The organism is Buttiauxella sp. JUb87 (genome assembly GCF_004361975.1).
Lineage (GTDB): Bacteria > Pseudomonadota > Gammaproteobacteria > Enterobacterales > Enterobacteriaceae > Buttiauxella > Buttiauxella ferragutiae.
This window is the reverse complement of record NZ_SNVY01000010.1, coordinates 1-115,343: the sequence shown is the minus strand read 5'-3', so window position 1 is coordinate 115,343 and position 115,343 is coordinate 1. Positions and strand designations below refer to the sequence as shown.

General features: G+C 52.7%; 92 protein-coding genes, 1 pseudogene and 1 riboswitch (1 of these 94 running past the window's edge). Of the genes and pseudogenes, 44 read left to right on the top strand and 49 right to left on the bottom strand.

Going from position 1 to position 115,343, the window contains the following annotated elements; all coding sequences use genetic code 11:
• From metH to rluF, 4 genes are all read left to right on the top strand, one after another.
• Positions 1-24, top strand: the end of a protein-coding gene (metH, locus tag EC843_RS21750) for a methionine synthase (protein WP_064541318.1). 3,660 nt of this gene lie to the left of the window's left edge; 24 of the gene's 3,684 nt are visible here — the last part of the coding sequence; the start codon falls outside the window, past its left edge; it ends in the stop codon at positions 22-24.
• A 242-nt stretch (positions 25-266) separates the two neighbouring features.
• Positions 267-1,895: a Na/Pi cotransporter family protein gene (locus EC843_RS21745; RefSeq protein WP_064541300.1), complete on the top strand. Its 1,629-nt coding sequence runs from the start codon at positions 267-269 to the stop codon at positions 1,893-1,895.
• A 64-nt stretch (positions 1,896-1,959) separates the two neighbouring features.
• Positions 1,960-2,370: a hypothetical protein gene (locus tag EC843_RS21740; RefSeq protein WP_064541297.1), complete on the top strand. Its 411-nt coding sequence runs from the start codon at positions 1,960-1,962 to the stop codon at positions 2,368-2,370.
• 95 nt (positions 2,371-2,465) lie between these two features.
• Entirely contained in the window at positions 2,466-3,338 is an 873-nt protein-coding gene (rluF, locus tag EC843_RS21735) for a 23S rRNA pseudouridine(2604) synthase RluF (RefSeq protein WP_064541294.1), read from the top strand.
• Here rluF and EC843_RS21730 read toward each other — a convergent pair whose 3' ends face one another.
• From EC843_RS21730 to EC843_RS21715, 4 genes and pseudogenes are all read right to left on the bottom strand, one after another.
• Positions 3,339-3,611 carry a DUF3811 domain-containing protein gene (locus EC843_RS21730; RefSeq protein ID WP_064541291.1) on the bottom strand — a complete coding sequence of 91 codons (273 nt, stop codon included), beginning with the start codon at positions 3,609-3,611 and terminating at the stop codon, positions 3,339-3,341. It abuts the gene before it with no gap.
• 196 nt (positions 3,612-3,807) lie between these two features.
• Positions 3,808-4,755: a ketopantoate/pantoate/pantothenate transporter PanS gene (gene panS, locus EC843_RS21725; protein WP_064541288.1), complete on the bottom strand. Its 948-nt coding sequence runs from the start codon at positions 4,753-4,755 to the stop codon at positions 3,808-3,810.
• Positions 4,756-4,847: 92 nt separating this feature from the next.
• Positions 4,848-6,203 carry a lysine-sensitive aspartokinase 3 gene (gene lysC, locus EC843_RS21720; RefSeq protein WP_064541285.1) on the bottom strand — a complete coding sequence of 452 codons (1,356 nt, stop codon included), beginning with the start codon at positions 6,201-6,203 and terminating at the stop codon, positions 4,848-4,850.
• 157 nt (positions 6,204-6,360) lie between these two features.
• A riboswitch (Lysine riboswitch) is annotated at positions 6,361-6,594 on the bottom strand.
• A gap of 51 nt (positions 6,595-6,645) precedes the next feature.
• Positions 6,646-7,110, bottom strand: a pseudogene (locus EC843_RS21715) (sodium:proton antiporter); the annotation flags it as partial.
• Between the two features lie 340 nt (positions 7,111-7,450).
• Between EC843_RS21715 and pgi the strand changes: the two are divergent.
• The 6 genes from pgi to psiE all read left to right on the top strand — a co-directional run bounded on the left by pgi (position 7,451) and on the right by psiE (position 13,913).
• On the top strand, positions 7,451-9,097 hold the full coding sequence (pgi, locus tag EC843_RS21710) for a glucose-6-phosphate isomerase (protein WP_133523049.1): 1,647 nt from the start codon (positions 7,451-7,453) through the stop codon (positions 9,095-9,097).
• A 379-nt stretch (positions 9,098-9,476) separates the two neighbouring features.
• The gene (gene yjbE / locus EC843_RS21705) at positions 9,477-9,722 is read left to right on the top strand and encodes an exopolysaccharide production protein YjbE (protein WP_064541276.1); all 246 of its coding nucleotides are present in this window, start codon (positions 9,477-9,479) and stop codon (positions 9,720-9,722) included.
• Between the two features lie 63 nt (positions 9,723-9,785).
• Entirely contained in the window at positions 9,786-10,424 is a 639-nt protein-coding gene (locus tag EC843_RS21700) for a YjbF family lipoprotein (RefSeq protein ID WP_064541274.1), read from the top strand.
• Between the two features lie 38 nt (positions 10,425-10,462).
• On the top strand, positions 10,463-11,239 hold the full coding sequence (locus EC843_RS21695; protein WP_133523054.1) for a capsule biosynthesis GfcC D2 domain-containing protein: 777 nt from the start codon (positions 10,463-10,465) through the stop codon (positions 11,237-11,239).
• Complete coding sequence (locus EC843_RS21690; protein ID WP_121814539.1) at positions 11,239-13,335, top strand: YjbH domain-containing protein; 2,097 nt, start codon at positions 11,239-11,241, stop codon at positions 13,333-13,335. The genes EC843_RS21695 and EC843_RS21690 overlap by 1 nt, the downstream gene beginning before the upstream one ends.
• A gap of 170 nt (positions 13,336-13,505) precedes the next feature.
• Positions 13,506-13,913: a phosphate-starvation-inducible protein PsiE gene (gene psiE, locus EC843_RS21685; protein ID WP_064541267.1), complete on the top strand. Its 408-nt coding sequence runs from the start codon at positions 13,506-13,508 to the stop codon at positions 13,911-13,913.
• 96 nt (positions 13,914-14,009) lie between these two features.
• On the opposite strand, the gene malG is transcribed toward psiE, so the two are convergent.
• From malG to malE, 3 genes are all read right to left on the bottom strand, one after another.
• The gene (gene malG, locus EC843_RS21680) at positions 14,010-14,900 is read right to left on the bottom strand and encodes a maltose ABC transporter permease MalG (protein ID WP_034492378.1); all 891 of its coding nucleotides are present in this window, start codon (positions 14,898-14,900) and stop codon (positions 14,010-14,012) included.
• Between the two features lie 12 nt (positions 14,901-14,912).
• Positions 14,913-16,457 carry a maltose ABC transporter permease MalF gene (gene malF / locus EC843_RS21675; protein WP_064541264.1) on the bottom strand — a complete coding sequence of 515 codons (1,545 nt, stop codon included), beginning with the start codon at positions 16,455-16,457 and terminating at the stop codon, positions 14,913-14,915.
• A 168-nt stretch (positions 16,458-16,625) separates the two neighbouring features.
• A complete protein-coding gene (gene malE / locus EC843_RS21670) occupies positions 16,626-17,816 on the bottom strand; it encodes a maltose/maltodextrin ABC transporter substrate-binding protein MalE (protein ID WP_064541261.1) in 1,191 nt (396 codons plus the stop codon).
• 389 nt (positions 17,817-18,205) lie between these two features.
• Between malE and malK the strand changes: the two genes are divergently transcribed.
• The 5 genes from malK (at position 18,206) to ubiA (ending at position 23,437) form a co-directional block, all read left to right on the top strand.
• Positions 18,206-19,315 carry a maltose/maltodextrin ABC transporter ATP-binding protein MalK gene (malK, locus tag EC843_RS21665; protein WP_064541259.1) on the top strand — a complete coding sequence of 370 codons (1,110 nt, stop codon included), beginning with the start codon at positions 18,206-18,208 and terminating at the stop codon, positions 19,313-19,315.
• 44 nt (positions 19,316-19,359) lie between these two features.
• The gene (locus tag EC843_RS21660) at positions 19,360-20,676 is read left to right on the top strand and encodes a maltoporin (RefSeq protein ID WP_064541256.1); all 1,317 of its coding nucleotides are present in this window, start codon (positions 19,360-19,362) and stop codon (positions 20,674-20,676) included.
• Positions 20,677-20,820: 144 nt separating this feature from the next.
• A complete protein-coding gene (malM, locus tag EC843_RS21655) occupies positions 20,821-21,795 on the top strand; it encodes a maltose operon protein MalM (protein WP_064541254.1) in 975 nt (324 codons plus the stop codon).
• Positions 21,796-22,055: 260 nt separating this feature from the next.
• Positions 22,056-22,565 (top strand): chorismate lyase, encoded by a 510-nt coding sequence (ubiC, locus tag EC843_RS21650; RefSeq protein ID WP_064541251.1) that lies wholly within the window; start codon positions 22,056-22,058, stop codon positions 22,563-22,565.
• Positions 22,565-23,437 carry a 4-hydroxybenzoate octaprenyltransferase gene (ubiA, locus tag EC843_RS21645; RefSeq protein ID WP_133523048.1) on the top strand — a complete coding sequence of 291 codons (873 nt, stop codon included), beginning with the start codon at positions 22,565-22,567 and terminating at the stop codon, positions 23,435-23,437. The genes ubiC and ubiA overlap by 1 nt, the downstream gene beginning before the upstream one ends.
• A gap of 93 nt (positions 23,438-23,530) precedes the next feature.
• Here the strand turns inward: ubiA and plsB are convergent, their stop codons facing one another.
• Positions 23,531-25,960 carry a glycerol-3-phosphate 1-O-acyltransferase PlsB gene (gene plsB, locus EC843_RS21640; RefSeq protein WP_064541244.1) on the bottom strand — a complete coding sequence of 810 codons (2,430 nt, stop codon included), beginning with the start codon at positions 25,958-25,960 and terminating at the stop codon, positions 23,531-23,533.
• Between the two features lie 126 nt (positions 25,961-26,086).
• Between plsB and EC843_RS21635 the strand changes: the two genes are divergently transcribed.
• The 4 genes from EC843_RS21635 (at position 26,087) to EC843_RS21620 (ending at position 29,075) form a co-directional block, all read left to right on the top strand.
• The gene (locus tag EC843_RS21635) at positions 26,087-26,455 is read left to right on the top strand and encodes a diacylglycerol kinase (RefSeq protein WP_133523047.1); all 369 of its coding nucleotides are present in this window, start codon (positions 26,087-26,089) and stop codon (positions 26,453-26,455) included.
• Positions 26,456-26,563: 108 nt separating this feature from the next.
• A complete protein-coding gene (gene lexA, locus EC843_RS21630) occupies positions 26,564-27,172 on the top strand; it encodes a transcriptional repressor LexA (protein WP_064541238.1) in 609 nt (202 codons plus the stop codon).
• 68 nt (positions 27,173-27,240) lie between these two features.
• A complete protein-coding gene (gene dinF, locus EC843_RS21625) occupies positions 27,241-28,575 on the top strand; it encodes an MATE family efflux transporter DinF (RefSeq protein ID WP_133523046.1) in 1,335 nt (444 codons plus the stop codon).
• 290 nt (positions 28,576-28,865) lie between these two features.
• Entirely contained in the window at positions 28,866-29,075 is a 210-nt protein-coding gene (locus tag EC843_RS21620; protein ID WP_064541231.1) for a CsbD family protein, read from the top strand.
• 142 nt (positions 29,076-29,217) lie between these two features.
• Here EC843_RS21620 and zur read toward each other — a convergent pair whose 3' ends face one another.
• A complete protein-coding gene (gene zur / locus EC843_RS21615) occupies positions 29,218-29,733 on the bottom strand; it encodes a zinc uptake transcriptional repressor Zur (RefSeq protein WP_064541227.1) in 516 nt (171 codons plus the stop codon).
• 109 nt (positions 29,734-29,842) lie between these two features.
• Here zur and EC843_RS21610 point away from each other — a divergent pair, with 109 nt between their 5' ends.
• From EC843_RS21610 to dusA, 3 genes are all read left to right on the top strand, one after another.
• Positions 29,843-30,346: a cupin domain-containing protein gene (locus EC843_RS21610; RefSeq protein ID WP_064541224.1), complete on the top strand. Its 504-nt coding sequence runs from the start codon at positions 29,843-29,845 to the stop codon at positions 30,344-30,346.
• Positions 30,347-30,518: 172 nt separating this feature from the next.
• Complete coding sequence (locus EC843_RS21605) at positions 30,519-31,826, top strand: conjugal transfer protein TraF (RefSeq protein ID WP_133523045.1); 1,308 nt, start codon at positions 30,519-30,521, stop codon at positions 31,824-31,826.
• A 95-nt stretch (positions 31,827-31,921) separates the two neighbouring features.
• A complete protein-coding gene (gene dusA / locus EC843_RS21600; protein ID WP_064541312.1) occupies positions 31,922-32,920 on the top strand; it encodes a tRNA dihydrouridine(20/20a) synthase DusA in 999 nt (332 codons plus the stop codon).
• Between the two features lie 213 nt (positions 32,921-33,133).
• Here the strand turns inward: dusA and EC843_RS21595 are convergent, their stop codons facing one another.
• Positions 33,134-34,117, bottom strand: coding sequence for a quinone oxidoreductase (locus tag EC843_RS21595; protein ID WP_064541218.1), 984 nt, complete (start codon positions 34,115-34,117; stop codon positions 33,134-33,136).
• A 78-nt stretch (positions 34,118-34,195) separates the two neighbouring features.
• Between EC843_RS21595 and dnaB the strand changes: the two genes are divergently transcribed.
• The 5 genes from dnaB (at position 34,196) to EC843_RS21570 (ending at position 39,677) form a co-directional block, all read left to right on the top strand.
• A complete protein-coding gene (dnaB, locus tag EC843_RS21590) occupies positions 34,196-35,602 on the top strand; it encodes a replicative DNA helicase (protein WP_064541215.1) in 1,407 nt (468 codons plus the stop codon).
• A gap of 163 nt (positions 35,603-35,765) precedes the next feature.
• Complete coding sequence (gene alr, locus EC843_RS21585) at positions 35,766-36,845, top strand: alanine racemase (RefSeq protein WP_133523044.1); 1,080 nt, start codon at positions 35,766-35,768, stop codon at positions 36,843-36,845.
• Between the two features lie 178 nt (positions 36,846-37,023).
• The gene (tyrB, locus tag EC843_RS21580; RefSeq protein WP_133523043.1) at positions 37,024-38,217 is read left to right on the top strand and encodes an aromatic amino acid transaminase; all 1,194 of its coding nucleotides are present in this window, start codon (positions 37,024-37,026) and stop codon (positions 38,215-38,217) included.
• A 221-nt stretch (positions 38,218-38,438) separates the two neighbouring features.
• Positions 38,439-39,152 carry an acid phosphatase AphA gene (gene aphA / locus EC843_RS21575; RefSeq protein ID WP_064541206.1) on the top strand — a complete coding sequence of 238 codons (714 nt, stop codon included), beginning with the start codon at positions 38,439-38,441 and terminating at the stop codon, positions 39,150-39,152.
• 171 nt (positions 39,153-39,323) lie between these two features.
• Positions 39,324-39,677: an MmcQ/YjbR family DNA-binding protein gene (locus EC843_RS21570; protein WP_064541203.1), complete on the top strand. Its 354-nt coding sequence runs from the start codon at positions 39,324-39,326 to the stop codon at positions 39,675-39,677.
• Here the strand turns inward: EC843_RS21570 and uvrA are convergent, their stop codons facing one another.
• Positions 39,678-42,503: an excinuclease ABC subunit UvrA gene (gene uvrA / locus EC843_RS21565; RefSeq protein WP_064541200.1), complete on the bottom strand. Its 2,826-nt coding sequence runs from the start codon at positions 42,501-42,503 to the stop codon at positions 39,678-39,680.
• 228 nt (positions 42,504-42,731) lie between these two features.
• Between uvrA and ssb1 the strand changes: the two genes are divergently transcribed.
• Entirely contained in the window at positions 42,732-43,268 is a 537-nt protein-coding gene (gene ssb1, locus EC843_RS21560; protein WP_064541197.1) for a single-stranded DNA-binding protein SSB1, read from the top strand.
• Between the two features lie 334 nt (positions 43,269-43,602).
• The gene (locus EC843_RS21555; protein WP_237930330.1) at positions 43,603-44,850 is read left to right on the top strand and encodes a prolyl oligopeptidase family serine peptidase; all 1,248 of its coding nucleotides are present in this window, start codon (positions 43,603-43,605) and stop codon (positions 44,848-44,850) included.
• Between the two features lie 59 nt (positions 44,851-44,909).
• Here the strand turns inward: EC843_RS21555 and EC843_RS21550 are convergent, their stop codons facing one another.
• Together EC843_RS21550 and soxS are read right to left on the bottom strand one after the other, a co-directional pair.
• On the bottom strand, positions 44,910-45,191 hold the full coding sequence (locus EC843_RS21550) for a YjcB family protein (protein WP_064541194.1): 282 nt from the start codon (positions 45,189-45,191) through the stop codon (positions 44,910-44,912).
• 152 nt (positions 45,192-45,343) lie between these two features.
• On the bottom strand, positions 45,344-45,667 hold the full coding sequence (soxS, locus tag EC843_RS21545) for a superoxide response transcriptional regulator SoxS (protein WP_064541192.1): 324 nt from the start codon (positions 45,665-45,667) through the stop codon (positions 45,344-45,346).
• A 71-nt stretch (positions 45,668-45,738) separates the two neighbouring features.
• Between soxS and soxR the strand changes: the two genes are divergently transcribed.
• From soxR to EC843_RS21525, 4 genes are all read left to right on the top strand, one after another.
• Positions 45,739-46,194 carry a redox-sensitive transcriptional activator SoxR gene (soxR, locus tag EC843_RS21540; RefSeq protein ID WP_064541190.1) on the top strand — a complete coding sequence of 152 codons (456 nt, stop codon included), beginning with the start codon at positions 45,739-45,741 and terminating at the stop codon, positions 46,192-46,194.
• Between the two features lie 297 nt (positions 46,195-46,491).
• Entirely contained in the window at positions 46,492-47,154 is a 663-nt protein-coding gene (locus EC843_RS21535) for a glutathione S-transferase (protein WP_064541188.1), read from the top strand.
• A gap of 379 nt (positions 47,155-47,533) precedes the next feature.
• Positions 47,534-48,883: an NCS2 family permease gene (locus tag EC843_RS21530; RefSeq protein ID WP_064541185.1), complete on the top strand. Its 1,350-nt coding sequence runs from the start codon at positions 47,534-47,536 to the stop codon at positions 48,881-48,883.
• Between the two features lie 259 nt (positions 48,884-49,142).
• Positions 49,143-50,789 carry a Na+/H+ antiporter gene (locus EC843_RS21525; protein WP_064541181.1) on the top strand — a complete coding sequence of 549 codons (1,647 nt, stop codon included), beginning with the start codon at positions 49,143-49,145 and terminating at the stop codon, positions 50,787-50,789.
• A gap of 45 nt (positions 50,790-50,834) precedes the next feature.
• Here EC843_RS21525 and EC843_RS21520 read toward each other — a convergent pair whose 3' ends face one another.
• Positions 50,835-51,515 carry a YopT-type cysteine protease domain-containing protein gene (locus EC843_RS21520; RefSeq protein WP_064541178.1) on the bottom strand — a complete coding sequence of 227 codons (681 nt, stop codon included), beginning with the start codon at positions 51,513-51,515 and terminating at the stop codon, positions 50,835-50,837.
• A 190-nt stretch (positions 51,516-51,705) separates the two neighbouring features.
• The gene (locus EC843_RS21515; protein ID WP_064541175.1) at positions 51,706-52,587 is read right to left on the bottom strand and encodes a LysR family transcriptional regulator; all 882 of its coding nucleotides are present in this window, start codon (positions 52,585-52,587) and stop codon (positions 51,706-51,708) included.
• A 103-nt stretch (positions 52,588-52,690) separates the two neighbouring features.
• On the opposite strand from EC843_RS21515, the gene EC843_RS21510 reads away from it, so the two are divergent.
• The 5 genes from EC843_RS21510 (at position 52,691) to EC843_RS21490 (ending at position 57,960) form a co-directional block, all read left to right on the top strand.
• Positions 52,691-53,116, top strand: coding sequence for a CidA/LrgA family protein (locus EC843_RS21510; RefSeq protein WP_064541309.1), 426 nt, complete (start codon positions 52,691-52,693; stop codon positions 53,114-53,116).
• Positions 53,109-53,798 (top strand): LrgB family protein, encoded by a 690-nt coding sequence (locus EC843_RS21505; RefSeq protein WP_064541172.1) that lies wholly within the window; start codon positions 53,109-53,111, stop codon positions 53,796-53,798. The genes EC843_RS21510 and EC843_RS21505 overlap by 8 nt, the downstream gene beginning before the upstream one ends.
• A 426-nt stretch (positions 53,799-54,224) precedes the next feature.
• Positions 54,225-55,367: a polysaccharide export protein gene (locus tag EC843_RS21500; RefSeq protein WP_064541169.1), complete on the top strand. Its 1,143-nt coding sequence runs from the start codon at positions 54,225-54,227 to the stop codon at positions 55,365-55,367.
• On the top strand, positions 55,368-55,802 hold the full coding sequence (locus tag EC843_RS21495; RefSeq protein ID WP_064541166.1) for a low molecular weight protein-tyrosine-phosphatase: 435 nt from the start codon (positions 55,368-55,370) through the stop codon (positions 55,800-55,802).
• 19 nt (positions 55,803-55,821) lie between these two features.
• Positions 55,822-57,960, top strand: a complete 2,139-nt coding sequence (locus tag EC843_RS21490) for a polysaccharide biosynthesis tyrosine autokinase (RefSeq protein ID WP_133523042.1) — start codon at positions 55,822-55,824, stop codon at positions 57,958-57,960.
• A 106-nt stretch (positions 57,961-58,066) separates the two neighbouring features.
• Here EC843_RS21490 and EC843_RS21485 read toward each other — a convergent pair whose 3' ends face one another.
• Positions 58,067-59,359: a Gfo/Idh/MocA family oxidoreductase gene (locus EC843_RS21485; RefSeq protein WP_064541160.1), complete on the bottom strand. Its 1,293-nt coding sequence runs from the start codon at positions 59,357-59,359 to the stop codon at positions 58,067-58,069.
• An 86-nt stretch (positions 59,360-59,445) separates the two neighbouring features.
• On the opposite strand from EC843_RS21485, the gene EC843_RS21480 reads away from it, so the two are divergent.
• The gene (locus EC843_RS21480; RefSeq protein WP_133523041.1) at positions 59,446-61,002 is read left to right on the top strand and encodes a hypothetical protein; all 1,557 of its coding nucleotides are present in this window, start codon (positions 59,446-59,448) and stop codon (positions 61,000-61,002) included.
• 240 nt (positions 61,003-61,242) lie between these two features.
• Here the strand turns inward: EC843_RS21480 and EC843_RS21475 are convergent, their stop codons facing one another.
• From EC843_RS21475 to fdhF, 5 genes are all read right to left on the bottom strand, one after another.
• A complete protein-coding gene (locus tag EC843_RS21475; RefSeq protein WP_064541155.1) occupies positions 61,243-62,319 on the bottom strand; it encodes a Fic family protein in 1,077 nt (358 codons plus the stop codon).
• 166 nt (positions 62,320-62,485) lie between these two features.
• Positions 62,486-64,144: a cation/acetate symporter ActP gene (gene actP / locus EC843_RS21470; RefSeq protein WP_064541152.1), complete on the bottom strand. Its 1,659-nt coding sequence runs from the start codon at positions 64,142-64,144 to the stop codon at positions 62,486-62,488.
• Complete coding sequence (locus EC843_RS21465) at positions 64,141-64,455, bottom strand: DUF485 domain-containing protein (protein WP_064515424.1); 315 nt, start codon at positions 64,453-64,455, stop codon at positions 64,141-64,143. Before EC843_RS21465 ends, actP begins: the two co-directional genes overlap by 4 nt.
• 143 nt (positions 64,456-64,598) lie before the next feature.
• Entirely contained in the window at positions 64,599-66,554 is a 1,956-nt protein-coding gene (gene acs, locus EC843_RS21460) for an acetate--CoA ligase (protein WP_064541149.1), read from the bottom strand.
• A gap of 278 nt (positions 66,555-66,832) precedes the next feature.
• Positions 66,833-68,980: a formate dehydrogenase subunit alpha gene (gene fdhF, locus EC843_RS21455; RefSeq protein WP_133523040.1), complete on the bottom strand. Its 2,148-nt coding sequence runs from the start codon at positions 68,978-68,980 to the stop codon at positions 66,833-66,835.
• 271 nt (positions 68,981-69,251) lie between these two features.
• Here fdhF and EC843_RS21450 point away from each other — a divergent pair, with 271 nt between their 5' ends.
• Positions 69,252-69,986 carry a response regulator transcription factor gene (locus EC843_RS21450; RefSeq protein ID WP_121814518.1) on the top strand — a complete coding sequence of 245 codons (735 nt, stop codon included), beginning with the start codon at positions 69,252-69,254 and terminating at the stop codon, positions 69,984-69,986.
• A gap of 85 nt (positions 69,987-70,071) precedes the next feature.
• On the opposite strand, the gene EC843_RS21445 is transcribed toward EC843_RS21450, so the two are convergent.
• The 7 genes from EC843_RS21445 to EC843_RS21415 all read right to left on the bottom strand — a co-directional run bounded on the left by EC843_RS21445 (position 70,072) and on the right by EC843_RS21415 (position 76,841).
• Positions 70,072-70,221: a Hok/Gef family protein gene (locus EC843_RS21445; RefSeq protein ID WP_074388493.1), complete on the bottom strand. Its 150-nt coding sequence runs from the start codon at positions 70,219-70,221 to the stop codon at positions 70,072-70,074.
• 308 nt (positions 70,222-70,529) lie between these two features.
• Complete coding sequence (locus tag EC843_RS21440; RefSeq protein ID WP_121814515.1) at positions 70,530-71,537, bottom strand: carbohydrate kinase family protein; 1,008 nt, start codon at positions 71,535-71,537, stop codon at positions 70,530-70,532.
• 9 nt (positions 71,538-71,546) lie between these two features.
• Complete coding sequence (locus EC843_RS21435; protein ID WP_064541136.1) at positions 71,547-72,407, bottom strand: ketose 1,6-bisphosphate aldolase; 861 nt, start codon at positions 72,405-72,407, stop codon at positions 71,547-71,549.
• Positions 72,408-72,445: 38 nt separating this feature from the next.
• A complete protein-coding gene (locus EC843_RS21430) occupies positions 72,446-73,129 on the bottom strand; it encodes a D-lyxose/D-mannose family sugar isomerase (protein ID WP_133523039.1) in 684 nt (227 codons plus the stop codon).
• 153 nt (positions 73,130-73,282) lie between these two features.
• Entirely contained in the window at positions 73,283-74,215 is a 933-nt protein-coding gene (locus tag EC843_RS21425; protein WP_064541130.1) for an ABC transporter substrate-binding protein, read from the bottom strand.
• 114 nt (positions 74,216-74,329) lie between these two features.
• The gene (locus EC843_RS21420) at positions 74,330-75,325 is read right to left on the bottom strand and encodes a COG4158 family protein (RefSeq protein WP_064541127.1); all 996 of its coding nucleotides are present in this window, start codon (positions 75,323-75,325) and stop codon (positions 74,330-74,332) included.
• On the bottom strand, positions 75,318-76,841 hold the full coding sequence (locus EC843_RS21415; RefSeq protein ID WP_121814514.1) for a sugar ABC transporter ATP-binding protein: 1,524 nt from the start codon (positions 76,839-76,841) through the stop codon (positions 75,318-75,320). Before EC843_RS21415 ends, EC843_RS21420 begins: the two co-directional genes overlap by 8 nt.
• A gap of 213 nt (positions 76,842-77,054) precedes the next feature.
• On the opposite strand from EC843_RS21415, the gene EC843_RS21410 reads away from it, so the two are divergent.
• Entirely contained in the window at positions 77,055-79,625 is a 2,571-nt protein-coding gene (locus EC843_RS21410; protein ID WP_064541112.1) for an ATP-binding protein, read from the top strand.
• Positions 79,626-79,975: 350 nt separating this feature from the next.
• On the opposite strand, the gene EC843_RS21405 is transcribed toward EC843_RS21410, so the two are convergent.
• From EC843_RS21405 to EC843_RS21380, 6 genes are all read right to left on the bottom strand, one after another.
• Complete coding sequence (locus tag EC843_RS21405; protein WP_243739177.1) at positions 79,976-82,081, bottom strand: HlyD family efflux transporter periplasmic adaptor subunit; 2,106 nt, start codon at positions 82,079-82,081, stop codon at positions 79,976-79,978.
• The gene (locus tag EC843_RS21400; RefSeq protein ID WP_121814509.1) at positions 82,078-83,430 is read right to left on the bottom strand and encodes an HlyD family efflux transporter periplasmic adaptor subunit; all 1,353 of its coding nucleotides are present in this window, start codon (positions 83,428-83,430) and stop codon (positions 82,078-82,080) included. The genes EC843_RS21405 and EC843_RS21400 overlap by 4 nt, the downstream gene beginning before the upstream one ends.
• Positions 83,427-84,266 carry an efflux RND transporter periplasmic adaptor subunit gene (locus tag EC843_RS21395; RefSeq protein WP_083963222.1) on the bottom strand — a complete coding sequence of 280 codons (840 nt, stop codon included), beginning with the start codon at positions 84,264-84,266 and terminating at the stop codon, positions 83,427-83,429. The genes EC843_RS21400 and EC843_RS21395 overlap by 4 nt, the downstream gene beginning before the upstream one ends.
• Positions 84,267-84,273: 7 nt before the next feature.
• Positions 84,274-86,181 (bottom strand): TolC family protein, encoded by a 1,908-nt coding sequence (locus tag EC843_RS21390; protein ID WP_133523037.1) that lies wholly within the window; start codon positions 86,179-86,181, stop codon positions 84,274-84,276.
• Between the two features lie 38 nt (positions 86,182-86,219).
• Positions 86,220-98,384, bottom strand: coding sequence for an Ig-like domain-containing protein (locus EC843_RS21385; protein WP_133523036.1), 12,165 nt, complete (start codon positions 98,382-98,384; stop codon positions 86,220-86,222).
• Positions 98,385-98,843: 459 nt separating this feature from the next.
• Entirely contained in the window at positions 98,844-100,622 is a 1,779-nt protein-coding gene (locus tag EC843_RS21380; RefSeq protein ID WP_133523035.1) for a transporter, read from the bottom strand.
• Between the two features lie 334 nt (positions 100,623-100,956).
• Here EC843_RS21380 and yjdP point away from each other — a divergent pair, with 334 nt between their 5' ends.
• Entirely contained in the window at positions 100,957-101,292 is a 336-nt protein-coding gene (gene yjdP / locus EC843_RS21375; RefSeq protein WP_133523034.1) for a DDRRRQL repeat protein YjdP, read from the top strand.
• A 178-nt stretch (positions 101,293-101,470) separates the two neighbouring features.
• Complete coding sequence (locus EC843_RS21370) at positions 101,471-101,974, top strand: transposase (RefSeq protein WP_121814504.1); 504 nt, start codon at positions 101,471-101,473, stop codon at positions 101,972-101,974.
• Between the two features lie 143 nt (positions 101,975-102,117).
• On the opposite strand, the gene phnP is transcribed toward EC843_RS21370, so the two are convergent.
• From phnP to phnC, 14 genes are all read right to left on the bottom strand, one after another.
• Positions 102,118-102,876 (bottom strand): phosphonate metabolism protein PhnP, encoded by a 759-nt coding sequence (gene phnP, locus EC843_RS21360; RefSeq protein ID WP_133523033.1) that lies wholly within the window; start codon positions 102,874-102,876, stop codon positions 102,118-102,120.
• Complete coding sequence (gene phnO, locus EC843_RS21355) at positions 102,854-103,339, bottom strand: aminoalkylphosphonate N-acetyltransferase (RefSeq protein ID WP_121814502.1); 486 nt, start codon at positions 103,337-103,339, stop codon at positions 102,854-102,856. Before phnO ends, phnP begins: the two co-directional genes overlap by 23 nt.
• Positions 103,332-103,922 (bottom strand): ribose 1,5-bisphosphokinase, encoded by a 591-nt coding sequence (gene phnN, locus EC843_RS21350; RefSeq protein WP_232887098.1) that lies wholly within the window; start codon positions 103,920-103,922, stop codon positions 103,332-103,334. Before phnN ends, phnO begins: the two co-directional genes overlap by 8 nt.
• Entirely contained in the window at positions 103,919-105,055 is a 1,137-nt protein-coding gene (phnM, locus tag EC843_RS21345; protein ID WP_064541082.1) for an alpha-D-ribose 1-methylphosphonate 5-triphosphate diphosphatase, read from the bottom strand. The genes phnN and phnM overlap by 4 nt, the downstream gene beginning before the upstream one ends.
• A complete protein-coding gene (gene phnL / locus EC843_RS21340) occupies positions 105,045-105,746 on the bottom strand; it encodes a phosphonate C-P lyase system protein PhnL (RefSeq protein WP_064541079.1) in 702 nt (233 codons plus the stop codon). The genes phnM and phnL overlap by 11 nt, the downstream gene beginning before the upstream one ends.
• A 133-nt stretch (positions 105,747-105,879) precedes the next feature.
• Positions 105,880-106,638 carry a phosphonate C-P lyase system protein PhnK gene (gene phnK, locus EC843_RS21335; protein ID WP_064541076.1) on the bottom strand — a complete coding sequence of 253 codons (759 nt, stop codon included), beginning with the start codon at positions 106,636-106,638 and terminating at the stop codon, positions 105,880-105,882.
• Entirely contained in the window at positions 106,635-107,483 is an 849-nt protein-coding gene (gene phnJ, locus EC843_RS21330; RefSeq protein ID WP_064541073.1) for an alpha-D-ribose 1-methylphosphonate 5-phosphate C-P-lyase PhnJ, read from the bottom strand. Before phnJ ends, phnK begins: the two co-directional genes overlap by 4 nt.
• Complete coding sequence (locus EC843_RS21325) at positions 107,476-108,540, bottom strand: carbon-phosphorus lyase complex subunit PhnI (protein WP_133523031.1); 1,065 nt, start codon at positions 108,538-108,540, stop codon at positions 107,476-107,478. Before EC843_RS21325 ends, phnJ begins: the two co-directional genes overlap by 8 nt.
• Positions 108,540-109,124, bottom strand: coding sequence for a phosphonate C-P lyase system protein PhnH (phnH, locus tag EC843_RS21320; protein WP_064541067.1), 585 nt, complete (start codon positions 109,122-109,124; stop codon positions 108,540-108,542). The genes EC843_RS21325 and phnH overlap by 1 nt, the downstream gene beginning before the upstream one ends.
• Positions 109,121-109,582 carry a phosphonate C-P lyase system protein PhnG gene (phnG, locus tag EC843_RS21315; protein WP_064541064.1) on the bottom strand — a complete coding sequence of 154 codons (462 nt, stop codon included), beginning with the start codon at positions 109,580-109,582 and terminating at the stop codon, positions 109,121-109,123. Before phnG ends, phnH begins: the two co-directional genes overlap by 4 nt.
• A complete protein-coding gene (gene phnF, locus EC843_RS21310) occupies positions 109,583-110,308 on the bottom strand; it encodes a phosphonate metabolism transcriptional regulator PhnF (protein WP_064541062.1) in 726 nt (241 codons plus the stop codon).
• A gap of 84 nt (positions 110,309-110,392) precedes the next feature.
• Positions 110,393-111,175, bottom strand: coding sequence for a phosphonate ABC transporter, permease protein PhnE (gene phnE, locus EC843_RS21305; RefSeq protein WP_064541059.1), 783 nt, complete (start codon positions 111,173-111,175; stop codon positions 110,393-110,395).
• A gap of 113 nt (positions 111,176-111,288) precedes the next feature.
• The gene (gene phnD, locus EC843_RS21300) at positions 111,289-112,305 is read right to left on the bottom strand and encodes a phosphonate ABC transporter substrate-binding protein (protein ID WP_064541056.1); all 1,017 of its coding nucleotides are present in this window, start codon (positions 112,303-112,305) and stop codon (positions 111,289-111,291) included.
• A gap of 30 nt (positions 112,306-112,335) precedes the next feature.
• Complete coding sequence (phnC, locus tag EC843_RS21295) at positions 112,336-113,118, bottom strand: phosphonate ABC transporter ATP-binding protein (protein WP_064541053.1); 783 nt, start codon at positions 113,116-113,118, stop codon at positions 112,336-112,338.
• Between the two features lie 191 nt (positions 113,119-113,309).
• Here phnC and EC843_RS21290 point away from each other — a divergent pair, with 191 nt between their 5' ends.
• A complete protein-coding gene (locus tag EC843_RS21290; protein WP_121814497.1) occupies positions 113,310-114,524 on the top strand; it encodes a DUF2235 domain-containing protein in 1,215 nt (404 codons plus the stop codon).
• 49 nt (positions 114,525-114,573) lie between these two features.
• Here the strand turns inward: EC843_RS21290 and yjdN are convergent, their stop codons facing one another.
• Complete coding sequence (gene yjdN / locus EC843_RS21285; protein WP_064541045.1) at positions 114,574-115,014, bottom strand: VOC family metalloprotein YjdN; 441 nt, start codon at positions 115,012-115,014, stop codon at positions 114,574-114,576.
• Between the last annotated feature and the right edge of the window lie 329 nt (positions 115,015-115,343).

The window sequence follows — 115,343 nt, the reverse complement described above, 5'->3', positions numbered from 1 at the left end:
AACCTGGGCTACGACGCGGACTAACATTCGCACGCCTTCATCCCAACCTTCTCTCCCAGGAGAAGGAGCACACCGTTTATGCCCTCTCCCTCGTGGAGAGGAGCTTACCACCTTATTCCCTCTCCCTCGTGGAGAGGCGCTTCCCGCCTTATTCCCTCTCCCTCAGGGAGAGGGTCAGGGTGAGGGTGGTTTACATCTCGAATCGTTTAATTGTCGCCAGGCGTTATATACTGGAATTTATTAAGTAAAAACCTCCAGGAGAACGCGTGCTTACTTTACTGCATCTGCTTTCTGCGGTGGCGCTACTGGTCTGGGGCACACACATTGTGCGTACCGGCATCATGCGAGTGTATGGGGCCAATCTCCGTAGCGTGCTTAGCCGCAGTGTTGAAAAAAAACCGTTCGCCTTCTGCGCGGGTATTGGTGTCACCGCGCTGGTGCAAAGCAGCAACGCCACCACCATGTTGGTGACATCGTTTGTTGCCCAGGATTTGGTGGCTCTCACACCGGCGCTGGTCATCGTGCTGGGCGCGGATGTAGGGACGGCGCTGATGGCGCGAATCCTGACTTTCGATCTTTCCTGGCTGTCGCCGCTACTCATCTTCCTTGGCGTGATTTTCTTCCTCAGCCGTAAACAGACGCGGGCGGGCCAACTCGGGCGCGTCGGTATCGGCCTTGGGTTGATTTTATTGGCGCTGGAATTGATTGTTGCCGCCGTCACGCCGATAACCCAGGCTTCCGGTGTACAGGTGATTTTCGCCTCGTTGACGGGCGACATCATGCTCGATGCACTGATTGGCGCGATGTTTGCGATTATCAGTTATTCCAGCCTCGCTGCCGTGTTGCTGACCGCCACGCTGACCTCTGCCGGTATCATCTCGTTTGACGTCGCGCTGTGTCTGGTGATTGGTGCTAACCTCGGTTCTGGTCTGTTGGCGATGATCAACAACAGCACCGCGAATGCAGCGGCGCGCCGAGTCGCGTTAGGGAGCCTGCTGTTCAAGCTGGTGGGCGGTATCATCGTGCTGCCGTTCGTGCATATTCTGGCGGATGCGATGCAGAAACTGTCGCAGCCGGAATCTGAACTGGTTATCTATTTCCACGTCTTCTACAACCTGATTCGCTGCCTGGCGATGGTGCCGTTTGCCGGGGCGATGGCGCGTTTTTGCCGTAGGGTGATTAGCGAAGTCCCTGAAGTCGATGCGCGTATGAAGCCGAAACATCTGGATGTCACCGCGCTGGATACTCCGGCGCTTGGGCTATCGAACGCTGCACGTGAAACCTTACGTATGGGGGATGTGCTTGAGCAAATGCTGGATACCTGGAGCAAGGTGATGCACGGCGAACCGCGCCAGGAAAAAGAGCTGCGCAAACTCGCAGACGATGTCGATGTGCTGTATACCGCGATTAAACTGTATATGGCGCAGATGCAGAAAGAAGAGCTGGCGGAAGTCGAATCGCGCCGTTGGGCGGAAATTATCGAGATGTCGCTAAACCTCGAACAGGCGGCGGATATTCTCGAACGTATGGGTAGTGAAGTCGCCGATAAATCGTTAGCTGCGCGCCGGGCATTTTCCCCGGATGGCCTGAAAGAACTGGATATTCTGCTTCAGCAACTCACCAGCAACCTGAAACTCAGTCTGTCGGTATTCTTCTCCGCGGATGTGAACAGCGCGCGCCGTTTGCGCCGTAATAAACATCGCTTCCGCATTCTGAACCGCCGCTTCTCGCATGCCCACGTTGATCGTCTGCATCAGCAAAACGTGCAGAGTATCGAAACCAGCTCACTTCATCTGGGCTTGCTCGGCGATATGAAGCGCCTGAACTCGTTATTCTGCGCCGTGGCCTACAGCGTTCTGGAACAACCCGACGATGATGATCGTGATGAATACTAATTTTCCTGCATGAATCATCAGCTTATAATCCGTTCTGTTGATGGATTAAAAATGGAATTTAATGATGAAGCTAAAACTAAAACAGATGTTGGCAGGTGTAGTGTGTATTGCAGCATTGGCAGGATGTTCGGCGTTAGACAGGACTGAACCGGTTCGCACGCCACGGACGATAATCACCTCTCATGTCACGACTGAGCAGGTTAAGGAGGCGATTATCACCGCCGGACAAGGGCGCGACTGGATTATGTCGGTAGCGGGGCCTGGCGTCATTAATGCGACACAAAACATTCGCAAGCACAGCGTCACTGTGCGTATTAACTACAGCGAGAAAGATTACTCAATTAACTATGTAAACAGCGTGAATTTACTGGCCTCTGGTGGCGAAATTCACCGCTCGTATAATCATTGGGTCAATAACCTCGATAAAGATATTCAGAAACGGTTAGCCATTGTTGCGGCGACACCTGCAAAATAAACACCCCTCTACGGGCAATGAACTTCGCGTTTGTTGCCCGAGTCTGTTCGCATCGCCCCTCAGGTAAGGTATATTCCAGGTTTTACGGAGGAACCATGCTGACCAACTCATCTATACGTCTGAACAAATACATTAGCGAGAGCGGTATCTGCTCCCGTCGTGATGCCGATCGTTACATCGAACAGGGAAATGTTTTCATCAACGGCAAACGCGCCGCGATTGGCGACCAGGTATTTGCCGGAGATGTGGTGAAGGTCAACGGTCAGTTAATTGAACCCCGTGATGAAGACGACCTGGTGCTTATCGCGCTGAACAAGCCTGTGGGTATCGTGAGTACCACCGAAGATGGCGAAAAAGACAACATTGTCGATTTTGTTAACCACAGTAAACGCGTGTTCCCGATTGGCCGTTTAGATAAAGACTCCCAGGGGTTGATTTTCCTCACCAATCACGGCGATTTGGTGAATAAAATCCTGCGTGCCGGGAATGACCATGAAAAAGAGTACGTCGTCACGGTCAATAAACCAGTCACCGACGAGTTCATTCGTGGCATGGGCGCAGGTGTGCCTATGCTGGGAACGGTCACCAAGAAATGCAAAGTGAAGAAAGAAGCGCCGTTTGTGTTTCGCATCACTTTGGTACAAGGGCTTAACCGTCAGATTCGCCGTATGTGCGAACATTTTGGTTATGAAGTGACGAAGCTTGAGCGGACTCGCATTATGAACGTCAGCATGAAAGGGGTACCGCTGGGTGAATGGCGTGATTTAACCGATGATGAATTGGTTGAGCTGTTTAAATTGATTGAGAACTCTTCTTCCGAGGCGAAGCCTGCGAAAAAGCCAAAATCCAAACCTACCGTTGCCAAAAAACCGGTAAGTGCAGGGCCAAAGAGCAGCGCGAAAACCCCGGCAGAGCTTGCTTCGCGCAAACGCTTTGCCCAGCCAGGGCGCAAAAAGAAAGGGCGCTAGTTAGCGCTTTCCGCGTGAATGGCTGTTGGCAGACCAGGAATAGGTTGCAGAAGTATCTGGTTTTGCTGCTTTTTGCTTTTTGATTTGGCGAACTTTTTTAGCTGCTTGTTCACGCGCTTCCATTAGTTGGTCGATATAAGTTTTTTTAACGTGGTTGATTTCTGAGTTTGTCAGGGGACGACCATGGGCGATGCGTGCGCGGTCTAGCCGCGTTTTCAATTCGCGCTGCTCGGCTTCGGTCATATCTTGTTGTGTCAGTCTTGATGTGGACATTGTTGCGGCCTCTTAAGAAGTGGCCTCCAGTGTAAAGCAAAGTGCCCGCTAGCTCAGTAAAAATCAGCGTCTGGTCGCAAAGTTACCCTAAAATGTTGGTAAATATGCTCAGTTGCAATGGCAAGATTGTCATCGTTTCGCTGAGTTAAAAGCAAAAAGCCCGGTTTCCCGGGCAGTTTGCTCAATCAGAGTTGAATCAGGCGCGGCGTTTTTTCAAATGCTTACCGTTGTTTTCATCAATCGGTTTGCCAGACCAGTAACCCGCCAGAATCGAGCCAGACAGATTGTGCCACACCGAGAACAGTGCGCCAGGTAGTGCAGCTAATGGCGAGAAGTAGATCTTACCGAGAGTCGCCGCAAGGCCTGAGTTCTGCATACCCACTTCAATTGCCAGTGTGCGGCACGTGGATTCATCAAATCCAAACAGCTTCCCGCCCCAATATCCGCTCAGTAACCCAATACCGTTATGCAAAATCACAGCGATGATAACCATCAGGCCAACAGACGCGATATGCGAAGCCGAACCCGCCACTACGGCACTGATAATCGCCAGAATACAGAGCATCGAAAACGCCGGTAAATAGGGCTCTACACGCTTTACAAGGCGCGGGAAAAGATGATGCACAATCAATCCAAGGCCAATCGGAATGACCACGATTTGCAGGATGCTCAGCAACATACCCACTATATCCACTTTGATATCCGCATCGACATACAAACGCGTCAGCAAAGGTGTCGCAAAAACCCCGACCAGTGTGGAAACCGAGGAAATGGTTACTGAGAGCGCCACATCGCCTTTTGCCAGATAAATCATCACGTTTGAGGCTGTGCCACTTGCCACACTTCCTACCAGAACCATGCCTGCGGAAAGGTCAGGTGGCATATGGAACAGCTTTGCCAGAACCCATGCTGCCAGCGGCATGATCAAATAGTGCAGAAAAGTCCCTGCCGCAACAGGAGCTGGGCGTGAAAGCACCCGTTTAAAATCATCTATGCGCAGATGCACACCCATACCAAACATAATCAGCATCAACAGCGTGCTGACCCACGGGCCGATGGGAGTGAACGTTGCGGGAGTGTAATAGGCGAGTACAGACAGCAGAACCGCCCAGAGCGGAAACAGCCGGGTGAATACAGCGAGCATATTGAGATCCTTGCAAGTGTTGTGTTGTTTTATGGTTATAAAAATGCCGGGATCGAGCCCGGCACTTGGTATTCATGGCATGAGATTAAAATTTATTCAAACAGATTGTGATGAAGTTTTTGCACCACTTGTTCAACATCGTCTCCCGGCACCAGGAAGCACAGGTTATAGCTGGATGCGCCGTAGCAAATCATGCGGATATTGAACGGCTCGAGTACGCCGAAGACCTCTTTACCCACGCCACAAGCTTTGGACAGGTTGTTACCGATGATAGCGACCAACGCGAGGTTTTCTTCCACTTCCACACGGCATAACGAAGAAAGTTCGGTCAGCAATGCAGTGGTCAGCAGGCTTTCATCGGTAGACGTTGAGCCGGTGGTATCCAGCGTCAGTGCGATGCTCACTTCGGAAGTGGTAATCAAATCTACGGAAATATTGTGGTGTGCCAGAATATTGAACACTTCTGCGAGGAAGCCGTGAGCATGCAGCATACTCAGGCTGTTTAGTGTCACCAGGGTTTGCTTGCGACGGACCGCCAGCGCACGGAACAACGGCGGATTATCGGTTTGGTTGCACACCAGGGTGCCACCCGCTTTGGGATCTTTGCTGGAGCCAACAAACACCGGAATATCGCAACGCACAGCAGGCAATAATGTTGCAGGATGCAGGACTTTTGCACCGAATGTCGCCATTTCAGCGGCTTCTTCGAAGGCGATTTTATCGATGCGTTTTGCCGCTGGCACCATGCGTGGATCGGTGGTGTAAATGCCCGGAACGTCAGTCCAGATATCTACACGGGTTGCTTTCAACGCTTCACCCAACAGTGCCGCAGTATAGTCGCTGCCGCCACGGCCAAGCGTAGTGGTGCGGCCTTTGGCTTCGCTACCGATAAAGCCTTGAGTAATCACCAGAGATTGTACCAGACGCGGTTGAAGCTGCTGGGTCGCCAGTTCTGCTAAGGTTGCCACATCCGGTTCAGCACGGCCAAAACGGTCGTTGGTACGCATGATTTTACGAATATCAAACCATTGCGCATCCACTTTGCGTTCACGCAGGATCTCGACAAACAGCAGCGTAGACATTAATTCACCGTGGCTGACCAGTTCGTCAGTTAACGCGGTGGATGTCGCCAGTGATGCGGCTTCGGCAAGCGTGGTGATGTTTTCCAGCAGGCGTTCAATCTCTTCGCGAATAATCTGCGGATTAGCCAAACGCTCGACGATGTCATATTGAATTTTGCGAATAGCATCGAGCTTAACGAAACGCTCGGTCGCTTCCAGGCCTTGCGCCAGGGCAACCAGTAAATTGGTGATACCCGCAGAAGCGGAAAGCACCACTACGCGAACGTTTTCATCAGCAAGCACAACATCGGCGCTGCGGTTCATTGCGTCGTAATCGGCTACGCTTGTGCCGCCAAATTTGGCAATAACGGTTTGTGGGTAAGACATTACAACCTCGTGTCAGGGACCAATCCGTCATTCTTCAGCCTGCATCTTTGTTGGATACACTCGAATCATTACGGGGTAATGGCATTAAATTTTCAGCCTTGGCACAAGGGGGGAGCGGGAAAGGGGCAGACGTAGAAAAGAAGACTGAACTACGGATACACCCAGAAGCGCCCCACCTTGTCTACCCAGAGTCTGTACATCACAGCGCAATATTCCGGGTATAAGCATCCAACTGCCGAATGCTTCAGGTGACAACCCAAGGGATTCAGCCCTTGTAGTCGATAATATCCGCTGCCATACGCACATTACCTCGGCGTCGCTCCCCCTCCTGTGTCGTCTTCGGATTGGCTCCTCAAACACGATACCTGGGCGACGCACCTCTTCTGGCTTACTCACAAGTGAGCAAGTAGCCGTATACAAATAAAATGGAACGCGACAGAAGTCAACGCCTGGAAGTTGAGGAGTTTTCATTCTGCACCAGTGCAATCAGGGTGCAGGGTAAGGTCGGAGCAGTGGGGCCATTTATAGCAGTAGTTTTTCCTTCTTCCAGACGGGAAAATAATGGCACTACACCGCGATTTTTCTCCAAATAATCCAGCCAGCCAAAATTTTCATTTAGTCGCGTCGCTTTGATGGTTGCACCTTTGGCCAACTGACTGCTTAACCTGCTCCAGGTGACATCTTCAGGAAAAAATTTCTCGTGACGACGAAAACGAGCACTTTCGTTGCTGGTTCGACCTTTTAATGCGGAACCGGAGCGGATGGAAAAAACATTTTCACTGCCGAAAATATGGCTGAAATGATAAACCGCCAGTGCGTTTTGATGCCGATTGGGCGAAAGTGCCAGCACTTGCGCAATATTGCTTAAATCGAAGTGGTTTTCCGCATGCTCAGACCACGCGTTCCCGAGCAACCATCCAAACAGCCCGCCGCAGGCTAAACCGAACACCACAGTTTGCGCCGCCCACGCCAGCCATCGTGCCGCCAGTGAGCTGATGGTGATAATCACCAATAGAAGAGGTACGGACAGTTCCGTAAATTTTTTACCTTACCTAGATTACGAAGCCATACTGTTTTTCTCAGTGTAGACGCGCTCTGCGTGGGCGGAACCAGGCGCGACGACTTTTTAGCTGGCACATAATCTGAAACGGTATTCCCGATACAAGGGTAGAAAAATCATCACAAATCCCGTTTTGTGGATATACAATTGACCGCAGTCACAGTTCTCAAATCAAAAGGGTATCGCTATGAAAAATATCAACCCAACGCAGACCGCTGCATGGCAGGCTTTGCAGGCGCATTTTGACGAAATGAAAGACGTCACCATCGCTGAGCTTTTCGCGCAGGATGCCGACCGTTTTGCTAAGTTCTCCGCTACTTTCGACGATTCAATGCTGGTGGATTACTCCAAAAACCGCATCACCGAAGAAACCCTGTCGAAGCTGCAGGCTTTGGCGAAAGAGACTGATTTGCAGGGCGCAATTAAGTCCATGTTCTCTGGTGAGAAGATTAACCGTACTGAAGACCGTGCTGTGCTGCACGTAGCGCTGCGTAACCGTAGCAACACGCCAATCGTCGTTGATGGCAAAGATGTGATGCCAGAAGTGAACGCAGTGCTTGAGAAGATGAAAACCTTCTCCGAAAGCATTATTAGCGGCAACTGGAAAGGCTACACCGGTAAAGCGATTACTGATGTGGTTAACATCGGTATCGGCGGTTCTGATCTTGGCCCATTCATGGTGACCGAAGCGCTGCGTCCGTACAAAAACCACCTCAACATGCACTTTGTGTCTAACGTTGATGGCACGCATATCGCTGAAGTGCTGAAGAACGTTGACCCGGAAACCACGCTGTTCCTGGTTGCCTCTAAAACCTTCACCACTCAAGAAACCATGACCAACGCCCACAGCGCGCGCGACTGGTTCCTGGCAACTGCTGGCGATAACAAACACGTTGCGAAACACTTTGCTGCGCTGTCGACCAACGCGAAAGCTGTCGGTGAGTTTGGTATTGATACTGCCAATATGTTTGAGTTCTGGGACTGGGTCGGTGGCCGTTACTCCCTGTGGTCGGCGATCGGTCTGTCGATCATTCTGTCTGTCGGCTATGAAAACTTTGTTGAACTGTTGTCCGGCGCGCATGCCATGGATAAACACTTCGCCAATACGCCAGCAGAACAAAACCTGCCAGTGCTGTTAGCGCTGATCGGCATCTGGTACAACAACTTCTTTGGTGCTGAAACCGAAGCGATTCTGCCATACGACCAGTACATGCACCGTTTTGCGGCTTACTTCCAGCAAGGCAACATGGAATCCAACGGTAAATACGTTGACCGTAACGGCAACGCTGTTGATTACCAGACTGGCCCAATCATCTGGGGCGAGCCGGGCACTAACGGCCAGCACGCGTTCTACCAGCTGATTCACCAGGGCACCAAAATGGTTCCTTGTGATTTCATCGCACCAGCAACCAGCCATAACCCGCTTTCCGACCACCATCCAAAACTGCTGTCTAACTTCTTCGCGCAGACTGAAGCGCTGGCGTTTGGCAAAGCTCGCGATGTGGTTGAGCAAGAATATGCCGACCAGGGTAAAGACCCGAAAACACTGGAACACGTTGTACCGTTCAAAGTCTTCGAAGGTAACCGCCCAACTAACTCCATCCTGCTACGTGAAATCACACCGTTCAGCCTCGGTGCACTGATTGCGCTGTATGAGCACAAGATCTTCACTCAGGGTGCCATTCTGAACATCTTCACGTTTGATCAGTGGGGCGTGGAATTAGGTAAGCAACTGGCTAACCGTATTCTGCCTGAGCTGGGTGATGCGGCAGAAATCAGCAGCCACGACTCTTCAACGAATGGTCTGATTAACCGTTACAAGTCCTGGCGCTAATACCCGTCATACTTCAAATATAAGCCGGCGTTATGCCGGCTTATTTATTTAAAGGGGAATATAAGATAATTCCCCTTGCCGCATAATATCTGTTTATTTCTCCTCTGAGGTTAATCCTAAAATTCACTATATCCTGATAATTCAGGAGGTTTACTTTCGGATTAATTAGATTGATATGTTTTTTATAAATATTTTAACTTGTTGTTTTATATGCATATGAATAAAAATTAATATCTGGTTGTTGTTATATTTCCATTTATCTTAAAGCACTGCTGATATTCCCCTCTGCGGCCTAACACTATTACTAGTTGTGTATACTCGAAACCGCCTGAAATTCCTTTTGGGCAAATCTCCATTCATTCAATGAAGGGAAATAGTTATGAAGAAAGTTCTTTATGGCGCTTTAGCCATATTCACGCTGGCAACTGCTGGCGCGGCGAGTGCTGACCCGGTAGCGGTGGGTGAAGCAGCCGGCGCACAAGCAACTTCTGTGTCCGCAGGTAGTTCTACTGCGACCAGCGCCAGCACTGTCGGGTCGGCAGTGGGTGTAGCACTTGCGGCAACCGGTGGCGGCGATGGCTCCAATACCGGAACCACCACTACCACCACGACCAGCACCCGTTAATTTCACGGGTGATTTAACCCTAACCACACTTCGGTGTGGTTATTTCGAATCCGGGAAAACCTCGTGCAGCGACTCGCAACTTTTCTTGTCTGCCTGTTACTTCAGGCCTGCTCCGACACCACTCAAGGTCTTGGTACCTCGCTTTGGCACAGCATTGTGGGTGAGGATGGCGTGCAGCTAACCCATGACGAAATCCAGAATATGCGCTACGCCAGCCAGTACATGCGCCTCAATAACGGCCCGCAAATATTCGTCGTGCTGGCGTATGACGAAAATGGCCAGCAAAAGTGGGTCACGCAAGACCGGGCGATGGTCGTCACTGAAAATGGCCGCATCGTAAAAACCACCGGTCTTGGTGACAACCTCCAGCAAGTGACCAATATGGCGAGCGACCCGCTGGCAAAAGCGAATCAAATTGTCGATGGCATAAGCTGGACGCGGCAAATGGCCTGGACCGAACACCAGCAAGTACGCATGGCTTCGGCGCGTTCAACGTTTACCTGGGACGGTACCGACACGCTGAACGTGGCTGAAAGCACCACGCCGGTGCGCATTCTTGATGAAGAAATCACCGCGCTGGATAAAACCTGGCATAACCGCTTCTGGATAGACAGCGCAGGCCAGGTACGCCAGTCAAAACAATATCTTGGCCCTGATTATTGGCCTGTCACCACGATTCTGTTGAAGGCGGCGAAAGAATGAAAATAAAAGCTATGACGCGTTCTTCAACCACATGGTGGATGACACTACGTTTATCCACCCTACGGTTTTGTAGGTCGGATAAGCGCAGCGTCATCCGACGGGTTTTAGCGGCATTTTGCTTATCCACCCTTCAATTTAGCGCTTACGCCGCTGGAATCGTGACGATTTATCCACAAAATCAAACCATTAAAAACGTAGAACGGCTGGCCGACTTGGTGACTCAACCTTCATTGGCGAACGCCTGGTGGCCCGGTGCGGTGATAAGCGAAAAGCAGGCAACGGCGGTGGCTGAACAACAACACCAGAAATTACTGGCTTCGTTGAGCGCATTAGCCGCCGGGGAAGACGGTGATGATGCGGCGGCAATTAACGGTGTGCGCCAGCAAATGCAGGCCGTTCACGTTACCGGACGCCAGTTTGTTGATCTCGACCCCGACTGGGTACGCGTGCATCCGCGCGCCAATGTCCCGCTGCAAGGCGATTACAGCCTGTGGGTGGGAGGGCAGCCGGCCACCATCACGCTGGTGGGGTTGGTGAGTTCACCAGGGGCGAAGCCTTTTGTGGCAGGGCGCAGCGCGGATGAATATCTCGATGGCATCGACAAACTCAGTGGTGCCGATCGCAGTTTTGCATGGGTTATCTATCCAGATGGCAAAACGCAAAAAGCACCAGTCGCCTACTGGAATAACCGCCACGTCGAACTCACGCCGGGAAGCATCCTGTTTGTCGGCTTTAAAGAGCGCCTGCTTAATTCTGATTTTGAACAAATGAATCAGCAAATCCTTCACTCTCTGACGCATCGGAGACCGGATTGATGAAGAAGAAAACGCTCTACAGTTTGCTGGCGCTGGCAGTTTCATCGGCTTGCCAGGCTGAAACTTTCCCGGCTCCTGTTGGCCCATCGCAATCGGATTTCGGCGGCGTCGGTTTGCTGCAAACTCCCACGGCCCGCATGGCGCGCGAAGGGGAATTTAGCCTCAACTATCGCGATAACGATCAGTACCGCTTTTACTCGGCTTCAGTGCAATTGTTCCCATGGCTGGAAACGACGCTGCGCTACACCGATGTGCGCACCAAACAGTACAGTAGTGTCGACGCTTTCTCGGGCGACCAGACCTACAAAGATAAAGCCTTCGACATGAAAGTCCGTCTTTGGGAGGAAGGGTATTACTTGCCGCAAGTGGCGGTAGGGTTCCGTGACTTAGGCGGTACCGGGCTGTTTGACAGCGAATATATCGTGGCGAGCAAAGCCTGGGGGCCGTTCGATTTTACCCTCGGAATGGGCTGGGGTTACATGGGCACCAGCGGTAACGTGAAAAATCCATTCTGCGAAGTGAGCAATGGTTTTTGCTATCGCGATAACAGCTACAACCAGGCCGGTTCGTTCAACTTTAGCGGCATGTTCCATGGCCCTGCGTCCTTGTTTGGCGGCATCGAATACCAGACTCCGTGGCAACCGCTGCGCCTGAAACTGGAATACGAAGGTAATAATTACACGCAAGATTTTGCCGGGAAACTCGAACAGCGTAGCAACTTTAACGTCGGTGCTATCTACCGCGTCGCCGATTGGGCCGACGTTAACGTCAGCTATGAGCGTGGCAATACCCTGATGTTTGGCGTCACGTTACGTACTAACTTCAACGATTTGCGCCCAGGTTATAACGATAATCGCCGCCCGCAATATCAGCCGCAGCCGCAAGATGAAATTTTGCAACCGACGGTGGTGGCGAATCAGCTCACGCAGCTCAAATACAACGCCGGTCTGGCGAACCCGAATATTCAGGTAAAAGGCGATACCTTGTATGTGACTGGCGAGCAGGTGAAATACCGCGACTCCCACGAAGGGATTGAGCGTGCCAACCGTATCATCATGAACGACCTGCCGGAGAATATCCGCACGGTTCGCATTACCGAAACGCGTCTGAATCTGCCGCAGGTAACGACTGAAACAGACGTTGCGAGTCTGCGTCATCACCTTGAAGGTGAGCCGCTGGGGCATGAAACGCAACTGGTACAAAAGCGCGTTGAGCCGATCATTCCTGAGAAAACCGAGCAGGGTTATTTCATCGATAAATCGAAGCTGAATTTCGCGATTAACCCGGTGCTCAACCAGTCTGTCGGCGGGCCAGAAAGCTTCTATATGTATCAGGTTGGCGTGATGGGCACTGCCGACTGGTGGGTGACGGATCACTTGCTGACCACCGGCAGTCTGTTTGCCAACATCGCCAATAACTACGACAAATTTAACTACACCAATCCTCCGAATGATTCGACGTTGCCGCGTGTACGTACTCACGTCCGTGATTACGTCGAGAACGATATTTACGTCAACAACCTGCAAGCCAACTACTTCCAGTATTTGGGCAACAGCTGGTATGGACAGGTGTACGGCGGTTATCTCGAAACCATGTATGGCGGGGTTGGGGCAGAAGTGTTGTATCGTCCGGTCGACAGTAACTGGGCAATTGGTGCCAATGCCAACTACGTCAAACAGCGTGACTGGACCAGCTCGCTGGACATGATGAAGTTCACCGACTACAGCGCGCCAACTGGCCATATCACCGGTTACTGGACACCACCGTTTGCCGAAGATGTGCTGGTTAAACTCAGCATTGGCCAATATCTGGCAAAAGATAAAGGCGGCACGCTGGAGATCTCGAAACGCTTCGACAGCGGCGTGGTGGTGGGGACGTACGCGACCATTACTAATGTGTCGAAAGAAGAGTACGGGGAAGGGGATTTCACCAAAGGTTTCTACGTCAATGTGCCGTTGGATCTTTTCTCATCATCACCAACCCGCAGCCGCGCGCAAGTGAGCTGGACACCGCTGACGCGTGACGGTGGGCAGATGCTGGGTCGTAAGTTTGAGTTGTATGGGATGACGAGCGATCGGGATATTAATTTCAGGTGATCATGCCCTCACCCTAACCCTCTCCCCCAGGAGAGGGGGGTTCTTCTTCTTTTCTCCCTCGCCCACAGGGAGAGGGCCGGGGTGAGGGGGCAACATAAGCAGAAAAATTAGATTCAGATCACAGTTTTAACGTATAACAACACCTCAATACCCAAACATGAGGCGTTCTTATGACAACCACCCCCCGCGTTGAACTCATCGCTAAAGTTATGCAAACGGTCCTCAATCTGGCGTTGCTTGCGCTCGGCGTAATCCTCATCATCTTCCTGGGTAAAGAAACGCTGCACTTAGCCACCTCGCTGTTTGCGCCCAGCGATCAAGCCAGCAAGTATCAGCTGATTGAAGGGCTGGTGGTTTACTTTCTTTACTTCGAATTTATCGCGTTGATCGTGAAGTACTTTCAATCCGGTTATCACTTCCCACTGCGTTACTTTATCTATATCGGCATCACCGCCATTGTGCGGCTTATCATCATCGACCATAAAGATCCGCGCGATGTATTGATCTACTCGGGGGCGATTTTGTTACTGGTGATCACGCTGTGGTTGTGTAATAGCAGTCGCTTAAAACGAGAATAAAAAAAGGCGGCCCGAAGGCCGCCAGAAATGAGACTAAGTCAAATTGAGGGTTTGCAGTGGCATGACATAAGATGAAGCAATAACTGACAGGAAATCTTATCCTTTCACCCCTCCAGCCGTCAGGCCGCTCACTAGCCAGCGTTGCGCCAGTAAGAACACGACGGTAATCGGGATGGCAGAGAGCACAGCGGCAGCAGCAAAGTCGCCCCACAAATAGTTTTGTGGGTTGAGATATTGCTGCATACCTACCGCCAGGGTGTAGCTGTTGACGTCACGCAGTAACAATGACGCGACTGGCACTTCGGTAATCGCGGCGATAAACGACAGAATAAATACCACTGCCAGAATTGGCACAGACAGCGGCAGCAACACCAGGCGGAAGGCTTGCCATGGAGTTGCACCATCCAGCGCTGCCGCTTCTTCCAGCGAGTTATCGATAGTTTCGAAGTAGCCCTTAATCGTCCACACATGCAGCGCAATACCGCCAAGATAGGCGAAGATCACCCCACCGTGCGTATTCAAACCAATAAACGGAATGTACTGGCCGAGGCGGTCAAACAAGGCATACAACGCCACCAGTGACAATACCGCCGGGAACATCTGGAAAATCAGCATCCCTTTGAGCAACGTGGCTTTGCCAGGGAAACGCATACGGGCAAACGCATAAGCACAAGTGGTTGAAAGCGTGACAATCCCCAGCGCGGTAATCGCCGCAATCTTGATGGAGTTCCACAGCCACAACAGCACCGGGAACGGCGGTGGCGTGACGCTGCCATCGGCATGTTGCACGCTAAAGCCCAGTGCTAATTTCCAGTGCTCCCAGGAGATTTGATCCGGGATCAGGCTGCCAGTGGCGAAGTTACCCGGGCGCAGTGAAATCGCAATCACCATCAGCAGCGGGAACATAATTGCCGCGATAAATATCAGTAGTAGCAGATGCGTGGTAAACAGACGCAGCTTTTGAGATTTGGGTTGAACCATTGCCATGTGAATCGCTCCTTAATCAAACTTCATGCGGGTGGCTTTCAGGTTAACAATCGCTAATGCCCCAACCAGCAGGAAGATAAGCGTTGCGATAGCCGCCGCTAAACCAAAGTCCTGACCGCCGCCGCCTTCAAAGGCAATGCGGTAGGTGTAGCTCACCAGCAAGTCCGTGTAGCCCGCAGGCGTTGTGGTGCCGAGCCTGTCTGGCCCGCCATTGGTTAACAGCTGAATCAGCACGAAGTTGTTAAAGTTAAAGGCAAAGCTGGCAATCATCAGTGGTGTCAGCGGCTTAATCAGCAGCGGCAGCGTGATTTTAAAGAAATTCTGGAATGGGCCTGCACCATCCATTGCCGAAGCTTCGTATAAGTCGTCCGGAATCGCTTTCAACAAGCCCATGCACAAAATCATCATGTATGGATAACCGAGCCAGGTATTGACGATAATTATCATGGAACGTGCGGTGGTTGGGTCGCTAAACCAGGCGGGTTTGATACCAAACAGTGAGCTCAACATCATGTTGATTTCACCGAAACTTTGGTTGAACAACCCTTTGAAAATCAAAATAGAAATAAACGACGGTACCGCGTATGGCAGGATCAACATCACGCGATAAATCGCTTTGCCTTTCAGGGATTCCCACTGCACAACACACGCCAGAATCATGCCGACAGCCACGGTGAGAATCACCGTCAGGATTGAGAAGATCACCGTCCAGACGAAAATCGCCATAAATGGTTTTTGGATGCCTTCATCGTGGAACACACGTAAGAAGTTTTTCCAGCCGATGGTGACGGTGTAGCCCGGGCTTAATTGCTCGTTGCCCCAGTTGCCTTCGGCGTTAACAGACTGATAGAAACCAATATCGTTATTCGGGCGGTATTTAACGCCGCTTTGGTTGTTGGTCAGCTCACCGTTATCCGCCGCCGTATACAGTGGACGGGTGCCGGAAAACTGGCGCAGGGAACTCATGGTCAGCGTGCTTTCATCTGGCATTTGCGCGGTGATTTGCGTCAATGCCGCGCGGTTTTGCGTGATCACGCGCAGATTGGCTTTTTCGCCCGTTGGCAGCGCATCCGCTTCTTTCAATTTCAGGTGCTGCTCGCCGCCAAATTTAAAGGCGTCGGAGAGGTAATTTTTGCCAGTTTCTCCGTCGGTGAGGGCCAGTTGCCACTCATCGCCCGCCGGATAAAGGCCGAAGTTAAAGGTTTTGCCCGCCTGATATTGGCGGTCCATCAGCACTTCCTGTGCCCGTTCCTGGGTCAACTGGTTGGTGCTGCTGTAGTTGGTGAAGGCGATGGCGATGGTACAAACCAATGGGAACAGGACAAACAGCCCCATACCAGCCATTCCAGGGTAAACATAACGCCAGGCATAAGCCTTACGGTTGGCAAAAATATAGAGGCCAGCTGAGCTTAAAATCAGCGTCATGATGGCAAACAGGTACTCCCCCTGGGCGTACATTATGACAATAAGATAACCAACCAGCAGTCCCATCAGGCCGATGACTGACCACTTCAGTACATCGCTTTGCCACCAGTGGCTCTTTTTAACAACATCCATGGGGTCTTCCTCTACCTCTACAACTTATCATCTGAAACCACCCTCACCCTAACCCTCTCCCTTAGGGAGAGGGGATTGCGCGGTTCTCACCGTCCCCTGAGCTGGAGGGGATTGCTCGGTTATCTCCCTCGCCCCAACGGGGAGAGGGCCGGGGTGAGGGGGAATGACTTACTTAGTAATACGTCCCTGAGCATCTTTCAGCGCTTCATCAACAGTCTGACGACCGCTAACTGCGTTGATGACGGCGGTGCGTGTGGCATACCAGAAGGCGGCCATTTGCGGGATGTTAGGCATGATTTCGCCTTTTTGGGCGTTATCCATGGTGGCAGCGATACGTGGATCTTTCGCCAGTTGATCCTGGTAAGATTTCAGAGCAACTGCGCCCAATGGCTTGTCTTTGTTGACTTCAGCCAGGCCCTGGTCGGTCATCAGGTAGTTTTCCAGGAACTCTTTCGCCAGTTCTTTGTTCGGGCTAGCCGCATTGATACCGGCACTCAGCACACCAACGAACGGTTTAGATGCTTTGCCTTTGAAGGTTGGCAGCAGCGCTACGCCGTAATTGATTTTGCTCTTATCGATGTTGGACCATGCCCACGGGCCGTTAATCGTCATCGCGGTTTCGCCTTTGTTAAAGGCCGCTTCTGCGATGGAGTAATCGGTATCCGCATTCATTTGTTTGTTTTTAATCATGTCGACCAGGAAGGTCAGGCCCGCTTTCGCGCCTGGGCTGTCCACGCCGACATCTTTCACGTCATATTTGCCGTTTTCGAGTTTGAACGCGTAACCACCGTCAGCAGCAATCAGTGGCCAGGTGAAGTACGGTTCTTGCAGGTTGAACATCAACGCGCTCTTACCTTTGGCTTTCAGCTGCTTATCCAGAGCCGGGATTTCTTCCCAGGTTTTTGGCGGGTTAGGGACTAAGTCTTTGTTATAAATCAGAGATAGTGCTTCAACCGCGACTGGGTAAGCAATAATTTTGCCGTTGTAACGAACTGCGTCCCAGGTAAACGGATACAGTTTGTCCTGGAAAGCTTTGTCTGGAGTGATTTCGGCCAGCAGGCCAGATTGTGCGTAACCACCGAAACGGTCGTGCGCCCAGAAGATAATGTCAGGGCCATCGCCGGTCGCCGCGACTTGTGGGAATTTCTCTTCCAGTTTGTCCGGGTGCTCGATGGTCACTTTAATGCCCGTGTCTTTCTCAAACTTTTTACCCACTTCGGCCAGGCCGTTATAGCCTTTGTCACCGTTAATCCAGATGACCAGTTTGCCTTCTTCTATTTTTGCCAGTGCAGAGGCGGAAAACATCATCGTTGTCAGGGCAGACAGAGCGAGGATGCGGGCGCCAGTTTTAATTTTCATATGTTCCCATCCTTTGAATGGTGGTTTGCGCGTGGATACATCAGGTCAAGCTAGTGGCGTTACGGTTGCCAGTTTGCGCAGATGGCAAGTGCTTCTCATCCTCCTTAGCCCTACGCCCCACCCCGATTATCTGTGATCCCCATTACATAACTGGCAGTTATGTGTCCTGGAGCACACAAAACCACCCGGTTTTTTGAAACCACGATCACGAAAATCTCTTGTGCCGACTGTAACCGGTTGCAGAAACTCACTTCTCATCCTCCCGCCTCCTCCCCCATAAAAAACATCAGGGTGGAGGAGTTACCAAATGTATAGATCCGTCATAGTCCGACACATCTTGAATCACCTGCCCATTAGCATCGTGACGGAATGAATGAAGGGAGAAGTACATGGCAAGCGTACAGCTACGGAACGTAACAAAAGCCTGGGGGGATGTGGTGGTATCGAAAGATATCAATCTGGACATCCAGGAAGGTGAGTTTGTAGTTTTTGTTGGTCCGTCAGGCTGCGGTAAATCCACACTGTTGCGCATGATCGCTGGGCTGGAAACCATCACCAGTGGTGATTTGTTCATTGGTGAAACTCGCATGAACGACATTCCTCCCGCAGAGCGCGGTGTTGGCATGGTGTTCCAGTCTTATGCCCTGTATCCCCATCTTTCTGTTGCAGAAAACATGTCCTTTGGGCTGAAGTTGGCCGGTGCCAAGAAAAGCGAAATTAATCAGCGAGTCACACAAGTTTCAGAAACGTTGCAGCTGGCCCATTTATTAGATCGCCGCCCAAAAGCACTGTCTGGCGGACAACGTCAGCGTGTTGCCATTGGCCGTACGCTGGTGGCAGAACCGCGTGTCTTCCTGCTCGATGAACCACTTTCTAACCTTGATGCGGCACTGCGTGTGCAGATGCGTATTGAGATCTCCCGACTGCACAAACGTCTTGGACGCACCATGGTTTATGTCACCCACGATCAGGTCGAAGCGATGACGCTGGCCGACAAAATTGTGGTACTGGACGCAGGCCGCGTGGCGCAAGTCGGTAAACCGCTCGAGCTGTATCACTACCCGGCGGACCGTTTTGTTGCGGGCTTTATTGGCTCGCCAAAAATGAACTTCCTGCCAGTGAAAGTGACCGCCACTGCGATTGATCAGGTACAGGTTGAATTACCAAACCGTCAGCAAGTTTGGCTGCCGGTAGAGAGCAAAGAAGTCCAGGTCGGCGCCAATATGTCTCTGGGCATTCGCCCGGAACATCTGCTGCCAAGCGATATCGCTGACGTCACGCTTGAAGGCGAAGTTCAGGTGGTTGAGCAACTCGGTCATGAAACTCAGATTCACATCCAAATCCCCGCCATCCGTCAGAACCTGGTGTACCGCCAGAATGACGTGGTGTTGGTAAAAGAGGGTGCCACATTCGCTATTGGCTTGCCGCCAGAGCGTTGCCATCTGTTCCGTGAGGATGGCACTGCATGTCGTCGGCTGCATCAAGAGCCAGGTGTTTAAGCATTCCCATAAAAAAGAAAAGCAATGATTCAGGAGATAGAACGATGATTACTCTGCGCAAACTCCCACTGGCAGTTGCCGTAGCAGCAGGCGTTATGTCTGTTCAGGCTCTGGCTGTGGACTTCCACGGTTACGCCCGTTCTGGTATCGGCTGGACCGGTAGCGGCGGACCACAAGAATGCTTCCAGGCAACTGGTGCTCAATCTAAATATCGTCTGGGTAACGAATGTGATACTTACGCAGAAATTAAATTAGGCCAGGAAGTGTGGAAAGAAGGCGATAAGAGCTTCTACTTCGACTCCAACATTGCCTACAACTCATCACAGTTGAACGACTGGGAAAACGATAACACTCCAGCCATCCGTGAATTCAACGTGCAGGGTAAAAACCTTATCGATTCTCTGCCAGGCGCAAACATGTGGGCAGGTAAGCGTTTCTACCAACGTCATGACGTTCACATGATTGACTTCTACTACTGGGATATTTCTGGTCCTGGTGCGGGTCTGGAAAACATTGACGTCGGCGCAGGTAAACTTTCCTTCGCGGCCACTCGTTCTACAGAGTCTGGCGGTTCTTCTGCGAATGCGGAATTCGACCCGGCTACTGGCGAGCGTACATATAACAATAAAGTACCAAACGACGTGTTTGACGTGCGTTGGGCTGGTTTAGAAATTAACGACGGCGGCACACTGGAGCTGGGCGTTGATTACGGTCACACCAACATTCCTGACGATTACTACCTGGAACCAGGTGCGTCGAAAGATGGTTGGATGCTGACTGCAGAACATACGCAAAGTATGTTGAAAGGCTTTAACAAATTCGTTGTGCAGTATGCAACTGACTCTATGACTTCGCAGGGCAAAGGCCAGGCGCAGGGCGGTAGCGTTAACAACGACGGCAGCATGATCCGTGTCCTCGACCACGGCGCAATCACGCTGGCAGACAAATGGGACCTGATGTACGTCGGTATGTACCAGAACCTGGATATGGATGATAACCAGGGGACTGAATGGTACACCATCGGTATTCGTCCAATGTACAAATGGACGCCAATCATGAGTACCTTGCTGGAACTTGGCTACGACAACGTGAAATCCCAGGAAACTGGCGATCGCAACGGTCAGTACAAAATTACCCTGGCACAACAATGGCAAGCAGGTGACAGCATCTGGTCACGTCCGGCACTGCGTCTGTTTGCAACTTATGCCCGTTGGGATGAGCAGTGGGGTTACGCGAAAGACGCTAACGGCGACGCCACTCGCTTTGCCATCGCAGACAACACTGGTAACGGTAACTTCTCTACCAGCCGCGGCGATAACGACGAGTTCTCCTTCGGTGCCCAGATGGAAATCTGGTGGTAATACGGCTTTAACCTAATGTTATGAAACGATGAGGGGTTCGCCACTGAACCCCTCGTTATTACCCTTGTATGCCAATGCCTGTTTCGATGGAAAGCGCTATTGCCTGGCTAACTTTCCACCGATTTCCCATTGAGGTTGATAACAATGAAAATGAAAAAAAGTCTCCTGGCACTCTGCTTATCCGCAGGGTTGTTCGCAAGCATGCCTGGCTTAAGCCTGGCCAATGTTAATATCGTGCCGCAGGATCTTTCTGCTGCACCTGCTATCCCGTCTTCCGCATTGCAACAGCTGCAATGGATCCCGGTTGATCAAACCCAAACCCAAAAGACTAATCTCGCAACCACCGGCCAGAGCTTGAATGCCGGTGATATCACCGGGCCAGTTGCGGCCTACAGCGTACCGGCAAGTATCGGGGAGCTGACGATTACGCTCTCAAGTATCGTGAATAAAGATACGGTATTTGCACCAAACGTGTTGGTATTTGACCAAAACATGACGCCTGCTGCTTATTTCCCATCGGCTTTCTTTGCCTATCAGGAACCGGGAGTGTTGTCTTTAAATCGCCTGGAAGGCGTCATGAAATTAACCCCAGCACTGGGGCAACAAAAACTTTATTTGTTGGTGTTCACCACCAATAAAGACCTGCAACAAACCACCACGATGGTTGACCCTGCAAAAGCCTATGCCAGGGGCAACGGTAATGCGGTACCAGATATTCCTGATCCGATTGCACGCCATGGTACTGAAGGTGAAATTTCACTTAAGGTCAAAACTTCTTCAAGTTCCAGTATTTTAGTTGGGCCGCTGTTTGGTTCATCAGGCCCAGGCCCGGTAACGGTCGGTAATACCGCCGCACCAGCCACCACTTACACTGCACCTGCGGCAGTGGCAACAACCGCCGTAGTGGCTCCAGCTCCGGCACCTGCGCCAGTAGTGGCTCCAGCTGCGAAAAAAGAGCCCGTGCTGAGTGATACGGAAACCTATTTCAACCAGGCAATCAAACAAGCAGTAGCCGCAGGTGATGTTGATAAAGCCCTGAAACTACTGGATGAAGCTGAACGCCTGGGCTCGACTACTGCCCGTAAAACTTTTATCAGCAGTGTAAAAGGCAAGGGGTAAGCGTTTCCCCGCAGTGCTGATGTTTGAGGTTTGGTGCGCTCACTGAGCGCACCTTTTTTTGCCCGTCATATTTCGAGCTGCCTCGGCGTTGGCTGCTCTCACTCACCCTAATCACTTACTCTAGTAAGCTCATAGGGATTCGTTCGTTTGCCGCCTTGATTCAACTCGAATGATTTAGAAGGTTTCTGAACTGTTAAATCATCCCCGCTATACCCATTCTGCGTTACAATGACTGCCGGTTTTGTTTCGGAGAAATTCACATGTCTGACGCGCTTTCGCCACTGCGCGCCTTACGTTTTGAGGCTACGATTCCAGAGGAGCTGAGCGCATCGCTTCTTGACTGGTTGTTGCTTGAAGACTCAATGACTAAACGCTTTGAACAGTATTGTTCGCGAGTCACTGTTCGTATTGTGCGTGAAGGTTTTTTCGATTCACCTGTCGATTTTCCGGAAGCTGATATGATGCCTGAAGCCAAACGCTACTGGCTGCGTGAAGTTGTGCTCTGCGGTGACGATGAACCCTGGTTGCTGGGGCGCACCGTTGTACCAGAATCCACTCTTGAAGGGCCGGAGCTGGCTTTGCAACAGCTCGGCACCACGCCACTCGGGCGTTATCTATTTAGTGCATCATCCCTGACACGGGATTTTATTGAGATTGGTCGTAGTGCGGAGCTGTGGGGGCGTCGTTCCCGTCTGAGATTAGCCGGAAAGCCATTGGTGCTGACCGAACTATTCCTTCCCGCTTCGCCGTTGTATGCAGAGGAAAAATAATGGAGTGGAGTCTTAAACAGGGCAAATGGCAGGCCTGGCAACGCCTGATGAGGCTGGATAAGCCGATTGGCTCGCTTTTACTGTTATGGCCCACTTTATGGGCGTTATGGCTCGCGACACCGGGTGTCCCACCACTGACCATTTTATGTGTGTTTATCGCCGGAGTCTGGATGATGCGCGCCGCGGGTTGTGTGGTAAACGACTACGCCGATCGCAAGTTTGATGGCCACGTAAAACGCACCGCCCACCGTCCGCTACCGAGCGGAGCAGTCAGCGAAAAAGAAGCGCGTATCCTGTTTGTGGTACTGGTGTTGCTGTCGTTTTTACTGGTGCTGACGCTTAACACGATGACAATTTTATTGTCGGTGGCGGGGTTAGCATTAGCCTGGGTTTATCCCTTTATGAAACGTTACACCCATTTGCCACAAGTGGTGTTGGGTGCGGCGTTCGGTTGGTCCATCCCGATGGCATTTGCTGCGGTTAGCGAATCTGTACCGCTAAGTTGTTGGCTGATGTTTTTGACCAATATTTGCTGGGCGGTCGCTTACGACACGCAATATGCGATGGTTGATCGCGATGATGACCTGAAAATTGGCATCAAATCCACGGCGATACTGTTCGGGCGCTATGACAATGTGATTATCGGGATTTTGCAGATTGCGGTGATGGTTTTGCTGGCGGTGATTGGCTGGTTAAACGGATTAGGCGGGGCATTCTACTGGTCTATTGCGCTGGCGGGGGCACTGTTTATCCATCAGCAGCGTTTGACGGCGAATCGCGCTCGCGATGCTTGTTTCCGCGCATTCCTGAATAATAACTACGTTGGCCTGGTGTTGTTTATTGGCCTGGTGTTGAGTTACGTGCACTTCTAATATCAGAAATTAAATGGCGGATGACACTTCGTTTATCCGCCCTACAAGTCGAACCGTAGGGCGGATAAGCAATCGCGTCATCCGCCAGATTTTTTACTCAGTCGCAGCCTGCGACGTCGCACTTTCAATCGTCAAACGCACATCCGGCATGATCAGTTCTGCCAACATCTGGTAGACCTTCATGGTTTCAGTAGGCTCTGCATCCCCGGTATCGCTGATATAGCCTTCATCACGCAAGGTTAAAACCAGCGAGGTGAAGACGGCTTTATCAAAGAACTCCGGTGCATTAATGCCATGCAAAACAGACAAACGCTGGGCAACGGTGCGGCTTTCACGCTCCAGTGTCCCACGGTTAATCGACGGATTTGCGCTCAGCAACCAGAAGGTAATCGCATAACGCTGTAGCGTTTCGCGAACACCTGCTGCCAGCAGCTGCATGGTGCGTGAACGAGCAGGATTAATCTGCACTTCATCGCCTGCCAGTGTCACCAGTTCCTGACGAACCAGTTCATTGAGCATGATGTCAATTTCACCAGCAAGTTCGGTCGTGCTCCAGCGCAAGAACAGTTCAGCCTTCAGCATCGGGTAAAGCAGCTCGACCTGACGCAGCAGTTCGTTACGGTCAATACGGCGATGTTGAGTAATAATTGCCGCCAGCAGAGAAGGCAACACCAGCATATGCAGGATGTTGTTACGGTAATAAGTCATCAGAACCGCCTGCTCGCGCGGCAGAATGATGATGTCACCGATGGTGTCTTTCTCAACTTCAAACTTGTTCATCTGCAATGCGTGTTCAATCAGCGCTTCTGCTGGCTGGTCTGGTGCGGTCGCGTCCGGTGAATAAGGCACATTACGCAACAGGCTCAGGTAGCAGTTGAGCTGCTCGGTCAGTTGCTCACGGGTAAGTGAACGCTGACGCGAGGCCAACAGCGCGGTACAGCACAGGTTCATGGCATTTGCCGCACCGGCATTGTTAATACGCACCATCAGTTCAGCGGCAATTTCATTGACCGTTGGCGTCAACCATGCCGGGCGGATGGCCTCAATCGGGTCGATTGAATCGCGCCACTCTGGAACACGCTGGTTCAGGAACGTCATCAGCGGCATCGGTTCGCCAAAGTTAACATAGCCCTGGCCGAGGTTACGCAGCTTACTCAGCCCGCGCACCATCTGCATGAAACTCTCTTTCTCTTTGGTCGCGCCACGCAGCTCTTTCGCGTAAGTCCCCACTTCCATTACATGCTCATAACCAATGTAAATTGGCACCAGGGTAATAGGGCGAGTACCGCCGCGCAGCATGGCCTGGATGGTCATCGACAGCGTGCCGGTTTTCGGGTCGAGCAAACGCCCGGTACGAGAACGGCCACCTTCCACAAAGTATTCAACGGAATAGCCACGGCTAAACAGCTCGCCCAGATATTCACGGAACACGGTGGAGTAGAGTTTGCTGCCTTTAAAGGTACGGCGGATAAAGAACGCACCGAGGCGGCGGAAAATCGGGCCGGCTGGCCAGAAATTCAGGTTGATACCCGCTGCGATGTGCGGAGGAACCAGCCCCTGGTGATAAAGCACGTAGGACAACAGCATGTAGTCCATGTGGCTGCGATGGCAGGGCACATAGACAATCTCGTGGCCGTCATGAGCCAGTTGGCGCACGCGTTCAGCGTTATGAACGTTGATGCCCTGGTACAAACGGTTCCACGTCAGACCTAACACGCGGTCAGTCAAACGCACGGCTTCATACGAGAAGTTAGCGGCAATCTCTTCCATCAAAGCAACAGCATTCTGCTGGGCTTTTTCATGGGAGATTTTCTTGCTGCGCGCTTCATCTTCTACTGCACGAGCGATAGCTTTTGAGGCCAGTAGCTTATTGAACAGATCCTGGCGTACCGGCAGACGCGGGCCGACAGTCGCTAAACGCTGGCGAGCAAAGTGCATACGCGCTACGCGAGCCAGTTTTTGGGCGATTTTTTTGTCTGTACCGTGGTCGGTTGCCATCTGGCGCAGCGAAACCGGAGCGGAGAAACGCACAAAGCTGTCGCGCCCAAGCCAGGAAACAGCGAAAAATTTCTGGACGCCGTTCAGCATCTTTAATGGCGGATTCACTTCGCCTTTTTCGCGCCCAGGGGAGCGGCCAAACATCACCGATACTGGCACCATCTGCACATCCAGATTTGGATTGCTGCGGTGTAAGTCGAGGTAATCGTGGAACAGTTTGATCGACTCTTCTTTTGGCGTGTAATAAGTGAAAACACGCGGGCCGCCATGGATAAAGACATAGCGCGGCAATACCGCACCGTCGATTTCTAACGGCTCGAGAGGGTCGGGCAAGTTATGCGCGAGACATTGTGCGCGCAGCGTTAATAAGTCCGCCTTGGAGTTATACGGCAGGACATACATAATCGGGCGTGTGGGATCTAAGCCCAGTTCGGCTTGTGGATCTGCCGGAATGGACTTGCTCTTTACCAGAACGCCTAATGGTAAATTAAGTAATTTGTAGTAGATTCTTGGCCAGCCTGACATAAACGATGTAAAGCCTCAGGTTAATGATGCAAATTCGCCGCAAGAATATCAGAATCTGGCTCAGATTTCTGTGGCGTTGCAATATAGATAAGCATTGACCCAAATAATTTGAAAAGGTTTCCCAAAATGGCGAGCAGTACCACTGGACTTACCCGTATCATCAAAGCCGCAGGCTACTCATGGAAAGGGCTCAAAGCAGCCTGGATTAACGAAGCGGCTTTCCGCCAGGAAGGGGTTAGCGCGCTCATCGCCATCGCCATCGCCTGCTGGTTAGATGTTGACCCTATCACCCGTATTTTACTGATTGGTTCTGTTGTGCTGGTCATGATTGTCGAAATTCTCAATAGCGCTATCGAGGCGCTTGTTGACCGTGTTGGTACCGATTACCACGAGCTTTCAGGACGGGCCAAGGACATGGGGTCTGCTGCCGTATTAATCGCCATTATCCTCGCAGTTATTACCTGGGTCACACTGCTTTGGCCGCATTTGCGATGATCTTTCCAGAATAGTTAAGTCCCTGGTTTTTTGCTCAATTTGTGGTTCCAAAATCGCCTTTGACTGTATATACTCACAGCATAACTGTATAAACACCCAGGGGGCGGAATGAAAGCGTTAACTACCAGGCAGCAAGAGGTGTTTGATCTTATTCGGGATCATATCAGCCAGACCGGCATGCCACCGACTCGTGCCGAGATTGCTCAACGTCTGGGGTTCCGTTCTCCGAACGCCGCTGAAGAGCACCTGAAAGCACTTGCCCGTAAAGGCGTCATTGAGATTATCTCTGGTGCGTCGCGCGGTATCCGCTTGCTGGTGGAAGAAGTTACCGGTATTCCGCTGGTTGGGCGTGTTGCTGCGGGGGAACCACTCCTTGCACAACAGCACATCGAAGGCCATTACCAGGTTGACCCATCACTGTTTAAACCAAATGCCGATTTCCTGTTGCGCGTTAGCGGGATGTCTATGAAAGACATCGGTATTATGGACGGCGACCTGCTTGCAGTTCATAAAACTCAGGATGTGCGTAACGGCCAGGTTGTGGTGGCGCGTATTGACGACGAAGTGACTGTTAAGCGCTTAAAGCAGCAGGGTAATACCGTTCATCTTCTGCCTGAAAATAGCGAATTTGAACCTATTGTGGTTGACCTGCGCGAACATAACTTCTCTATTGAAGGGTTGGCGGTTGGGGTAATTCGCAACGGCGACTGGCTGTAAACTTCTCCAGATGATGCGCTTTAATGCGCATCATCGTCTTAATTCTCTTATCTCTTCCTGGATTGGCCATGCGATTTTTCTCGACGGCTGACAGAGCTCTCTGGCGCCTCGCCTTACCCATGATTTTTTCCAACATCACCGTGCCTTTACTGGGCCTTGTTGATACCGCGGTAATTGGTCATTTGGATAGCCCTGTTTATCTTGGCGGTGTCGCTATTGGTGCGACGGCAACCAGCTTCTTATTTATGCTGTTGCTGTTTTTGCGCATGAGCACCACCGGTTTAACTGCCCAGGCATTTGGTGCCAATAATCCCTCTGCTTTAGCGCGTGCACTGGTTCAGCCCTTGCTATTGGCGTTAGGAGCAGGGGTGGCGATCGTCTTACTGCGTGAACCGCTGATATCCCTGGCCTTGCATATCGTCGGCGGCAATGAAGATGTTTTGTTGCAGGCCCGGCGATTCCTTGAAATACGTTGGCTTAGTGCGCCAGCCTCGCTTGCCAACCTGGTCTTGTTGGGCTGGTTGTTAGGCGTTCAGTATGCGCGTGCGCCAGTTATCTTGCTGGTTGTCGGAAACGTACTGAATATCGTGCTGGATGTGTGGCTGGTTATGGGGCTACACATGGATGTTCAGGGCGCGGCACTCGCCACCGTCACCGCAGAATATGCGACGTTTATCATTGGTTTGCTGATGGTGAAAAAGGTCATGGGTTTGCGCGGAATCAGCTTTGAGATGCTCAAAGAGTCCTGGCGCGGGAATGTGCGGCGTCTGCTGGCACTCAATCGCGACATCATGCTGCGCTCGCTGTTGCTACAGGTCTGTTTCGCCTCAGTCACTATCTTTGGTGCGCGGTTAGGTAGCGAAATCGTCGCGGTTAACGCCGTGTTGATGACGCTATTAACCTTCACCGCCTATGCGCTCGATGGGTTCGCCTATGCCGTTGAAGCCCATTCCGGGCAGGCGTTTGGCGCTAAAAACCGTGGTCAATTGCTCGAAGTATGGGGCGCTGCATGTCGCCAGGCGGGCTTAGTCGCTCTTATGTTCGCCGCTGTGTATGCGCTGTTTGGTGAGCACATTGTTTCGCTTCTTACCTCTATCCCGGAATTGCAGCTACAGGCAGACCGCTACTTGCACTGGCAGATTGTTTTGCCCGTTGTTGGTGTCTGGTGTTATTTGCTGGACGGCATGTTTATTGGCGCAACGCGAGGTACGGAAATGCGCAACAGCATGGCGGTTGCGGCATTGGGATTTGGGCTGACGTTGCTCACCGTGCCTTATCTGGGAAATCATGGTCTGTGGTTATCCGTGGCTGTGTTCCTGGCTTTGCGCGGACTGTCTTTGGGATGGATTTGGCGTCGCCATTGGCGGGATAACAGCTGGTTTCCGGCTGGAACTCCTGATTAGTTACAGCTCATAGTTAGTTACAACTCATAGTTAGTTACAACTCATAGTTAGTTACAACTTCTGACGCGCTTTTAATCGCACTCCAGTATGCTGATTTGCCACCTGATTTTGGGGCAAGTCAGCATCATTTCTGTTACTTCTGTGGTTCAATGTTCTTAGTTTTCCCCTCACTGCCATATCCTTGACTACAATTATTTCCACGTCCAGCAGATAGTGAGTGTCAGCCAAACGGCAGCACCTGGGCGTTGTTAACTATTAGCAGTTCTTAACCGAACGATGAGGATATTATTATGAATAAAGACGAAATCGGCGGTAACTGGAAACAGTTCAAAGGCACAGTAAAAGAGAAATGGGGCAAACTGACAGACGATGACATGACCGTCATCGAAGGGAAACGCGATCAGCTTGTCGGTAAAATTCAGGAACGCTATGGATATGCGAAAGATCAGGCAGAGAACGAAGTCGTTGATTGGGAAAAACGTAACGATTACCGCTGGTAATCTCATCCCTCAGATGTGTTAACTCTCATAGGCTAACCTGCCCTGGTACATGGATGTACCGATCCCCTCCATACTTCAAGCTACATCTTTTGGCTGCATTCACTTACCGCTTCAATGCAACTCGAATTATTTCGGGTTCAGGCTAGCGTGACTTCTTCTTACTCTGAATGGTGTGGTCATGCCCGCATTCTTCCGGGTGGCTACAGGCTTCAACTTCCGCACACGCGCTGCATAAACCATGCGCCTCAATGACATTGTGGTGTAGAGCAAATCCTGACTGGGCAGCCAGTTGATTCATAATATCTTCCACACCTTCCGCGCTATGCTCCTTCACCGCGCCACACCTGTCGCAAATCAACATCGCTGATGAGTGAGTCGGCTGATCAATCAGATGGCACAAAACATAGCTGTTGGTTGACTCGACGCGATGGACAAAGCCTTGTTCGAGAAGAAAATCGAGCGCACGATACACCGTCGGGGGTTTAGCTTGCGGTTCACTGGCGCGAAGTAAATCCAGCAAATCATAAGCGCTGATTGCACCCGCTTGCTGCGTCAATAAACGCAACACTTCCAGGCGTTGTGGTGTCAGGCGCACATTACGCTGTTCGCATAGTTTTTCAGCCTGCGCTAACACGTTTTGTGAAGTCGTGATGTCCATCAGCATTCCCCTGTAGATTAGCCCTACACTCTATCACAACGCGCAATAAACGCCGAGTGGTGCGCCATGCTGGCCACAGCCTTTTGAGATGACTATCCCGGAGTTTGCTATGAATAAACCTGATTGCATTCGTCACTGGAAAGAACTGGAAGGTGAAGATGACTCAACTTATCCAGACAGTACTGAATTGTTTTCCATTGGCGCGCCATTGGCTCGCAAACTTGGGCTAACACGCCTGGGGATTCACCACGAGCGCCTGCTCCCTGGCCGCCGGACGTCCTATCCGCATGCGGAAAGTAGCGAGGAAGAGTTTGCTTATGTTCTGGAAGGGCATCCACAGGTGTGGATTAACGGCCACCTTTACTCACTTGAACCGGGTGATAGTGTTGGTTTCCCGGCCGGGACGGGCGTCTGCCATACCTTCATCAACAACACCGAGCATGAAGTCCGGTTGCTGATTGTGGGTGAGGCCAACAAAGCCGAAAACCGAATTTATTACCCGCTAAACGCGAGCTATGCCGCACAACGCCAGGATCGCTGGATTGACCACCCGCCGCAGTTTTTTGGCCCACATGACGGCCATCCTTCACGAAAACCGAACGGTAAACTATAAATAAGTTTACAGGGAATTTTTGAACTCATAATCCTGATGGAGAGAAACGGGATTTCGATGGGATAAACATCCCCCTTTTTAGCTTTTTATTCACAGCAATAGTCCGCCTCTGTTCAGTCATAACTGGCAGGGGCAAGTTATGAAATCTGATTAACAGACGGGCGAGCGGTGAATGAAAAAAATTAAAACTCTGGTGGCGTTCAGCGCTGCCTCTTTATTTGTGGCAAATCAAGCCAGTGCGGCAGGTACCTGGTCAGAAGCTCGTAGTGATGCAATGGGGGGGACGGGCGTTGCTTCAGCGAGTTATGGAAGTGGAGTGCTAACAAACCCTGCGCTGCTGGCAAAGGCAAAACAGGACGACTCAGTGACAGTTATTTTGCCCTCCGTGAGCGGGCAAATGACAGATAAAGATAACCTGCAGGATCAGATTGATGGCATTAGCGATACGGTCGATCAATACCAGAACGTTATCGACGATCTTACCCTGCAGGATATCCTTTTAAACCCAAATGGTTCACTTGGTCAGCTTCAGGGCGCTGCGGGGAGCTTGGCTGGCGAACTGGAAGATCTGCGAGGTCAAACAGCAAACGCGAAAGCCGGGGCGAGTATCGCAGTCAGTATTCCAAATGATGTGCTGTCGATGGCATTTGTCGCAAAAGCCTATGCGCGAGCACATGTGAGTTCCTCTATTGATCAACAAGATATTGATTATCTGCACAGCATCGCGAATTCCAGGGTTGTTGCCGGGGGAGTCGCACTAGATGCTGCCGTTAATGGCTCTGATGTTATCACCAGCAATCTCAACTCCACTGCATCTGGGCGCGGCGCAATTGTCTCCGACTATGGTGTGGCGCTGGCGAAACAGTTTGATCTAAACGGCGTGCCTGTCTCTGTTGGCATCACGCCGAAACTGCAAAAAACCTGGCTGTACAACTACACCACATCAATCTATTCCTACGACAGCAGCGACTGGAAAAATAGCCGCTATCGTAACGACGACACTGGCTTTAACGTTGATGCGGGTGTGGCAGCTGATTTTGGCGAAAACTGGACTGTCGGTCTGAGCGGCCAGAACCTGATTTCACATGACATTGATACCAAAGATATCCTGATCACAAATGGCAGGACGGGCGAAACCGTCAACTATAAAGACACTTATCAGATTCGCCCGTTAGTGACGGCGGGCTTAGCCTGGCATAACGATTTCATCACCCTTAGCGCCGACGGCGATCTCACCGAAACAAAAGGTTTCAAAAGCGAAGACGATTCACAGTACGTTGGCGTGGGCGCTGAAGTTACGCCGCTGCCGTGGCTTGCGGTGCGCGCCGGTTACCGGGCTGACGTCAAATCAAACGATAGCAACGTCTTTACCGGTGGGGTTGGCTTTGCGCCATTTAATCGCGTTCACATCGATTTAATGGGGCTGTACGGCGAAGACGAAACCTGGGGGGCAGGGGCACAGCTTAGCATGACCTTCTGATGAAAATAGCCGTCGGGACGAGCGAGTGTCCCGGCGCTGCTTTATGCTATAGTGGCGACCCTTTTTTAACCGTAGCCCGTAAACGCCCAGTGCCTATGTCCTCACAAACAAACCAGACCCTCTTCCAGCCACATCGTTTCTCTATTGCGCCGATGCTTGACTGGACTGACCGCCACTGCCGCTATTTTTTGCGTCAGCTTTCAAGCCAGACACTGCTGTACACCGAAATGGTGACCACCGGTGCGATCATTCATGGCAAAGGGGACTATCTGGCGTACAGCGAAGACGAGCATCCTATCGCGTTGCAGTTGGGGGGTAGCGATCCGGCGGCTTTAGCGCAATGCGCGAAACTGGCTGAAGAACGTGGCTACGACGAAATTAACCTCAACGTAGGTTGCCCATCTGACCGTGTACAAAATGGCATGTTTGGCGCGTGTCTGATGGCTGATGCCCAGCGGGTTGCCGATTGCATCAAAGCGATGCGCGACGTGGTTTCTATTCCCGTCACCGTCAAAACGCGTATTGGCATTGATGACCAGGACAGCTACGAATTCCTGTGTGATTTCATCGGTACAGTCGCCGGGAAGGGCGAATGTGAGATGTTCATTATCCATGCCCGTAAAGCGTGGCTTTCGGGCCTAAGCCCGAAAGAAAACCGTGAAATTCCGCCGCTGGATTACCCGCGCGTGTATCAACTCAAGCGTGATTTCCCACACCTGACGATGGCCATCAACGGCGGTATCAAAACGCTGGAAGAGGCAAAAGCCCATCTGGAACATATGGATGGCGTGATGGTCGGGCGCGAAGCCTATCAGAACCCAGGCCTGCTGACCGCGGTTGACCGTGAAATTTTTGGTATTGATGCGCCGGAAGTCGACACCGTTGCTGCGGTTCGTGCCATGTATCCGTACATAGAGCGTGAACTGGCAAACGGCACTTATCTTGGCCATGTCACCCGCCACATGCTGGGCTTATTCCAGGGGATTCCGGGTGCACGCCAGTGGCGTCGTTATCTGAGTGAAAACGCCCACAAAGCCGGTGCCGGGATTGATGTCGTGGAACATGCGTTGTCATTGGTTGCGGACAAGCGCTAACTTTTGTCGGTAATAACCCGGCTAGTTGCTCAGGTATTGCGGAGTTGATCACAACCTCGCATCTTTCTGGCTAAGTTTGCAGGCTGTGGCGTATCAATTATTTACCAAATCTGACAATATTACTGGGTCACGAAAAACGAATTCATCGCGCTGTACCCTACATACCGTGCGAACAAAAAAAGAATGGGCTTCCCTCGGGAGGCCCAAATTCTTTTATGGAATCAGCAGGCTAGAACCTTGCGTGCTACGGCTCTCCAGCGTTTTATGTGCCAAAGCGGCATCGCTTAAGGCGAATTTCTGGTTTTCAGCCACATCGACTTTTATCACGCCGCTGGCAATCAATGAGAACAGCTCATTGCAAGCTTCTTCCAGCTCTTCACGCGTGGTCACGTAACCATTCAGTGACGGGCGAGTAACATACAGCGAGCCTTTCTGGTTAAGAATCCCCAGATTCACCCCTGTAACCGGGCCAGATGAATTACCAAAACTCACCATCAATCCCTGGCGCTGTAAGCAATCCAGCGATGCCTCCCAGGTATCTTTCCCCACCGAATCATAAACTACCGCGACTTTCTTGCCGCCTGTCATCTCTTTTACGCGTTCGACAAGATTCTCTTCGCGATAGTTAATGGTTTGCCAGGCACCGGCGTTTTTGGCGCTTTCTGCTTTTTGCGCCGAACCCACCGTACCAATCAGTTTGGCACCCAGCGCTTTGGCCCATTGGCAGGCGATAAGACCCACACCACCGGCGGCGGCATGGAACAGGAAAACTTCGTTGGCTTTAATATCGTAGGTTTTACGCAACAGATAATAGACAGTTAGCCCTTTGAGGAATGACGCGGCGGCTTGTTCGAAAGAGATGGCATCGGGCAGTTTTGCGGCTTTATCCGCTGGCACGTTATGCACGCTGCTGTAGGCACCAAGCCCGGATTGCGCATAGACAACTCGATCACCGACTTTAAGATGCGTGACCGCACTGCCAACTTTACTGACGACACCTGCAGCTTCAGTACCGAGGCCACTTGGCAGCATCGGTGGCGGGTATAAACCACTGCGAATATAGGTATCAATGTAGTTGATACCAATCGCTTTGTTCTCAACTTGTACTTCGTTTTCTGCTGGGGCGTTTGGGGTGAATTCAACAACTTTTAAGACTTCAGGGCCGCCATGTTGACTAAATTCAATGCGCGTTGCCATGAGAACTCCTTCTGTTTCCTCGGAGGGAGATAGAGTAAACTCTCGTTCCTCTTATCTGATTTTGGTAACTCCCTCACTATGGCAGGAAATAAACCCTTCAACAAACCGAAAGAACCCCGCGATCGTCAGATGGAAGGGCTGAAAATGCCGCCACATTCTCTGGAAGCGGAGCAATCGGTGTTGGGCGGTTTAATGCTGGACAACGAACGCTGGGATAACGTTTCCGAGCGCGTCGTGGCTAACGATTTTTTCAGCCGTCCACACCGCATGATCTTCACCGAAATGCAGCGTTTGCTCGAAATGAGCAAGCCCATCGACCTGATCACGCTTTCTGAGTCTCTGGAATTACAGGGCAACCTCGAAAGCGTTGGTGGTTTCGCCTATCTGGCCGAATTATCTAAAAATACGCCAAGTGCTGCGAACATCAGTGCTTATGCCGACATTGTGCGTGAACGCGCCGTTGTTCGTGAAATGATTGCCGTGGCGAATGAAATCGCCGATGCCGGTTATGACCCGCAAGGGCGTACCAGCGAAGATTTACTCGATCTGGCCGAGTCACGCGTGTTCCAGATTGCTGAGAGCCGCGCGAATAAAGACGAAGGCCCAAAAAGCATCGACCAAATCCTCGAAGCGACCGTTTCGCGTATCGAAACGCTCTTCCAGACCCCACACGATGGTGTGACGGGCGTGGATACTGGCTACCATGATCTGAACAAAAAAACGGCCGGTCTACAGCGTTCCGACCTCATTATTGTGGCGGCGCGTCCATCGATGGGTAAAACCACGTTTGCGATGAACCTGTGTGAAAACGCCGCGATGTTGCAGGAAAAACCGGTGCTGATTTTCAGCCTCGAGATGCCAGGCGAGCAGATCATGATGCGTATGCTGGCGTCGCTGTCACGCGTCGACCAAACCAAAATCCGTACCGGCCAGTTGGATGATGAAGACTGGGCGCGTATTTCGAGCACCATGGGCATCTTGCTTGAAAAACGCAATATGTACATTGATGACTCATCCGGCCTGACGCCAACGGAAGTGCGATCACGTGCGCGCCGTATCTACCGCGAACATGGCGGCCTGAGCCTGATCATGATCGACTACCTGCAATTGATGCGCGTGCCGTCGCTTTCCGACAACCGTACTCTGGAAATCGCTGAGATTTCACGCTCGCTAAAGGCGCTGGCAAAAGAGCTACAGGTGCCGGTCGTCGCGCTCTCGCAGCTTAACCGCTCCCTGGAACAACGTGCCGATAAACGCCCGGTCAACTCCGACTTACGTGAATCCGGCTCCATCGAGCAGGATGCCGACTTAATCATGTTCATCTACCGTGACGAAGTTTATAACGATAACAGTGACGAGAAAGGCATCGCGCAAATCATCCTCGGTAAACAGCGTAACGGCCCAATCGGCACCGTGCGCCTGACGTTCAACGGGCAGTTCTCACGCTTTGATAACTACGCTGGCCCGCAATACGACGAAGACTAAATCCTCGTCATCCTTCGTGCCACAACTGCGTTGGCTGCGCTCACTCGCCCGAATCACTTACTTGCGTAAGCTCGTCGGGACGAGTTCTCTTGCCGCCTTGTTGTGACGCGAATGATTTTGAGGATTTGCGTAATCAAATATTAAATTTTAGCAAGGAACGAACATGCAAGCGGCAACCGTAAAAATTAACCGCCGCGCTCTGCGACACAACCTGCAACGCCTGCGCGAACTGGCTCCTGCCAGCCGTATGGTGGCGGTGGTGAAAGCAAACGCATACGGGCATGGTCTGCTGGAGACTGCCCAAACCCTGGCTGATGCCGACGCCTTTGGTGTCGCCCGCCTTGAAGAAGGTGTTCGGTTGCGTGCAGGGGGAATTACTCAGCCCATCCTGCTGCTCGAAGGTTTCTTCAATGCAAGCGACCTGCCGACAATTGCCGAGCAGAATTTCCAGACCGCGGTTCACTGCATTGAACAGCTTGAAGCGCTGGAGCAGGCCGAGTTAAGCCAGCCGATTACCGTGTGGATGAAGCTGGACACCGGCATGCACCGTTTGGGCATCTTGCCTGAAGAAGCCGAAGCGTTTTATCAGCGTCTTTCACGTTGTAAAAACGTCAGCCAGCCGGTGAATATCGTCAGCCATTTTGCCCGCGCTGATGAACCGGAATCCGACGCCACACCGCGCCAGCTCGATATCTTCAATTCGTTTACCGCAGGCAAACCAGGGCAGCGTTCTATTAGCGCGTCTGGTGGTATTTTGCTGTGGCCGGACTCGCATATGGATTGGGTTCGCCCAGGTATCATTCTTTATGGTGTTTCACCTCTTGAGCAAAAACCGTGGGGCGTCGATTTTGGCTTCCAGCCGGTGATGTCACTGACTTCCAGCCTGATTGCCGTGCGTCAACATAAAGCCGGTGAAGCGGTGGGTTACGGCGGTACCTGGATTGCTGAGCGCGATACACGTCTGGGTGTGGTGGCGATGGGTTATGGCGACGGTTACCCGCGCGCGGCACCATCTGGTACACCTGTGCTGGTGAATGGCCGGGAAGTGCCGATTGTCGGGCGTGTCGCCATGGACATGATTTGTGTCGACCTCGGCCCACAATCAGAAGACAAAGTGGGCGATAGCGTGGTGATGTGGGGTGACAATTTGCCGGTTGAGCGCATCGCTGAAATCACAAAAGTGAGTGCTTACGAACTTATCACGCGCCTGACTTCAAGGGTTGCGATGGAATACCTGGATTAATTTCCCCTTTATTTTTACTTTTGTAGGTCGGATAAGCGTTAGCGTCATCCGACGCAATCTGGTGGATGACGCTAACGCTTATCCACCCTACAAATTCCCGCGATAAACCTCTCGATCTCGCCCCAGCTTCCGGTTTACAGTGGTTGTCCGCAACACTGTAAACCAGGAGAACCTCACCGTGTTTCAAAAAGTTGACGCCTATGCTGGCGACCCAATCCTTTCCTTAATGGAACGTTTCAAAGTTGACTCGCGTAGTGACAAGGTAAACCTCAGCATTGGCCTCTATTACAACGAAGATGGGGTCATCCCGCAGTTGCAGGCTGTTGAAGAAGCTGAAGAACGCCTGAATTCTCAACCACATGACGCATCTCTTTACCTGCCGATGGAAGGCCTGAGCAGCTATCGCAGCGCGATTGCACCGCTGCTGTTTGGCGCAAACCATCCTGCGCTGCTTGAAGAACGTATCGCGACCATTCAAACCGTTGGCGGTTCTGGTGCGTTAAAAGTGGGTGCGGACTTCCTGAAAACCTATTTTCCGGATTCACAGGTATGGGTCAGCGATCCGACCTGGGAAAACCACATCGCAATCTTTGGTGGTGCGGGTTTTAAGGTGAATACCTACCCGTGGTTTGATAGCGAAACCAATGGTGTGCGCTTCGAAGCGTTGCTGGAAACCCTGAACACGCTGCCTGCGCAAAGTATCGTGTTGCTCCATCCGTGCTGCCATAACCCGACAGGTTCTGACCTGACGGATGCGCAGTGGGATGCGGTGGTTGAAATCCTCAAAGCGCGTAACTTAATTCCGTTCCTCGACATTGCCTATCAGGGTTTTGGCGCGGGTATGGAAGAGGATGCATACGCGATTCGCGCAGTTGCCAGCGCTGACCTGCCAGCTTTAATCAGCAACTCATTTTCCAAGATTTTCTCAATGTATGGCGAACGCGTGGGCGGGTTATCGGTCGTCTGTGACGATGCCGAAACAGCAGGCCGTGTATTGGGCCAACTAAAAGCTACCGTGCGCCGTAACTATTCCAGCCCGCCAAACTTCGGTGCGCAGGTTATCGCTGCGGTTCTGAACGACGAACAGCTGAAAACCAACTGGCTGGCAGAAGTCGAAACGATGCGTCGCCGTATTCTCGATATGCGCCAGGCACTGGTTTCAGTACTGCGGGCTGAAATGCCGGAACGTAACTTCGACTACCTGCTGCAACAACGTGGGATGTTCAGTTATACCGGCCTGAGTGCGGAGCAAGTCGATCGTCTGCGTGATGAGTTTGGTGTCTATCTGATTGCCAGCGGACGCATGTGTGTCGCGGGGCTAAACAGCAATAACGTACAGCGCGTGGCGCAGGCGTTTGCCGCTGTAATGTGAGTACTTACTCACATTAATTCTGGTTTACTCCTTCGCCCTCAGGGCGAAGGCTGGGATGAGGTGATTCTTCACAAATTCAATTCTGTGATCATCACCTTTTTCTATGACAAATCCTGATAAATTCCTTTTACTATCAGCCTCTCGCGAGTATGGTCGGGTAGGTTTTTGACCAGTTGTTCCACTTTCTAACGATAAAAACTGATGAAAATAAAGGGAAAATGATGCGTAAAATTACCCTGGCATTAAGTGCCGCGTGTTTGTTATTAGGATTGAACCAGTCTGCCGTTGCTAAGGAATCTGCACCCGCTCCTCTGAATCCTGGCGTCACCGTTGCGCAGTTAGCACAGCAAGTCCCCATTCACTGGGTTTCTGTCGCTCAAATTGAAAATAGCCTGATGGGGCGTGCGCCGATGGCGGTGGGTTTCGATATTGACGACACGGTGCTGTTCTCAAGCCCAGGTTTTTACCGTGGGCAAAAAGAATTCTCACCGGGCAAACAGGATTACCTGAAAAACCCATCTTTCTGGGAAAAAATGAACAACGGCTGGGATGACTTCAGCATGCCGAAAGAAGTCGCGAAAAGTCTTATCGCCATGCACCTCAAACGAGGTGACAGCATCTATTTTGTGACTGGCCGCAGCCAAACTAAAACCGAAACCGTAACTCAGACACTGCAAAAAGACTTCTTAATCCCGGAAGCCAATGTAAACCCAGTTATTTTTGCCGGTGACCAACCTGGACAAAATACCAAAACCCAATGGCTGAAAGATAAGAAAATCAAAGTGTTCTACGGCGATTCTGACGGTGATATTACCGCCGCTCAAGATGTAGGTGCCCGTGGCATCCGTTTATTACGCGCTTCGAATTCCAGCTACCAACCGCTGCCAAAAGCCGGGGCTTTTGGCGAGGAAGTGATTGTTAACTCTGAATATTGATCATATTGACTGATATTAGACGGCGATGCGCGCAAGCAAGTCGCCGTTTTTTTCATCAAAAATCCCCTGTCGGGTTTTACCTTTTGGTGAGTTGCTCGCACACTTAGAGGTGCCAGTTTCATAAACTGGGCGCGACATTGAATCCACTGGAGCAGGTAAAAGGGGAAAAAAATGACCAATTCGGAGCTATTGCAGTACTGCATGAACAAACCCGGAGCGGAACAAACTGTTCATAGCGACTGGAAGGCCACACAAATCAAAGTAGCGGATGTGATGTATGCCATGGTGCATGACATCGAAGCACGCCCGGCTGTTTCGTTAAAAGCCAGTCCGGGGCTGACTGATTTACTGCGTGAGAGCCACAAAGACGTGTTCCCCAGTGCGCATTTGAACAAAGCACACTGGAGCACGTTATATCTGGATGGGTCGCTGCCCGACTCGCAAATTTATTATCTGGTGGATGCCTCTTACCAGCAGGCATTATCGCTGCTGCCACAGGAAACCAGGCAGCAGCTCTCTGACTGACTACTTCAGCAAAGGTTTGAGGAAACGAGCGGTATGTGAAGCTTCGCATTCCGCGACGGTTTCTGGCGTACCGGAAACCAGAATCTCTCCGCCGCCGCTACCGCCTTCTGGGCCAAGGTCGACAATCCAGTCTGCCGTTTTAATCACGTCCAGGTTATGTTCGATAACCACAATGGTGTTGCCCTGATCGCGCAACTGATGCAGAACTTCCAACAACTGCTGGATATCGGCAAAATGCAGGCCAGTGGTTGGCTCATCAAGGATATACAACGTCTGGCCAGTGCCACGCTTAGAAAGCTCACGCGCCAGTTTCACACGCTGTGCTTCACCGCCTGACAACGTCGTTGCTGACTGCCCAAGCCGAATGTAAGACAAGCCTACGTCGATGAGCGTTTGCAGCTTACGCGCCAGCGCCGGTACGGCATCAAAGAATTCACGAGCATCTTCAATGGTCATATCCAGCACTTCGTGGATGCTTTTGCCTTTGTACTTAACTTCCAGCGTTTCGCGGTTATAGCGCTTCCCTTTGCACTGGTCGCATGGCACGTAAATATCCGGCAAGAAGTGCATCTCGACTTTGATCACGCCATCGCCCTGGCACGCTTCGCAGCGCCCGCCACGCACGTTAAAGCTAAAACGCCCTGGCGTATAACCTCGCGCACGGGATTCCGGCACGCCCGCAAACAGCTCGCGCACTGGTGTAAACACGCCGGTATAAGTCGCCGGGTTTGAACGTGGTGTACGGCCAATCGGGCTTTGGTCGATATCAATAACTTTGTCGAAATGCTCCAGACCATGAACTTCGCGGTACGGCGCAGGTTCTGCAAGCGTTGCACCGTTCAATTGGGTTTGAGCAATCGGGAAAAGCGTATCGTTAATCAGCGTCGATTTACCGGAACCTGAAACCCCGGTCACGCAGGTAAACAAGCCGACGGGCAGCGTCAACGTCACATCTTTCAGGTTGTTGCCCTTCGCACCAACCAGCTTCAACACCTTCTCTGGGTCAGCGGGAACGCGGTGTTTCGGCAGCGCAATTTCACGCTTACCGCTGAGGAACTGCCCGGTCAGAGATTCCGGCGCATCGATAATATCCTGCATGGTGCCTTCGGCAACGACATGGCCGCCGTGAACACCCGCACCCGGGCCGATATCGATAATATGGTCTGCGGCACGAATCGCATCTTCGTCGTGCTCGACGACAATCACGGTATTACCGAGATCGCGCAGGTGAATCAGCGTTTCCAGTAAACGTTCGTTATCGCGCTGATGCAGGCCGATTGACGGCTCATCGAGCACGTACATCACGCCCACAAGACCCGCGCCAATCTGGCTTGCCAGACGAATACGCTGCGCTTCACCGCCCGAAAGTGTCTCTGCGGAACGGGAAAGTGACAGATAATTCAGGCCGACATTCACCAGGAATTTCAGGCGATCGCCAATCTCTTTCAAGATTTTTTCAGCGATTTGCGCACGTTGCCCACTGAGCTTCATGTTGTGGAAGAACTCCATCGCATGACCAATGCTCATATCAGAGATAGTTGGCAGCGGCGTGTTTTCAACAAACACATGGCGTGCTTCACGGCGCAGACGCGTACCTTCACAGCTTGCGCATGAACGGTTGCTGATAAATTTCGCCAGTTCTTCACGCACCGCGGAAGATTCGGTTTCTTTATAGCGACGTTCCATATTATGCAGCACGCCTTCAAACGGATGGCGGCGCACCGAGGTATCACCACGGTCGTTTATATATTTGAATTCAATGCTCTCTTTGCCGGAGCCATTGAGCACCACGTTTTTCACGCTGGCGCTCAGTTCGTTCCATGGCGTTTCGACATCAAACTTATAATGCTCTGCCAGTGAACGCATCATGGTGAAGTAATAGAAGTTACGGCGATCCCAGCCGCGAATTGCACCGCCAGCCAGCGAAAGTTCACCGTTTTGCACCACGCGTTCCGGGTCGAAATACTGCTGTACGCCAAGCCCGTCACAGGTTGGGCAGGCACCGGCCGGATTGTTGAACGAGAACAGACGTGGTTCCAGCTCGCGCATGCTGTAGCCGCAAATCGGGCAGGCAAAGTTGGCAGAGAACAGCAACTCTTCGGCTTTTTCATCGTCCATATCGGCGACAACCGCAGACCCACCGGACAAATCCAGCGCAGTCTCAAACGACTCAGCCAGGCGCTGTGCTAAATCCTCACGCACCTTGAAACGGTCAACCACCACTTCAATGGTATGTTTTTTCTGTAATTCCAGCTTTGGCGGATCGGAGAGATCACACACTTCGCCGTCGATCCTCGCGCGGATATAACCCTGGCTTGCCAGGTTTTCCAGCGTCTTGGTGTGCTCGCCTTTTCTGTCTTTAATAATCGGCGCAAGCAACATCAGGCGCTTACCTTCCGGCTGCGCTAAAACGTTATCGACCATCTGGCTGACCGTTTGTGCTGCCAGCGTGACATTGTGGTCTGGGCAACGCGGTTCACCGACACGCGCATACAACAGGCGCAAGTAGTCATGAATTTCAGTGATGGTGCCGACGGTTGAACGCGGGTTGTGCGAAGTGGATTTCTGCTCGATAGAAATCGCCGGCGACAAACCTTCAATGTGGTCGACATCCGGCTTTTCCATCAATGACAGGAACTGACGCGCATAGGCGGAAAGGGACTCAACGTAACGACGCTGCCCCTCGGCGTATAAGGTGTCGAAAGCCAGTGAGGATTTGCCAGAACCCGAAAGCCCAGTCACAACAATCAGCTTGTCGCGTGGAATAACGAGGTTAATATTTTTGAGATTGTGGGTGCGGGCGCCCCGAACTTCGATCTTATCCATTCACCTTTCCCGGTTTAAACGCTTTTTGCCAGGCCGCACTGGAGGCCGCCGACGATCACAAACGGCTAATTATGACACAATAAAACCTGAATGAATATCCAGTGTTTTAATGCAACAATGTATACCCCGAAGACATTCTGGAATGCATCCCGCAGCTATAAAGATTAGGGGTGGCGTGGTAGAATCGAGGGTTTACACTACTTATTAAACGTTTCAGGAGACACGACCATGGCCAGCAGAGGCGTAAACAAGGTGATTCTCGTCGGGAATCTGGGTCAAGACCCGGAAGTACGCTACATGCCAAATGGTGGCGCAGTTGCCAACATTACTCTGGCCACGTCAGAGTCCTGGCGCGATAAGCAAACCGGCGAAACCAAAGAAAAGACTGAATGGCACCGCGTAGTGCTGTTTGGCAAACTGGCAGAAGTCGCGGGTGAATACCTGCGTAAAGGCTCCCAGGTTTATATCGAAGGTGCATTGCAGACGCGTAAATGGACTGACCAGGCAGGCGTTGAAAAATACACCACCGAAATCGTGGTTAACGTTGGCGGCACCATGCAAATGCTGGGTGGCCGTGCAGCAGGCGGTGCTCCAGCAGGTGGCGGTAACCCAGGTCAGCAGCAAGGTGGTTGGGGTCAGCCTCAGCAACCGCAGCAGGGTGGCAACCAGTTCAGCGGCGGCGCGCAATCTCGTCCGCAGCAGAGCGCACCAGCACCATCTAACAATGAACCACCAATGGACTTCGACGACGACATTCCTTTCTAAAATTAATTTTAGAAATCATCGTTAAGAAACCTGTTATCAAACCCCGATCTTTTCGGGGTTTTTTTATTTATAGATGAATACGTTATCAACAGTTATTAGATTTAATAACTTCAAAAACCCATTAATACATTTCTAATGATGTCAGATAAATCCTAATACCTGGATTCCCGTCACTCAGACGAAGCGGCAAAAAGAGTAAAATCTGCGCACCGATTTTCGCCTGTACGAATACCCAAAAGCCTGGGCAGCAAACCAAATCAATAATTCGGTAAACCCTCCCGTGATGACAACTATTCACGCGGGCCGCTTAATTTAAACAGGGAAATAATCCGTTATGTCTCGACCCGTCCGCATGCCAGTTGTTGTTTCCTGGCTGTTCGCCAGTATTGTTACGCTATTACTGACCGCGTGTGGTGGAAGTGAAACTCCATCAAAAACCACTGCTCAGACTTCACCGCCAGCGGTACAAACAAAAATCGAATTTCTGGAACGCTGGGATGTCGATCGTTTGAATCGTATCCTGAAAACCGATACGCCTCAGCAGTTCGGTGTTCATACCATCTACACACCGGCACGCAATGCCGTCAATCTGTACCGAGTCACTTACGCTTCAGTGATTCCCAACATGGGAAATAAACCAACCGTAGCATCAGGTTTGCTGGCGATACCGGATAACGCGGCAACAACACATACATTACCGATGGTTTCCTACCAGCACGGCACGGTCTACGGGCGTCAACAAGTGCCATCATTCCCTGACCAATCCCCGGAAACTCAGCTAATGATTGCTCAGTTCGCAGGCCAGGGTTATGTGTTGATTGGTGCGGATTACTTTGGGCTTGGCACGTCGACAGAGCCTGAAGGGTACATGGTGAAAGCCAGCCATCAGCAGGCGACTTATGACATGCTAATGGCCAGCCGGAACGTACTGAAGCAGAAGAATATTTCGACCAATAAACTCTTTCTTGCAGGCTGGTCGCAAGGCGGCTTTGTTTCGATGTCATTGCTGCAAAAACTTGATGTTATGGGTGTGAAGGTCGATGCCACTGCGACAGCTAGCGCGCCGCTGGATTTATATGCGCTGGTGAGTGGTGCACTCTACACACCGCAAGCGCATCCTGCGGTCTGGCTGAATAGCATTTTCATCCTTGCCGCCTTCTCCTTCGAAAACTATTACGATTCGCCTGACTTAGCGCGATCCGTGATTGCCGATAAGTACTATACGATGTCAAAAGCAGCTTACGACCGCACGCCGTACACCGGTGCGATCCCGACGGATCTGCATATCCTGCTTCGCCCTGAAATGTACGATCCTCAGGCTTTAAAAGCGTCAGCTTTCGGGAAATTGCTCAGTCAGACCGAAGCCTACAAATGGGATTACCGTTCTGCGGTGCGCAATTATTATGGCGACGCGGATGAAGCCGTTCCGGTAGACGATGCGCGTATGGCAATGACTTATGCAGTGCAGAAGGGTGACTCGATGGTGAAGGCCATTTCCACTGGGGAAACCGATCATCGTGGTACGTTTGCGACAGCGGTGCCGGAATGGAAAAGCTGGTTTGATGGGTTGTCGAAGCAGTAAAACAGTTTGATTGCAGTGGTCAATATGAACTTGAGGGGGCTTTTGCCCCCTCAATTTGATCAGGTCATCACCATCGGCCATTCAGGTGGGGTGTGGCTTGAGATCTCAATCATAATGTCTTTAAACGATTCCCAGATAACCGGGAAGTCGGCCAATGTCAGGCCCAATAAACCGGTCGCAAACCACAATGAAGCCGCGATGCCCAGGCCACTGCTGATCGCGGCTAAAAACGCGTAATCAGATTTGCGAAATTGAATATTCAACGTGCTGGCTAAAAACATCAAAACCGCACTGACTAAAGGCCAGCGCATTAGCAAAACGCTGGTTGTGATTGCCGCCATGAATCTGTGCCTCGGAACGAAAATGTAAGAGAATTCCTGTTTCACAGGATTTGTGAACTATATCACAATCGTTCTTTTAATAGCCACTTGCGCAGCACATTTTCTGTTCCGTTTTTTCGATGAACTCAGGTACAAATATTTAGCTGACAGCGTCAGGCGTGATGGCGATAGTCGGTTGGTGTGCGGTCAAACTCACGGCGGAAAACGCGTGAAAAAGTCTGCTGAGACACGTAACCGTAATCCATCGCGATATCGAAAATCGGGCGCTGAGTGTTGCGTAACTCTTTCGCCGCCATCAGTAGTCGGCGCTGACGAATGTATTCACCCAACGTCTGGCGTTTCACGGTACGGAACATCCTTTGTAGATACCATTTTGAATAACCAGATTTTTTTGCCACAGCGTCAATGCTCAGCGGCTGATCAATGTGATCGTCAATCCATTCAGTCAATGTTTGAATAATATCCTGGTGTGCCATAAACCATCCCCATAGCCGGATTTGTTGGCAGCGAGTATAATTCCTCAAGTTAACTTGAGGTAAAGAGCAAAATGGAAAAGAAATCACCGCGCTTTAAATCATTACTGAGTCCGGGAGAAGTGGCGAAGCGTAGCGGCGTCGCCGTGTCTGCGTTGCACTTCTATGAGAGCAAAGGGTTAATCAAAAGCGTACGAAATAGCGGCAACCAACGGCGCTACACGCGTGATGTGCTGCGAAACGTGGCGATTATTAAGATTGCCCAGCGCATAGGTATTCCACTGGCGACGATTGGTGAAGAATTTGGTGTGCTGCCTGATGGGCATAAAATTAATAAAAACGACTGGAAAAAGATGTCGTCACAATGGCGTGAAGAGCTGGAGCGGCGCATTCATACATTAACCGCATTGCGGGATGAACTGGATGGCTGCATCGGTTGCGGCTGTTTATCGGGTGCCGATTGTCCATTGCGCAATCCTGGCGATAAACTCGGTGAGCAGGGGACGGGCGCGCGTCTTCTTGAGGATTAACACTGGCGTGAAGCGATGGAATGGCAGGCAAAACTAAAGCGCCCAACTTCGGCGCTTTAGTTTGTTCCCGGTCTTTGTCTTTCGATCTATCCCGCTTTTCGCAAGGAGGGTTTCCCCCGACATCAGCGTCCCTCAATCACACATTCTCAGGAGGTTCCGGATTGCGCTGACAACTTAATTGTAGATCCCTTCGGCCAGGTTTCAAGGTGATTTGCATCTTTTTTGTACAGTTCTAATACTTCACTTTTTGCTCATTTACCTATAGTTAACTCATCTTGTTAAACAGAAGGTTGACTCATGCTTATCGTCCATCACCTCAATAACTCCCGCTCGCAGCGTATTTTATGGATGCTTGAAGAACTGCAAGTGCCGTACCAGATTGTTCGCTATCAGCGCGAACCGACCATGCTGGCACCTGAGTCATTAAAATCTGTGCACCCGTTAGGGAAGTCGCCAGTGGTGGAAGATAACGGCAATATTCTCGCCGAGTCAGGGGCAATCATTGAATATCTGCAAGAAACCTACGATTTAGAAAGCCGCTTCAAACCGATTTCCAGCCAGGAAAAACTGCGTTATCGCTTTTGGCTGCATTACGCCGAAGGATCGTTAATGCCATTGCTAATGATGAAACTGGTTTTCGGCAGCCTGGGAAAAGAGCCTGTTCCGTGGTTACTGCGTCCGGTTGGTAATCTACTGGGGCAAGGTGTGCAAAAGGCCTATCTGAATAAACAGATTATGACCCATGCGCGTTATCTCGAAGATTCGCTACAAAAAAATCCGTGGTTTGCAGGCCAGGCGTTTAGTGCGGCAGATATACAGATGAGTTTCCCGGTTATCGCGTTGCTCTCTCGCGGCGGCATCAACGATTTACCGAATCTCCAGAATTGGCACAGTAAAGTGCAAATGCGCCCTGCCTGGCAGAGAGCAATTCAGCAAGGTGGGCCGTTCGAAATCCCTTAATTCCTTCTATCGAAAAATCCTATGAGTCAGGAAAATATATAACCAGTATCTTGCATCATTGTTGCTAAATTGCGCATTGACGATAACGTTTGCGCATGAGGTGGCGATAATTTCGCCTGCTAACGCTTTTTTCCGCAAAAAGCGGCAAAGTTCGGTTGAAAATCCATGTAAGAAGGCCGGATAATCGTTTGCCTTAATTTTGACGCTCAGTTTGTATGCGCGGAGTTAAACGTTTGCTTTTTTTGTGACGCCCCTTTTTTGTCGCAAACGCAGCACAGGGATCAATTCGTATTCTTTAAGAATTTGAACGTTTAATTGGCAGCGGTCTGCCAACCACGCATACCAACGTAATCATAAAAATCTCAGGGGATTTTTCACTATGTCTAATCATTCTCCGCGTGCAACCGGCGGTCTCGATGCCTGGTTCAAAATATCTGCACGTGGCAGTACCGTTCGTCAGGAAGTGGTGGCGGGTTTAACCACTTTCCTCGCGATGGTGTACTCCGTGATCGTCGTGCCGGGCATGCTCGGTAAAGCAGGTTTCCCTCCTGCGGCGGTCTTTGTGGCAACTTGCCTGGTCGCCGGTGTTGGCTCTTTGGTGATGGGCCTGTGGGCAAACCTGCCGCTGGCCATTGGTTGCGCTATTTCACTGACTGCCTTTACCGCATTTAGCCTGGTATTAGGTCAACACATCAGTGTGCCTGTTGCTCTGGGTGCCGTTTTCCTGATGGGTGTGCTGTTCACCATCATCTCTGCAACCGGCATTCGTAGCTGGATTTTGCGTAACTTACCGATGGGTGTTGCGCATGGCACGGGTATTGGTATCGGCTTGTTCCTGCTGCTGATTGCAGCAAACGGAGTCGGCCTGGTTATCAAAAACCCGCTGGATGGCTTGCCCGTTGCACTGGGCCATTTCGCCAGCTTCCCGGTCATCATGTCTTTGATTGGCCTGGCGGTCATCATCGGTCTGGAAAAGCTGAAAGTCCCTGGCGGCATTCTGCTGACCATCATCGGTATTTCTATTTTTGGCCTGATTTTCGATCCAACCGTGCATTTCTCTGGCATCTTCGCGATGCCATCGCTGAAAGATGAAGCGGGCAATTCACTGATTGGTAGCCTGGATATTATGGGCGCGCTGAATCCAGTGGTGTTACCGAGCGTTCTGGCGTTGGTGATGACGGCGGTATTCGATGCAACCGGCACCATCCGTGCTGTCGCGGGCCAGGCAAATCTGCTGGATAAAGACGGTCAAATCATTGATGGCGGTAAAGCACTGACTACCGACTCCCTGAGCTCCGTGTTCTCAGGCCTGGTGGGTGCAGCGCCAGCGGCCGTTTACATCGAGTCTGCGGCAGGTACTGCGGCGGGCGGTAAAACCGGTCTGACAGCCATCACCGTCGGCGTGCTGTTCCTGCTGATTCTGTTCCTTTCTCCGCTCTCTTATCTGGTTCCTGCTTACGCCACCGCTCCGGCGCTGATGTATGTGGGTCTGCTGATGCTGAGCAACGTGGCAAAAATCGACTTCGCTGATTTCGTTGATGCCATGGCTGGCCTGATCACTGCGGTATTCATCGTGCTGACCTGTAACATCGTTACCGGCATCATGATTGGCTTTGCATCGCTGGTCATTGGCCGCGTTGTTTCTGGTGAATGGCGCAAGCTGAACATCGGTACCGTGGCTATCGCAATCGCCTTAGTCGCATTCTATGCCGGCGGTTGGGCAATTTAATTTTACTCGTCATACTTCAAGCTGCAGGGTTGTTGGCTGCACTCGCGAACCCCAGTCACTTACTTTAGTAAGCTCCTGGGGATTCGCTCTCTTGCCGCCTATCTGCAACTCGAATTATTTAGAGCAAAAACTCTGAATACTCCTGCCAAAACCAATCAAATCTTTTCCTGTTTCCTTCCTGTGTAAAAAGTTGTTTTACTATTGGGTATAACAACATCCTGCAAAAAGGGTTTTACAAAACACTGCGACTAAGGAAAGCATGGAAATCTTCTTTACTATTCTCATCATGACCCTTGTGGTTTCGCTCTCTGGTGTGGCTACACGTATGCTGCCGTTCCAGATCCCGCTTCCGTTAATGCAAATTGCGATAGGTGCCGTGCTTGCCTGGCCTCACTTCGGTTTGCATGTTGATTTCAATCCGGAACTCTTTCTGGTGCTGTTTATTCCGCCATTGCTGTTTGCCGATGGCTGGAAAACACCGACCAACGAATTTCTTCGTCACGGGAGGGAAATCATTGGCCTGGCGCTGGTTCTGGTGCTGGTCACTGTGGTCGGCATTGGCTTCCTGATTTACTACCTGGTGCCAGGCATTCCGCTACTTCCGGCATTTGCTCTGGCGGCGGTGCTTTCACCGACCGATGCCGTGGCGCTTTCCGGTATCGTCGGAGAAGGGCGCATTCCTAAGAAAATTATGGGGATATTGCAGGGCGAAGCGCTGATGAACGACGCATCCGGCCTGGTATCGTTAAAAATGGCCGTCGCGGTGGCGGTTGGGTCGATGGTCTTTAGCGTCGGCGGAGCGACCTTCGAGTTCTTCAAAGTGGCGATTGGCGGCCTGCTGGCGGGGATTGCCGTCAGTTGGCTGTACGGAAAATCACTGCGCCTGATGAGCCGCTGGAGCGGTGACGAACCCGCCACGCAAATCCTGCTGCTGTTACTGCTGCCGTTTGCTTCTTACCTGATTGCTGAACACATTGGCGTTTCCGGCATCCTGGCCGCCGTGGCCGCCGGTATGACGATCACCCGTTCTGGTGTGTTGCGCAGTGCTCCACTGGCGATGCGCCTGCGTGCCAATAGCGTCTGGGCGATGCTCGAGTTTGTGTTCAACGGCATGGTGTTCTTGCTGCTGGGCCTGCAATTACCAGACATCATGAAAACGTCGATTGCTGCCGCAAACGCCGATCCGAACGTCGAATTGTGGATGCTATTTGTTGACATCGGGCTTATCTATTTTGCCCTCATCGGCTTACGTTTCTTGTGGCTGTGGACCATGAAACGCCTCAGCTTGCGCTTTATGAAAAAACGCCCGCTGGAGTTCGGTTCCTTTTCCACGCGCGAGCTGTGTATTGCTTCGTTCGCCGGTGTACGCGGGGCAATTACGCTTGCTGGTGTGCTTTCCATCCCGCTGTTACTCGGTAATGGCACGCCATTCCCGGCACGTTATGAGCTTATTTTCTTGTCGGCTGGGGTGATTTTATTCTCGCTGTTAGTCGGGGTGATCATGCTGCCGATTCTGCTGCGCAATGTCGAAGTCCCTGACAAATCGATGGCGCGCCAGGAAGAGCGTATTGCCCGTGCCGCCACGGCTGAAGTGGCGATCACCGCCATTGAGAAAATGGAAGAACGCCTGCAATCTGACGTCAACGAGAACATTGACGATCAGCTGCTCAAAGAGGTGAGCTCACGCGTGATAGGGAACTTGCGCCGCCGTGCTGATGGGCGAAATGATATGGAAAGTAGCGAGCTTGAAGAGAACCTTGAGCGCCGCTTCCGTCTGGCCGCGTTACGTTCCGAACGCGCCGAGCTTTATCATTTACGCGCGACGCAGAAAATCAGCAACGACACTTTGATGAAGCTGCTACACGATCTTGATTTGCTCGAAGCGCTATTGGTCGAGCAGCAATAATTTTCCCGGTTCCTCTCCCTCAGCAGGGGGAGAGGATGAAGAGCGTTAATTTAAGGCATAGCGCTCAATCGAGATAAGAAAGTACTTATTATAATATTGAGAAAAGAGATGCGTCAGAAATGTAGCCATTCCCTCACAACGCCCTTGTTCATAAGGGTAAGTTACCTCTCCATAATTAGGGTCAAACAATTTTATTTTGCCCTGTTCCTGGCGTATTGCTAATGAGTGTCCACCCCCGGCTCTTTTAATAGACAAATGATAACCAAACCCTTGCTCTATATTATTTAATATTCCAGTGCTGATTTCTTCAGCAGTATTTGTTGGGGAGACTCTATTCTCATTAATATAATTCACATTATTATTCTTGAGAATAGTATGAAGTACCGTTTTCATCGCCGCCATGTTGCCAATTTTGCTTAATTGCTCCTGGTAATTCACGATGCCACGGACTAAGCCTTTCCCCCTTTCGCCTGCGATATACGGCTTGAATGTCTCCCAGTTTTTACCCGCCATCAGGTATGTTCCCGCCAGTCCCAGACAAACTCCGCCTTCTACACCATATTCAGTCACGTAGCCTTTACTGTCATGATTATTGCCAATCCATGCTCCCTGTCTTTTAGAGGGGTCCGCATGTCCCCATTTATTTTTCACGATATAATCATTTTGACTATAGTGGTTATACTTTCCACCAGTCCGGGAGATCAGTTGTATGGAAGCACTTCTCATGTTAATTCCTTTTATACGATGAATTGTAGTCATTCAGTGTTTTGGCCGATGTTACGTAATTGAAATATCGATTTCTTAAGGTGGATCAATAAAATCTCTATATCAGAGCTTTCTTGTAACAATATAACTACGGATATATAATCCACATTGGATTTTATGTCCGTAAATAATTGATGCTATTTACTCTGTTCTAAACCGGCCAAAACTCCTTACAACACGCAATCCACGCCTGCGCACTTTGCGAAATATAAACCCCTTCACGCCAAATCATCGCCAGTTGCCACGTCAAATCGCTGTTTAACGGCAGCCACATCAAGGTGTTTTTATCCAGCTTCTGGCAAATCGTTTCTGGCAAAATCGCAATCCCAACACCCGCTTGTACCATCGCGGCAAGGAAATCCCATTGCCCGCTACGCACCGCGATACGCGGCGTAAATCCATGCTCCTGAAACAGCTGAATGAGCTGGCGGCTCAGGGCGAAATCTTCGTTGTAGATAAGCAGCGGATGCGCGGCAAGTTCAATAGGGTCGATGCTGGTGCGCGTCGTCCACGGGCCAGATCGTGGCACCAGAACGCACAGCGGATTCTGGATCAACGGCAGCGTGGAAAAGGTATGTTCGTCATCAACGGGTAGCGCGGTCATGGCTAAATCCAGCTCGCCATTAAGCACCGCCTGTTGCACCGTCAAACCCCCGAATTCGGAAATCTTCAGCTCGACGCCAGGGTAGCGCTGGCGGTACAGGCTAATTGGCCCTGCCATCAACATGCCGACCATCGGGGGAATACCAAGGCGCAGTACACCTTTATTGAGATGATTAATATCACCCAGTTCGGCTTCCAGCTGGCGAAACTCCGCCAAAATTGCCAAGCCGTGCTGATAAACCACCTCACCGGTGTCGGTGAGTAACAGCTTGCGGCCATCGCGAATCAGCAGCGTGCAGCCCAGTTCATCTTCGAGATTGCGCAGCATTTTACTGATGGTCGGCTGAGTGACGAACATCTTCTGGGCAGCGCGGGTAAAACTTTGCTGGCGAACCACCTCAACAAAATAACGCAGTGTCCTGATGTCCATAACTATTCCCGTTGACTATACCTCTGATGATTTTAATTCATTTCTTTCAATGGAGTTGGCTAACTATAATCGCCACCTGATCTTTTTTTGGAGTGTGGCTCTCATGGCCGTGGCGTTACGTGAATTTACGCCAGTTTTTTTTCGCCGTATTCAGGTGCCAGTACAAGTGGCGCTATACGCGGGATTGTTTATTTTTGCCCAACAGTTGGTGGAATGGTGGCATTTGCCGCTGCCTGCGAACCTGGTAGGAATGCTGTTACTGCTGGCATTAATAGTTTTCCGCGTGGTGCCCCTGAAATGGGTACGGGCAGGTTCTCGCTGGTTGCTGGCCGAAATGTTGTTGTTCTTCGTCCCCGCCGTGGTCGCGGTGGTGAATTACGCCGAACTACTAATGGTCGACGGCTGGCGCATTTTCCTGGTGATTGCTATCAGCACCACGCTGGTACTCGGTACTACCGCGCTGGTGGTGGATAAAGTCTATCGTTTTGAACTGGCGCGAGAAGCCCGCAGGCAGGCACGCGGTGAATAATTTCCAGCTAAGCATGCTGTGTCTGGTTATCACGCTCGGGCTCTATTTTGCGAATAAAAAACTCTATCGCCGTTTCCGAAAGTTGCCATTAATGCCGCTGGTATTAACGCCATTACTGCTGGTGGCGATGCTCATTTTTGGCCACATCTCCTATCAAAATTACATGGGTGAAGCGCACTGGCTATTGTGGCTACTTGGCCCGGCGACCATCGCTTTTGCGGTGCCGGTTTATGACAATCTCAGGGTGATTAAACGCCACTGGATGTCACTCACAGCCGGCGTTATCACCGCAACGGTGGTGGCTGTCACTAGTTCAGTCTGGCTGGCACGCTTATTTACCCTTTCCGACGAAATTCAGCGCAGCCTGGCTGTGCGCTCGATTACCACGCCTTTTGCATTAGCCGCTGCCAAACCGCTTGGCGGGCAACCAGAACTGGTGGCGTTATTTGTGGTGGTGACAGGCGTATTTGGTATGGCTGTGGGAGACGTGTTGTTTTTGCGCCTTGCTATTCGTGAAGGAATGGCAAAGGGTGCTGGTTTTGGTGCAGCGTCACATGGCGCAGGTACCGCTCGCTCCTACGAATTGGGTCCGCAGGAAGGCGTGGTAGCAAGCCTGGTGATGATGTTTTCTGGCGTAGTGATGGTGTTGATCGCACCTTTGGTCGGTTGGCTGATGTTTTAAACACTTTCCCCACTTTGCTTGAGGGAGAGGGCATTACCTCTTTCCTCCCTCTCCCTCAGGGAGAGGGTCGGGGTGAGGGCGGTATGAACGTTATCCCCATCAGTTCTTTCTCAATCTAATGCAATATCATGTTGCTTATCGTTATTTTATTTGGCTATTAACTCAGCAAAGATAATTCTCTTGTTTATTTTTTTTCTGACGCGTAGGGAATAATTTCTTCTGCAGAAGTATTAATCGGGCACTACTGTCACGGGTTATTAATAAAGTTTAATATATCATTAATAAATGGCATGTTGACAGTGCAGGTCTTAATGTTTATTCATGAGTGTGCGGACTGAATATTTTTATGGCATCTAAGGTAATTAGATGTCATTTAAGTTTTGTCGTTTAGTTAGTCATATGCCTATTCCCTTTGTTGTGGATATAATGAAAAAAATAATATTAATTAAACCAGTGATTTTTTCACTGCTTTCCCTCATGAGTGGCTGCACGATAATTCCTGGCACTCATCTGGATGTTTCCAGTAAAAACATGGTTAAAGAGCACGGCACTGCGGTAGATATCAACTCATTGGTGAATATTTACCCGATATCGCCAAAGCTTACCTCTTCGCTGCTGACGCCAAAAATCACTGCCCAGGCCAACCCCGAACTTGAGAAGCTCATTCAGCAATACCATTACCGGATTGGTGTGGGCGATATACTGATGGTGACAGTCTGGGATCATCCGGAATTAACGACCCCTGCCGGGCAATATCGTAGCGCCAGTGACACAGGGAACTGGGTACAAGCTAATGGGACGATTTTTTATCCCTATGCGGGGAAAATTCATGTCGATGGAAAAACATTAGAAGATGTGCGTCAAACGTTAACGGAAAAACTCGCACCGTGGATTGAATCCCCGCAGGTTGATGTTAGCGTCGCCAATTTTCGATCTCAAAAAGCCTATATTACCGGTGAAGTCACAAATTCCGGGCAACAAGCGATTACCAATGTTCCTCTGACAATTATCGATGCACTCAATAACGCCGGTGGGTTAACCGAGTTTGCTGACTGGAATCACGCGGTATTAAGCCGGGCAGGTCAAAAAGAAATGATCTCTCTAAAAGCATTGTTGAAATCAGGAGACCTGACGCAAAACAGGTTATTACTCGCCGGAGATATTCTTTATGTCCCACGCAATGACGAGCTGAAAGTTTTTGTGATGGGTGAAGTCAATAAACAAACCATGCTTAAAATGGACAGTAGCGGCATGACGCTGACAGAAGCGCTGGGACGAGCAGAAGGCATTAATCAAATGACTTCAGATGCGACAGGTATTTTCGTCATTCGCGCCCAAAGCAATAATCAATCTGACCATAAAATTGCCAATATTTACCAACTGGATGCCTCCGATGCCAGCGCTCTTGTGATGGGTACCAGCTTTCAGTTAGAACCCTACGACATTGTTTATGTCACTAGCGCACCCATTGCACGTTGGAATCGCGTCATTAGTCAGTTAATCCCAACCATTAGTGGAGTCAAAGAAATTACTGAGTCTGCTAACTTTATTCATAATTGGGGTAAATAAATGATTACCTCCATCCTGGTCATTTGTACGGGAAATCTTTGCCGTTCACCGGTTGCTGAACGGCTATTGGCTCAATTACTTCCGCGCATTACTGTCCATTCGGCGGGGTTAAATGCCAGTAAAGGAATGCTGGCAGATAGCGTAATGATAGAGCTTGCGGAAGAAAAAGGTATTGTTCTTACTGACCATCGTTCGAAGAGATTCACTCCTGAAAAAGGTCTTGAGTATGATCTCATTTTGGTGATGGAAACGAAGCAAGCGGAAGTTATTAATCACCAATACCCACAACTCAGTGGTAAATGCCATCTATTAACTCACTGGAATGGAAGAGCTGATATTCCTGACCCTTACAGGAAAAGTCATGAACTCTATCGAATGACTTTTCAGAGGATGATGGATGCGACAACAGCATGGAAAAAAGCATTACTATTTTAAAATGGACTGAATAATAACTATGAAAATGAATAAAGAACATTCTTCTGATAGAGATAATGTGGATGAAATTGATCTCATTCAGATTGTACTAATGCTTTTCTCTCATAAGTATAAAATAATTATTACTACGGTGCTTTTTGCTGTGCTGACTTTTTTATATACGGCGACGAAACAGCCAACCTATATTGCCAGTGTATTAATTCAATTAGATAAAAACCCTAACAATAACCTTATCAGTAAATTGATGAGCCCACTGGGCAATGACGAACCTTCTTCGGCAACAGAAATGGGTATCCTCAAATCCCGACGGGTTCTCAGTATGACAATTGAGGAAATGGGTTTACAGCTTGTCGTTCGCGAGAAACGTCTCCCTTATATTGGCGATTTCCTGGCTGCATTTTCCAGTAAAAAACCTCCCACCATTATTGTCCCAACGTTCAGCGTCCCGCCGGAAAGTGAAGATATGGATTGGGAGCTGACAGTGCTTTCCCCCGACAGCTACCAGCTTAATCTGGGAGAGAACGGTATTTTTTTAGGAAAGGTTAATCAAACCCTAAATCAAAGTGGTTTTATCATTAATGTGGCAAACATCACTGCGCCAGCAGGAACTAAATTTACTCTCACCATCTACTCAAAATTTACGGTGATACAGGATTTACTCAAACGCCTGACAGCTGAAGAATTGAATAAAACGAGCGGGCTGATCCATGTCTCACTTACTGGAGACAATAAACAAAAGATTACGCAAATCCTCAACAATATCAGCCTGAATTTCCGAGAAGACAATATGACGCAACGGGCTGAGGAGGCATCCAAAAGCCTTGATTTCGTGAACAAATTACTCCCCGTCGCACAGGAAAGTCTTAACCGGGCTGACAAGCAACTCAATGTTTTTAAGCAAGAAAATGGATCTATTGATCTCCCTCTGGAAGCGAAAGCGGTTCTGGAATCATCGGTTACCATTCAATCACAGCAAAATGAATTACAACTGGCGAAGGCTGAGCTTTCGAAACTGTACACCAAAAGCCACCCAATTTATCGTGCCTTGCTGGAAAAGGAAGCGCTGATTAATGAAGAGAAAGTCGCCCTCTCTCAGGCAATTTCGACAATGCCAAAAAAACAGCAGGAAATATTGAGCATTAAGCGTGATGTAGAAGCCGGGCAGGAAATTTATATGCAGTTGCTGGCAAAGCAGCATGAGTTCGGCATTGCAAAAGCCAGTACTGTTGCGAACATCAGGATAGTTGATGAAGCTATTAGCGACCCGAAGCCGGTCGGCAAATTAAAAGGAGTGAGTGCGGTATTAGGCGCTTTTCTCGGGTTCATTTTTTCCAGCGGATATTGCTTAATTGCATCCCTATTCCGCCGTCTTCTGGAAGACACTCAATCTATTGAAAATTATGGCGTGGAGGTTCTGGCCTCAGTTCCGTGGAGTAAACGGCCACAAAGCCAAACCTTCCGAAAATTTAAAACCAAACCTATACGCAAAGATTTTTGGCTGGCCCGGGAACATCCTGATGACCTGGCTATTGAGGCAATGCGCAGTTTGCGAACGGCTATTTTTATCGCACTTAAACAGGCTGATAAAAATAGCTTCCTGATTTCTGGTGCGACACCGGGTGCTGGAAAAACATTTATATGCGGTAACCTGGCCGCTGTAATGGCGGATACCGGGAAACGCATTTTACTCATTGATGCTGATATGCGGCTTGGCTATCTGCATGAAATGCTTGGACTTAAAGAACAATATGGTCTGAGCGAGATTTTACAGAATAACATTGAGTTTAAAGATGCGGTCCAGCCTTCGACTCAATCAGGCCTCGATTTTATCTCCCGTGGAGCGGGAGCGGTGTTGTCCTCCGAGCTTTTAATGCACGATAACTTTGCGCAGTTAATGCAATGGGCGCAGCGTGAATATGACTACGTGATCGTCGATACACCGCCGATATTGTCCATCACTGATGCGGCTATAGCGGCTCAACATATTGGCCTGTCACTGCTTGTTCTGCGCTATAAAATTAACACTGTGAAAGAGTTGGTTACGGCAATAAACCGCTTTAAAAAATGTCATGTTGAACTGGATTACGTGGTGTTTAACGGAGTGCAAAAAGGGGCCATTTCGACATACGAATATCCATACTATTCCCAAAGTGTTTAGCGGGCGAAGAAGATAGCGTGGCGACCCCTCCCCCTCAGGGAGAGGGCTGGGGTGAGGGGTGTTTCAATCTGATACATCGCCCTCATCCCCGCAGAAAAGTTAAAAACTAGCGTTTCAACCGTGAAACCAACTCAAACTCTTTAAACGCCACTGGTCGTTGCTGCTGCATCGAAATATTCCCGGCAATCCCGGTCAAAATCGACATCGCTCCGTCATGGTGATCGGCGGCGCGTTGCAGTGGATCATGGCCCGGCTCGCCAAACAAATCCGCCAGCATCGCATTATCGCCACCGCCGTGGCCACCCGCACCAACAGTGAAATCGGCTTTATAAGGTGCGGCAAACATCGGGAACACGGTGATATCACAGCTTTCCAGGCTGCCTTCATTTTCACGCTCGCCACCGGCGTTGACGTAAGACATCTCAACCAGTTTCATTTCCAGCCGCCCACGGCTGCCGTTGAACACCACATTCAACCCTTCCCACGGCAAATACGCATTCAGCGAATAAGTCATCTGCACCTGGTTTTGGTATTTCACCATCACTGACAGCGTATCTTCGATGTTAATACCCTCGCTGAATACGCTCTGATCGCGGAAGTAGTTATCTTCGTGCTCCGCATCCAGATACAGCGCTTTGAGCTGCGCATTTTCTTCCATGTGCAGTGCAAACGGGTCATCTTTCGCGGCAGCAAAACCATTTGCGCGTGGATAAAACTGCGAAACACCACGCTTTTCGGCATTCTCTTTGCCATAAAAACGCAAACCGCCTTCCGCATACACCCGTTCCGGATAACTGCCCAGCCAGAAGTTCATCAGGTCAAAGTGATGGGTCGATTTATGCACCAGCAGGCCGCCGCTGTTACGTTTTTCACGGTGCCAGCGACGGAAGTAATCTGCGCCATGCTCCGTGTTGAGCAACCATTCGAAATGTACTGAAAACACCTCGCCAATGGTTTCTTCCATCAGTAACTCACGGATTTTGCTGTGGTGCGGCGCATAACGATAATTGAAAGCGACGCGCACTTCGCGGCCGGTTTGCTCAATAGCATCCAGAATACGCAGGGCACGCTGTTCATCAATGGTCATCGGTTTTTCGGTAATCACATCACAACCGGCGTGCAGCGCGCGCACGATGTAATCATCATGCGTACGGTCCATGGTGGTGACAATGACGATATCCGGGCGTGTCTCGCGGATCATGGTTTCGAAATCTGCGGCTTTCCAGGTTGACGCGGGTGCCGCACCGGTGTTGGTCAGAAGCTTATTAGCGTAATTCATACGCGTCTGATTGGTATCGCAAAATGCCACCAGTTGCGCATTGTCTTTCCATTTACCGCCGATCGCTTCGATATACAACCCGGCGCGACCGCCCGTTCCTACCAACGCATATTTTTTCATAATGTCCTCAATTTAAATAAGTGGTAGATGACGCTCTCGCTTATCCACCCTACAATTCCTGCCTGGTTTTATTTCCGGTAATGCTTATGAAACTGGTTCCGCATCAATTAATGGAGTTAAACAGCCCGTTTATTTGGCACTGGCCGTGGTTGGTTTCCTGTGTCAACGCCGCCAAAGTTCATGGTTTTACCGGCATTATTCTTCATCAGCAGGAGCTGCTTTCGCTGCTGGCGACACCGTCACCCCTCAGTCACCGCTTCGACGTTGAAAATCTGATTCATCAGCAAAATAACGCCCTGCAATATTTAAAAAAGGTCAGTGCTTATTTGCAGGAATTTAATCTCAGCTTCTGGCTGCAAGGCGAAGCCGCGCCGACCGATGACATCATCAGACGTAAATTCCCGGAGTTTGCATTTGATGAGCGCAGCACGCCCGATTTCTGGCAACAGTTTTATTCGTCGAGCCTGACCCGCTTATTGCCGTTATTACCGCATCTCAGCGGCGTGATATTAAGCCTGACCACCCCACAATTTCAGACCGACGGCTGGCAACAAAGCCTGCATCACGTCTGGAGTCTGTTACGCGCTCAGGGCAAAAAGCTCATCCTGCGCGATTTCATTGATACCAGTTGGCCACGCCAGCAACTTTCCCGCGTGTTATCTGGCCTGCCGGATGATGTTCGCGCCTCGATTAAAGCCACGGAACTGGATTACCATCCAGGTTTTGCTAACCATCCGAATATTGTTGCGCTCAGCGGGCGTAAAAAATGGATCGAATACGATCTCTGGGGCATTGGCTACGGCTGGACTGTTCTGCCGTGTTATCTGGCCGATGAAATCCAGGGACGCCTGAGCTGGGCGACCAGCCTCGCCGACCACAATATCGAAACCATTACCGCGCGCGTTTCATGGCAGTGGCTGTCTGACGGACTGACGATGGATTCCGCCAATGGCATCAATCTTTTCGGCCTGAGTGCCGCGAATAACACCGCACCTTCTTCGGTTATCGACAGCTGGATTGAGCATCAAAAACTCGCTTTCCGCAGCAAGCGTGATCGCCAGCGTTTCAGCGATTTGTACACCTCAAGCTACGACTGGCTATGCAAAACGCCGAATCTGCTTGGGCGGCGTATGCACTACCAAAGCCAAATCCCGGAAAGTTATGCTCAGGCGCAACAACTGCTGCATACCGATGTTCGCAGCGCCAACTGGGCGCAGGCGTTTCAGCCACTTTTCCCGACCGATGACCCGGCGCTCGGTGCTGAACAGCGCCAGTTGATTGAACTGGAAAAACAGAGCGCCCAGTTCCTTGCAAGCTCCGCCGTACAGCAACTGCGTGAACTGCGCATCACCTGCCACAACGACACGCTGGAGCGCCTCGATGCCGCCTGGCTCAACGCCGATATGTACGGCCAACTCTTTTCGCATGTCGCCTTCGCGGTCAGCGATATGCAAATCAGTGAGCATTATGGCGGCAGTGCTCTGGTGGCGAAAACCGCCGCTCAGCATCGCGAAACGTTACTGCGTTTTGCCGATACGCTTGAACTCTGGGCGGATTCGCCGCCCTCAGGCAGCCCGCACTATGTTTCATTACTGCTCAATGCCGAACGGTTACGCGGATTCGCTGTGAGCTTGTTGGGATAATCATAAGTAGGCGGGGAAGGGTTGTCGTGCGGGAACCTATGGACAAAACGCAGTGTCAGCCAGCAATGGCAAAACTCGCGATCTGTCTCGCAAAATCGAGAAATTCTCTGTGACACATATCACGTATAGGCGGCGGGAAACTGTGAGCAATGCTGTATTGAGCGGGGGGAAATGCGAAGTCGATCGGCAAGAGATTATTTACATGGGGAAGTATTCTTAATTCCCCGATATCGAGCAGACTCAATCATTCAGTTCTCGCAACAAACGTGTATTCAAATACAACCGCTCGCGCCCTGCCGTGACTTCTTCCAGTACGCCAATATCTACTAGTTGTTTGAGATAGACAGATGCCGTTTGGCGCTTTGCTATTCCGCCATCGACCAGGTTTTCAATTCGGCAGTACGGTTGTGCAAATAACACTTGTACCAGTTCCCATGAATAGATTTTTGGAAGTTTTTCGCGAATCCAGGCTGTTGTTGTTTCGATTAGCTCTCGAACGACGGCAATTTTCTTTGTCGTCCAGTTAGCGGTGTTTTCGACTGCCTCCAAAATAAAGAGAATCCATGGCTCCCAATTCCCCTCAGCAGTTACGTTACGCAGCAAGGAGTAATAATCGTTACGTCGCTCAAGAATGAAACGAGAAAGGTAGAGAATGGGCAATGATAATAAACCGCTCTGGATTAAATACAGGATATTCACTATGCGGCTTGTACGCCCGTTTCCGTCCGGGAATGGGTGAATGCATTCAAACTGGTAATGCAAAATAGCCATTTTAACCAGTGGGTCTAGCTCATCCTGCGCGTGAATGAAGTTTTCCCAGTTGCTCAGCAGATCGCGTATTGCAGCCTCGCCTTCTGGTGGGGTATAGACAATATTCATATGCTGGTCACGCAGCACAGTGCCAGGCGTTTTGCGTATATCGGTATCAATCGCTCGTAACGTCGTACAAATTTCTACTGCTGTATTGGCACATAGCGGATGGGTTATCAGGTGGTTAACGCCTTCATAAAGCGCAGTGCGGTAGCGCAACGCTTCTTTGGTCGCCGGGTCGGCGTGTTCAGCGCGGTTAACAAACTGGAAAAGTTGATCGCTGGTCGTCACGATGTTTTCAATGCGCGAGGAGTCTTTTGCTTCCAGCATAGGTAGCAGGTTGATCAGCAATCCTTGATCAGGAAGTAATTCTCCAGCGGTTTTCAGTTCAGCTAGTGCTGCCCTGGCATTGATGCAGGCCTTAAGCACATTCCGAGTTTCGATATTTTCAATATCTGGTGGCAAGAGAGGAAGTTGATTGTAAGGCTTATCCGCTGTCCAATTCATATGTTTAAAAAATCCTATTTTATCGACATGTCACGGCGATATGTCGATACGATAAACATATCACGGCAATATGTTTAAAAAATATGATTTCATCGACATATTCCGAAAGTGTGTCGATGCCATAAACATAGCCCGGCTCAAACGAGCCGGGAAAGGATAATGCTAATTAGTGCGCACGGCCTTGTTCAATACCAATCCCGGTCTGGGAACGGATGAACTGAGCACGGAATTTCTCACGTTCGAGATTGCCTTCCGGGCTGTTATCAGTGGCTGAGAACACCCAGATACCCACAAACGCCACCAGAATCGAGAACAGTGCCGGGTATTCGTACGGGAAGATGGCCGTTGCGTGACCCAAAACCTGCACCCAAACGGTTGGGCCGAGGATCATCAACAGCACCGCCGTAATCAGGCCGAGCCAGCCGCCAATCATCGCGCCACGCGTGGTCAGTTTTGACCAGTACATCGACAGCAGAATAATGGGGAAGTTACAGCTCGCGGCAATCGAGAATGCAAGTCCGACCATGAAGGCGATGTTTTGTTTCTCGAACAAAATCCCCAACAAGATTGCCACCACGCCCAACACCAGAACGGTGATTTTCGACACTCTCAGCTCATCACGTTCAGACGCACCTTTACGGAATACGTTAGCGTAAAGGTCATGCGAAACCGCAGACGCGCCTGCCAGCGTTAAACCTGCTACCACTGCAAGAATGGTGGCGAAGGCAACCGCCGAGATAAAGCCTAAGAACAAGCTGCCACCGACGGCGTTAGCCAGGTGAACCGCAGCCATGTTGTTACCACCAATCAATGCGCCAGCCGCATCTTTAAAGGCAGGGTTTGCCCCCACCAACATGATGGCGCCAAAGCCGATGATAAAGGTCAGGATGTAGAAATAACCCATAAAGCCGGTGGCAAACAGCACGCTTTTACGCGCTTCGCGGGCATCACTCACGGTGAAGAAACGCATCAAAATGTGTGGCAAACCGGCGGTACCAAACATTAAACCTAATCCCAGCGACAGCGCTGATATTGGGTCTTTCACCAGCCCACCAGGACTCATAATCGCCACACCTTTCGGGTGCACGGCAATGGCTTCGGCAAACAGATTGTTGAAGCTGAAGCCCACGTGTTTCATCACCATAAAGGCCATGAAACTTGCGCCGAACAGCAACAACACCGCTTTGATGATTTGCACCCAGGTGGTTGCCAGCATGCCGCCGAACAACACGTACATCACCATCAACACGCCAACCAGCACCACCGCAACATGGTAGTTCAGGCCAAACAGCAACTGGATAAGTTTACCCGCGCCGACCATTTGGGCAATCAGGTATAACGCGACGACCACCAGAGAACCGCAGGCCGACAGAATACGGATTGGCCCCTGCTTCAGGCGATAGGAAGCCACGTCAGCAAAGGTATATTTACCGAGGTTACGCAGGCGTTCTGCAATCAGGAACAGGATAATTGGCCAGCCGACCAAAAAGCCCAGGGAGTAAATCAGGCCGTCGTAGCCGGAGGTAAATACTAGCGCCGAAATACCGAGGAACGAAGCGGCAGACATATAGTCACCCGCAATCGCCAGGCCATTCTGGAAGCCCGTAATATTGCCGCCCGCCGTGTAATAATCGCTACGCGTGCGGGTGCGTTTTGACGCCCAATAAGTAATACCCAACGTAAAGGCGACGAAAATCACGAACATGATAATTGCCTGCCAGTTGGTAGGCTGGCGTTGCACAGCCCCCGTAATAGCATCAGCGGCAAACGCAGAGGCTGGCAGGCTTAACAGCGGTGCGGCAGCAAGGCCGAGAAGACGTTTCATGATACCTTCACCTCGCGCAGCACAGCGTTATTCAGACGGTCAAATTCACCGTTCGCCCGCCAGACATAAACGCCCGTGAGGAAGAATGAAATCAGAATCACGCCAACCCCAATCGGAATGCCGCGGGTGACGGTGGTGCCTGCGTGCAAAGGTGTGCCCAGCCAGCCAGGCGCGAAGGCAATGAGCAGGATAAAGCTGATATAAATCACCAGCATGATGATGGACAAAATGGTGGCAAACCGTTGCCGTTTAGCGACTAACTCCCTGAAATGCGCACTGTCTTCTATCCGTTGATAAAGTTGATCACTCATCACAGATCTCTCCAGAGTAGGGGTTGGGTTTTTTATTGTTTTGTTTTGGCTCCTTCTCCTGGGGGAGAAGGTTGGGATGAGGGCATTTCACCATGGAAACTCCCTCACCCCGGCCCTCTCCAAAAAGGAGAGGGGAAGAGCAGTTAAGGCATGGTAATAGCTTGTTTTTCTTCCAGTAACTTCTCAACAACGCCCGGATCGGCAAGCGTTGAAGTATCACCAAAGTTGCTGGTATCGCCGGCGGCGATTTTGCGCAAAATACGACGCATAATCTTGCCAGAGCGGGTTTTCGGTAGTGAATCTGTCCAGTGCAAAATATCCGGTGTGGCAAGTGGGCCAATCTCTTTACGCACCCAGTTTCGCACTTCGGTATACAACTCAGGCGTTGGCTCTTCGCCGTGATTTAGCGTCACATAGGCATAAATCGCCTGGCCTTTAATACTATGTGGAATGCCGACGACTGCCGCTTCGGCCACTTTTGGATGCGACACCAGCGCGGACTCGATTTCTGCGGTACCCAGACGGTGACCGGAAACGTTGAGCACATCGTCCACACGTCCGGTTATCCAGTAGTAACCGTCTTCGTCGCGACGTGCACCGTCACCGCTGAAATACATGTTTTTGAAGGTCGAGAAATAGGTCTGCTCGAAACGTTCGTGGTCGCCAAACAGCGTGCGCGCCTGGCCTGGCCATGAATCGGTGATCACCAGGTTACCTTCGGTTGCACCTTGTTGCGGGTTGCCTTCATTATCTACCAGCGCCGGTTGCACGCCAAAGAATGGACGAGTCGCGGAACCGGCTTTCAGCTCGGTGGCACCAGGCAGTGGCGTAATCATGAAACCGCCGGTTTCGGTCTGCCACCAGGTGTCGACTACCGGGCATTTCTCGTTACCAATTTTCTTCCAGTACCATTCCCACGCTTCCGGGTTGATAGGCTCGCCCACGGAACCCAAAATGCGCAGCGACGAACGATCGGTATTTTCAATCGCTTTGTCACCTTCGGCCATTAAGGCGCGAATCGCAGTTGGCGCGGTATAAAGAATATTCACTTTATGCTTATCAACGACTTGCGCCATGCGGTTTGGTGCAGGCCAGTTTGGCACGCCTTCAAACATCAGCGTGATCGCACCACATGCCAGTGGGCCGTACAGCAAATAACTGTGGCCGGTGACCCAACCCACGTCGGCGGTACACCAGTAAACGTCGCCCTGATGGTAATCAAAGACATATTTAAAGGTGGTTGCGGCATAAACCAGGTAACCGCCGGTGGTGTGCAGCACGCCTTTTGGCTTGCCTGTTGAACCGGAGGTGTAAAGGATAAACAGCGGATCTTCGGCGTTCACTTCGACGGGCTGGTGGTGAGTGCTGGCTTTCTCAACCAATTCGCTCCACCACAAGTCGCGGCCTTCTTTCCACTCAATATTCCCGCCAGTACGTTTAAGCACAATCACGTGTTCAATAGTTTTAACGCCAGGGTTTTTCAGCGCTTCATCAACGTTTTTCTTCAGGGGAATCGAGCGTCCTGCACGAACGCCTTCGTCGGCGGTGATCACCAGCTTAGAGCTGGAATCGATAATGCGCCCGGCGACCGCTTCTGGTGAGAAGCCACCAAAAATCACCGAATGTACCGCGCCAATACGCGCGCAAGCCAGCATAGCAACGGCGGCTTCCGGCACCATCGGCATATAAATCGCCACCACATCGCCTTTCTTGATGCCGAGTTCTACCAGGGTATTGGCAAAACGGCACACTTCACGATGCAGTTCACGATAGGTAATAGTTTTGCTCTGGGTTGCGTCGTCGCCTTCCCAGATGATCGCGGTCTGATCGCCGCGATCTTTAAGATGACGATCCAGGCAGTTGGCGGCCAGATTCAGCGTGCCGTCTTCATACCATTTGATTGACACGTTTCCAGGTGCGAAAGAGGTGTTTTTCACCTTTTTATAAGGTTTGATCCAATCAAGGATCTTCCCTTGCTCGCCCCAAAAAGCGTCGGGGTCATGCACCGAGTGTTGGTACATGGATTGGTACTGCTCCGGTGTTATCAGGCAATTGTCCGCGATATTGGCGGGAATGGCGTGTTTATGTATTTGGCTCATGGCTTTTTTTCTCCTTGTAGGATGTTAATAATATGTCAAGCAAACGTTAATTGTAGGGGCTTGGGGAGCTTTGTTTACTATTTGGGCGACAGATCACGCATTAATTAAATTGTTGAAAATCTAATCAATACGTCCCGCACAGAGAGGGGGAAAAAGGCAAAAAAAAAGCTGCCGAATGGGCAGCTTTAGCGTGTTTTGTAGGGCGGTTAAGCGCAGCGTCAACCGCCACAACTTGCGAAAATGGTGGATGACGCCTGCGGCTTATCCACCCTACATTTTTAACCCGCCGCGCTTTCGCGCAAACTGGCTTTTAGCTTGTTGTACTCGTCAATCACATACTGTTCAGCAGCTTTCTGATCGGCAATCGGCTCGACGCGCACAGCACAGTACTTGTACTCCGGCGTTTTAGTAATCGGGCTGAGGTTTTCAGTCACCAGCTCGTTACAGGCACCAATCCACCACTGATACGTCATATAAACGGCACCTTTATTAGGGCGTTCGCTTACATTCGCACGGGTGATGACGCGACCTTTGCGAGAATTAACCCAAATCAGCGCTTCATCTTCAATACCTAAACGAGCGGCATCGTCGATGTGGATTTGCGCATAACCTGGTTCATCCGCCAGGGCTGCCAGGGCTGCACAGTTACCGGTCATTGAACGGCAAGAGTAGTGGCCCACTTCACGCACCGTGGAAAGTACCATCGGGTACTCTTCGGTGACTTTGTCGATTGGCGGTGCCCAGTCGCAAGTGAAGAACTCGCCCAGACCGTTTTCGCGGTCAAACTTACCGTCGTACAGGAACGAGGTTCCCTGGTCGCTTTCAGCTACATCGCGGCAAGGCCACTGGATATAACCCAGTTCACCCATTTTCTCGTAAGTGGCACCGTAGAAATCCGGGCACAGACCACGCAACTCATCCCAAATTTCCTGGGTGTTGTTGTAGTGCATCGGATAGCCCATACGGGTGGCAATTTCACTGATAATCTGCCAGTCCGTTTTCAGGTCCCACTTCGGTTCTACCGCTTTAAAGAAGCGCTGGAAACCACGGTCAGCGGCGGTATAAACGCCTTCATGTTCGCCCCACGAAGTGGACGGCAAAATCACATCGGCGGCAGCCGCGGTTTTGGTCATGAAGATGTCTTGTACAATGACCAGTTCCATATCGGCAAACGCCTGGCGAACTGCCGAAAGCTCGGCATCCGTTTGCAGCGGATCTTCGCCCATAATGTAAGCGGCACGCACTTCGCCATGTGCCACACGGTGAGGTATCTCGCTGATGCGATAGCCCGTGTGAGCCGGTAGCGACGGCACGCCCCACGCTTTGGCAAACTTCTCGCGGCTGACTTCGTCTTTCACGTACTGGTAGCCAGGATAGGTATCCGGCAGTGCGCCCATATCGCAAGCACCCTGAACGTTGTTCTGGCCGCGAACCGGGTTAACGCCAACATTCGCTTTACCCAGGTTACCGGTCATCAGCGCAAGGCTGGTCAGCGAGCGCACAGTTTCCACGCCCTGATAGAACTGGGTGACACCCATGCCCCACAGAATGGTGGCCGTTTTTGCGTTCGCATACATACGCGCTGCGCCGCGAATTTCCGCCGCGGTCACGCCGGTAATTTCTTCAACGGACTCAGGCGTGTAGCCCGCAACAATTTTGCGATACTCGTCGAAACCTTCAGTACGCGAAGCCACGAAGGACTGGTCATACAGATTTTCTTCGATAATCACATGCCCGATTGCGTTAAGCAGGGCGATGTTAGAACCATTTTTTAACTGCAAATGCATGTCAGCGATGCGCGCGGTTTCAATTTTACGCGGATCGACCACAATGATTTGCGCCCCTTTTTGCTTCGCGCGGATGACACGGTTAGCAACGATAGGGTGTGAATCTGCCGGGTTATACCCGAACACAAACACTAAATCGGTATCCTCAATCTCGACGATTGAGTTGCTCATAGCGCCGTTACCGACCGATTGGTGCAGACCTGCAACCGATGGGCCGTGTCAGACGCGTGCGCAGCAGTCAACGTTATTGGTACCAATAACGGCGCGCGCAAACTTTTGCATAACATAGTTGGTTTCGTTGCCAGTACCACGAGAAGAACCGGTGGTCATGATGGCATCGGAGCCGTGTTTCGCTTTGATTTCACTCAGACGAGTACTGACGTAGTTCAGTGCTTCATCCCAGGAAACGTTTTCGAGTTTGCCACCCTTCTGGCGACGAATCATTGGTGATTTGAGGCGCGGAGTGAGGATTTTAGTATCGTTAATAAAATCCCAGCCGTAGTAACCCTTCAGGCAAAGATCGCCCTGGTTGGTTTTACCTTGAGCTGCTTCCGCCTTGACGACTTTGCCGTTATCGACCACGAGATTGATTTTGCAACCCGAGGCACAATAGGGGCAAACCGTGACGACTTTTTTCATCAGTGTTGCTCCAGTCAATATTGCTTACCTTGCAACTTTCTATGCATTATCTATGCCACATAGAAAGAGTGGGAATTACAGGCATCTTACGGTGATAAAAGCAGCAAAACCCTGACGAAAAACAGGACATCGTCAAAAGTGACGTGTCGAGCGGAACACGGTTTGTGACACCGGTTGAAAATTCAACATGGGTATTTATCTTTTGTGCGGCACTCCTTCCACAATCACCCACACTTACCCCATGTCTCTTTTCATCCTCCGGAGTTCAATAATGAAGCCTGCCATTTTGCTGGTGGATGACGATTTGGCGATCTGCGAGGTGCTGCGCGATGTGCTCAATGAGCACGTGTTTGAGGTGAGGGTTTGCCACTCCGGGAATGACGCGCAGACTGCGATTGCTCAGCACCCAGAAATCGCCCTGGTGCTGCTGGATATGATCCTGCCGGATATTAACGGGTTACTGGTGCTGCAACATATTCAGCGTCAGCGTCCTGATTTACCGGTAGTAATGCTAACTGGCCTTGGCAGCGAATCCGATGTAGTCGTGGGGCTGGAGATGGGCGCCGATGACTACATCGCCAAACCGTTCAACCCGCGCGTGGTGGTGGCGCGTGTTAAAGCGGTGCTACGGCGTTCTGGCGCACTGGCGGTGGAAACGACGACGACAAAAAGCAGCGGCCTGCATTTCAACGGTTGGCGGCTGGACACCGAACGTTGTCAGTTATTGAATGCTGCCCATGAACAAGTCGACCTCACCCAGGGCGAATACGGCTTACTGTTGGCATTAATGCAAAATTCTCGCAAAGTATTATCGCGTGAACGACTGCTGGAGTTGACCCACAGCGAAAGCCTTGAAGTCTTCGACAGAACGATTGATGTGCTGATTATGCGCCTGCGGCGAAAAATAGAATTAAACCCGCATCAGCCCGCTTTAATCCGCACCATTCGCGGTATTGGCTATGTATTTTCCGCTGATGTTATTCAGGCGGAGAATAATGCGGCTTGAATTATAAATAATAAATGGGTGCTTAAGACTTTTCCCTTAATTCCTTCACAAGTTGGGCGGGGCGAACCCCGCCCGGATAGCTTTACTATTCGGAGCAGGCCAGCCTGGCCGCTACCTCCTGTTTATCATTCCTTATTTTCACTTCGCATAAATTACGGCGTGTTAATAAGGTAATTGCTATTAATGTTAAGCAAACAATTAATAAACATATGACAACAGTCTTTGTAGGCTTCATGCCTTTTTACTCCTTGCCTTGCGGCGAGTAAGAGGCTAACCTCAACTTGTTGGGAGTTGAGGATCAGCCTCGGGTTAACGTTAAAGTTGCCCGGGGCTTTCTTATTCTTAAAGTTTAAGAATATCCCTCACTTATGCTCAGGACAGAAAGCCCTAAGCACCCGCCGCATAGTTTATTGAGTTTTTATTTATTAGATATTAAATTGCTAATGTAATTCATTTATCATGATTACATTGTTCTGGAATATCCCTCGTAAATAATCTTAATCATATTGATGTCGTGATTATTAGTTGAAGGCGTAATAAATATCAACTCCGCTCGCTTATAAAACTCTGCAATTCCGTTAATGTTTTTGCGCCATCGATCGCATTTGCACATAACAAATTCGCGCGAGCGCAGGCGTGAGCTAATTTCAGGCTATCGACCAGCGGCCATTTTTCATGGCAGCCATATAATATTCCGGCGCAAAAAGCGTCACCCGCACCAACGCTGCCGACAATTTCCTCTTGAGCCAACATAAACGACGGCACCCATGTGCCTTCGCCTCCACGTTCTATGCCCCATGCACCTTCCGGGCAATGAATCACTACTCTTTGCTTCACACCCGATTCCAGCAGCAACGTTGCCGCTTGCGCAATATTTTCGACATGCGGTGCACCGTTAGCATGGCGGATGTCCAGCCCGCTAAACTCACCGGCTTCCAGTTCATTAATCACCAGGTAATCCAGCCAGCGCAGGGCAGGGAGCACCATCGGGCGGTAACGCGGGTCGCCCTGACGCGAGACTAAATCCAGCGAGGTTTCATAGCCTTGCAGGGACATCATGGCCAACAATCGGGCGCTGCGTGTGCCGTATTCCGCATCTTCCATATCAAGACTATCAAGCAGCAACAAATAGCCGAGGTGGAAGATTTTGAAGGATGTTTCAAGGCGGTCAAAGGCGGGTAAATCAAGCAAACGATTAGCGCCAGGCGAGTGGAAAAACGTGCGTTGCCCGCTCGGGTCGGTCATTACTTGCGACATCGACGTTGGCGCGAAAGTAGTGCGGTGCACATGCTGGCGATTGACATGATACTGATCCAACATGGCCATAATATAGTCGCCGTCATGATCGTCACCGACCAATCCCACAGCTTGCAGCGGTAGCCCGACATGCATTTTTGCCAGTGTCAGCAATACATTTAACGGCGCGCCGCCAGTTGAGCGTTCACTGTGAACGATTTCTGCCAGCCACCCGCGCTGCGGCCATTGCACAATTTGATGCACATGGTCGACCAACATATTTCCGGCGGCAATAATCCCGCTGCGCTCTGTCATAACCTCTCCTTACGCCTTTCCTGAACTGCCAAAAATCTGCATTTGTTGCGCGACGACATCGGTAATCGCCTCTTCAATACCCAGCAATAACTCGGCGAACTCGTCATAAATGGCGTGACGTTGATTCATGCGTTGCTCGATGGCACCGAGGGCCGCTTGCGACATGCCGGTATAGAAATTTATCTTGTGAATACCAAGGGTTATCGCTTTGCGAAAATCCTCATCGCTGATGCCTGAACCGCCATGTAATACCAGCGGCAGGCCGGTTTGTTGGCGAATCGCCGCCAGACGGTCGAAATCGAGTTTTGGCTCGCCTTTATACTTGCCGTGGGCGTTGCCAATGGCGACCGCCAGCGTGTCGATACCCGTTCTGTCGACAAAATCACGCGCCACTGCCGGGTCGGTAAATTTGTTGCTGTCGGCCTCGCCATACAGCGCACCGCCTTCGTCACCGCCCACTGCTCCCAGTTCGGCTTCGACCGAGACCCCCACCGCGTGGCACATTTTCACCACTTCTCTGGTCTGGCGGACGTTCTCTTCATATTCAAGTGTAGAACCATCGAACATCACTGAGCTAAAACCGAGGCGTAAAGCGCGCACTACCGCTTCAAAATGCAGGCCATGGTCGAGATTGAGCACCAGCGGAATATCGTGGCGAGCTGCTTCGAATTTGACGGCTTCGACCAGTGATTCCAGCGACACATACTTAAAATGCACTTCGGCAATGTTGATGATAAACGGCGAGTTTTCTTGTTTTGCAGCGGCAAAAAGGGCGCGCAGAAAATGGCTGTCCAGAACGTTAAAAGCGCCGAGTGCATAGCCGTTTGCGCGGGCATGAGCCAGGCCATCTGCGAGCGATATCAAAGCCATAATAGTTTCCCCTGGTGTTGGGACAAAATGGTTGAAAATTAAAGGTATTGGCGATATTCATTGCACAGCAATTGCTGGATTGGCGCGTCTTCAATGATGGAATTAAAGCGCTCAAGCGGTTTGAGAAAACGGTTGTCGCGGTCGTCATCATTGACCATCGACACTTCGCCAACCAGCACGTCGCCGTAACCCGCCTCTCCCCAGAAACTGTGGTAAATGCCGGGCACCAGGCAAATGCTCTCACCGGGTGACAGGCGCAACTGGCTGCCTGCGGCGTGAGTCTGGCGACAGCCATCGATAACCACAGTGACATCGCTGTCTTCGGTCTGCTCGAACTGATCGGAATTCCACAGTTCGACAATCAAATTACCGCCGCCGCGATTGATAATGTCCTCGCGTTTGCGCCAGTGAAAATGCATCGGCGTGAGTTGCCCTTCGCGCACATGGATGATTTTTTCGGCGTAGCATTTGGCATAGGGTGCGCCATCGGGTGAGCCGTTACGCAGGGTGAAAAGCGTCAGCCCCTGAGCCAAAAAATCGCTGCCGCCAAAAGCGGTCACGTCCCATCCCAGTTTGAGATTGAACACCTCTTGCCAGATTTGTTTATCCGTCTGCTGCCATTTAGCCAGGTTATACGAGGCGAACGGCGGCAAATGAACATCGTGCTGCATAAAGAAATGGCGTGTTTGCGCGAGGATCTGGTTTATTTCGGAGCGTTTCATTTTGTCTCCTTTCAACAACCCTCACCCTGGCCCTCTCCCTGAGGGAGAGGGAACAGGTCGGTTTTCCCCCTCTCCTTTGGGAGAGGGTTGGGGAGAGGGAACAGGTCGGTTTTCCCCCTCTCCTTTGGGAGAGGGTTGGGGTGAGGGGAAAAGTTATTTCACCGTCCAACCCTTATACGTCCCGATATTATTTTTATCGATCATGGTTACTGGAATCAGCACCGGCTCTTTCGGCGCAGGCTTGCCTTGCAGAATGTCGTAACCAATCTCAACCGCTTTGGCAGCCATCACTTGCGGGTCTTGCGCAGGTGTGGCGACAAACAGCGTATTTCCGCCGCGTTTCAGGGCTTCTTCCGCATCCGGGCTGCCATCCACACCAACGATGAAGAACTCGTTACGTTGGGCTTGTTTCGCTGCCAGATCGGCACCGATCGCTGTCGGATCGTTGATCGCAAACACGCCGTCGATCTTCGGATTTGCCGCCAGCAAAGAAGTCATCACTTCAAGTCCACCTTCGCGGCTGCCTTTGGCGTTCTGATTAGAAGAAAGGATCTTGATATCAGGATGCTTTTTAAACTCGGTTTCGCAGCCTTCTACACGGTTCTGCACGGCGGAAACCGGCGGCCCGTTGATGATCACCACGTTGCCTTTGTTTTTCAGGCGATCCGCAATGTACTTACAGGCGATTTCACCCGCCTGAGTGTTGTTCGAGGTGATCGTCGCATCCGCCCCTTCCGCTGCCACGTCCACCGCAACCACCACGATCCCCGCGTCTTTCGCACGTTTCACCGCCGGGCCGATCCCTTTGGAATCCGCCGCGTTCAAAATGATCATGTCGACTTTGGCGGCGATAAAATTATCAATTTGAGAAACCTGTTGGCCGAGATCGTAACCGCTGGAAACCAGCGTCACTTTCACGTTATCTCCCGCAAGCTTACGGGCTTCCAGTTCGGCACCTTTGGTTATCTGCACGAAGAACGGGTTGGCGAGGTCACCCACCGTCACCCCGATGGATTTCAGCTCTTTTGCCTGAACAAACGGTACGGCGGCAATCATGAGTGCTGCAGCTAGTATCTTCAAACGCATGGTGAATCTCCTGTCTGGTTTTGTCGGATGACGCTCACGCTTATCCGACCTACGAAAGAGCATGGTTATCGGTTTGGTAGGGTGGATAAGCGATAGCGTCATCCACCGTTTACGTTATGCACTTTGATGGTGGCGGGTACGGTATTTGTCGATCAGCACCGCAATGATGATCACCGCACCCTTGATCACCAGTTGCCAGAAATACGAGACGCCCATTAGCGTCATACCATTGTTGAGCGTGGCAATAATCAGCGCGCCGACCAGCGTGCCGGTAATGGTGCCAATCCCGCCGACGAAGCTAGTGCCGCCGAGGATCACCGCAGCGATAGCATCCAGCTCATAACCGGTGCCAAGATTGCCGTTGGCGCTATACAACCGCGAGGCGCTCATCACCCCGCCCAGCCCGGAAAGCAGCCCGCTCATGCCATACACGAACAGCAACACCATCCAGACTTTAATGCCCGTCAGACGGGCGGCCTGCATGTTGCCGCCGACCGCGTAAATATGAACGCCGAGCGTGGTGCGCCGCAGAATGAACCAACAGACGACAATCACCGCCAGCGCAATCACCACCAGCCACGGAATCGGCCCGAGATACGCATTGCCAATCCATTCAAAATTGATATTCGAGTTAATCACCGTGGTGCCGTCAGCCAGCAAATAGGCCGCACCGCGTAATGCCGTATAGGTGCCGAGGGTGACAATAAACGGCGGTAATCCAGCCCAGGCCACCAGCATGCCGTTAAACAACCCAAGCCCGGTGCCCATCATCAGCGCGGCAGGAATCGACAGTGATTCCCAACCCGGCATGAGTGAAACCACCATCGCCGTCACCGCCGTGGTACCCAAAATAGAGCCAACGGAAAGGTCGATACCACCGGTCAAAATAATGAACGTCATCCCCGCCGCGAGAACGATATTGATCGACGACTGGCGGGCGATATTCAGCAGGTTAGATTCGGTAAAAAAGTTGGGCGTGATAAACCCAAAAATGGCGACGATCAGGATCAATATTGGCAAAATGCCGACGGTTTGCATCAAGTCGCCGAACAGCGCTTTTTTCAGCGAGGCAGATTTGGCGACTTGTTGTGGTGTGGTTGGGCTAGCCATGGTGAATCCCCTTTTTATGGGCATCTTCAACGCCCGTTGCCAGCGTCATAATATTCTCTTGAGTGATCTCGGCGGGGTGCAATTCGCCCGCGATACTGCCTTCGCGCATCACATAAACCCGGTCACTCATGCCGACGATTTCCGGCAACTCACTGGAGATCATCAGGATCGCCACGCCTTGTTTCGCCATCTGGCTCATGATCCGGTAGATCTCGCTTTTCGCCCCGACATCCACGCCGCGCGTCGGTTCATCGAGGATCAAAATACGCGGGCCGATCGCCACCCAGCGCGAGATCAGCAGTTTTTGCTGATTACCGCCGGATAACCCGCCAGCCCGCACTTGCGCGTGCGGCACTCGGATATTCAGCAGGCTGATAGCATCGTCAGAAATGGTCTGGGCTTTTTTGCGATCCAGCCAGCCGTAGTGTGCGTCGCGTTCCAGCGTCGCCATGGTGATGTTGTCTTGTGCGGCGAGTTCGAGGAACAAACCCTGCTCTTTGCGGTTCTCGGTCAGGAAACCGATCCCGTAGTGAATAGCTTCACGCGGTGAATGAATCTTCACCGGCTTGCCATCAATTTCGATGTTGCCGCCGGTCGATTTACGCACGCCAAAAATCAGCTGTGCCAGCTCGGAACGTCCGGCACCCACCAGCCCCGCCAGCCCGACGATTTCACCGGATTTCACTTGCAGACTGACCGGCTGCACTTTTGCGCCATCCGTCAGGTGGTGAACGTTCAGGCGCACATTCCCCTGCGGAATATCGCGTTCTTTATTGAACAGATCGCTTAGCGGGCGGCCGACCATCATGCGCACCAGTTCGTTAGCGTTGAGGTTTTCACGCGTCAGACTGCCGACGTATTGCCCGTCGCGCAGCACGCTGACGCGGTCAGACAGCTCGTACACTTCCGCCATGCGGTGGCTGATATAGATAATCGCCATCCCTTCATCGCGCAGCCGCATAATCAGCTCGAACAGGCGGTGCGTTTCACGGGACGACAGTGCGGCGGTGGGTTCATCCATCACTAAAATGCGGCTGTTACGGTGCAGTGCGCGGGCGATTTCCACCTGCTGCTGCTCGGCAATTGTCAGGCGCGAGACTAAATCGCTGGCCTTAAATTGTGCGCCGAGGCGGTCGATAACCGTCTGCGCCTGCATCAGCATCTCTTTACGCTTCACTAAACCGGCGCGTGAAAGCTCGCTGCCGAGGAAAATATTTTCTGCCACGGTGAGGTTAGGGGCGAGCTGCATTTCCTGGTAAATCAGCGTGATGCCGGCGTTTAACGCATCTTTTGGCCCCTTGATGCTGTACGGTTCGCCGTTAATTAAAATCTCGCCGCTGGTGGCGGTATACGCCCCGGCAAGGATTTTCATCAGCGTGCTTTTACCCGCGCCGTTTTCCCCCATTAAGGCGTGTATTTCGCCGGGGAACACCGTTAAATCGACCCCTTTCAACGCAAAAAATTTGCCGAATGACTTGGCGATATTGCGCATCTCCAGAATGGGAACGTGACTCATGTCGCAGCTCCTGCAGGTAAGGTTTCGATTGCTGCCAGTTGAACACGTCTAAGTAAATGCAAAATGTCAGAAGTCGTTCATATTTGTCATATATCCACCCTCACCCCAGCCCTCTCCCTGAGGGAGAGGGGGCCAATCGGTTTTCTCCCTCTCCTGGGGGAGAGGGTTGGGGTGAGGGCAAACCACACTGAAAATCATCACCGGAGCCAAACCATGCCTGCACCCCGCACACCGTTCCTCACCAGCGCTCGCGGACGCTTGCTGTCCTTTAACTTGCTGGTGGTGGCGGTGACCTTAATGGTGTGTGGCGTGGCAATTCTCGGCTTTAATCATGCCAGCCGTTTGCAGGAACAAGTGCAGGGGCAAACGCTCAGCGACATGTCCGGCAGCATGGAGTTGGCGCGGGATACCGCGAATGTGGCGACGGCGGCGGTGCGCCTCACGCAAGTGGTTGGTGCGCTGGAATATCAGAGCGAAGCGCAGCGTTTACAGCAAACCCAGCAGGCGTTGCAAAACTCGCTCAATCACCTGGCGAACGCGCCGCTCGCCAGCCATGAACCGCAGCTGGTCAAGCGCATCACCGAGCGCAGTAACGAACTGGAAAGCAGTGTTACGCGCATGCTGGAACTGGGGCATCGTCGCCATCTGGAACGTAACGCGCTGCTCAGTGCGCTGTATCAAAACCAAAGTTATCTGCATCATATTCAGGACATCAATGCCCGTGACGGACGGACGACGCCCGAAGCGCGGCTGTTAACGGAAATGGACCGCCTGATTCTGATTGCCATCCAAACCCCTTCGCCGAAAGCCACCGTGGTGCAACTCACCGAAGTCATGGCGCAGCTTCCGGCGCATGATGATTCACCGCTAGTCGATGAGATATTGCAGGAGTTCACCGCACATTTGCAGCAATTACTGCCACTTTCTCAGGCGCTGGATAACAGCGATTTGGGCATCTCGTGGTTTATGTATCACATCAAAGCGCTGGTGGCGTTTTTGAATGATGACATCAACCAGTACGTGCAAAAAGTGGCACAGGAGTCGCTCAACCGCAGCGAACAGAGCCATCAAGAGCTGCAATCGATGATTGCTTTTATTGGCCTGTTTGCCTTGCTGGCGCTGGTGATTACCGGCTTTGCGGGCTGGTATATCTATCGCAATCTTGGCTCGAACCTGACGGCAATTTCCCACGCCATGACACGGCTGGCGCGGGGGGAGCGCGATGTCAGCGTGCCTGCGTTGCAGCGCCGTGATGAACTGGGCGAGCTGGCGCGTGCCTTTAACGTGTTTGCGCGCAATACCGCCTCGCTGGAACACACCTCGAAATTACTGAAAGAAAAAAGCACTCAACTGGAAACCACTTTCCATGCCATGCGCGATGGTTTTGCGTTGTTCGATAACGACGGCATTTTGGTGGTGTGGAACCCGCAGTATCCGTTGCTGCTGGGGCTGGCAGCGGAACGTTTGCAGCGTGGGCAGCATTACATGAATCTGTTAAAACAGGTGTCGCCGCTCCAGGAACATATCCTTGAAAACCTCTCACGCCCGTTACCCAAACCACAAGAACTACGGCTTGCCGATAATCGCACTATCGAGCTGCGTTTTAGCCCGGTGCCGGGGCGCGGCATGGTGAACGTGGTGCTGGAGCGCACCGAGCGTAAAGCACTGGAAGAAGCACTGGTTCACAGCCAAAAAATGAAAGCAGTGGGGCAACTCACCGGCGGCCTGGCGCATGATTTCAATAATTTGCTGGCGGTGATTATCGGTAGTCTTGAGCTGACATCGGTGGATTCGTCAGATGCCACGCGCATTCAGCGTGCCTTAAAAGCCGCCGAACGCGGCGCGCAACTCACTCAGCGTCTGCTGGCCTTTTCGCGCAAACAATCGCTGCATCCTCATGCGGTGGCGATGAAAAACCTGCTGGAAAACCTCGACCCGCTGATTCGCCATTCACTTCCTGCGACGTTGACGCTGGAAATTGAAGCGCAGCATCCGGCGTGGCCGGCGTGGATCGATGTGAATCAACTTGAGAATGCGATTATCAATTTGGTAATGAATGCGCGTGATGCGATGGAAGGGCAAAGCGGCACGATTAAAATCCGCACCTGGAACCAACGAGTGGTGCGATCTGGCGGTGGCAAACAAGATATGGTGGCGCTGGAAGTGACCGACCGTGGGCATGGCATGTCGGCGGAAGTCAAAGCGCAAGCTTTTGAACCCTTCTTCACCACCAAACAGACTGGCAGCGGCAGTGGGCTGGGGTTGTCGATGGTGTATGGTTTTGTGCGCCAGTCCGGTGGGCGAGTGCAAATTGAAAGTGCGCCGGGACAGGGAACGTTAGTGCGCTTGCAACTGCCGCGTGCATCTGCGCAGGCCGTCAGTGAAACGGTGCCGCTAATGCTTGTGGAAAATCCGCTTCAGGACCAACTGGTGTTAGTGCTGGAAGATGAACACGATGTGCGCCAGACGCTGTGTGAGCAACTGCATCAACTGGGTTATTTGACACTGGAAACCAGCGACAGCCAGCAGGCGCTACAGTTTCTCAAAGAGGTGCCGGATATTCAGATTCTCATCAGCGATTTGATGTTACCGGGGCCGATGAACGGAGCTGATGTGGTGCAGCATGCGCGCGAGCATTATCCACATCTGACTTGCCTGTTGATCAGCGGGCAGGACCTGCGGCGTAGCGGGCAACAATTACCGCCGGTCGAGCTTTTGCGTAAGCCGTTTAATCAGCAAAAACTGGCAAAAGTATTACGACGTGTTACTCAACTTGAAGTATGACGGGTGAATTGCAAATCAATGAAAAGGTCAGTTCCAAACAATTGACTCTGAGTCCAGAAGCGGACATTAATAGAACGACCCCTTCCAGTATCCCAGGAGGAAGGGGTGGGTTTTGGAATGTAACTTAGCCGCCTCATTAAATGATATGCACCTCATTGAGCATCCTGTAGCAAGGACTAAGCCCCTCTGCAAAGAGGGGCTGACTTTGGTCGCTGTTTGGTGGATGACGCCTGCGGCTTATCCCCCCTACAAAACCCCCAAATTTTAATGCGCGTTGTTTGAAACCATTTGTTTTCGTAGGTCGGATAAGCGCAGCGTCATCCGACATTCATGCCAGGACGCTGCTGAAATTACCCCTCTTTGCCCATTCCCGTTTGCTGAATCAACATCAATGACACACTATTAAACCAACGATGCGCAAGACTCTGGCGCGAGCTTGCCACTGAAATATCCGCAAGATTTTCCCGGTTCAACACTGCCGCTTTACCATCACCTTCAATCGATACGCGATACCAAACCCCTTGTGGGCGCAAATCTTTGGCCTGCGCCGTCGGGTTTAATGCCACCGGCCCGCCATGCTCTTTCGCTAAAAGCAACGAAGGCAGGCGCATCACCACATTATGGTCGATGGACACCACGCGCCCGATAAGCGGTTGCCACTCGCCAGGTTGATAAATCCTGGCTGTTGCACCTACCCGTAAACGCGCCAGATCCTCTTCCCCGACCAGCGCTTTCACCCGCCAGCGATCGGCATTCACCAGCGTGGCGATATGCGTGGATGCTGAGATCCAGCTTCCAGGCTGCAAAGAAAGATCGCGATCTTCAATGCGCCCATTCGAAGCGGCAACTAACCGCAGGCGCAGCAATTCGCTATTCCCCGCGCTTTGTTGCAGTGAATACTGGCGTGCCATTTGATCCGCCAGCACCTGTTTGGCGGGGCCGTCTTTCTCCAGCCCTAACGCACCACGGGCGCTGTATTCCCAGGCGCGGCGCATTTCTTCGGCCTTACGTTGCGAGGTTTCTGGCAACGGCGCAATCAGCTCAAACAGCGGTTGCCCAGCTTTTACTTGCTGGCCGTCGGTGACAAAAACTTTCTCAAGGCGTGCGCTGTAGGGCGTGTAAATCGGTTGCACAAAACCGGCTTCCACTACACCTGGCAGGCTCACTTTATTTGACCACGGCACAAAAATAACCAGCAGCGCGGCAATAGCAATCAGCAGCAACCTGCGGCGATAAAACGGCTGGCTTTCCTCGCGCCTGGCCCAACAGTGTTTGATCTCTTTGATCATCGGTTGCACCACAAAAGTGACAATTTCTACCAAAAATAAAATCACGCCCAGCGCTTTAAAAAAGGCGTGATACACCACCACCGCAATGCCGATAAACAGCAGCAGGCGGTAAATCCAGGTGGCAAAAGCGAACAGCGTCAGAAAGCGCGCAAAGGCCGGCGTGACGTTATCGGGTGCGGGATCGTTAATGCCAAACAGGTGCCAGCGCATCGCTCGTTTTGCCCAGTTTCCGGCGCGTTCGTGCAGGCCGGGGAAATCGAGCATATCGCTGAGAATGTAGTAGCCGTCAAAGCGCATAAACGGGCTGGCGTTGACCACCACGGTCATCACCCAGGCGGTGGTCGCCAGGAAAAACAGCGCGTTTTTGATGCTGCCTTCCGGTGCGAATGACCACAGCAGCGTCGCCCATGCCGCCAGCACCAGCTCGGAGACAATCCCGGCGGCGGCGATTTTTAGCCGATCGCGCGAACGAAACAGCTTCCAGCTTTCGCCGGTGTCGGTGTAGGCCATCGGCAGCATCACCAGCAACGCAACACCCATATGCCCAACCCGCACACCGTGGCGCGTGGCGGTTAACGCGTGCCCCATTTCATGCCAGCATTTGGAAAACACCAGCGCGATAGCAAAGGCCGCCGCACCTTGCCAGCTCACCGAATTATGCAGCGTGGCAACCACGGTATCCCACTGGCGCGCCGCCAGCACAATGCCGGTCATCGCCACTAACAGCGTCAGCCACAAGAAAGTTTTGCTGAACAACGGCTGCAACCACGGCAGCGCTTTACGCAGGGCTTTTTCAGGGTGAATCAACGGAATACGAATAAACAAATAACTGTGCAACAGCCATTTCCACACCGATGACGCCGGGCGATAACGCGCGGTGCGCAGCAATTGTTGCTGCTGCAAAAACAGCACAAACGCTTTGACGTCCTCTTCATCCACATTCAGCGTGGTGTGTTGATTAATCGCCTGCGCGATCTTTGCGGTATCAGCCAGTTGCCAGCGTTTGAGAATTTCGATTTCCAGCCAGCCGAGGCGGAAAAACAGGTTGCGCACCGGATCGGCCAAATGCCAGGCCGGCGAACCATCGCGGTTGCTGCCTGCGCTATTGAGGCGCAGTTCATCACGCAGCGCAGGCCACGGCGGCGCTGTGGCGGCACCGCTTATCACCAGCCGCTCCCGGCACGCAAGGTGGCGATAGGGCGGCGCAGCAACAGGTAACCGAGCATTGCCCAGTCACCGGTCACTCGCGCGGTTCCTTGTAAGCCAATACGCGCCACTTCTGGTTTACCTTCAAGCGTGCCGCGCAGCAAATAACTGGCCACGCCGTTGGGCGCTTCAACGGTTTGATAGCCTGCGTAATCCAGTTTCGCGCTAAAAGAATCGAGCGGGGCGACTTTCAAAAATACCGTCATCGGTGCGCCGCGATTCAGGTTGGTGGATTCGCTGACCGGTGCCCAGGCGCGCACGCCGAGGCTATTGGGGTCAGCCAGCAGGCCAATACGCTCACCCGTTTGCACCGGGCGGCCAGCCCAGTCGTCCGGGTCGGAATAGACGAAAACGCCGTTGCCTGGGGCGCGAATCGTGAGTTTATCGATGTCACGGACTATCGACTCCACTTCCACTTTTTTCTCGCGCCATTTACCTTCGGCCATCGCCAGTTCTGACTTGGCCTGTTGATCTTCAATCGCTTGCTGAGAAGCCTGATGCAGCGTGGTTTCAGCGGTTTCCAGCTCCGCCTGTGCCACCGCCAGCCGGTTATGCAGCGTGGTGTCGTCAAGAGTCGCCAGCACCTGGTCTTTCACTACATCGCTGTTTGGCAACACCACCATGCGCTTAATCACCCCGGAATCGGGCGCGGCAATCACTTCACTTTGCAGCGAGATAATTTCCGCTGGCACCAGCGTGTATTCGCGCACCGGAATACACAGCACCAGCAGCACTGCCAGCAGGATATAAGCGAGGCGGCGTCCGGTGTTGCGCTGCCAGAATTGCTTAAAGCGCGACGGGCGCGCGGTTAACGCCCACCAGGCGTAACCGTACAAACCGCTCAGTTGCAGCAGGGTAAATTCTGGCGATGCTGGAGCCAGCGAGGTTGGCCACGGTTCGTCGCGCCCTAAAAACCACAACGCGTGTATTTCGCCGTCGGCACCGGTGAGCGGCAGTACCCAAACCTGTGGCGGCAACCACTCGTTCCACAGCTTAGCCAGCGTTTCGCTTAATTGTGCGGGTGCCAGCGCCAGCACACGGGCTTCCGGCGGTAAGGCTCGGCAATGTGGCGCAATTTCCTGCGCCACATCCGCCAGCCATAAGGCATACGGCGTGTTGTTGTCGGTATCGCTCAGCCCTGAATGGGCCACCAGTTTGGCGCGGTTATTGGGTGCAAGCGACAGCAGTGCGGCCTGGCGGTAATCCACCAGTTGGCGCGTTTCATTACAGATAGCAAACCCGAGTTCAGCGGCATTGCTGATGGTTTCGACTCGGGCGGCCAGTTGGTAAAAAGCTACACTGCTGGTCACGAATTGGCAGTCCCGCTTTTCAGGCAACGGTTTTCATCCGGCGGGCAAACCGCTACCGCTTGTCCGCTCATGCCGGGTAATACGTCGTCGGTTTTGTCCGGGAAGCGGGTTTCGATTTCGATGGTCTGGCTAACGGCATCCACTTTGCCGCTAATGTGCGTCACCGTGAGCGGATATTGTTTGCCGGTTTCACCGACCGAGGCATTCAGCTGCGAGCCGATTTTTAGCCACGGCACCCAGCTTGACGGCACGTTTAACCGTGCGCGCAAAGTCCCGCTGCCGACCAGATCAATCACTGGCGCACCCGCACCAATCCCCTGGCCTTCTTTGACATAGATTTTAGCGACGCGCCCATTGAATGGAGCCACGAAGCGGCACTGCGCCAGTTGGGCGTCAAATATCCCCATCTGGCCTTTGGTGCGGTTCACTTCGGAAGCGGCTAAGCCCACTTCCAGTGCCGCAGCCGATTGTAACCCTTGCAGTTTGGCTTTGGCTTCATAGCGCAGTTGGGCGGCGTGAAACTCCGCTTCAGCGGCATTTTTGCGGGCTACCAGGTCGCTACAATCCATGTTCGCCAGCAGTTTGCCTTGCGTGACGGTATCGCCCAACTGGACGTTAATTTTCGCCATCCGCCCAGGAACCACGCTGGAAAGCGGGCTTTCACGATTGGCGAGTACCAGGAAGCGCACCGCAGCGGAGCCATCCGCGGCAAACGCGGGCGCGGATAAGCAGGAAAGTGCGCAGATCAACCCGACCATCCATTTTTGTCGGATGACGCTGTTGTTTTTGTAGGGTGGATAAGCGTTAGCGTCATCCACCATTATTTTTGTCTTCATAAATACCTCATGGCGTCGCGGTCAACACGGGGGTCGCCCCGGCAATTCGTTGTAAATCGCTGGTAATCGATAACGTTGCCGCTTCGGCCAGGGCGCTGATAGAACGCGTGCTGGCTTCGTTTGGCAGATAGCTCACGTACTGACGCGCCAGCACTTCGGCACCGGTGGCATCTTTGACACGCATCGTCCATACGCCTTTGCGCGTGCCATTGTTGGTGCCGCCGCTAAAGCTCATTTGCAAATGGATACTGCTCGGAGACGGTTCCAGCGACAGGTGGTTCGCTTCAATTACCCGCCCGACGGATTGCTCGATGCTGCCACGCGAAACGCCTGCTGGCAGGCGTGTGACCTGAATCGACACCGGGTGTTTTTCAACAGCAATACCAGCGGCATGGGCAAACACCGCACTTTCTTGCTGGCGCAAACTGGTCTGAATTTGTCGCGATAAGCTGGCAACGTCGGTTTTTGTCACCTGATCTGGCAGCAAATCAATACCTACTGAGTTCAGCACTCGGCCATAAGCGGCCTGCGCTTCGGCATACGATGACGCTTCCTGGAAGCGGGAAACGATGGAACGCGCCTGGGTTCTTAATGTTTCCAAATCACTGGTCAGCGAGTTGTCCGATCCGGCGCGGGAAATACTCGCCAGGCGCTGGTCAACTTGCGCCGATTGCTCGGCAATCTGGAAGTCATAGGAGGCGAGTTTGTAGCGTTCGGTGGCGACACGCACCTGTGTGAGCACCGCCATGCTCAGCGCCATGCGGCGGGCATCATCGGTTTGCGCGCGCGCGTCGTTGGCGGTGCTAATCGACGGAATGCTCAACAGTTTGAACAGGTTCATCGAAACCCCCACGCCACTCTCAATCCAGTTACTGTTGTAGAGATAGTCGTTGGAGTCGTAATTAATTCCGGCGAACAGGTTCAGGTTCGGGAATAACGAGGCAATTTGCCGCTTGGTTTCGTAGCTGTCGATGCGTGTTTTGTAATCTTCTTCACGCAATTCAGGTCGGCGTTCCAGCGCCATTTGCTCGAGCTTATCGATGTTAGTCGGTGCCGGAGCCAGCGGCGTTGGGGTGTCTTGCAACACCAGCGGCGTGCCTGGCGGCAGGTTGATCAGCGCCGTCAGCTCGCTTTTCGCCAGCTCCATTTGCTGGCGTTTCTGGTTGAGCAACGTCATGCCATCCAGCAGGGCGCGTTGGTACTCCAGCCCTTCAACCGGTGGCAAAATCCCCGCCTGTTCGGCTTCGCGGGTTTTATCCAGCGCCTGGGCAATTTGCTCGGCCAGCGGTTGGGTTTCATCCAGCAAACGCTGCGCGCCCAGCGCTCGCCAGTAGGCATCACGCACTTCCTGGACGATGTTTTGCAGCACTTTGCGGCGGCGTTCTTCGGCGATGTTCACTTCATCCGCCTGCTGTTTAGCGCGGAAGTAGCTCATCCCGAAGTCGAGCACATCCCACGAAAAAGTCGCGCTGGCAAGGTAATGTGAGCGCTCTTCCGAGGTGGAAGGACGCAGGCTGATCACGCCATCGTCAATGCCGACACTGGTGCCGCCCGAATCGTTATCACGCCAGCGATAACCGGCATCCGTCATCAGTTTTGGCAGCATGTCTTGTTGCGAGACATCCAGCAGGCTGCGTGACAGCGCGGTTTCCATCATTTTCAGGCGGTAATCGAGGTTATATTTTAACGCTCGCGCCATCGCGTCGGATAACGTCAGTGGGCCATGCAGGGCTTCCTGCCCGCGGTACATTTCCGCCCGGTCGCGATTCACGCGTGCGGTGATTTCATCCTGAGTCATCGGCTCCGGTTTCACCGTGCCACAGCCTGCCAAAACCAGCACCGCAATCAAACCGGCCACGGGTTTGATTAACGGTACGCCACGTTTTTTATATTGCGCCACCACGTATGCGTTCATCGTTGTTTTTTCCATCTTAAACAATTGCTCTCAGCCAGTTACCGGCGAGTGATTGTCGGGACTGTAATGTGCTTCCCGGACGCCAAAGTTTTTCTTTCAAGGGCTGCGAGCTGTGCCGATAAAGGCTGTGCTCCCAGGGTGATAACCGAAGGTTGTTCACCTGCTGATCGTTCCAGAGCGGGTCTTTCTTGTGCCATGGCGATGGGTGGGGTTGCGCTTCGTTCACTGTCTTGCCCGATGCCAAACGGGCCAAGCGAATTCCCCAGTGAGTTTTGCCCCAGCCCGTTGCTTGCTAAACCAGGCAAGTCCCGTTGTTCACGGCTGTCGTTGTACCAGCGCGAGAACAGCACGGCCTGCTGCATCACTGGCGAACTGGCTTGTTCGATGCCGTAACCGATCGCGGCAAACTGGCTGTTGAGGCGAGTTTGCAGACCAGTAGCATCACTTTGTAAGTCATACACTAATGGCAGAATAAACAGCCCTGGCTGGTAGCTTTGGCGGTAAGGGGTCAGCAACTCGTCGTCGTCACGGCCAAAGATTTGCTCGCCATCACGGTCGTTGTTGTCATTGGGCATCGCGGTGACGCCATAAATGCGGATCGTCAGGCGTGCTTCGCTGGTGTCGCCATCGCTGTCGGTGATGGTGTAGACAAACACTTCGCTCAGAGTGGCGTTGGCATCCAGTGCTGCCACACGTGGATCGGCACTGTTGACCTGATAGCGCCAGTTGCCCTGGCTATCTAAAAACAGCGTGCCGTACTGGCCGCTGCTGGTGCCGCCAATCGTCCCGGCCGCGCCAGTATTTTCTGACATCACACCCGTGACGGGGCCGTTGTCTGCGGCCCGGTCAGCACCGATGCGGTCGTCGTTAAACAGGTTACCGCTGACGTTTTGCTGGCCTTGATCCTGCAAGATTTCCGCGCTGTCATCGGTGGCGGTCGGCTGGTCGTTCACCACCGTAATGCGCAACTGCCCGACGTTGACGCCGTTCACTTCCACGGCGTAATCGTTGTGGGTGCTGATTTGGCCTGGCTGCGCCACCGCCTCGCGCAACACAAAGCGATAATCCAGATGCCCTTCGCCATCGGCTGCGCTGTAGTAAGCCAGCAGCGTGATGGTGCCGGTCACGGTTTCGATGGTGATTGGCGACAGCGGATTGAGCTGCAATAGCTGCTCGGCGGTGATTACCCGGCCCTGGAAAGTGAAGGTTTTCAGTTTATCGAGCGACAGCAAATCAAGCGTGCCGCTGACTTCCTGAGCGCCAGGGTCGAGCGGCGTCAGGCCATCTTCGCGCACCTGAATTTCCACCGACGGTGCTACCAGAATGCGCAGCGTACCGTTGGTTTCCCCAACGGCGTAACCGTCACTGACGGTGTAAGTAACCGCAGGCACGAAGCCATGCCAGTTGTTTACCGGCGTAAAGGTGTAGCTGCCATCGGCTTGCACCGTCAGGCTGCCAATGCCCGCCAGCAGCGCGGTTTCGCCCGCGTTGTAGCGCGTACCACCCACCTGGAACACGGAGATATGCAGCGGGTCGTCGTTCGGATCGCTGTCGTTAGTTAACAGGTTTCCGGAGATCGGCGTGTTTTCCTGGGTGATCACCGCTTCCGGGTTAACGATCGGCGCGAGATCGGCGACGCGCACCACCACAGTGGCGGTTTCCAGAATGCCGCCGCTTAGCACGGTGTAGGTGTAGCTGTCGTTGCCGACATAACCCAGATTCGGCGTGTAGGTGATTTTTCCGTTTTCGACACTGACGGTGCCGTGGTTGCCCTGGCTGATGCTAACGATAGCGTTATCGTTGTTGCTGAAAGTGTCGTTTGCCAGCACATCGCTGGTCACCGAGCTGTTGCCGTTGACGGAAATCAGGTCGTTAAAGGCATCCTGAACTGGCGCGATGGTAATGCTTAACGAGGAACTGGAAACCCCGCCGTCGTTGCCGTCACTCATGTCGTAACTCACCACCGGCAGGGTGCCATTCCAGTCAGCGACCGGAACGAAAGTCCAGTTGCCGTTGGCGCGTAACGTCAGTACGCCCATGCCGCTTAACGTCACCACGCTGCCTGGCGCATACACGTTACCGTCAATAGTAAAACGGGTGACGTGAAGTGCCGCAGCGTCGCCAGGGTCGGCATCGGTGTCGTTAGTCAGCACGTTGCCGCGCGCCACGGTGTCTTCCGGCGTGGTGTTAATGTCCGGGTTGGCCACTGGCGCGCTGTTGGTGATTTGCACCGTCACCGTGGTGGTTTCCAGCTTGCCGCCGCTGGTGACGGTATAGGTGAAGCTGTCGCTGCCAACAAAACCCGCCAGCGGGGTGTAGACGATTTTGCCATCGACAATGGTGGCACTGCCGTGCGCGCCGCTGCTGGTGGCGGTAATCTCACGGTCGCCATTTTCGAAACTGTCGTTGCTCAGCACGTCGATAGTGACCGGCTGCCCCGCGTGGGTGCTGGCGGAATCCGGTGCAATATCATCGACCGCTGTGATTTCCAGCGTCAGCGTGCTGCTGGCAGTGCCGCCCGTGTGGCCGTCGCTGATCTGATAGGTGATGAGCGGAATCGAGCCGTTCCAGTCGCCAACCGGCACAAATTGATAGCTGCCATCAGCGTTTAATGTCAGCTCGCCAATGCCGCTAATGGTGACGGTTTCGCCCGCCAGATGCGCCACGCTTTCACCTGGTAAGGTAAAGCTGGTGACGCGCAACGTGTCCTGCACCGACGTGTTGTTATCAGGATCGCGGTCGTTATCCAGCACGTTGCCGGTGATTGTCGAATCTTCGTTCACCGACTGTGTATCAGGGTTAGCGATGGGTGCGGTGTTCTCGACGGTGACAAACACCGTGGCGGTTTCTGTCACGCCGCCGCTGGTGACGGTGTAGGTGTAGCTGTCAGTACCAACAAATTCCGGCGACGGCGTATATGTCACGTTGCCGTTCGTGCCAATAGTGACGGTGCCGTTTTGCGCAGCGCCAACGAGGGTGACAGCGCGATCGTCATTCTCAAAATTGTCGTTGGCGAGCACGTTGATCGTCGAACTGCCTCCGGCGTGAAGAGTCGCAGTGTCATCAGCGATGTCGACCACCGGATTCACCGTAATATCCACATGCCCGACGGCGGTTGCGCCGCCGTTATCATCGGTCACGGTGTAAGTGATTTTTGGCACGTCACCGTTCCAGTCCGCCAGCGGCGTGAAGGTGTAGTGGCGGTCATACGACAGCGTAAAGGTGCCGACGCCCGGAATAATGGCGCTGGTGGTGCCAAAATTGCCGATCAGGAAATCATCGCTAATACCGTCGACATGGAATGACGTCACCCGCACTACGTCGGAATCGACATCGCTGGCAGTCAGCAAACCGCTCAACGACGTACCGTCTTCATCCATCGTCAGTTCCATGTCGCTGGCGGTTGGCGCGGTGTTGGTGACCACTACCGTGACGGTGCTGGTTTCGGTAATTCCGCCGCTGGTCACCGAATAGCTAAAGGTATCGGTGCCGACAAATCCTGGCGGAGGGGTGTAGCGAATGGTGTTATTAGACAATACTTCTACGCGCCCAAGCGTGGTGCCGTCACTGCTGGCGGTCACGGTTTTGGTGTCGTTGCTGAAGCTGTCGTTATGCAGTACGTCGATGGCGACCGGGTTATCGGCATGCGTGGTGGCGTTGTCCGGCAGAATATCGGCCACCGGCTGGACAATAATCACCAGGTTGCGGGTGACCTGGCCGCCGTTGTTGCCATCGCTGACGGTAAAGGTGACAGGCGGTACCTGCCCGTTCCAGTCCGGCACCGGAACGAAGGTGTAAAGCCCGTCGCTGTGGATGGTCAGCGTGCCTTTTCCTTCAATCTCGACGGACTCATCCGCCGCATAGACTACGCCGTCAATCGTGAAGTTGGTGACCGTCAGCGTGTCTGAATCGGCATCGCGCGCGCCATCCAGCAAATCGCCATTAGTAATCGTTGTATCTTCCGGGGTTCGCACTACCGAGTTGCGCGGTTCCGGCAAGGTGTTGGTCATGGTGACGGTGACGGAGGCGGTTTCTTCAATGCCGCCGCTTTTCACCGTGTAAGTAAATACATCGTCACCGACATATCCGGCATTCGGCGTGTAGACCAGTTTGTTGCCGACAAGAGTGACGGTGCCATGCGCTGCCGAGAATACGGTCTGCTGGATGGCCGCATCGGAGTTGCTGAAATGGTCGTTAGCTAACACATCAATGGTCACTGGCGTACCGGCGTGGGTGGTCGCGGTATCGTGGGTAATGTCGACCATCGGGCGCACGGTGATGTCCAGCGAGCTTTCGGTTGGCGGCACGCTGGTGTTATCGGAAACGTGGAAGGTGATGGTCGGCACTTTGCCGTTCCAGTCTGGAACGGGCGTAAAGAGGTAACTGCCATCGGTATTTAGCGTGAAATCGCCTTTGCCGGCGATAGTCACTTTTTGCCCGGCGGCAAATGTCCCGCTGATACCGTCAATCTGGAAATCGACCACATGAAGCGGGTCGCCGTCCGGGTCAATAATCAGGTGTAAAACATCGCCGCTGGCTGGCGTGTCTTCATCGGTGACCGCGAATTGGTTGGAAGCGTCTGGCGGGGTGTTAGTCATAAAGATAAACACCGTCGCGGTTTCCGTCACTCCGCCGCTGGTCACGGTGTAGTTGTAGCGGTCGCTGCCGACAAAACCCGCATCCGGGGTATAAATCAGCTTGTTGTTTGGCCCGAGCGTCACGGTACCGTGTTGTGGCTGAGTGAAACTGGTCACGGCTTGATCGATATTGCTGAAGGTGTCATTTCCCAGCACATCGGTGGTGATCACCGTGCCAGTGTGCTCGATTTCGACATCGTTTTTCGCATCGTCAACGGCGGCGACGTGGATACCGAGCACCGCACTGCTGTCGCCGCCCATATTGCCATCGCTGACCACATAACTGACGGCAATGTCACCATGCCAGTCACCGCCGGGCGTATAGAGGTAACTGCCATCGGCGTTGATGAGTAAGGTGCCGTGGCTGCCCGTCAGTTTCACGGTGGTACCTGCTGCGTAAGTGTTGCCCTCAACGGTGAAATTCTTCACGGTTAAGGTATCGACTGCGCCATCGGGGTCGCTGTCATTGGTGAGCACGTTGCCGAGGGTTAACGGGCTATCTTCGTCAATCGACAGGTTATCGGTGACGCCAGTTGGAGCCTGGTTGGTGACGTTAATCGTCACGGTCGCGGTTTCGGTGATGCCGCCGCTGACCACGGTATAGGTGTAACTGTCGGAGCCGACATACCCGGTATCTGGCGTGTAAGTCAGCACATTGTTGACTAACGTCAGCGTGCCGTGCGACGGCTGCGTCACGGCGGTCACGGTTTTATCGCCATTGCTGAAGGTGTCGTTGAGCAGTAAATCGCTGGTGTTATTCACCAGTGGCACATTGGCGTGGGTGGTGAAGCTGTCGTTGGCGGCGTCGGTCACTGGCGTCACCGTCACGGAAAGCCTGGCGGTATTCGACCAGTGCGAAGTCTGGTCGCCATCTTTGGCGAAGTCGAAGAAATTCACCCGCCCATTCGTTACCCCTGCGCCTGCTGACGAAGTATCGGTGGTATCCGAGGCGCGCAGTTGCAGGCCGCCACTCACCGGGCCGTTGTAATCGCCTAATGGCACAAAGCGCAGTTGCGTGGTGCTGGCGAGAACCAGCGCGTTGCTGGCGCTGACATCTGACGGGATCGTCAGCCAGTTGCTGCCATCGGTGCTGTATTCCCAGTGGCCTTTGCTGGCGTCAGTGTCGTCACCATAAATGGCGATAAACCCCAGTGCGCCGCTGGCGTTTCCACCGCCTGCAATAGCGGTCTGGTTGTCTGTGGCATCACCATAAACTGACTGGAAAATTTGCCCGATGGTTTGTGGTGTCGGGGTGTCTTCGGCAATGGTGACGGTGGTGTCGCCAAGAGTTGGGCGGTCATTAATATTGGTGACCTCTGTGCTTAGCGTGATGACGGTTTCACTGTAGATCGAGGTGCCGCCATGCCCGCCTGTGGCATCAATATTAATTTGCTCGCCGTTGTCAGGCAGCGCAGGCGTGCTGGAAACATCGCCATTGGCGTTGGTTTCCACTAAACGCACACCGAGTGTTACCGGATCGCCGAAATAGTTGGCTGCCGGAACAAAACGCAGCGAGGCACTGGCGGTAAGCACCAGGGCGTTGCTGTCGCTACGCGCCCCAACGTTCTGCCAGCTGGTGCCGCCATCAAGCGAATATTGCCAGTCGCCCTGCGCGGTATTCGGCGTGTGGCTGGTAATCGCCACACCATAGAAGCTGTCTGCGCTGCTACCGCCGCCCACGCCAACGGTGCCGTCGTTATTGATGGTGTCGCGTTCATCGTTAAAGAAATCGAAGAACAGGTCGTGAATGTTGCTGCCCGCAAGCGAACTGCCGAGGGTATCTTCTTCAAGCGTCGGGATGGTGACGGATGGCGTGCCGACCACCTCTGGCGCATCGTTCACTGCGTTGACCGTGAAGGTAAATTCACGCGTGGTGATAAGCGCAGATGGGTCATCGCCTTCTTCGTATTCCACCTGTCCTGGGTCTTGATGAGGGTCGTTGCCACTTCCTGGCAGCGATCCCGGCCTTGAGCCGGAATTGCCGTGGTCGTTAACCGTTACCTTGACGCTGAAATTGCCGTTCCAGTCAGCCGCCGTGGCGCTGCCATCTGCGTCAGGTAGTGTGACTCTCAGCCCCGCCAGATAACTGTTAATTTGCGTGTAAGAACCGTTGAACGTCAGCGTGTCGGTGCCTGCTCCCGTGACTGTTCCGCCGCTACCGGTGGGGGCCACAAACACAAAACCGTTCGGCAGTTTCACGGTGACCGTCATGCTCTGGCTGCCCGCATCCGAATCACTGATGGTAATCGGCGGCAGCGTCACGGTGGCACTGTTTTCATCGGTATTCAGTACTGGATTTTCACCGAGTTTGATTTGTGCCGGGTCGTTAACGCTGCTCTGGAAAATGGTGCGGTAAGTGGAAGCCACGTTTTGCCCCAGCCCGCCGGGAATCGCGGCGTAAGGGCTTATCACCGTGTTGGGGACTTGCGAGGTGCCAACACCGCCAGGACCGATGTTATCGCCGCCGTTTGCGGAGCTGGTCAGGTTGCCATTGGCATCACGCACGCGGTCATCAACAATCACTTCAACGCGGAAATACTGGTCAGCATCGTCAAGAATCGCCCCGCGCATAGTGACTTGCAGTTGCGCGAGGTAAGCGTTGATTTGCGCGACGGTACCGGTTATCACCAGCGGCGCGTTTTGCCCGTTGGAGGGCGGCGTCACGCCGTCCTGGCTGGTGTTCTGGATAAACACGCCAGAGGTGGTGTTGAGCGACGAAATGGTAATCGCCGAGTTTTGCTGATCGCGATATTGCGACACGCTCAACGGGTTGCCGTTTTCATCGGTGATGCGTACCGTCACCTGCACGATGTCGTTTTCACCTGCCGCAATACCGCCTGCATCCGCAACATCCGGGTCGCCAATCACAAAGCCGTCGACGTTATTGCCGCCCGGCGCGTTGTTGTCGAGCAGAATGGTGTCCGAAGGCGCGGTGATGGTTGGCGGGTCGTTCACTGGCGTAATCGTCAGCGCTATTTGCACATCGGCAGGCGGCAGGCCACCGGTGTCGCCGACGCTGGCAGTGCTGGTGTCGAGATGAACATTCAGCGTCACATCGCCTGCTGCCGCGCCGTTCTGGTCGTGGTTGGCATTCAGCGCACTTTTGTAGGTCAGGCCGTTGGTCGGGTCGTTGAGCAAGGCCTGAATTGCGCTGGCGGTGCCGGTCAAAATCAGGGTGCCGGAATTATCGCCCTGAATCGTCACGCCGTTAATTTCCAGGCTACTGTCATTGGCAGTACCACCAATCCCCAGTTGCCCCTGGCCGACCGTCAGCGTCACCGTCACAGGTTTGCCAAAGGCGCTGGATTCCACGTCAGTAATGACGAAATCACCGCCAATCCAGGTAGCTTGATCTTCAAAGGTGTTTTTGTCGCTATCGGTGACGACCAGCGTGCCAGGGTCGTTGACTTCCGAGGCGTTAATCGCCACCTGGTTTGCCGAAATATTGCCGTTATTGGCGGGGACGCCATCCTGATACCAGTCGTAATTGACGTTATCGACAGCGCCTGGCAGCGAGCCGGTTGCCGGGTTAGTCGGCTGGTTGACCGGCCCGCCGTTGGCTGAGCCATTGAGCTGACCATTGCCGGTACGCAAGCGGTCATCGGTAATCACCTGCACCTGATAAACGGTGTTGCGGTCATCGGGGAAGGTGACGGTCAAACCGCTCAGCGCACTGTTGATCTGCGCGACAGTCCCGGTGATCACCAGATAACCGCCGTCGCCGCCGGTAATCAGTGCGCCACTTGCACCATTGGCCGCCAGCCTGATGTTGTTGTATTCGCTTTGGCTGAACGCACTGCCATCGTTGTGTAGCAGGCGCACGGTGGTCTGGAGAATATTGGTCGCGCTGCTGGTGCCAGTGATATCCGGGTCGGCAACGGTAAAGCCGCTGACCGCATGGGAATTGCCACCGATGTCAATTGGCCCGGAAGGGGCGGTGACAGTGGGTTTGTCGTTTGCCGGAGTAATATTAATCGCGAAATGATTAGCGGCTTGTTCTTTGTCACCATCAGACAGCGTGAAGTCGAAGCCATCGGCATTGAGGCCGTCGCCGCTGATTTCATCGCCGTCATTCAGGTAATAAATATAACCGTTGTTAATGTCGGCCTGCGTGAAGGTTGAGCCATTGCCGATGGTGCTAAAATTCACGCCGTCGCGGGAGAAAGCCAGATGCCCGTGGTCCGGTGAGTTGGTGATGGTAAATTGCACCTGCTCAGGGCTGCTGTCGGGGTCGTAAGCCTGCAACTGCGAGCCATTGATTTGCACATAGCTGCCTTCAACCACTGTCGCCGGGTTGTTGGCCGGTTGGCCGCCGATATTGTTCGGTGAATCTGGCGGTACCACAATTTCCGGGCTATCCGGCGTCTGGGGGATTTTCGGCCCATCGTTGACGTTGGTGATGGTGATGCCCACCGTGGCGTTGGTCGCCGACTGCATGCCCCAGCGGTCCACCGCATAAGCCACAAAGCTGGTGCTGCGGACTTCAGATCCGTTGCTGACAAAGCGCAGGCCGCTGGTGCTGTCGTTTTTCAGCAAACTGGCATCGAGCTTTAAGGTGCCGATATCTGCATCAGTAATTGTCACCCAACTGGTGCCGTTAAAGTATTGCAGCACGCCGCCGGTCGGCAGAGTCAGGAAGGCAAACTTCAGCGCCCGGTCGCCTGTGAGATCGTTATTGTAAGCGTAGTTATTGTCGTTGCCGTTGATCGTTGGGCCATCTTCCCACGGTGAGCCGCTGTTGGCGTCATCAGGGTCGCCCAGTTGCAGCTGCGAGTTGGTGATGATCACCGTTTCGCCTTCTGCCAGCACGGTGTTGGAAGAACCGGCAATCACCGGCGCGTCGTTCACCGGTGTGACGAACACTTTCAGTTCTGGGTTCCAGGTCACCGCCATTGGGTTGCCGGTGCTATCAAGCGTGACTTGTCCTGCGGAAACCGAAAACTTGCCATCGAAGTGGAAGTTTTCGCCACCGTCATGGCGAACGCTGATTAACCCGTTGTTCAAATCGGCCTGGGTAAAGGTACCGAAAGCGTTGATCACCGTGTAACCGCCGTTGCCATCGCTTTTCAGGATGGTCAGGCCGGTTTGCCCGCTGCCGCTGCCCAGGAAGGTATAGACAATTTGCTCGGGCTGAACACCCGGAACCACGTAACTCATGCCCGGCGTGGCATCGCTAATATTACCGGTGCCGGAAAGGGTCAGTGAGCCGCCTTCCAGAATAATGCCATGCGCCGCGCCATTGGGGTCATCGCCAATATAGCCAGAGCTGGTACTGTCCCCAGAAGTATCCAGCGGCGGGACTTGATCCGGTGGCGGGTTGTTGGCCAGCGGCACCAGGCCAATGGTGAAGTCGAAATGGGTCAATTTGGCATCGGGACTTTCGCTGTCCCAAATCCCACCCTGGCGCGTGAAAGTGCTGCCGTCGGCGTTCCAGCGCAGAGCGGTGGAGTGGTCGATGACGCGGAAACTAAATTTGTCGATGCCATCGATGGGCGCGTTCAAATACTGGGTATAAACCACCCGTCCTTCCACCACGTCTTCCATGGTGAAGGTGTCGCCGTTCTGCATGCGCGCGCCGTTCAGCGTCAGGTAACCGTGTGTTAGCCCGTCAACGTTAACCACAAAGCTGACGCGGTCTGGTGGGGAGTCCTCATCGATGCTGGCGAGCATTTCTGGCATCAGCACCACGCTGTCCGGCCCATCCGCCACATTGGCGAGCAGGGTGGAATCCGGATTGAGAGCCGGGTCGTCATCCACCGGCTGGATAGTCAGCGCAATCAGCGCATCGCTGCTGGCAGGTGTTGCGGTGCCGCCACCCTGGTCGGTGACGCGCACGCCGAAGGTGTCTTGTGTAATGCCTTCTTCGCCGTTGTTTTCATAGGTCAGCAAGTTGCGGTCGTTATAACTGATCTGCTGTCCCTGAATCACCGCCACACCATTAAAATAGAGCGTGCCGTGAGTAGGCAGCGCCGTAATCGTTAAGGTGAGTTCGCCGTCCTGGGTATCGCCACCGCCATCGGCGACAATATATTGCCCAACGTTGCCGGTGTTGGCCGCGTTGGCAGGCTGCCCTTCAAAGACAATCCCACCGCCTGAAACGGTTGGCGGCTGATTTTCAGGGGCGATTTCCAGCGTCACTTTCACAGTGTCGGAAAGATTAATTGGCGTTGCGCCGTCGTTCACTTTGGCGGTGAAACTGTCGGCGGTGTTTTGTGCGCTGCCTGTTGCAGTGTGGACATACACCAGCTTGTTATCGCGCACATCTTGCTGGGTAAACACCGAGCCGACCCCCAGCCGCGTGCCGTTTAAGGTCAGATAACCGTATTGCGGCATCTCGGTCAGGCTGTAGACAATTTGCGAGGCACTTTGCGCACCCGTGGCTAATTCTGGATCCAGCGCTGCGAGCGTGGCTTCGGTAATCACGGTTCCCGCACCGTTATTTTCTGGCACGATCAAAGTGCTGTTATCCACCACCACCGGGTCGTTGGCAGGTGTGACGGTGATATGCGTCACCAGGCTGTCGTTGCCGGACAGCGTCAGGATATAAAACTGCACGTCGGTTGCGGCAGATTGCTGGCCGAGTTCGCTATCGCTGGCGGTAAATTTCAGCGCGTTAAGCCAGGCTTGCGCATCCGCCACCGAACCGACGAACTCCAGCGTTTTCCCCGTCGAGCTACCATTAACCAGATCGCCTGCGGCACCGTTGGTCAGCGTGACACTGATGGCAACTTTTTCATCACTGACATTCAGTGTTAAGCCGCTAAAGCTGCCGGTTTCCGCACCTGGGTGCAGTACGCTGGGTTCGGAAACCACCATGTCCGGCACGCGGGTGGTCAGTTCAGGTGCCTGCAAAACGCCGTCGTAAGCCAGCTCGAGCGAACGGGTTTCAATCACCCCGGTGTGGGATTCCAGCGTCCAGTCGGCGGCTTTTAACGCGCTGCCGGTTTCGTCACTGGATGCGGCAACATCTGCGTGGGTGTAATCTGCCATACGCGTAATCAGCGTGGTGTCTTGCGCCGTGACGTTGCAGCCATACAGCAAAATATCGCCGTCAGTCGTCAGCTTTTCGCCAAGTTTTTCTAATTGCTGCTGGTACTGCGTAATGGTCTGATCGTTAAGTTTGTCGCTACCCAGGGTGATTTCATCGCTGGCACCGTGGCTGATGATATGAATCGCGGTGATATTTTTATCGTTCTTAAGCGCTTCATTAATCTGTTCCAGCCCGGAATGTTGTGCGTCGAGCACCACCACGCGGCTGCCTTCCGGCAATTGATTTACCAGTGATTGCCAATTCTGTACATGGCTGTCGACCACATACACTTCATGTGCGGCAGGGGCATCGGTAGGCGCAGGGGCGGTTATTGACGCAGGCGCTGGCACCGGTGCTGGTGGCACAAACACCGCTTTTGCGGCGTCAGGGGCGTTGTCATGATGCGTGGTATCTAATGGGTTATCTGCATGATTAGCGCTTTCAACGGCTGCCGCACCGTCGAATAACTGGCGTGGCTCAAGAGCGAAACGGTGGTGACGAGGGCGGGTGGGATTATCGTTTCGAGGTCTGGACATGGCATTTACTCTTGGCAACTTCAGCGTCATTAACATCAATGATACATGCAAGTTACATAATATGTAGATGCTCTATGTCCTTATTACATAATATTTACGAATGTTTCTGCGATTATTCTTATATTGATTAGCCATGTTTATTATATGGTTTTTAACTACTGGTTAAGATATTTAAGCCAGGATAAAACGCTAAATTAATGACTACGATAATAATAAATAACCGTGCCGTTACTATTGTTGCTTGATTATTACGCAGGGTTGAACATCGATTAAGCGATCATTTTTTGTGGGCTGGTGGAATAAGAAACATAAGATTGGCGAAATAAGAGACAACACTTGCGTGTGGCTAATGAAGTATCACGGAGGGCGTAAACGGTGGATGGCACTGGCGCTTATCCGCCCTACGGTTTTTTTGTAGGTTGGATAAGCGCAGCGTCATCCGACAAAACTAAGCAGGGATTACGACTGGCTTTGCGTCGAGGTTTTTAATACCACGCTTTGATTGTCAATCTTCGCGCTACGTTTTAGCGCATACCCCACAGCGAACACCACGGTGGCACAACCGAGGAACAGTAAGCGGCCCCACATTGGGTTAGGAATTAACACCATCAGTGACAAGCCTGCTGCCATGTAAATCGTCAGGTCGCCCAGCTTGTTACGCTGCATGCGGTCTACGATGTCTTGTGCGTCATCTTCTACACACTCGGTTTCCACATCCTTAAAGAACGCATCAGTCGCGGCGACATTTTTGTCGGCTTGTGGCTTATACAGCAGCGCAGTCAGGCAGAAGAAGCCACCCGTCAGCACCAGATGGGCGACGATAGGAATGATGGTTTTCAGCTCGCTCACTTCACGGCCAGTCAGTTTCTCAACACCAAACCATGACATCACGTACTGCGGCGTGAACACATCAACCACCATCCAGGAAACGCCCAGACCAAAGATTACGGTAGCCCACGGAGCCCAGGAAGGCGTTCTGCGAATCAGCATTCCGAAGAACAATGGCACCAGAATCGGCGATTGCAGCAGTGTGGCAACCTGCATCATCAGGTCGAACAGGCTGAGGTGCTTGAGCGAGTTAAAGAACTGCGCCATGAAGATAACCAGCAAACCGTTCACCAGGCAGGCGATTTGCCCGGCACGTAGTTGCTCTTGATCCGTCGCTTTGCCTTTGCGCACAATCGTTGCGTAGAAGCTACGCACGAAGATACCGGAGTTACGGTTCAGCGCAGAGTCCATCGACGACATGGTGGCGGCAAACAGGCCGGCCATCAGCAGCCCAACCGTTCCCAGCGGCATCGCTTCACGAGCAAACACCAGGTAAACCGCATCACGGGCTTTCGCGCCCAGCTCAGGGTATTGCGCGCCCGCATCAGGGTAAATAATCGCGGTGGCCCACGGTGGGATAAACCAAATCACCGCGCCAATCAGCATCATCAGCAGCGCCATCAGCGCCGCTTTGCTGGCGTTTTTGGAGTCCTTAGCATTCAGGAAGCGGTAGGATTCCTGCATGTTGTTGATACTTTGCAGCTGTTTGACTACGAAGAACAGGAAGGTGCCAACCATCAGTAACGGGTAGTTCATGTCCGGGCCGGTGAAGAAGCCAGACGGGAACTCAGTCACGATATTAGCCGGACCGCCTACAGTCCACAGAGCCACAAGGGCGCAAGCCACGGAAATAACCGCGATAACCAGAGTTTGAATAAAGTCGGATGCCACCACGCCCCAGGCACCACTCAGCATGGAGATTGCCAGTACCGCCAGGCCAGTAATCCAGATAGTGGTAACAATGTCGGCGTTAAATACTGCGGAGGCGAAAACACCGAGGCCGTTCAGCCACACGCCAGCGTTAATTACGCTCAGAGGAATAATGACCCAGGTAAAGAATTGTTCGTTGACCGGGCCAAAGCGGCGACGTACTGCTTCGGTTGGGGTATCGACACGCATTTGACGAAAACGACGCGCGAAATAAAGCCACGCAAATAAATAGGCCACCATGTTGCCAATAAACACCGCCAGCACCGCAAAACCATCCGTAAATGCCTTGCCTGCCGCACCAGTGAAGGTCCAGGCGGAAAACTGCGTCATAAACGCGGTTGCCCCAACCATCCACCACAGCATCTTGCCACCGCCGCGGAAGTAGTCACTGGTACTGTTATTGGCCATTTTTTTGAATAGCAGACTAATGGCGACCATTAATAAGAAATAACCCGCTATTACAATGTAATCGTAAGACATTGTAGTTCCCTATGAGTTATGCCCCTGATACTTCAAGATAGCAATAATGCCATTTGAGTTATTGTGGGTTTTGTTTGAATTGGAAACATTAAACACTCGATTTACATATTTTGAAATATCGTTTTAATATTTATGTGAAATATATGGTAACGATCATGTTTTCCTCTTCAAATGTCCAAAAATAGCTATTTAGCGAAATGATTAATAAAAAGGAGGGTGGAATTAGCGTTAATAAATATCGCGAGCGAGGAGGGGCAAATTGAGAATACTCCGCTGTTGAGATGCGGTGACTTTCCCTATCGTTTTCGGAGTTAACATACCATCAGGCTGGCTTATGAATCGATACTCCACCATGCTGCTGCTCGGTAGCCTGACCATGACCACATTTGTCCACGCCGATGCGCTGGATGGTCTGTTTGATAATTCCATTGTCGGCTCTATTTCACAGGCAATTAACGATGCTTATAAGCCGAACAATAACAACGACGACGATCGGCGTTGGGACGACGAAAATCAACGCCGCAACGATGACGACCGACGCCAGTACGAAGACCGCCATCGACAGTTAGAAGATCGTCGCCGTCAACTCGATAACCAACAGCGCCAGTTAGACGACCAGCGCCGCCAGCTCGAAGAAGACGAACGCCGCCTGGATGATGATTACCGGTAGTCTGCGAGCTGGGTTCTGGAATGAGTGTTTGCCGGGCATTTTTCGATTTTGTTGTGTTAGGTTGCGATGATTCTCGGTGGATGACGCCTGCGGCTTATCCCCCCTACAAAACCCAACCTCAAACCCAATCGTAGGTCGGATAAGCGCAGCGTCATCCGACTCCAACACAGGTGCGAAAATGCCCAACTATCGCCGCATGCGGGTCAACGGTGGAACGTGGTTTTTCACCGTCAATCTGCATGACCGCAAAGATGATTTGCTCGTCAGACATATTGAGGAACTCAGGCAAGCACTTGGAAAGGTCAAAGAACGCTATCCTTTCGAAATCAACGCCTGGGTTGTTCTGCCGGATCATATGCACTGCATCTGGACGCTGCCATCCGACGACAGCAACTATTCTCAGCGCTGGCGGGCAATCAAAAAAGCCTTCACGAAATCCCTGCCCGGAAATCCCACCGTCTGGCAAAAACGCTTTTGGGAACACTGCATCAAGGATGATCGCGATTACGCGGCGCATGTCGATTACGTTTACATCAATCCGGTTAAACATGGTTTCGTCAAAACGGCCTGCGAATGGCCTTATTCGTCTTTTCACCGAGATGTAAAACGAGGGCTTTATCCGGCGGATTGGGCGGGGGAAGTGGAAGATTTTAGTGCCGGTGAACGAAAGGCCGGTGGATGACGCCTGCGGCTTATCCCCCCTACAAAACCCAAACCCAAACCCAAACCCAAACCCAAACCCAAACCCAAACCCAAACCCAAACCCAAACCAAAACCCAAACTCAAACTCAATCGTAGGTCGGATAAGCGCAGCGTCATCCGACACTAATCTACCCGAATAACCATCCCGTCAAACCCGGCTTCGCACCCTTCGGGTAACGCATTCTCCATCAGCCAGTTATCGAACTGGTGGCTGATATGGGTGAGGACCACACGCGGGCAGCCGATGTGTTTATTTAGCTCAATTACGGTATTCAAATCGCAATGGTTTTTCGGGGTCTGCGTGCGCGGCTCATGGCTGCAATCAATCACCATCACCTGCGGCTTGTTGTTGGCCAGAAACTTCAGCGTTTTTTCCGGCAGGCCTGCGGTATCGCATAACCACGCGACCCGGCTGTGCGGGGTTTCAAACAGATAACCGAGTGTCAGTTTGGAATGGTTGAGCGGCAGGGGCGTGACACGCAGCGCTTGCAGGGTAAACCCAACAAACGGTTCAAGCGTGTGGCTGAAATCGAGAATGCCAGGGTGTTTAAACAGATCGTCGCAACCTTGTTCATCGGCAGGGCCGTAGACCGGGATTTTCTCGCCCACGCCCCAGCGCAGCGGAAATAAACCCTGCACGTGGTCCATGTGGTAATGGGTCAGCAAAAACTGCTGAAATTCCGCAGGTTGCCAGTGGTCCATTAAATCGGGAATCCCGGCATCCAGCAGCGTCACCGCTTCGTTAAACCTCACCACGGCGCTGCAAGGCTTACGGCGATATCGCGGATTATTGCGAGCACGCTCGCAGGCGGCACAAAAACAGCCAAAAGCAGGCACCAGTTGTGCACCGCCCGTTCCGCTAAGGGTTAGTGTCAGGCTCATTCAGTGTCTCCACTGGCTTGGTAAACCGAAAATGGGTCTGCTGATACCCTTCGCGCAGATAAAAACGATGGGCGTCCAGGCGTTTGGTGCTGGTGGAAAGCTCGGTCAGCTCAGCTCCGGCAATGCGCGCCTGTTGTTCCGCCCAGGCCATCAGCTTGCTGCCCACGCCGTATCCCCGAGCTTGCGGCATCACCACCAGTTCCTGAATTTCTCCCACCCAATTCACATGGTGCAGATGAAATTGCAGCTGCAAACCCACCATGCCGACCACTTCGCCATTGAGCAGCGCCAGATGGTAATGCACATTGCGTTCTGCGAGGTTTGCCGCAAATCCATTATTAAATGCCTGGCGATCAAACTGGGCCTGTTTGAGTTCGCAAATCAGCCTATATACGGCATCGCTGTCAGCAGCGGTTGCGGGACGTAATTCGACGATATGCTTTACCTCAATGACATCAGACATGGCGCGGTTCCTTCGGACGAAAATGGACGATGTTCGTGTTGCGTCGGTTATTCACCAGACGCATAAACGATAAGACAGACTCTGCCAGACTGCCATCGTTGTTAAGTATCAGACATTCGTCCAAATCCGGTGCGTAGAAGGCGGCACGTTGCAGGCGTTGCTCGATTTGTGGTGCAGTTTCGCGCCCGCGAGCTTCAAGACGCTTGCGCAAAACGTCGGTTGAAACATGCAGACAAATTGGCACTAACGCCTCGCCATAACGCGCTCGCGCCTGTGCTAAATGCTCGCGCGAGCCGTTCACCACCACGTCGAAGCCGGAGTCGAGCCAGATATCCAGCTCGATGCCGATGCCGTAACTTTGGTGATGCGCCTGCCAGCACAGGGCAAACAGACCCTGTTGCTGGCGCTGAGCGAACTCCTTTTCACTCAGCGCGATATGGTTTTCACATCCGGCATCGGCAGCGCGGGTGATGTAACGGTGCGCCACCAGTAGCTGATTATTCTCCTGCTGGCGCAGTGCCGTCAGCAGGCTGTCTTTCCCGGAGCCAGACGGCCCCATCAACCAGACAATTTTGCTCATCAGAACACCCGTATTCCCTGACGCCAGACATGGCCGACGTGAACGTGGTCACCGTGAAGATGCGCCAGTACCATATCGGCACGTTTGCCTTCTGCCAGCACGCCACGGTCATCGAGATTCAATGCGTTGGCCGGGTTGCGCGTCACCAGTGCCACCGCTTGTGGCAGGGTGAAACGGTTTGATTCGTCGCTGGCGACGCGGAATGTAGCATCCAGCAAACTCGCCGGGTAATAGTCGGAAGAGAGAATATCCAGTAGCCCGGCTTGCGCAAGCTGATGCGCCGCCACGTTACCGGAATGCGAGCCGCCGCGCACAATATTCGGGGCACCCATCAACACGCTCATTCCATGCTGATGCGAGGCCTGGGCGGCTTCAAGCGTGGTGGGGAATTCGGCAATCACAATGCCCAGCTCGTGGGATTCTGCAACGTGAGCGCGGGTGGCGTCATCGTGGCTGGCAAGCGCGATATTGCGCGCGCGGCACTCGGCGGCAATCGCCAGGCGGTTGGGCTGTGACCAGCGTTCAGCCAGTGCTAACTGTTCAGCTTCGTAGCTGTCCATGTCGGCATCGTTAAGCTGATATTTCCCCTGGTAATATTCGCGATATTTCACCAGGTTTGCGAACTGGCGCTGGCCTGGTGAGTGGTCCATCAACGACACCAGCGACACGCCGCTACGTTCAATCAACTGCTGGAACAGCGGCAGTGTGGTGTGGTGCGGCAGTTCGCAACGCAGATGCAGGCGGTGCTCGGCGCGGTTCATACCACGCGCCTGGCTGTCCATCACTGCGTTAATCATCTTCTCGAGGTTATCCAGACGGTCGCCACCGTCGCGTACATCGCCCAGCGCCACGGCGTCCAGCACCGTGGTGATACCGCTTGCCACCATTAAGGCATCGTGGCTGCTCATCGCTGAGTGCGCAGGCCAGTCCACTTTCGGGCGCGGGGTGAAGAATTTATCGAGGTTGTCGGTATGCAGTTCGATTAACCCCGGCAGCAACCAGCCGCCTGCGCCATCTTGCGCTTGCGGTAGCTGGCTTGGGCTGTCGGCAAAATTACGAATTACGCCGTCGGCCACTTCCAGCGAACCGTTAACCACTTCATTTTCCAGCACCAGTTTGACGTTATTAATGATCATTTTTAGCCTCGACGGTTGCCATATTGTGCAGGCGGTCTGCGACCAGGTTGCGCACGCTTTCGTCGTGGAAAATCCCGACCACTGCCGCACCGCGTGCTTTGGCTTCCAGAATCAAATCCACCACGGCGGCGCTGTTTTTCGCATCCAGTGAGGCGGTCGGTTCATCGAGCAGCAAAATTGGGTAGTCGACGATAAAGCCACGGGCGATGTTCACGCGCTGTTGTTCGCCGCCGGAAAACGTCGATGGTGCCAGGTTCCATAAGCGTTCTGGCACATTCAGGCGAGTCAGCAGCATTGACGCTTTGTCTTCACAGACGTCACGTGAAACACCCAAATCCAGCAGCGGTTGCATCACCACTTCAAGTGCTGAAATACGCGGGATGACGCGCAAAAACTGGCTCACCCAGCCAATGGTCTGGCGGCGCACTGCCAGCACGTCACGCGCTGGAGCCTGCACAATGTCCAGCCACGCGTCGTTATGTTTGACCCAAATATGTCCCTGGTCAGGCAAATAGTTGGCGTACAGCGAGCGTAAAAGGGTGGATTTTCCGCTGCCGGAATGGCCGTGCAGCACCACACATTCGCCGGATTCCACTTCCAGCGAGGCATTCGCCAGCACTGGCAAACGGATACCGTGTTGATGGTGTAACACAAAAGTTTTGCTCAGGTTTTCAACCCGTAATCTGTACATATTGGTTCCTTAAAACGTATGCCATGACGTCGGATGACGGCTTCGCCTTATCCGACCTACAGGTGTGCAGTGTGTATTTTTCGTAGGTCGGATAAGACGCGTTAGCGTCGTCATCCGACACGTCCGACAAAAATCAGTTCTGCAACACTGATGACACCAGCAACTGGGTATATGGGTGGTGCGGGTCGTCCAGCACGCGGTCGGTCAGGCCGCTTTCCACCACTTGTCCTTGCTTCATCACCAGCAGGCGGTCTGCCAGTAAACGCGCCACGCCCAGGTCGTGGGTGACAATCACTACTGCCAGATTCAGTTCGCGTACCAGGCCGCGCAGCAAATCGAGCAGGCGCGCTTGTACGGAAACGTCCAGCCCGCCGGTTGGCTCATCCATAAATACCAGTTTCGGATGCGTCACCAGGTTGCGGGCGATTTGCAGACGTTGCTGCATGCCACCGGAAAACGTGGTCGGTAAATCGTCGATTCGCGAGGCCGGGATTTCCACCTCTTCTAACCAGCGCTCGGCGGTAGCGCGAATGTCACCGTAGTGGCGCGCACCGGTCGCCATTAAACGCTCACCGATGTTGCCACCTGCCGAAACGTGGCGGCGCAGGCCGTCCATCGCGTGTTGATGCACCACGCCCCATTCGGTGCGCAGCAAGCGGCGGCGGTCGCCTTCGCTCATGTCATATAAAGAAGAATCGAGGTACACCACTTCGCCGTTTTGTGGGGCGAGGCGGGCGGAAATCGACTTCAGCAGCGTGGTTTTACCCGAGCCGGATTCGCCAACAATGCCCAGCACTTCACCCGGGTAAAGCTCGAATGAAACATCGCTGAAGCCTTTGCCCGGCGCGTACAGATGGGTCAGGTTATTGACCGAAAGTAAGGGTTGAGTCATGAACTTGCGGCCTCGCTGTTCTGGCGGCAGAAATCGGTATCGGAGCAGACGAACATGCGGTTGCCCGCATCGTCGAGCACTACTTCGTCAAGGTAACTGTGTTGCGAGCCGCAAATCGCGCACGGCTCTTCCCATTGCTGGACGGTAAACGGATGGTCGTCAAAATCGAGGCTCTCGACGCGGGTATACGGCGGCACCGCGTAGATGCGTTTTTCGCGCCCGGCACCAAACAGTTGCAGCGCGGGCATCATGTCCATTTTCGGGTTGTCGAATTTCGGGATTGGCGACGGGTCCATCACGTAGCGCTCATTCACTTTCACCGGATAGGCGTAAGTGGTGGCGATATGGCCGAAACGGGCGATGTCTTCATACAGTTTCACCTGCATCACGCCGTACTCTTCCAGCGCGTGCATGGTGCGGGTTTCGGTTTCGCGCGGTTCAATAAAGCGCAGCGGTTCAGGGATTGGCACCTGGAAAATCAGGATCTGATCTTCAGTCAACGGCGTTTCCGGGATGCGGTGGCGGGTCTGAATCAGCGTGGCATCGGCAGTGGATTCGGTGGTCGCCACGTTAGTCACACGCTTGAAGAAGTTGCGAATCGATACCGCGTTGGTGGTGTCGTCTGCGCCCTGGTCAATCACCTTCAGCACGTCGTTTTCGCCAATCACGCTGGCGGTAATTTGAATACCGCCGGTTCCCCAGCCGTACGGCATCGGCATTTCACGCCCGCCAAACGGCACCTGGTAACCGGGGATTGCCACGGCTTTGAGGATCGCGCGGCGCAGTGTGCGTTTGGTTTGTTCATCCAGATAAGCAAAGTTGTAGCCGGAGAGTGCCTTAGTCACGATTACGTTCCTTTTGCAGACGTTTAAGCAGTTCCAGTTCGGCCTGGAAGTCGACGTAGTGCGGCAGTTTCAGGTGCGAGACAAACCCCGCGGCTTCGACGTTATCGGCGTGAGCCAGCACGAACTCTTCGTCCTGCGCCGGGCCTGCTACGGTTTCGTCGTAATCCGGTGCTTGCAACGAGCGGTCAACCAGCGCCATGGCCATCGCTTTGCGTTCGCTCATGCCGAACACCAGCCCGTAGCCACGGGTGAAGTGCGGGTCTTCATCAACAGGTGCTACAAAACCGTTGACCATTTCGCATTCGGTTACCAGCAATTCGCCGATGTTGACGGCAAATCCCAGCTCTTCCGGCACAATTTCCATGTCGACATAACCACTGCGAATTTCAGCGGCGAACGGGTGGTTGCGGCCGTAACCGCGCTGAGTCGAATAGGCGAGAGCCAGCAAATAACCTTCGTCGCCACGCACCAGTTGTTGCAGGCGCGATGAACGTGAGCACGGGTATACCGGCGGCTGGCGGGTGATGTCATCGGGTTTTTCGCCGTTATCTTCTTCCGCTTTTGCCAGCCCCTGTTTCGCCAGCAGACTGAAAACGTGCGGTGCAGGTTCGGCGTTGTCATCAGTCGTTTTCAGTTCTGGCGTTTCACCGTTTGCCAGCAAAGTGAAATCCAGCAGACGGTGGGTGTAATCGTACGTCGGGCCAAGTAACTGGCCGCCAGGTACGTCTTTGTAGACCGCGGAAATTCGGCGTTCGAGACGCATCTCCGCGCTGTTCAGTGGCTCGCTCACCGCCAGGCGTGGCAGCGTGGTGCGGTAAGCGCGCAGCAGAAAGATGGCTTCAACCATGTCACCGCTGGCTTGTTTAAAGGCGAGTGCCGCCAGTTCGCGATCCGCAATGCCGCCTTCGGTCATCACGCGGTCGACCGCCAGCCCAAGCTGTTGCTCGATTTGCGCGACGCTCAGCTCACTCAGATTCTGATCGCCACGGCGATTGTGTTCCTGCAATTGGTGGGCGGCGGTAATCGCCTTTTCGCCCCCTTTGACGGCTACGTACATCAGCACACCTCCACGTGAGTGGTGCGCGGGATGGCCAGCAGGCGCTCGCCGCAGGTCAGAATCAGGTCGATGCCCAGCGGGAACGGGTGCGGGCGCTCGGTCAGTTCGTCAATCACGCAGTCGGGCAGTTGTGGGGCGATCATCCGTTCTTCGAGAATGCCTGCGCCGGTTAAGCGCAACATGCGGCCGCCGCTCAGGCTCGACACCTGCAAAATCAACGTGGCGCTAGTGTCGGGTGCCACGTCTGTTCCCTGCGCCAGAGCGTTAAGTTGCTCAGCGGTAATGGCGCTATCGGCAACGGCAAACTGTGCGTGTTCCGGCGTCTGGGAAATCGGGGTGTTGGTATGGAAGCGGACGTTTTGCAGCGTGACGTCATTGCTTAACGCTTCGCTAATCCACACCGGAGTGTCGTTGTCGGCAAGCGTCAGCAGCACGCTGGTGGAGGCGATGTTTAGCGGTTTCCAGCCATGTTGCAGTGAATGCAACGCCACGATAACGCCTGGCTCGCTCATCGCTTTTAGCAGGCGACGGAAGCTCTGTTGGGCGTCCTGCACGGGCAGGTTAAAAGCGGTCATCAGGGTCATGCGTTATCTCCGCGAACCAGAGTGAAGAAGTCGACTCGGCTGCTGTTAATTTGGGTGCGACGGGCGGCGAGGCGTTGCTCGCGGTTGGCGGCTAGCGGTGCAATTAAGGTTTCTTGTAAAGTCTGGAACTGCACTTTTTCTTGCATCAGCGCATCGATGACAGCACAGCGTTCGGCGTGGGCTTTATCGCGCCCTGAAAGGTAGCTGTAACCGTAAGTACCATTGGCAAGCTGAACCACGGCGCGAGTCAGGGTGGCGTCTCCGGCAAAGAAGCGTTGCCCGGTGCCGCCCATGCGCGCCTGGATTTGTACAAGTCCGGTTTCGGACTTGCGAATTACTTGATATTCAGGATTTAGTTTCAGTTCTGCCCAAAGTGCGGCCAGTTCTTGTGGCTGGCTGTGGGCGAGCACGGCCATCCACTGCTGGCGCTGTGCGATGTCAATTTGCGGTGCGTCCATTTAGTGCTCCATGGTGAATTCGATCATGTCGGCGCGGGTCAAGCTGACGGAGTATTCCGCCGGGTTGATTTCGCCTTCACGGTGGTTGAGAGTGCGCACGCAAAGCAGCGGAGCCATGTTGGGGATTTCCAACTGGCGGCTTTCTTTAGCCTGAGCGCGGCGTGCGCTGATGCGTGTTTGGGTACGTTTAAGGCTGATGCCGAGCTGGGTTTCGATGATGTCGTGCAGCGAACCGTGGTTGAACTGTTGCAGCACCGGCCACCACGAAAGGTCAGCAAAGTAGTGGTCAATCAGGCACACCGCGATACCGTTGACGCGGCGTAAGGTGCGCAGGTGAATAATGTTTTCACCCTCAGTGACGCCGAGCGCGTCTGCGACATGGCTGGAAGCCGGGCGCAGTACTGCGAGTAAGCGCTCACTGGTGGGGTGGCTTCCCTGGTCGAGCAGGTTCTGGCTAAAGCGGGCTTGCGCATTTAGCGGGTAGTCAAACGGGCGCATCAGCACTAACACACCAATGCCCTGACGGCGCTGCACCCAGCCTTTTTCCACTAACTGATCGATGGCGCGGCGCAGCGTGTGGCGGTTTACGGCGTAGTGTGCAGCCAGTTGGCTTTCGGCTGGCAGGTAATCGCCGCAGTGGTAATTTTTACGCAGCTCCTGCTCTAGCAGCGCGGCGATTTCCTGGTAACGCGTCGGGTAACTGGTCGGATGTCTGGATAAGTGCATTTTCAGTCAATCCTCTGTGTGGCATTTACGGCGGATGACGCTGCGCTTATCCGCCCTACGGAAAAGAGTGACCATCGTCATCACCTAGATAAAGTGCTTACGCAGTCGTTGCGACATGAAATCCAGCAGGCTGACGGTGACGATGATGATGATCATCAGCGCACAGGTTTGCTGGAACTGGAATCCACGAATCGCTTCCCACAACGTCACGCCAATCCCGCCTGCGCCCACCATGCCGACCACCGTTGCCGAACGGACATTCGACTCAAAGCGGTACAGCGAGTAGGAGATAAGCAGCGGCATCACTTGCGGCAGCACGCCGTAGAGGATTTCTTCAAGTTTGTTAGCGCCGGTTGCGCGGATGCCTTCCACCGGGCCGGGTTCGATGGCTTCCACGGCTTCAGAAAGCAGTTTGGAGAGCACGCCCGTGGTGTGGATGAACAGTGCCAGGACGCCTGCGAAGGGGCCAAGGCCGACGGCGACCACGAATAGCATCGCAAACACCATTTCGTTGATGGCACGGCAAGCGTCCATTAAGCGGCGCATTGGTTGGTAAACCCACCATGGCACCAGGTTGTCGGCACACATCAGGCCGCAGGGAATGGAGATAACGATAGCCAGCGCGGTGCCCCAAACGGCGATTTGCAGGGTGATAAACATTTCCCCCAGGTAATCACGCCATTGGCTGAAATCAGGTGGGAAGAAGTCGGCCGCGAAGGTGGCCATGTTGCCGGAATCTTTAATCAAAGTGAGCGGTGCCATTTCCGCGCCTTGCCAGGAAGCTACGAGGACCGCTAACAAAATCGCCCAGCTCAGTAGCGAGAACCAGCTACGTTTTGGTGCGGCGATTTGAATGGTTTGCTGCATGGAGTGCTCCGTTGGTTTGTGCTTCTTTGCCCTCACCCCAGCCCTCTCCCTCAGGAGAGGGAGAAAACCGGTCTATCCCCTCTCCTGAGGGAGAGGGTGAGGGCCTGAGGCGATTACTGAACTGCTTTATTCACGCTGGTCATCGCAGACAGTGCGGCAGTCAAACGATCCAGGTCGCTAAGTTGGTTTTGCAACTCGCTGACCTTCAGGGTTTTGTCTTTCTCATCCATGCCTTTGTTGTCCTTCACACCCTGCATCTGTTTAAACAGCGCCAGCTGGCGAATCGGCACCAGTTGCAGGTCGCTGGATGGACGGAACGGTGCCCAACCCAGGCGGCTCAACATTTCTTTCTCTTCCGGCGTTTTGCCGTAAGTCATAAAGAAGTCGTAGATTTTGTCTTTGGTGTTTTCGGACAGGTTTTTACGCCATACGATTGGGTCGCCCGGAATCAGTGGCGATTTCCAGATGACCTTCAGTTCTTTCAGTTTGTCTGGTGCAGAGGATTTCAGTTTTTCGAGGTTTTCGGTGTTGTTGGTTGCCACGTCGATTTGCTTATTCGCAACCGCCAGGGCGTTGGTTTCATGGCTGGCATTCACCGAACGTTTAAATTCGTTCACCGAAACGTTGTTCTTGGCGAAAACGTAGTAGCCTGGGACGAGGTAGCCAGAGGTTGAGTTCGGGTCACCGTTACCAAACGTCAGGTCTTTACGTTTTGCCAGCAAGTCTTGCAGGTTGTTGACTGGGCTGTCTTTGTTAACAATTAGCACGCTCCAGTAACCCGGAGAGCCATCTACCGCTACGGTCTGCGCAAACACCTGGCCGTTAGCGCGGTCTACCGCTTCCATCGCCGAAAGGTTGCCGTACCAGGCAATATCAACCTTGTTAAAGCGCATGCCCTGAATGATCCCTGCGTAATCCGGTGCGAAGAAAGCGTTCACTTTCATGCCCAGTTTTTTCTCCATGTCCTTCAGGAACGGTTCCCATTGCGGCTTCAGGTTTTGTTGCGATTCGGTGGAGATAATGCCGAAGTTCAGGGATTTTTCTTGTTCATCCGCATGGGCTGCGTTGAACAGGGCGCTAACGCTCAGCAGGCTGGTAAAGGCTAGTGCTTTTACGGCTTTGTAGCTCATGACTGTTCCTTGAGGTAGATGACAAATTTGTTAGGCAGCGACCGCATCAACGCGAGCCATACTGCGGTAAAGATTTCCCAGCCGTTCGTTGTCGAACGCCGAACTGCTTCCGTCGTAAAACACATGGCCCTGGCGCAACGCGACAATGCGTTCGCAGTAGCGCAAGGCGTAATCCACCTGGTGCAGCGTCACCACCACGGTGATGCCATCCAGACGGTTAATGTCGTGCAGTGTTTCCATCACGATGCGTGCGGATTCCGGGTCGAGTGAGGCAATCGGCTCATCGGCGAGAATCACTTTTGCTTGCTGCATCAGAGCGCGGGCAATTGCCACGCGCTGTTGTTGCCCACCGGACAGGGTGGAGACACGTTGATGAGCAAACTGAGTCATGCCGACGCGGGTCAGTGCCTGCAACGCACGTTGGTTTTGTTCGCGGGTGAACCAGTTAAAACAGGTGCGCCAGAACGGCGTGGAACCCAGTGCGCCAATCAGCACGTTTTCCAGTACTGTCAGGCGGTTTACCAGGTTGAATTGCTGGAAGATGTAGCCGGTGTGCGCGCGGCTTTTACGGATGTCGCTTGCCAGACGGCCCGCTTTTTGGACGGTGCGGCCGAGCAATTCAACATGGCAATCGGCTGATTTATCAGAAGTAATCAGGCCGCTAAGATGGCGTAAGAGGGTGGATTTGCCTGAGCCAGACGGCCCCAGCAGAGCGACCATCTCACCTTCGTTGACTTCAAGATCGACGGCATTTAGCGCCTGATGCTGGTTGAAGGTTTTGCTCAGTTTGTTGACGCGAATAATGTTTTGCATCACAAGGCTCCTTAAAAAGTTGCCTCATGGTGCCGATGAAGTGTGACGATTTTGTTAACGTTATATTTCGATATGATGAAGAGTGAGTCACAGCCTGGAAGTCATCAGGCTAATCAACTATTTGTCGTATTGTGAGTCGCTTCGTTTTTGTATTTCCTTACTAGTACCCGTCGGTCATTGGGAAGGCAGCGATGAGCAAGAATATTATTTTTTGTGCCGATGGCACATGGACCGCTCCAGGTGTAGAACCAAAAATTGATGATGAGACTGTAGCCAGTAATGTTTATCAGTTATTTATTGATTTGAAAGGCGTTGTTGACCAGCAGAGTTTGTTGTTAGCCAATGAGCAAGAAAAAGTGCTGACGGATAACAGCGGCAATGTGGTGCAAGTGGCGAAGTATATTTATGGCATGGGCGATCCGCATAATGGCCTGGTAAAACGGTTAAGTGGCGTATTTGGCGCGAATTTGATCGTGCCGATCCTGCGCGGCTACACCTTTATCAGCCGCCACTGGCAAGCGGGCGACAGGATCTATTTGGTGGGGTTTAGCCACGGTGCTTATACCGCGCGGGTACTGGCGGAGATGATCATCGATCGTGGGCTATTAAGCCGTGAAAAGCTGAATTTAAACCTGCGCAATAAAGAAGAAGCCTGGCGCTTTGCCTCATCGGTGTGGGCACAGTATCTGGCCCATTCACCAGAAATGAGCCCCAGTCTGTTAGGCAGCGTGGTACGCGAGTTGCCGGGTTTTTTTTGCGACAGCGTCGACCCAACCTGCATTACGCGTCCGTCTTCCATTGAAGCGGTGGCGGTGTGGGAAACGGTCGGACAGATGGGCATTCCTAAATATTTCAATGACAAGCGTTACAACGTTTTCCGCTTTAATAATACCGAGCTGCATCCAAGGGTCAAATATGGCCTACAGGCGTTGGCGATTGATGAACAGCGCGTCGATTTAGCCCCGGTGCTGTGGGACAACCGCGATCGTATTTTGCAGGTGATGTTTCCCGGTATTCATCAGGATGTCGGCGGGGGGTATGACAATACTGGTGAGGATCGTAGTTTGTCGAATGGCGCGTATTTGTGGATGCACGATGCGCTCGACGATTTGGGGATTAATCTCGCCCCCAGCGACGTCGCGGCTGACCCGCTCGGGCCGCTGCATTGTGACTGGTATCCGCCAACCCGTTATTTGCGCATTTTGCCGCGCCAACTTCCTCCGCCAGTGACCTCATCAATGATGGTTCACCATTCGGTTATTGAGCGGTTGACGGGCGGTTCAGAATTGCCGCAGCAGTCGGCGGTGACCGGGGAATGGCTGGCAGGGCCTTACGTTCCGCAGCCGTTACAGGACTATTTGCACGGGCAGGGCGCAATCCCAATCAGCTGGGCGATTGCACGTTAGGATTAAGGGGCTGGTGCCTGTTATCGCAGGCGGTCGCCCCTAAAACTGATTACATCGGTTTTTCGACGTTTACCATCCACGGAATGCCAAATTTGTCGGTAAACATTCCGAAGCCTTTCGCCCAGAATGTTTCGCTCCACGGCATAGTGACTACGCCACCGGCGGAAAGGTTATCAAACCAGCGTTTTCCTTCAGCAACATCTTGACTGGAAAGACTCAGCGCATAGCCAGCGTGCTTCGCTTTATCGGAATCCATCATATTGCCGTCGCTCATCATCACGTCGCCGCCGCCAATGCGGACGTTAGCGTGCATGATTTTATCGTCTGGCCAGTTAAAACCGCTGTTGCATCCTTCAGCCGACTGATTTTGGTCTTTTGGCATTTCGCCAAACGTCATTTTAAACAGCAATTCAGCACCCACCGCTTGTTGATAGAACGCGATCGCTTCTTCGCAGGTGCCGTCAAAAAAGATGTAGGGTCCAACAGACATAACTTATTCCTCTTATACACGGAGTGCAGAAGAAGTGTAGTTGCGGCGAGTGGGGCAAGCCAGGCGGGGGGGAGTGGTTTTTCAGCCTCTTGTGGGGGGAGGTGTCTCTTATACGCATCTTTGAAGGGCGGCCCCTGCCGATCCGGAGAAGGTTCCGTTCACCAGGCGAAAGTGTATTTATGTCGCTACCGAACCGGTGAACGTCTTAGGGGGGCCACCGTCGCCCCCCTAAGAACCCGGACTCCCGGCAAATAAATCGCCGCAAGCGGTAAACCTCCATTTAGCCTCCGTGTCAGGGTCGGTTGCGATTCGTTCCCGACGATCGCGCC

Bases quoted from the DNA above. Each gene is read 5' to 3' on its own strand.
- EC843_RS21550 (WP_064541194.1), bottom strand. From the start codon at position 45,191: ATGGCGGCAATCACAACCAGCGTTTTGCTAATGCGCTGGCCTTTAGTC.
- EC843_RS21535 (WP_064541188.1), top strand. From the start codon at position 46,492: ATGCTTATCGTCCATCACCTCAATAACTCCCGCTCGCAGCGTATTTTA.
- EC843_RS21290 (WP_121814497.1), top strand. From the start codon at position 113,310: ATGAGCAAGAATATTATTTTTTGTGCCGATGGCACATGGACCGCTCCA.
- ubiA (WP_133523048.1), top strand. From the start codon at position 22,565: ATGGAGTGGAGTCTTAAACAGGGCAAATGGCAGGCCTGGCAACGCCTG.
- EC843_RS21395 (WP_083963222.1), bottom strand. From the start codon at position 84,266: ATGAAGACAAAAATAATGGTGGATGACGCTAACGCTTATCCACCCTAC.
- malF (WP_064541264.1), bottom strand. From the start codon at position 16,457: ATGGATGTTGTTAAAAAGAGCCACTGGTGGCAAAGCGATGTACTGAAG.
- EC843_RS21500 (WP_064541169.1), top strand. From the start codon at position 54,225: ATGAAAAAAATAATATTAATTAAACCAGTGATTTTTTCACTGCTTTCC.
- EC843_RS21370 (WP_121814504.1), top strand. From the start codon at position 101,471: ATGCCCAACTATCGCCGCATGCGGGTCAACGGTGGAACGTGGTTTTTC.
- EC843_RS21465 (WP_064515424.1), bottom strand. From the start codon at position 64,455: ATGAGTGATCAACTTTATCAACGGATAGAAGACAGTGCGCATTTCAGG.
- EC843_RS21555 (WP_237930330.1), top strand. From the start codon at position 43,603: ATGTCTCGACCCGTCCGCATGCCAGTTGTTGTTTCCTGGCTGTTCGCC.
- lysC (WP_064541285.1), bottom strand. From the start codon at position 6,203: ATGTCTTACCCACAAACCGTTATTGCCAAATTTGGCGGCACAAGCGTA.
- EC843_RS21385 (WP_133523036.1), bottom strand. From the start codon at position 98,384: ATGTCCAGACCTCGAAACGATAATCCCACCCGCCCTCGTCACCACCGT.
- malK (WP_064541259.1), top strand. From the start codon at position 18,206: ATGGCAAGCGTACAGCTACGGAACGTAACAAAAGCCTGGGGGGATGTG.
- EC843_RS21390 (WP_133523037.1), bottom strand. From the start codon at position 86,181: ATGAACGCATACGTGGTGGCGCAATATAAAAAACGTGGCGTACCGTTA.
- phnM (WP_064541082.1), bottom strand. From the start codon at position 105,055: ATGATCATTAATAACGTCAAACTGGTGCTGGAAAATGAAGTGGTTAAC.
- dusA (WP_064541312.1), top strand. From the start codon at position 31,922: ATGTCCTCACAAACAAACCAGACCCTCTTCCAGCCACATCGTTTCTCT.
- EC843_RS21430 (WP_133523039.1), bottom strand. From the start codon at position 73,129: ATGAAACGCTCCGAAATAAACCAGATCCTCGCGCAAACACGCCATTTC.
- uvrA (WP_064541200.1), bottom strand. From the start codon at position 42,503: ATGGATAAGATCGAAGTTCGGGGCGCCCGCACCCACAATCTCAAAAAT.
- EC843_RS21595 (WP_064541218.1), bottom strand. From the start codon at position 34,117: ATGGCAACGCGCATTGAATTTAGTCAACATGGCGGCCCTGAAGTCTTA.
- EC843_RS21450 (WP_121814518.1), top strand. From the start codon at position 69,252: ATGAAGCCTGCCATTTTGCTGGTGGATGACGATTTGGCGATCTGCGAG.
- phnD (WP_064541056.1), bottom strand. From the start codon at position 112,305: ATGAGCTACAAAGCCGTAAAAGCACTAGCCTTTACCAGCCTGCTGAGC.
- phnE (WP_064541059.1), bottom strand. From the start codon at position 111,175: ATGCAGCAAACCATTCAAATCGCCGCACCAAAACGTAGCTGGTTCTCG.
- yjbE (WP_064541276.1), top strand. From the start codon at position 9,477: ATGAAGAAAGTTCTTTATGGCGCTTTAGCCATATTCACGCTGGCAACT.
- phnC (WP_064541053.1), bottom strand. From the start codon at position 113,118: ATGCAAAACATTATTCGCGTCAACAAACTGAGCAAAACCTTCAACCAG.
- EC843_RS21425 (WP_064541130.1), bottom strand. From the start codon at position 74,215: ATGCGTTTGAAGATACTAGCTGCAGCACTCATGATTGCCGCCGTACCG.
- phnP (WP_133523033.1), bottom strand. From the start codon at position 102,876: ATGAGCCTGACACTAACCCTTAGCGGAACGGGCGGTGCACAACTGGTG.
- EC843_RS21740 (WP_064541297.1), top strand. From the start codon at position 1,960: ATGAAGCTAAAACTAAAACAGATGTTGGCAGGTGTAGTGTGTATTGCA.
- ubiC (WP_064541251.1), top strand. From the start codon at position 22,056: ATGTCTGACGCGCTTTCGCCACTGCGCGCCTTACGTTTTGAGGCTACG.
- alr (WP_133523044.1), top strand. From the start codon at position 35,766: ATGCAAGCGGCAACCGTAAAAATTAACCGCCGCGCTCTGCGACACAAC.
- actP (WP_064541152.1), bottom strand. From the start codon at position 64,144: ATGAAACGTCTTCTCGGCCTTGCTGCCGCACCGCTGTTAAGCCTGCCA.
- malE (WP_064541261.1), bottom strand. From the start codon at position 17,816: ATGAAAATTAAAACTGGCGCCCGCATCCTCGCTCTGTCTGCCCTGACA.
- EC843_RS21410 (WP_064541112.1), top strand. From the start codon at position 77,055: ATGCCTGCACCCCGCACACCGTTCCTCACCAGCGCTCGCGGACGCTTG.
- yjdN (WP_064541045.1), bottom strand. From the start codon at position 115,014: ATGTCTGTTGGACCCTACATCTTTTTTGACGGCACCTGCGAAGAAGCG.
- yjdP (WP_133523034.1), top strand. From the start codon at position 100,957: ATGAATCGATACTCCACCATGCTGCTGCTCGGTAGCCTGACCATGACC.
- EC843_RS21515 (WP_064541175.1), bottom strand. From the start codon at position 52,587: ATGGACATCAGGACACTGCGTTATTTTGTTGAGGTGGTTCGCCAGCAA.
- dinF (WP_133523046.1), top strand. From the start codon at position 27,241: ATGCGATTTTTCTCGACGGCTGACAGAGCTCTCTGGCGCCTCGCCTTA.
- phnF (WP_064541062.1), bottom strand. From the start codon at position 110,308: ATGCACTTATCCAGACATCCGACCAGTTACCCGACGCGTTACCAGGAA.
- EC843_RS21440 (WP_121814515.1), bottom strand. From the start codon at position 71,537: ATGACAGAGCGCAGCGGGATTATTGCCGCCGGAAATATGTTGGTCGAC.
- EC843_RS21420 (WP_064541127.1), bottom strand. From the start codon at position 75,325: ATGGCTAGCCCAACCACACCACAACAAGTCGCCAAATCTGCCTCGCTG.
- phnG (WP_064541064.1), bottom strand. From the start codon at position 109,582: ATGGACGCACCGCAAATTGACATCGCACAGCGCCAGCAGTGGATGGCC.
- dnaB (WP_064541215.1), top strand. From the start codon at position 34,196: ATGGCAGGAAATAAACCCTTCAACAAACCGAAAGAACCCCGCGATCGT.
- EC843_RS21610 (WP_064541224.1), top strand. From the start codon at position 29,843: ATGAATAAACCTGATTGCATTCGTCACTGGAAAGAACTGGAAGGTGAA.
- EC843_RS21495 (WP_064541166.1), top strand. From the start codon at position 55,368: ATGATTACCTCCATCCTGGTCATTTGTACGGGAAATCTTTGCCGTTCA.
- acs (WP_064541149.1), bottom strand. From the start codon at position 66,554: ATGAGCCAAATACATAAACACGCCATTCCCGCCAATATCGCGGACAAT.
- phnK (WP_064541076.1), bottom strand. From the start codon at position 106,638: ATGACTCAACCCTTACTTTCGGTCAATAACCTGACCCATCTGTACGCG.
- EC843_RS21635 (WP_133523047.1), top strand. From the start codon at position 26,087: ATGGCGAGCAGTACCACTGGACTTACCCGTATCATCAAAGCCGCAGGC.
- EC843_RS21415 (WP_121814514.1), bottom strand. From the start codon at position 76,841: ATGAGTCACGTTCCCATTCTGGAGATGCGCAATATCGCCAAGTCATTC.
- phnO (WP_121814502.1), bottom strand. From the start codon at position 103,339: ATGTCTGATGTCATTGAGGTAAAGCATATCGTCGAATTACGTCCCGCA.
- EC843_RS21660 (WP_064541256.1), top strand. From the start codon at position 19,360: ATGATTACTCTGCGCAAACTCCCACTGGCAGTTGCCGTAGCAGCAGGC.
- pgi (WP_133523049.1), top strand. From the start codon at position 7,451: ATGAAAAATATCAACCCAACGCAGACCGCTGCATGGCAGGCTTTGCAG.
- phnH (WP_064541067.1), bottom strand. From the start codon at position 109,124: ATGACCCTGATGACCGCTTTTAACCTGCCCGTGCAGGACGCCCAACAG.
- soxR (WP_064541190.1), top strand. From the start codon at position 45,739: ATGGAAAAGAAATCACCGCGCTTTAAATCATTACTGAGTCCGGGAGAA.
- phnL (WP_064541079.1), bottom strand. From the start codon at position 105,746: ATGTACAGATTACGGGTTGAAAACCTGAGCAAAACTTTTGTGTTACAC.
- EC843_RS21490 (WP_133523042.1), top strand. From the start codon at position 55,822: ATGAAAATGAATAAAGAACATTCTTCTGATAGAGATAATGTGGATGAA.
- ssb1 (WP_064541197.1), top strand. From the start codon at position 42,732: ATGGCCAGCAGAGGCGTAAACAAGGTGATTCTCGTCGGGAATCTGGGT.
- malM (WP_064541254.1), top strand. From the start codon at position 20,821: ATGAAAATGAAAAAAAGTCTCCTGGCACTCTGCTTATCCGCAGGGTTG.
- EC843_RS21570 (WP_064541203.1), top strand. From the start codon at position 39,324: ATGACCAATTCGGAGCTATTGCAGTACTGCATGAACAAACCCGGAGCG.
- EC843_RS21445 (WP_074388493.1), bottom strand. From the start codon at position 70,221: ATGAAGCCTACAAAGACTGTTGTCATATGTTTATTAATTGTTTGCTTA.
- lexA (WP_064541238.1), top strand. From the start codon at position 26,564: ATGAAAGCGTTAACTACCAGGCAGCAAGAGGTGTTTGATCTTATTCGG.
- EC843_RS21730 (WP_064541291.1), bottom strand. From the start codon at position 3,611: ATGTCCACATCAAGACTGACACAACAAGATATGACCGAAGCCGAGCAG.
- malG (WP_034492378.1), bottom strand. From the start codon at position 14,900: ATGGCAATGGTTCAACCCAAATCTCAAAAGCTGCGTCTGTTTACCACG.
- EC843_RS21475 (WP_064541155.1), bottom strand. From the start codon at position 62,319: ATGAATTGGACAGCGGATAAGCCTTACAATCAACTTCCTCTCTTGCCA.
- EC843_RS21520 (WP_064541178.1), bottom strand. From the start codon at position 51,515: ATGAGAAGTGCTTCCATACAACTGATCTCCCGGACTGGTGGAAAGTAT.
- EC843_RS21510 (WP_064541309.1), top strand. From the start codon at position 52,691: ATGGCCGTGGCGTTACGTGAATTTACGCCAGTTTTTTTTCGCCGTATT.
- zur (WP_064541227.1), bottom strand. From the start codon at position 29,733: ATGGACATCACGACTTCACAAAACGTGTTAGCGCAGGCTGAAAAACTA.
- EC843_RS21605 (WP_133523045.1), top strand. From the start codon at position 30,519: ATGAAAAAAATTAAAACTCTGGTGGCGTTCAGCGCTGCCTCTTTATTT.
- EC843_RS21690 (WP_121814539.1), top strand. From the start codon at position 11,239: ATGAAGAAGAAAACGCTCTACAGTTTGCTGGCGCTGGCAGTTTCATCG.
- EC843_RS21620 (WP_064541231.1), top strand. From the start codon at position 28,866: ATGAATAAAGACGAAATCGGCGGTAACTGGAAACAGTTCAAAGGCACA.
- rluF (WP_064541294.1), top strand. From the start codon at position 2,466: ATGCTGACCAACTCATCTATACGTCTGAACAAATACATTAGCGAGAGC.
- EC843_RS21435 (WP_064541136.1), bottom strand. From the start codon at position 72,407: ATGGCTTTGATATCGCTCGCAGATGGCCTGGCTCATGCCCGCGCAAAC.
- EC843_RS21525 (WP_064541181.1), top strand. From the start codon at position 49,143: ATGGAAATCTTCTTTACTATTCTCATCATGACCCTTGTGGTTTCGCTC.
- psiE (WP_064541267.1), top strand. From the start codon at position 13,506: ATGACAACCACCCCCCGCGTTGAACTCATCGCTAAAGTTATGCAAACG.
- panS (WP_064541288.1), bottom strand. From the start codon at position 4,755: ATGCTCGCTGTATTCACCCGGCTGTTTCCGCTCTGGGCGGTTCTGCTG.
- EC843_RS21380 (WP_133523035.1), bottom strand. From the start codon at position 100,622: ATGTCTTACGATTACATTGTAATAGCGGGTTATTTCTTATTAATGGTC.
- EC843_RS21480 (WP_133523041.1), top strand. From the start codon at position 59,446: ATGAAACTGGTTCCGCATCAATTAATGGAGTTAAACAGCCCGTTTATT.
- EC843_RS21485 (WP_064541160.1), bottom strand. From the start codon at position 59,359: ATGAAAAAATATGCGTTGGTAGGAACGGGCGGTCGCGCCGGGTTGTAT.
- EC843_RS21325 (WP_133523031.1), bottom strand. From the start codon at position 108,540: ATGTACGTAGCCGTCAAAGGGGGCGAAAAGGCGATTACCGCCGCCCAC.
- plsB (WP_064541244.1), bottom strand. From the start codon at position 25,960: ATGTCAGGCTGGCCAAGAATCTACTACAAATTACTTAATTTACCATTA.
- soxS (WP_064541192.1), bottom strand. From the start codon at position 45,667: ATGGCACACCAGGATATTATTCAAACATTGACTGAATGGATTGACGAT.
- EC843_RS21695 (WP_133523054.1), top strand. From the start codon at position 10,463: ATGACACTACGTTTATCCACCCTACGGTTTTGTAGGTCGGATAAGCGC.
- aphA (WP_064541206.1), top strand. From the start codon at position 38,439: ATGCGTAAAATTACCCTGGCATTAAGTGCCGCGTGTTTGTTATTAGGA.
- EC843_RS21530 (WP_064541185.1), top strand. From the start codon at position 47,534: ATGTCTAATCATTCTCCGCGTGCAACCGGCGGTCTCGATGCCTGGTTC.